This window comes from Photobacterium halotolerans DSM 18316 (assembly GCF_000425165.1).
GTDB classification, from domain to species: Bacteria; Pseudomonadota; Gammaproteobacteria; order Enterobacterales; family Vibrionaceae; genus Photobacterium; species Photobacterium halotolerans.
Map to the genome: position 1 here is coordinate 691,348 of NZ_KE384319.1, position 115,343 is coordinate 806,690.

At 50.8% G+C, this 115,343-nt stretch carries 106 protein-coding genes and 1 pseudogene (1 of these 107 running past the window's edge); 45 read left to right on the forward strand and 62 right to left on the reverse strand.

Features of this window, described 5'->3' with window-relative positions:
* Together H511_RS24825 and H511_RS23335 are read right to left on the reverse strand one after the other, a co-directional pair.
* Window positions 1–645 (reverse strand): Ig-like domain-containing protein (locus tag H511_RS24825; protein WP_027252591.1); only part of this gene is annotated, 645 nt, incomplete at its 3' end.
* A gap of 208 nt (window positions 646–853) precedes the next feature.
* Window positions 854–1,927, reverse strand: coding sequence for a TIGR03032 family protein (locus H511_RS23335; protein ID WP_051288127.1), 1,074 nt, complete (start codon window positions 1,925–1,927; stop codon window positions 854–856).
* A 69-nt stretch (window positions 1,928–1,996) separates the two neighbouring features.
* Between H511_RS23335 and H511_RS24135 the strand changes: the two genes are divergently transcribed.
* A complete protein-coding gene (locus H511_RS24135; RefSeq protein WP_051288129.1) occupies window positions 1,997–3,283 on the forward strand; it encodes an aspartyl/asparaginyl beta-hydroxylase domain-containing protein in 1,287 nt (428 codons plus the stop codon).
* Window positions 3,284–3,304: 21 nt separating this feature from the next.
* Here the strand turns inward: H511_RS24135 and H511_RS0112500 are convergent, their stop codons facing one another.
* From H511_RS0112500 to H511_RS0112525, 6 genes are all read right to left on the reverse strand, one after another.
* Window positions 3,305–3,832, reverse strand: coding sequence for a GNAT family N-acetyltransferase (locus H511_RS0112500; protein ID WP_027252592.1), 528 nt, complete (start codon window positions 3,830–3,832; stop codon window positions 3,305–3,307).
* Window positions 3,833–3,859: 27 nt separating this feature from the next.
* The gene (locus H511_RS0112505; protein ID WP_162144611.1) at window positions 3,860–5,014 is read right to left on the reverse strand and encodes a S8/S53 family peptidase; all 1,155 of its coding nucleotides are present in this window, start codon (window positions 5,012–5,014) and stop codon (window positions 3,860–3,862) included.
* A gap of 165 nt (window positions 5,015–5,179) precedes the next feature.
* Window positions 5,180–5,710 (reverse strand): phage tail protein, encoded by a 531-nt coding sequence (locus H511_RS0112510; protein WP_027252594.1) that lies wholly within the window; start codon window positions 5,708–5,710, stop codon window positions 5,180–5,182.
* Window positions 5,711–5,722: 12 nt separating this feature from the next.
* Entirely contained in the window at window positions 5,723–6,244 is a 522-nt protein-coding gene (locus H511_RS0112515; RefSeq protein WP_027252595.1) for a phage tail protein, read from the reverse strand.
* 14 nt (window positions 6,245–6,258) lie between these two features.
* Window positions 6,259–6,798 (reverse strand): phage tail protein, encoded by a 540-nt coding sequence (locus tag H511_RS0112520; RefSeq protein ID WP_027252596.1) that lies wholly within the window; start codon window positions 6,796–6,798, stop codon window positions 6,259–6,261.
* A 15-nt stretch (window positions 6,799–6,813) separates the two neighbouring features.
* The gene (locus tag H511_RS0112525; protein ID WP_027252597.1) at window positions 6,814–7,110 is read right to left on the reverse strand and encodes a DUF6916 family protein; all 297 of its coding nucleotides are present in this window, start codon (window positions 7,108–7,110) and stop codon (window positions 6,814–6,816) included.
* A gap of 356 nt (window positions 7,111–7,466) precedes the next feature.
* Here H511_RS0112525 and H511_RS0112530 point away from each other — a divergent pair, with 356 nt between their 5' ends.
* Genes H511_RS0112530 through vctC form a run of 4 tightly spaced genes read left to right on the forward strand, consistent with a single transcriptional unit; the run spans window position 7,467 to window position 11,038 of the window.
* Window positions 7,467–8,363: a siderophore ABC transporter substrate-binding protein gene (locus H511_RS0112530; RefSeq protein ID WP_248616599.1), complete on the forward strand. Its 897-nt coding sequence runs from the start codon at window positions 7,467–7,469 to the stop codon at window positions 8,361–8,363.
* A gap of 17 nt (window positions 8,364–8,380) precedes the next feature.
* Window positions 8,381–9,319, forward strand: coding sequence for an iron chelate uptake ABC transporter permease subunit VctD (vctD, locus tag H511_RS0112535; RefSeq protein WP_027252599.1), 939 nt, complete (start codon window positions 8,381–8,383; stop codon window positions 9,317–9,319).
* A 4-nt stretch (window positions 9,320–9,323) separates the two neighbouring features.
* Entirely contained in the window at window positions 9,324–10,274 is a 951-nt protein-coding gene (locus H511_RS0112540) for an iron chelate uptake ABC transporter family permease subunit (RefSeq protein ID WP_027252600.1), read from the forward strand.
* A gap of 5 nt (window positions 10,275–10,279) precedes the next feature.
* The gene (vctC, locus tag H511_RS0112545) at window positions 10,280–11,038 is read left to right on the forward strand and encodes an iron chelate ABC transporter ATP-binding protein VctC (protein ID WP_027252601.1); all 759 of its coding nucleotides are present in this window, start codon (window positions 10,280–10,282) and stop codon (window positions 11,036–11,038) included.
* A gap of 28 nt (window positions 11,039–11,066) precedes the next feature.
* Here vctC and H511_RS23345 read toward each other — a convergent pair whose 3' ends face one another.
* Window positions 11,067–12,017, reverse strand: a complete 951-nt coding sequence (locus H511_RS23345; protein ID WP_051288133.1) for a LysR family transcriptional regulator — start codon at window positions 12,015–12,017, stop codon at window positions 11,067–11,069.
* A 113-nt stretch (window positions 12,018–12,130) separates the two neighbouring features.
* On the opposite strand from H511_RS23345, the gene H511_RS0112555 reads away from it, so the two are divergent.
* Window positions 12,131–14,074, forward strand: a complete 1,944-nt coding sequence (locus H511_RS0112555) for a ligand-gated channel protein (protein ID WP_027252602.1) — start codon at window positions 12,131–12,133, stop codon at window positions 14,072–14,074.
* A gap of 116 nt (window positions 14,075–14,190) precedes the next feature.
* Here H511_RS0112555 and H511_RS0112560 read toward each other — a convergent pair whose 3' ends face one another.
* The 7 genes from H511_RS0112560 to H511_RS0112590 all read right to left on the reverse strand — a co-directional run bounded on the left by H511_RS0112560 (window position 14,191) and on the right by H511_RS0112590 (window position 19,510).
* The gene (locus H511_RS0112560) at window positions 14,191–14,502 is read right to left on the reverse strand and encodes an NIPSNAP family protein (protein WP_027252603.1); all 312 of its coding nucleotides are present in this window, start codon (window positions 14,500–14,502) and stop codon (window positions 14,191–14,193) included.
* Window positions 14,496–15,116: a DUF2238 domain-containing protein gene (locus H511_RS23350; RefSeq protein ID WP_051288135.1), complete on the reverse strand. Its 621-nt coding sequence runs from the start codon at window positions 15,114–15,116 to the stop codon at window positions 14,496–14,498. The genes H511_RS0112560 and H511_RS23350 overlap by 7 nt, the downstream gene beginning before the upstream one ends.
* Window positions 15,117–15,209: 93 nt before the next feature.
* On the reverse strand, window positions 15,210–16,328 hold the full coding sequence (locus H511_RS0112570) for a DUF3541 domain-containing protein (protein WP_027252604.1): 1,119 nt from the start codon (window positions 16,326–16,328) through the stop codon (window positions 15,210–15,212).
* 117 nt (window positions 16,329–16,445) lie between these two features.
* A complete protein-coding gene (locus H511_RS0112575) occupies window positions 16,446–17,057 on the reverse strand; it encodes an alpha-ketoglutarate-dependent dioxygenase AlkB family protein (RefSeq protein ID WP_027252605.1) in 612 nt (203 codons plus the stop codon).
* Window positions 17,057–18,187, reverse strand: coding sequence for an endonuclease/exonuclease/phosphatase family protein (locus H511_RS0112580; RefSeq protein ID WP_027252606.1), 1,131 nt, complete (start codon window positions 18,185–18,187; stop codon window positions 17,057–17,059). The genes H511_RS0112575 and H511_RS0112580 overlap by 1 nt, the downstream gene beginning before the upstream one ends.
* A 79-nt stretch (window positions 18,188–18,266) precedes the next feature.
* The gene (locus H511_RS0112585) at window positions 18,267–18,761 is read right to left on the reverse strand and encodes a 3'-5' exonuclease family protein (protein ID WP_027252607.1); all 495 of its coding nucleotides are present in this window, start codon (window positions 18,759–18,761) and stop codon (window positions 18,267–18,269) included.
* Window positions 18,762–19,000: 239 nt separating this feature from the next.
* Complete coding sequence (locus H511_RS0112590; protein WP_027252608.1) at window positions 19,001–19,510, reverse strand: O-acetyl-ADP-ribose deacetylase; 510 nt, start codon at window positions 19,508–19,510, stop codon at window positions 19,001–19,003.
* Between the two features lie 120 nt (window positions 19,511–19,630).
* Here H511_RS0112590 and mobB point away from each other — a divergent pair, with 120 nt between their 5' ends.
* On the forward strand, window positions 19,631–20,158 hold the full coding sequence (mobB, locus tag H511_RS0112595; protein ID WP_027252609.1) for a molybdopterin-guanine dinucleotide biosynthesis protein B: 528 nt from the start codon (window positions 19,631–19,633) through the stop codon (window positions 20,156–20,158).
* 55 nt (window positions 20,159–20,213) lie between these two features.
* Here the strand turns inward: mobB and H511_RS0112600 are convergent, their stop codons facing one another.
* Window positions 20,214–20,687: an RNA-binding S4 domain-containing protein gene (locus H511_RS0112600; protein ID WP_027252610.1), complete on the reverse strand. Its 474-nt coding sequence runs from the start codon at window positions 20,685–20,687 to the stop codon at window positions 20,214–20,216.
* A 222-nt stretch (window positions 20,688–20,909) separates the two neighbouring features.
* Here H511_RS0112600 and H511_RS0112605 point away from each other — a divergent pair, with 222 nt between their 5' ends.
* The 3 genes from H511_RS0112605 (at window position 20,910) to H511_RS0112615 (ending at window position 23,519) form a co-directional block, all read left to right on the forward strand.
* Complete coding sequence (locus H511_RS0112605; protein WP_027252611.1) at window positions 20,910–21,770, forward strand: TPR end-of-group domain-containing protein; 861 nt, start codon at window positions 20,910–20,912, stop codon at window positions 21,768–21,770.
* Between the two features lie 106 nt (window positions 21,771–21,876).
* The gene (locus H511_RS0112610; RefSeq protein ID WP_027252612.1) at window positions 21,877–22,335 is read left to right on the forward strand and encodes a methylglyoxal synthase; all 459 of its coding nucleotides are present in this window, start codon (window positions 21,877–21,879) and stop codon (window positions 22,333–22,335) included.
* Window positions 22,336–22,538: 203 nt separating this feature from the next.
* On the forward strand, window positions 22,539–23,519 hold the full coding sequence (locus tag H511_RS0112615) for an alcohol dehydrogenase catalytic domain-containing protein (protein ID WP_027252613.1): 981 nt from the start codon (window positions 22,539–22,541) through the stop codon (window positions 23,517–23,519).
* A gap of 21 nt (window positions 23,520–23,540) precedes the next feature.
* Here H511_RS0112615 and helD read toward each other — a convergent pair whose 3' ends face one another.
* Window positions 23,541–25,625 carry a DNA helicase IV gene (gene helD / locus H511_RS0112620; protein ID WP_027252614.1) on the reverse strand — a complete coding sequence of 695 codons (2,085 nt, stop codon included), beginning with the start codon at window positions 25,623–25,625 and terminating at the stop codon, window positions 23,541–23,543.
* 157 nt (window positions 25,626–25,782) lie between these two features.
* Here helD and yccS point away from each other — a divergent pair, with 157 nt between their 5' ends.
* Together yccS and H511_RS0112630 are read left to right on the forward strand one after the other, a co-directional pair.
* Window positions 25,783–27,978: a YccS family putative transporter gene (gene yccS, locus H511_RS0112625; RefSeq protein WP_027252615.1), complete on the forward strand. Its 2,196-nt coding sequence runs from the start codon at window positions 25,783–25,785 to the stop codon at window positions 27,976–27,978.
* A gap of 123 nt (window positions 27,979–28,101) precedes the next feature.
* Complete coding sequence (locus tag H511_RS0112630) at window positions 28,102–28,740, forward strand: LysE family translocator (RefSeq protein ID WP_027252616.1); 639 nt, start codon at window positions 28,102–28,104, stop codon at window positions 28,738–28,740.
* Between the two features lie 93 nt (window positions 28,741–28,833).
* Here H511_RS0112630 and treC read toward each other — a convergent pair whose 3' ends face one another.
* The 3 genes from treC to treR form a co-directional block, all read right to left on the reverse strand.
* Window positions 28,834–30,516: an alpha,alpha-phosphotrehalase gene (gene treC, locus H511_RS0112635; RefSeq protein ID WP_027252617.1), complete on the reverse strand. Its 1,683-nt coding sequence runs from the start codon at window positions 30,514–30,516 to the stop codon at window positions 28,834–28,836.
* Between the two features lie 60 nt (window positions 30,517–30,576).
* Window positions 30,577–32,007 carry a PTS trehalose transporter subunit IIBC gene (gene treB / locus H511_RS0112640; RefSeq protein WP_027252618.1) on the reverse strand — a complete coding sequence of 477 codons (1,431 nt, stop codon included), beginning with the start codon at window positions 32,005–32,007 and terminating at the stop codon, window positions 30,577–30,579.
* Between the two features lie 213 nt (window positions 32,008–32,220).
* Complete coding sequence (gene treR / locus H511_RS0112645; protein ID WP_027252619.1) at window positions 32,221–33,183, reverse strand: trehalose operon repressor TreR; 963 nt, start codon at window positions 33,181–33,183, stop codon at window positions 32,221–32,223.
* 444 nt (window positions 33,184–33,627) lie between these two features.
* Here treR and H511_RS0112650 point away from each other — a divergent pair, with 444 nt between their 5' ends.
* On the forward strand, window positions 33,628–34,794 hold the full coding sequence (locus tag H511_RS0112650; protein WP_027252620.1) for a Card1-like endonuclease domain-containing protein: 1,167 nt from the start codon (window positions 33,628–33,630) through the stop codon (window positions 34,792–34,794).
* Window positions 34,795–34,857: 63 nt separating this feature from the next.
* On the opposite strand, the gene udp is transcribed toward H511_RS0112650, so the two are convergent.
* From udp to H511_RS0112670, 4 genes are all read right to left on the reverse strand, one after another.
* A complete protein-coding gene (gene udp, locus H511_RS0112655) occupies window positions 34,858–35,625 on the reverse strand; it encodes a uridine phosphorylase (RefSeq protein ID WP_027252621.1) in 768 nt (255 codons plus the stop codon).
* 383 nt (window positions 35,626–36,008) lie between these two features.
* Window positions 36,009–38,483, reverse strand: coding sequence for a zinc/cadmium/mercury/lead-transporting ATPase (locus H511_RS0112660; protein ID WP_027252622.1), 2,475 nt, complete (start codon window positions 38,481–38,483; stop codon window positions 36,009–36,011).
* Between the two features lie 156 nt (window positions 38,484–38,639).
* Window positions 38,640–39,056 (reverse strand): CBS domain-containing protein, encoded by a 417-nt coding sequence (locus tag H511_RS0112665; protein WP_027252623.1) that lies wholly within the window; start codon window positions 39,054–39,056, stop codon window positions 38,640–38,642.
* A gap of 159 nt (window positions 39,057–39,215) precedes the next feature.
* Complete coding sequence (locus tag H511_RS0112670) at window positions 39,216–40,535, reverse strand: DUF945 family protein (RefSeq protein ID WP_027252624.1); 1,320 nt, start codon at window positions 40,533–40,535, stop codon at window positions 39,216–39,218.
* Between the two features lie 169 nt (window positions 40,536–40,704).
* Here H511_RS0112670 and H511_RS0112675 point away from each other — a divergent pair, with 169 nt between their 5' ends.
* Both H511_RS0112675 and H511_RS0112680 read left to right on the forward strand, forming a co-directional pair.
* Window positions 40,705–41,697 carry a 2-hydroxyacid dehydrogenase gene (locus H511_RS0112675; protein WP_027252625.1) on the forward strand — a complete coding sequence of 331 codons (993 nt, stop codon included), beginning with the start codon at window positions 40,705–40,707 and terminating at the stop codon, window positions 41,695–41,697.
* A gap of 191 nt (window positions 41,698–41,888) precedes the next feature.
* Entirely contained in the window at window positions 41,889–42,437 is a 549-nt protein-coding gene (locus H511_RS0112680; RefSeq protein WP_027252626.1) for a hypothetical protein, read from the forward strand.
* 186 nt (window positions 42,438–42,623) lie between these two features.
* Here the strand turns inward: H511_RS0112680 and sucD are convergent, their stop codons facing one another.
* The 8 genes from sucD to sdhC all read right to left on the reverse strand — a co-directional run bounded on the left by sucD (window position 42,624) and on the right by sdhC (window position 52,171).
* A complete protein-coding gene (gene sucD / locus H511_RS0112685; protein ID WP_027252627.1) occupies window positions 42,624–43,496 on the reverse strand; it encodes a succinate--CoA ligase subunit alpha in 873 nt (290 codons plus the stop codon).
* Window positions 43,497–43,498: 2 nt separating this feature from the next.
* Window positions 43,499–44,665 (reverse strand): ADP-forming succinate--CoA ligase subunit beta, encoded by a 1,167-nt coding sequence (gene sucC / locus H511_RS0112690; protein WP_027252628.1) that lies wholly within the window; start codon window positions 44,663–44,665, stop codon window positions 43,499–43,501.
* A gap of 131 nt (window positions 44,666–44,796) precedes the next feature.
* A complete protein-coding gene (odhB, locus tag H511_RS0112695; protein ID WP_027252629.1) occupies window positions 44,797–46,008 on the reverse strand; it encodes a 2-oxoglutarate dehydrogenase complex dihydrolipoyllysine-residue succinyltransferase in 1,212 nt (403 codons plus the stop codon).
* Between the two features lie 32 nt (window positions 46,009–46,040).
* Window positions 46,041–48,854 carry a 2-oxoglutarate dehydrogenase E1 component gene (gene sucA, locus H511_RS0112700; protein WP_027252630.1) on the reverse strand — a complete coding sequence of 938 codons (2,814 nt, stop codon included), beginning with the start codon at window positions 48,852–48,854 and terminating at the stop codon, window positions 46,041–46,043.
* Window positions 48,855–48,955: 101 nt separating this feature from the next.
* Window positions 48,956–49,669 carry a succinate dehydrogenase iron-sulfur subunit gene (locus H511_RS0112705; protein WP_027252631.1) on the reverse strand — a complete coding sequence of 238 codons (714 nt, stop codon included), beginning with the start codon at window positions 49,667–49,669 and terminating at the stop codon, window positions 48,956–48,958.
* A gap of 13 nt (window positions 49,670–49,682) precedes the next feature.
* On the reverse strand, window positions 49,683–51,449 hold the full coding sequence (sdhA, locus tag H511_RS0112710; RefSeq protein ID WP_027252632.1) for a succinate dehydrogenase flavoprotein subunit: 1,767 nt from the start codon (window positions 51,447–51,449) through the stop codon (window positions 49,683–49,685).
* Complete coding sequence (sdhD, locus tag H511_RS0112715) at window positions 51,450–51,797, reverse strand: succinate dehydrogenase, hydrophobic membrane anchor protein (protein ID WP_027252633.1); 348 nt, start codon at window positions 51,795–51,797, stop codon at window positions 51,450–51,452.
* Entirely contained in the window at window positions 51,791–52,171 is a 381-nt protein-coding gene (gene sdhC / locus H511_RS0112720) for a succinate dehydrogenase cytochrome b556 subunit (protein WP_027252634.1), read from the reverse strand. The genes sdhD and sdhC overlap by 7 nt, the downstream gene beginning before the upstream one ends.
* A 417-nt stretch (window positions 52,172–52,588) precedes the next feature.
* Here sdhC and H511_RS0112725 point away from each other — a divergent pair, with 417 nt between their 5' ends.
* Window positions 52,589–53,878: a citrate synthase gene (locus H511_RS0112725; protein WP_027252635.1), complete on the forward strand. Its 1,290-nt coding sequence runs from the start codon at window positions 52,589–52,591 to the stop codon at window positions 53,876–53,878.
* An 82-nt stretch (window positions 53,879–53,960) separates the two neighbouring features.
* Here H511_RS0112725 and H511_RS0112730 read toward each other — a convergent pair whose 3' ends face one another.
* Together H511_RS0112730 and H511_RS0112740 are read right to left on the reverse strand one after the other, a co-directional pair.
* Window positions 53,961–54,719, reverse strand: a complete 759-nt coding sequence (locus H511_RS0112730) for a Nif3-like dinuclear metal center hexameric protein (protein WP_027252636.1) — start codon at window positions 54,717–54,719, stop codon at window positions 53,961–53,963.
* A 170-nt stretch (window positions 54,720–54,889) separates the two neighbouring features.
* On the reverse strand, window positions 54,890–55,096 hold the full coding sequence (locus H511_RS0112740) for a DUF2517 family protein (RefSeq protein WP_027252637.1): 207 nt from the start codon (window positions 55,094–55,096) through the stop codon (window positions 54,890–54,892).
* 124 nt (window positions 55,097–55,220) lie between these two features.
* Here H511_RS0112740 and H511_RS23355 point away from each other — a divergent pair, with 124 nt between their 5' ends.
* Window positions 55,221–56,054 (forward strand): DUF1853 family protein, encoded by an 834-nt coding sequence (locus tag H511_RS23355; RefSeq protein ID WP_051288138.1) that lies wholly within the window; start codon window positions 55,221–55,223, stop codon window positions 56,052–56,054.
* Window positions 56,055–56,131: 77 nt separating this feature from the next.
* Here the strand turns inward: H511_RS23355 and pgm are convergent, their stop codons facing one another.
* Both pgm and seqA read right to left on the reverse strand, forming a co-directional pair.
* On the reverse strand, window positions 56,132–57,778 hold the full coding sequence (gene pgm / locus H511_RS0112750) for a phosphoglucomutase (alpha-D-glucose-1,6-bisphosphate-dependent) (protein WP_027252638.1): 1,647 nt from the start codon (window positions 57,776–57,778) through the stop codon (window positions 56,132–56,134).
* A 41-nt stretch (window positions 57,779–57,819) separates the two neighbouring features.
* The gene (gene seqA / locus H511_RS0112755; RefSeq protein ID WP_027252639.1) at window positions 57,820–58,362 is read right to left on the reverse strand and encodes a replication initiation negative regulator SeqA; all 543 of its coding nucleotides are present in this window, start codon (window positions 58,360–58,362) and stop codon (window positions 57,820–57,822) included.
* A 101-nt stretch (window positions 58,363–58,463) separates the two neighbouring features.
* Between seqA and H511_RS0112760 the strand changes: the two genes are divergently transcribed.
* The 3 genes from H511_RS0112760 (at window position 58,464) to fldA (ending at window position 60,268) form a co-directional block, all read left to right on the forward strand.
* Window positions 58,464–59,243: an alpha/beta fold hydrolase gene (locus tag H511_RS0112760; protein WP_027252640.1), complete on the forward strand. Its 780-nt coding sequence runs from the start codon at window positions 58,464–58,466 to the stop codon at window positions 59,241–59,243.
* 65 nt (window positions 59,244–59,308) lie between these two features.
* Window positions 59,309–59,530, forward strand: a complete 222-nt coding sequence (locus tag H511_RS0112765; RefSeq protein ID WP_027252641.1) for a DUF2788 domain-containing protein — start codon at window positions 59,309–59,311, stop codon at window positions 59,528–59,530.
* A gap of 210 nt (window positions 59,531–59,740) precedes the next feature.
* A complete protein-coding gene (fldA, locus tag H511_RS0112770) occupies window positions 59,741–60,268 on the forward strand; it encodes a flavodoxin FldA (RefSeq protein ID WP_027252642.1) in 528 nt (175 codons plus the stop codon).
* Between the two features lie 41 nt (window positions 60,269–60,309).
* On the opposite strand, the gene H511_RS0112775 is transcribed toward fldA, so the two are convergent.
* Complete coding sequence (locus H511_RS0112775; protein ID WP_027252643.1) at window positions 60,310–60,828, reverse strand: DUF4442 domain-containing protein; 519 nt, start codon at window positions 60,826–60,828, stop codon at window positions 60,310–60,312.
* A 202-nt stretch (window positions 60,829–61,030) separates the two neighbouring features.
* Between H511_RS0112775 and fur the strand changes: the two genes are divergently transcribed.
* Window positions 61,031–61,480 carry a ferric iron uptake transcriptional regulator gene (gene fur / locus H511_RS0112780; protein ID WP_027252644.1) on the forward strand — a complete coding sequence of 150 codons (450 nt, stop codon included), beginning with the start codon at window positions 61,031–61,033 and terminating at the stop codon, window positions 61,478–61,480.
* Between the two features lie 77 nt (window positions 61,481–61,557).
* Here the strand turns inward: fur and glnS are convergent, their stop codons facing one another.
* Window positions 61,558–63,219 (reverse strand): glutamine--tRNA ligase, encoded by a 1,662-nt coding sequence (gene glnS / locus H511_RS0112785; RefSeq protein ID WP_027252645.1) that lies wholly within the window; start codon window positions 63,217–63,219, stop codon window positions 61,558–61,560.
* A 169-nt stretch (window positions 63,220–63,388) separates the two neighbouring features.
* Window positions 63,389–64,879: an N-acetylglucosamine-specific PTS transporter subunit IIBC gene (gene nagE / locus H511_RS0112790; RefSeq protein ID WP_027252646.1), complete on the reverse strand. Its 1,491-nt coding sequence runs from the start codon at window positions 64,877–64,879 to the stop codon at window positions 63,389–63,391.
* A 255-nt stretch (window positions 64,880–65,134) separates the two neighbouring features.
* Here nagE and nagB point away from each other — a divergent pair, with 255 nt between their 5' ends.
* The 5 genes from nagB to asnB all read left to right on the forward strand — a co-directional run bounded on the left by nagB (window position 65,135) and on the right by asnB (window position 72,008).
* Window positions 65,135–65,935: a glucosamine-6-phosphate deaminase gene (gene nagB / locus H511_RS0112795; RefSeq protein WP_027252647.1), complete on the forward strand. Its 801-nt coding sequence runs from the start codon at window positions 65,135–65,137 to the stop codon at window positions 65,933–65,935.
* Between the two features lie 16 nt (window positions 65,936–65,951).
* Window positions 65,952–67,088: an N-acetylglucosamine-6-phosphate deacetylase gene (nagA, locus tag H511_RS0112800; RefSeq protein WP_027252648.1), complete on the forward strand. Its 1,137-nt coding sequence runs from the start codon at window positions 65,952–65,954 to the stop codon at window positions 67,086–67,088.
* 2 nt (window positions 67,089–67,090) lie between these two features.
* Window positions 67,091–68,305: a DNA-binding transcriptional regulator NagC gene (nagC, locus tag H511_RS0112805; protein ID WP_027252649.1), complete on the forward strand. Its 1,215-nt coding sequence runs from the start codon at window positions 67,091–67,093 to the stop codon at window positions 68,303–68,305.
* 156 nt (window positions 68,306–68,461) lie between these two features.
* The gene (locus H511_RS0112810; protein WP_027252650.1) at window positions 68,462–70,048 is read left to right on the forward strand and encodes a cation:proton antiporter family protein; all 1,587 of its coding nucleotides are present in this window, start codon (window positions 68,462–68,464) and stop codon (window positions 70,046–70,048) included.
* Between the two features lie 274 nt (window positions 70,049–70,322).
* The gene (gene asnB / locus H511_RS0112815; protein WP_027252651.1) at window positions 70,323–72,008 is read left to right on the forward strand and encodes an asparagine synthase B; all 1,686 of its coding nucleotides are present in this window, start codon (window positions 70,323–70,325) and stop codon (window positions 72,006–72,008) included.
* 319 nt (window positions 72,009–72,327) lie between these two features.
* On the opposite strand, the gene gnd is transcribed toward asnB, so the two are convergent.
* From gnd to htpG, 8 genes are all read right to left on the reverse strand, one after another.
* On the reverse strand, window positions 72,328–73,776 hold the full coding sequence (gene gnd, locus H511_RS0112820; RefSeq protein WP_027252652.1) for a decarboxylating NADP(+)-dependent phosphogluconate dehydrogenase: 1,449 nt from the start codon (window positions 73,774–73,776) through the stop codon (window positions 72,328–72,330).
* Window positions 73,777–73,780: 4 nt separating this feature from the next.
* The gene (pgl, locus tag H511_RS0112825) at window positions 73,781–74,506 is read right to left on the reverse strand and encodes a 6-phosphogluconolactonase (RefSeq protein WP_027252653.1); all 726 of its coding nucleotides are present in this window, start codon (window positions 74,504–74,506) and stop codon (window positions 73,781–73,783) included.
* A 2-nt stretch (window positions 74,507–74,508) separates the two neighbouring features.
* Window positions 74,509–76,008: a glucose-6-phosphate dehydrogenase gene (gene zwf / locus H511_RS0112830; RefSeq protein ID WP_027252654.1), complete on the reverse strand. Its 1,500-nt coding sequence runs from the start codon at window positions 76,006–76,008 to the stop codon at window positions 74,509–74,511.
* A gap of 415 nt (window positions 76,009–76,423) precedes the next feature.
* A complete protein-coding gene (locus tag H511_RS0112835) occupies window positions 76,424–76,627 on the reverse strand; it encodes a hypothetical protein (RefSeq protein ID WP_027252655.1) in 204 nt (67 codons plus the stop codon).
* 32 nt (window positions 76,628–76,659) lie between these two features.
* Window positions 76,660–77,961 carry an inosine/guanosine kinase gene (locus tag H511_RS0112840; protein WP_027252656.1) on the reverse strand — a complete coding sequence of 434 codons (1,302 nt, stop codon included), beginning with the start codon at window positions 77,959–77,961 and terminating at the stop codon, window positions 76,660–76,662.
* A gap of 121 nt (window positions 77,962–78,082) precedes the next feature.
* Window positions 78,083–79,051 carry a ferrochelatase gene (gene hemH, locus H511_RS0112845; RefSeq protein ID WP_036759512.1) on the reverse strand — a complete coding sequence of 323 codons (969 nt, stop codon included), beginning with the start codon at window positions 79,049–79,051 and terminating at the stop codon, window positions 78,083–78,085.
* Window positions 79,052–79,240: 189 nt separating this feature from the next.
* A complete protein-coding gene (gene adk / locus H511_RS0112850) occupies window positions 79,241–79,885 on the reverse strand; it encodes an adenylate kinase (RefSeq protein WP_027252658.1) in 645 nt (214 codons plus the stop codon).
* 167 nt (window positions 79,886–80,052) lie between these two features.
* Window positions 80,053–81,951: a molecular chaperone HtpG gene (gene htpG / locus H511_RS0112855; protein ID WP_027252659.1), complete on the reverse strand. Its 1,899-nt coding sequence runs from the start codon at window positions 81,949–81,951 to the stop codon at window positions 80,053–80,055.
* Window positions 81,952–82,192: 241 nt separating this feature from the next.
* Here htpG and H511_RS23360 point away from each other — a divergent pair, with 241 nt between their 5' ends.
* A complete protein-coding gene (locus tag H511_RS23360; protein WP_162144612.1) occupies window positions 82,193–83,029 on the forward strand; it encodes a transcriptional regulator in 837 nt (278 codons plus the stop codon).
* Window positions 83,014–83,565 carry a regulatory protein ToxS gene (locus H511_RS0112865; protein ID WP_027252660.1) on the forward strand — a complete coding sequence of 184 codons (552 nt, stop codon included), beginning with the start codon at window positions 83,014–83,016 and terminating at the stop codon, window positions 83,563–83,565. The genes H511_RS23360 and H511_RS0112865 overlap by 16 nt, the downstream gene beginning before the upstream one ends.
* A gap of 61 nt (window positions 83,566–83,626) precedes the next feature.
* On the opposite strand, the gene recR is transcribed toward H511_RS0112865, so the two are convergent.
* The 5 genes from recR to H511_RS0112890 form a co-directional block, all read right to left on the reverse strand.
* Window positions 83,627–84,229 carry a recombination mediator RecR gene (gene recR / locus H511_RS0112870; RefSeq protein ID WP_027252661.1) on the reverse strand — a complete coding sequence of 201 codons (603 nt, stop codon included), beginning with the start codon at window positions 84,227–84,229 and terminating at the stop codon, window positions 83,627–83,629.
* A 3-nt stretch (window positions 84,230–84,232) separates the two neighbouring features.
* Window positions 84,233–84,562, reverse strand: coding sequence for a YbaB/EbfC family nucleoid-associated protein (locus H511_RS0112875; protein WP_027252662.1), 330 nt, complete (start codon window positions 84,560–84,562; stop codon window positions 84,233–84,235).
* Window positions 84,563–84,590: 28 nt separating this feature from the next.
* Window positions 84,591–86,753, reverse strand: coding sequence for a DNA polymerase III subunit gamma/tau (dnaX, locus tag H511_RS0112880; RefSeq protein ID WP_027252663.1), 2,163 nt, complete (start codon window positions 86,751–86,753; stop codon window positions 84,591–84,593).
* Window positions 86,754–86,941: 188 nt separating this feature from the next.
* Window positions 86,942–87,502 (reverse strand): adenine phosphoribosyltransferase, encoded by a 561-nt coding sequence (gene apt / locus H511_RS0112885; RefSeq protein WP_027252664.1) that lies wholly within the window; start codon window positions 87,500–87,502, stop codon window positions 86,942–86,944.
* Between the two features lie 138 nt (window positions 87,503–87,640).
* A complete protein-coding gene (locus tag H511_RS0112890; protein WP_081669270.1) occupies window positions 87,641–88,042 on the reverse strand; it encodes a YbaN family protein in 402 nt (133 codons plus the stop codon).
* 376 nt (window positions 88,043–88,418) lie between these two features.
* On the opposite strand from H511_RS0112890, the gene H511_RS0112900 reads away from it, so the two are divergent.
* Complete coding sequence (locus tag H511_RS0112900) at window positions 88,419–88,781, forward strand: TraR/DksA family transcriptional regulator (protein ID WP_027252667.1); 363 nt, start codon at window positions 88,419–88,421, stop codon at window positions 88,779–88,781.
* 45 nt (window positions 88,782–88,826) lie between these two features.
* Here the strand turns inward: H511_RS0112900 and H511_RS0112905 are convergent, their stop codons facing one another.
* Window positions 88,827–89,456, reverse strand: a complete 630-nt coding sequence (locus tag H511_RS0112905; protein WP_027252668.1) for a YccT family protein — start codon at window positions 89,454–89,456, stop codon at window positions 88,827–88,829.
* A 90-nt stretch (window positions 89,457–89,546) separates the two neighbouring features.
* Entirely contained in the window at window positions 89,547–90,491 is a 945-nt protein-coding gene (locus H511_RS0112910) for a porin (RefSeq protein ID WP_027252669.1), read from the reverse strand.
* A 550-nt stretch (window positions 90,492–91,041) separates the two neighbouring features.
* Between H511_RS0112910 and dinG the strand changes: the two genes are divergently transcribed.
* The 6 genes from dinG (at window position 91,042) to H511_RS0112940 (ending at window position 97,235) form a co-directional block, all read left to right on the forward strand.
* On the forward strand, window positions 91,042–93,132 hold the full coding sequence (dinG, locus tag H511_RS0112915; protein WP_027252670.1) for an ATP-dependent DNA helicase DinG: 2,091 nt from the start codon (window positions 91,042–91,044) through the stop codon (window positions 93,130–93,132).
* Window positions 93,133–93,139: 7 nt separating this feature from the next.
* Window positions 93,140–93,913: a sulfite exporter TauE/SafE family protein gene (locus H511_RS0112920; protein ID WP_027252671.1), complete on the forward strand. Its 774-nt coding sequence runs from the start codon at window positions 93,140–93,142 to the stop codon at window positions 93,911–93,913.
* Between the two features lie 25 nt (window positions 93,914–93,938).
* Window positions 93,939–94,493, forward strand: a complete 555-nt coding sequence (locus tag H511_RS0112925) for a primosomal replication protein (protein WP_027252672.1) — start codon at window positions 93,939–93,941, stop codon at window positions 94,491–94,493.
* Between the two features lie 2 nt (window positions 94,494–94,495).
* The gene (locus H511_RS23365; RefSeq protein WP_051288143.1) at window positions 94,496–95,461 is read left to right on the forward strand and encodes a histone deacetylase family protein; all 966 of its coding nucleotides are present in this window, start codon (window positions 94,496–94,498) and stop codon (window positions 95,459–95,461) included.
* On the forward strand, window positions 95,458–95,670 hold the full coding sequence (gene rsmS / locus H511_RS23370; RefSeq protein ID WP_420835034.1) for a pleiotropic regulatory protein RsmS: 213 nt from the start codon (window positions 95,458–95,460) through the stop codon (window positions 95,668–95,670). The genes H511_RS23365 and rsmS overlap by 4 nt, the downstream gene beginning before the upstream one ends.
* Window positions 95,671–95,870: 200 nt before the next feature.
* The gene (locus H511_RS0112940; RefSeq protein WP_027252673.1) at window positions 95,871–97,235 is read left to right on the forward strand and encodes a hypothetical protein; all 1,365 of its coding nucleotides are present in this window, start codon (window positions 95,871–95,873) and stop codon (window positions 97,233–97,235) included.
* A 63-nt stretch (window positions 97,236–97,298) separates the two neighbouring features.
* Here H511_RS0112940 and H511_RS0112945 read toward each other — a convergent pair whose 3' ends face one another.
* The 6 genes from H511_RS0112945 to H511_RS0112970 form a co-directional block, all read right to left on the reverse strand.
* The gene (locus H511_RS0112945; RefSeq protein WP_027252674.1) at window positions 97,299–97,550 is read right to left on the reverse strand and encodes a GlsB/YeaQ/YmgE family stress response membrane protein; all 252 of its coding nucleotides are present in this window, start codon (window positions 97,548–97,550) and stop codon (window positions 97,299–97,301) included.
* Between the two features lie 184 nt (window positions 97,551–97,734).
* The gene (locus tag H511_RS0112950; RefSeq protein ID WP_027252675.1) at window positions 97,735–99,921 is read right to left on the reverse strand and encodes a carbohydrate-binding protein; all 2,187 of its coding nucleotides are present in this window, start codon (window positions 99,919–99,921) and stop codon (window positions 97,735–97,737) included.
* Between the two features lie 134 nt (window positions 99,922–100,055).
* Window positions 100,056–101,666, reverse strand: a complete 1,611-nt coding sequence (locus H511_RS0112955) for a glycoside hydrolase family 3 N-terminal domain-containing protein (protein ID WP_027252676.1) — start codon at window positions 101,664–101,666, stop codon at window positions 100,056–100,058.
* 37 nt (window positions 101,667–101,703) lie between these two features.
* On the reverse strand, window positions 101,704–102,681 hold the full coding sequence (locus H511_RS0112960) for an ABC transporter permease (RefSeq protein WP_027252677.1): 978 nt from the start codon (window positions 102,679–102,681) through the stop codon (window positions 101,704–101,706).
* 16 nt (window positions 102,682–102,697) lie between these two features.
* Window positions 102,698–104,185, reverse strand: a complete 1,488-nt coding sequence (locus H511_RS0112965; protein ID WP_027252678.1) for a sugar ABC transporter ATP-binding protein — start codon at window positions 104,183–104,185, stop codon at window positions 102,698–102,700.
* A 57-nt stretch (window positions 104,186–104,242) separates the two neighbouring features.
* Complete coding sequence (locus H511_RS0112970) at window positions 104,243–105,259, reverse strand: substrate-binding domain-containing protein (protein WP_420028998.1); 1,017 nt, start codon at window positions 105,257–105,259, stop codon at window positions 104,243–104,245.
* A gap of 379 nt (window positions 105,260–105,638) precedes the next feature.
* Here H511_RS0112970 and H511_RS0112975 point away from each other — a divergent pair, with 379 nt between their 5' ends.
* A complete protein-coding gene (locus H511_RS0112975; RefSeq protein ID WP_051288147.1) occupies window positions 105,639–106,439 on the forward strand; it encodes a response regulator transcription factor in 801 nt (266 codons plus the stop codon).
* 39 nt (window positions 106,440–106,478) lie between these two features.
* Here the strand turns inward: H511_RS0112975 and H511_RS0112980 are convergent, their stop codons facing one another.
* Window positions 106,479–106,697: a hypothetical protein gene (locus H511_RS0112980; protein WP_155804866.1), complete on the reverse strand. Its 219-nt coding sequence runs from the start codon at window positions 106,695–106,697 to the stop codon at window positions 106,479–106,481.
* A gap of 319 nt (window positions 106,698–107,016) precedes the next feature.
* Here H511_RS0112980 and H511_RS23375 point away from each other — a divergent pair, with 319 nt between their 5' ends.
* The 9 genes and pseudogenes from H511_RS23375 to proW form a co-directional block, all read left to right on the forward strand.
* Window positions 107,017–107,646, forward strand: a complete 630-nt coding sequence (locus H511_RS23375) for a thermostable hemolysin (protein WP_051288149.1) — start codon at window positions 107,017–107,019, stop codon at window positions 107,644–107,646.
* Window positions 107,643–108,629: pseudogene (locus H511_RS25045) on the forward strand (AMP-binding protein); the annotation flags it as partial. The gene H511_RS23375 and the pseudogene H511_RS25045, both read left to right, overlap by 4 nt.
* 582 nt (window positions 108,630–109,211) lie before the next feature.
* The gene (locus H511_RS25050; RefSeq protein WP_237582962.1) at window positions 109,212–109,889 is read left to right on the forward strand and encodes an iron-containing redox enzyme family protein; all 678 of its coding nucleotides are present in this window, start codon (window positions 109,212–109,214) and stop codon (window positions 109,887–109,889) included.
* A gap of 40 nt (window positions 109,890–109,929) precedes the next feature.
* On the forward strand, window positions 109,930–110,739 hold the full coding sequence (locus H511_RS0112995; protein ID WP_027252683.1) for an SDR family oxidoreductase: 810 nt from the start codon (window positions 109,930–109,932) through the stop codon (window positions 110,737–110,739).
* A gap of 16 nt (window positions 110,740–110,755) precedes the next feature.
* Window positions 110,756–111,409 carry a tetratricopeptide repeat protein gene (locus H511_RS0113000; RefSeq protein WP_051288151.1) on the forward strand — a complete coding sequence of 218 codons (654 nt, stop codon included), beginning with the start codon at window positions 110,756–110,758 and terminating at the stop codon, window positions 111,407–111,409.
* Between the two features lie 3 nt (window positions 111,410–111,412).
* Window positions 111,413–112,072 (forward strand): response regulator, encoded by a 660-nt coding sequence (locus H511_RS0113005; protein ID WP_027252685.1) that lies wholly within the window; start codon window positions 111,413–111,415, stop codon window positions 112,070–112,072.
* Complete coding sequence (locus H511_RS0113010; RefSeq protein WP_027252686.1) at window positions 112,059–113,510, forward strand: sensor histidine kinase; 1,452 nt, start codon at window positions 112,059–112,061, stop codon at window positions 113,508–113,510. The genes H511_RS0113005 and H511_RS0113010 overlap by 14 nt, the downstream gene beginning before the upstream one ends.
* Before the next feature lie 206 nt (window positions 113,511–113,716).
* Entirely contained in the window at window positions 113,717–114,907 is a 1,191-nt protein-coding gene (gene proV, locus H511_RS0113015) for a glycine betaine/L-proline ABC transporter ATP-binding protein ProV (protein WP_027252687.1), read from the forward strand.
* Window position 114,908: 1 nt separating this feature from the next.
* Window positions 114,909–115,343, forward strand: the beginning of a protein-coding gene (gene proW / locus H511_RS0113020; RefSeq protein ID WP_027252688.1) for a glycine betaine/L-proline ABC transporter permease ProW. 705 nt of this gene lie beyond the right edge of the window; only the first 435 of its 1,140 coding nucleotides appear in the window; its start codon is at window positions 114,909–114,911; its stop codon lies beyond the right edge, outside the window.

Genomic DNA, 115,343 nt, shown 5'->3' on the forward strand with positions numbered 1-115,343 from the left:
TGGTGCCGTGCCGCTGCCGGTGAAGTTCGACAAACTGCCGCCCGTCACTGCCACATCGCCGATAGCGAAATTGCTGCTGCTCTCGCTGAGAGTGAAAGTGATGGTGGCGGTTTCGCCAGATTTCAGGGCGGTTTTATTGCTGCTGATACTGACTGTGGGTGGCGTGGTGTCAGAATCATTACAATCTGCGTCTGTCGAACAGACTTGATTATTATTGGTACAGACATACAGATAGCACTGGCCAGCAGCCAGCATCGCCTCGCCTGCCTGCGCGCTCCGGTTCGGTACGTTAACGGGTGAGAGTTCACCAACTATATGTTTGGATGCCTGTACACTGCGATTGAGATTCTGGGTTTGTGCCAAAAAGGTATTCAGATCAAACTCAAGACCGGCAGACGCAGACTGAGAAATAGCACTAGGTTCAGAAGCTGGTGCCTGTGAGCTGGTTTGCTGAGTCACTTCGGCATGTGCACCAGCGATCAATAGCTGGCTGCCTGCCAACCCGAGCGCCAGCGTGGCTACCCACTTTTTAATGTCTTGCTTCACGGGATGAAGCGAAAGTATTTCAACATTCACTTCATCCGAACATGCGAAAAACTGCCGCGTAGCTGTTGCTAAACGCGACATCATCAGCCCGTTGTTCATAATTTGCCTGCAATAGTGTGATGCTTCAAAACGAGCTAACCCCGCTTTCCACTTACTACTCAGGAACGGGCCCTAGCTCCAACAAAAAATAAAAAATAAATGCAACTTGTAGCTATTAAATCAGAGGCCAATAAATGTACAAGAAAGCCATATGAAAAATATGACATCACAGGATATTTTAAACGCAAAAAAATGAAGGTGACTCTTGTCAGAGGTGAAATAAATCAGATAATTCTTCCGAGTTTAAATCAAAAATAAGTGGGTTATTGCAACCAAAAACCATTTCAACGTCATAGATCTGATTAAGATCGCCCGAAAAAGTCAGACAAGCAATTTCACTGCCATCACGGAGGTCTATCACACTAATGCCAGAGCGCAGATCTTGCTGTTTCTCCAGCAAAGGCATATCGGTATGCCGGGAGGACCCGTCTTTTGCCTTTCGTACCTTAGAGAGTCCGACGAACGCCATCTCACCCACAATACGCAATCCGCGGGTGAAGCCATTCAGTTCGGCCACCAGTTCCAAATCGCTTTTTGATGCCGGCAAGCGCGCTTCGGAACATCGCCATAAGCGCCCGGTACCCGATTCACAAAAATACAGGTAGTTCTGATGAACACGTGGTGAATGGGGAAGGCACAGACCTTTAATCACTGGCTGTTCATCTGAAATACGCATAATGGCACCATCAAAGCTGCTGCCATCACGCCAGCCAAAACGGTGATCGGTTTCAGAAAAGTAACTGACATAAGCAGGCTGGCCGTGTTTGAGTGCCAGCCCATTTAAGTGACACCGATCTTCTGCCACCAGCGCGGAAATAAAGGGGGGTTTCCAGACAACATCAAAACTTTTGCCATAAACAGGGCTGGCAATGCAATTAAACCGGGTATTGACCATGTACAGTCTGTCTTTGCCCCAGGCAAGATCGTGGGTATTAAGGTGCCCTGTGGTCATTGAACCACAAGGGTAAAAAACGGCATCTCTGCCCTGGGTGGATTGGACAGAAGCATGCAGCGCTGGCAGTGCCGTTATGCGCTGGTAATCCCATACCTGATGATAAGCCGCTAATGATAAACGCTGTTGATCATCACTGAGTGCAATACCCAGTAACTGAGGCACACGAAGATGCTCAACTTTTATCTCTTCACCGTCACTGCTAATCACAAACAGACAATCCAGATTATGGGCGCTGACCAGTAAGCTGCTCTTCATTGCCTGCAGCAATAATGGAAAACGGACACAACTGGTAATGACATAATTCAGTTTCACTTCGTTGCCTGTCATAACGATTGCTTTTCATCCAACAATAACGATAAGGTTTGTTATCTCTTTTTGACTTTATACAGGCGAATTATGCTTCTTGACCAAGCCTGCATCCAAATAGGTGATGTCGATATCAGCGACATTACCCGATTCCTGAAACAATTACCGGATTCCGCCTGGAAAGCAAACACTTATCGTCAAAACACCTATGAAGTACACAAACAAACTGAAAGTGTCGTGCTGTACTTTAAAACCGATGAGTTCACCGAAAGCAATGATTCGTTGCTCTCTGTGGTTCAGCCGCTCCTCGCCCCGATCTTTGCGCGCTTTGCCCAATACTACGGTTATACACGTCTGGATATCTCCAAGCTGATGTTTGCCAGATTACCCGCAGGCGGTGAAATTGCCGAACACAGAGACAGCGCACCGATATTTGCCCGGTACCACAGAGTCCATGTCCCGATTATTACTCACGACCAGGTGCATTTTTATCTGGGCCGGGAACGGCACCAATTAAAAACAGGCGTCATGTATGACATTAATAATCTGGGACTGCACAGGGTCATCAACCGCTCTGATACAGATCGCATCCACCTTATTTTTGATGCCCGGCCCGTCAAACGGATTCACAATGCCAAACATCACCTGTTTATTATGAGTCCGAACAATTCAGGCTCATCCCTGGTCTCTGCCGCACTCGGAGACTGCAAACACGCCATTACACTGCCCGGCGAAGGGCATTATATTGCGGGTTTTGCCGGCCCGAACCCCAATCGGGACAACAGCCACTTTGTCTGGAGCCAGTTCAATACCATAAATAAGCTCCGCAACCCCAAGGCCTACGACTGGCAAACTATCCGTAACCTTTGGTCCGGTGCTGCAACGCCACAGTCCGATGACGCCAGCATTTTCGTAGAAAAATCCCCCTGCAATATTGCCAGAATGGCCATGCTGGCTGAGGAATTTGATGATGCGAAATTTCTTTTCCTGATCCGCAATCCGTACGCCATGTTTGAGTCGGTTGTCAGGGCAAGACGTGATTTAGCCGATATAGAAAAGCTCGCTGCACAGCATGTTTTATGGTGTTTCCAGCAACAGGCTTTGAATCTGGAACAATGCCAATCACCGCATGCCCTGATTCGCTATGAAGATGTCTGCGACGCGCCCGCGCGAACGGCACAGATAATCCGCCACTTCGCGCCTGAATTTAATGACCTCGACTTCAAACCGCCTCGCTGGGTCAAAGGCCAGCAATCCGCGCTGGAAAACCGCAATACCAGCCAGATTGCCCGCCTGAGCCCCCAAGAGCGGGCCGTTGCTGACAAGCATTTCAAACCGCATGCCAGCTTGTTTGCCCGATTTGGCTATCTGGTGTAGCTCTGCCTGAGACCCGTATAGTCATATGCCCGCATAAATCTGCCGGGTACTGGGCGGATACCAGATCATCCGCTCATAGGGAGGCTCTATCTGATCAAGCACAAACCCAAGTTTATGGTAAAGCTGTCTGGCACTGTGATTAAGTTGCTGGACAGACAGGATCATAGGCGCTTTCAACTGGTTAGCAGAATACATGAATGAGCGGATAACCGCCTCACCCAAACCGTGTCCTCTCGCCTCTCTTTTAAACACAATATCGATCAGGTGGACTTTGTCCTGCGAGAAATCGAGCACCGCCCGTCCTACCGTCTCTTTGTGATACTCAATGATGAAGTACAGGGCATTAGGGAACTGATCGCCATAGCCCTGATTCATCGCGTTGAACTGCATCTCAATCAGCGATTCAATAAAATCCCTTTCGCCGTCAATTAATCGCAAATCATCCCGGCGTTCATTGTGCAGCTTCTCCAGAAACACCCTGTCTGCGGCAGAAGAATTGGATGGCCGGACATGTAATCCACCCGGCAACTTTAAATCTTGTAATTGCATAATCTGACTTCCCTGAACCGATCGCTTTTAGTGCGTCATACGATTGTTTTGCACATGATGTATCATGTTTTGTGCATTCAGTACTGGCTGGCTGTATTGCCGGACTAGCTGACCCAGCTGTTTGGCGGACAGTGACGGCTCAACACTCAGCACAGCCGCCAGCACGCCTGTCATGGCAGCTGTTGCCGCCGAGGTATTGGAATATACCAGACTGTATTTGCCCGTCGCGCTGGAATAGACCAGATAAGGCACCTCAACATAGCTGGCAATATGGCTGCCTGTCACCGGCCACTTAACACCTTGGCTCACCGCATTCACACTGAGTACCTGAGGTTGAGCAGCCAATGAAAAGCCGTTATCAAGATGGTCAGCATGATTGCCTGCAGCCGCGACAATCACAGTGCCTTTTCCCTGCCGTCCGTGATAGGACAAATAATCTAACGCCTCCGCAAGCGCCTGCTGGGTAAAAGGTAATATCCAGGCCGCCTGAACCAAATCTGCACCAGCCAGATAAGACAATTGCAACGACATTAAAATATCCGAGGTCCAGTTTTTATCGCGGCGTAATAGAATGGCACCGGCGTCAGGCGCAATGCCGGGATAATCAGGATGACGTGACCAAATCGCAGCCAGACTGGCATCACCGTGTAAAGTGTCGAGCGCAAGCAAGGCCGGAGCTGGCTTCACCGGTAAGGCACGCCGGTTATCGATATCGTAATGTATCTCAACAGCCATAGAATCAAGCATGGGGGCAGACAGGCTGAATGCAGAATCAATCACCGCAATCTTAACCCCACGTCCGGCATCTTCAGGCCAGGTTGTCAGTGACAATTGCTGCCTGACAGCCGTTGCCGGTGCGCGGGAGACAGGGCTGTTTCCGCTGTCCCGATATAGCCTGACCTGTAACAAATCAGGCTCTGCCAGAGTGATACCTTCTGTACCGCGCAGCTGTTCAATCAAAGACAAAGACTCACTGGCGCTTTGGCTTATGGCAACAGACCAGCAGGCTTTTTCGAGCTCAAACACCCTGGCAAAGCGTCGGCCGGAAAGCGCCTTCACCTGATCTAAATCCAGGGTTTTACTGTGACGGAACAATACTCTTTTACCCAGCCGCAACCCTTTGTTTGCCAGCGCTGAATGCGTATAAACCGGCTCGCCCTGCTGGAGAGAATACAAGGTCAAGGCGAGCGGATGTCCCTGATACATTAGAGATCGAGGCAGGCCAGTCTGTGCCTGCGGCCACTCGGCCCGTTAGTAAAACACAGAGCATCATTATGAATCGCATCACGCTGACCATAGACTCCAACAAAAAAACTCCGGCCGTAATGAGGGCCGGAGGACATCAAGTTACGGTCGCTGCGGAAAAATACCATCTACGCAAATACAAAAATTGATCGCCAGATAGGGCTGCATATTCTCATGTGCCTGCGTCTGCCCGGTTTCACTCAGGCTCTCCATACTCAATGTCGTATTCGGATCGCCGGTACTGTAGCGGTTTTCAACTATCCCATTTTCGATCAGCAATCCGGGCACTGCGCCTTGTGCTTCTGTGGTCGAAAGTGGTTTCACCGCACCTCTCATCTGATGGCTATGCTCAGGCAGATTGGCCTCCCACAGGGTGACGACATCACTCCCCGCCTTCTCAGCCAGAAATTGAGGTGTCAGTCCGGGGCCATTGCCGGCTCCAATCGGCGCTCTTGCTCTCAGATCCGGCAAATTGAGATATGTCCGGTTATCCGAGCCAAACCTGTCGCCAATGACGGCATACAAAACCTGATTTTGCATCAAGCTCACTTGTTGCCCATTGCAATATGCCCACCCTCTCGGTGCATAGAAATAAGGCATCATCATTATTTCACCGTAAAAAGCTTCACTCATTAGCCTTATCCTCTAGCTTTGGGATGGATAAACACCTGCAGTGCAGATGATAAAATTCAGCGCCAGCGAGGGGGCCATATTGGAATGCGCCCGTCCGTCGCCCGTGGAAGCAATTGCCGCTTGCTGCATCTCAACAAGATCCCCGGCGTCAGGATCGGCAAAGTACTGATTCGCCTGTCCCAACACCAAAGCAGCAGAAGGCTCTGGAGACAGGGCCGGAGTTGCTGAGGCCTGAAGTCCATGGCTGTGATTCGGCAAGTTATTCACTGTTAACTGGACCGTTTCCTGGCCGATTTTTTGCCCCTGTGTTCTTCGCGTCAACCCCGTACCTTGCCCCATTCCAACAGGGACGCGTCCCTGAAGATCCGGTAACGCAAAATTGGTGCGGCCATCGCCTCCATTGGTAATTCCCAGCAAAGAATACAGGGCTTCATTATTGGTAATCGGCAGCAGGGTGCCTGTACAGTATGCCCACTGTACAGGCGCATAAGAGCCTGCAAAGAGCGTGATTTCCGACAGATAACGTGTAGACATATTGGATCTCCGTATCAATCCCTTGCAGGGAAAAGGCCGGTCAGCGCGATACAAAAATTGATCACTGTACTGGGCTGCATGTTGTTGTGGGACTGGCCGGCACCGGTTGAGCTGATCGCCTTTTCGTTCATCGCAACAAGTTGATTGGGCTGTGAGTAAACCGGCGTGTTGAAGGCCGATGACGACAAAACGCTGGCCTGGCTGGCGGCTTTATTGTTCGGTCTGGGCGAATTACCAGGTTCAGTAGAGGCGTACACCTCGTGGATATGGGCAGGCATTTGTGCCACTGACAAGGCTACCGCTTCCATACCACCCGACTGGCCCTGATCCACCTGCCGGCCCGAATCCTGAAAGACTCCCGGCGCAACAGGCATTCTTCCCTGCAGATCAGGTAATTTAAAATTGGTATTCACTGTGCCGCCAAATGTATTACCCAGCAAGGCATATAAGGCTTGATTTTGATGGATCAGAATCGTTTGCCCGTTACAAAAGGCATAGTCTTTCGGCGCAAAGCTCGCCCCGAACATTTGGATATTACCGATATAAGGTTCCATGCTGACCTCTGGTAGTTATGAATGAGTGACCTTGCGGGAAAAAATCACTTCCAGCTCTTTGGCAGAATTAGGGGAAACAAACAAAGACGCTTCACCTAAGCTGTGGTGACCGAAAAGATAAGTTCCCTGTTCAACAGCGCCATTCAGAGCCGTGCAATCAAGGTACAATGCAAAAGACTCCCATACTTTGCTATGAGTGCCTGTTCGTTTTACCCCGGTAATTTCAACTTCGCAGGACGCCCCTTCATCAAGAGTCATTGACATGCTGTCTCCGACTAATTTTTCCAAACGTTCAAATGTAAACAACTCCATACCTGCTTCCTTAAAAAGATTGAATTCCCTTTGTTTTCCCACCTGTTAGATTTAGAGCATTGCGCAGACACAAACAAATATCAGAGTGAAAACTTGATGATTGATCATAAAAATAATTGGCTGTGTCTCCCCACGTCCCTTTGTATTTCCAGCGAAAAGTCAAGCTAAGCCGCATCGATTGGTCGCCATGACCCGGCCCGCTCTTTTCGTAACTTTACATTAGAAATATTGATATGTTTTTCAAAAACCATATAGTAATCGTAATGATAATAATTATCGATTAGGTAAAGGAATTGGAAATGAAATGTTTCGCAAAATCGGGTTTGATCGCGACCGGCTTACTCAGTCTTGGTCTTATGACCACATTGCCTGTCATGGCTAAATCCGTCACCGTTGACCACATTATGGGCTCAACCACTGTAGAAACATCGCCAAAACGTGTCGTGGTGATCGGCATTGGTGCGTTAGATGCTGTTGATGCGTTGGGAATTAAGCCGGTTGCGGTATCAAAAGGCACGCCATTACCCGGCTATCTCACTCAATATAATGACAATACTGTCTCTTCTGCGGGCACCATTTTTGAACCCGACTTTGAATCCATTTATACCCAGAAGCCAGATCTTATTATTGTCGGCCCTCGCAGCTCCAAACACTTTAAAGAACTGACTAACATTGCGCCTACCTTTGTCTTTGCGGTTGAAAATGGCAGTGATTACTGGCAAAGCACCCAAGCGCTGTGGCACGACTTAGGGGAAATCTTTGATAAACAGGATGTCGTCAAGCAAAAAATCGAAACATTAAACCAGCGCTTTGCGGCAATCAAAGACTACAACCAGAGCCATAATATGGATGCGCTCATGCTGATGAGCTCCGGGGGCAATGTGACGTCATTTGGTGAAGGCTCTCGCTTTGCCGTCTTGTATCAGGATTTCGGCTTTACACCCACGATTGAAACAGCAGTAAAAGATAAAAAATCAGAGAAAACTGGCGGGCACGGTCAATTGGTCTCGTATGAACTGGTCAGCCAGGAAAACCCTTCCACCTTGCTGATATTAGACCGCGACAAATTAGTCAATAAAGGAAAAAGTACGACCCGACAGGATTTTGATAACGATTTAGTCAAATCAACCAAAGCTTATCAGAATAATCGTATGGTTTACCTTGATATTCCAGCCTGGTATGTCGCCAGCTCAGGTATTACTGCCACACAAACCATGATTGAAGACATTGAAGCGTTGAACAAAGCGCAGTAATCAGATCTGAGGTTGTTGTGACTAAATTGCTGTTTATTTTAGTCTGCCTGAGTTTGTCTTCATTATTTATTGGGGTGGGCAACGTATCGTTAGCCCACCTTATTAATGGTGATGCCAATGCCTGGCAATTATTTATGTCTAGCCGTGTTCCCCGTTTACTTGCAATTTTGCTGGCCGGTGGAGGACTGAGTATCGCTGGCCTTATCATGCAGCAAATCAGCCAGAACCGATTTGCTGCGCCTTCTACCTCAGGCACGATTGAGTGCTCAATGCTGGGTTTTGTCTTAAGTTTAGTGATTTTTGGCAACGGCGATCAGCTGTGGCTTATTTTTGCTACTGCAATGATCGGCACGCTGTTCTTTGTACAGCTTATCCAGCGAATTCAATTTAAAAACGCGGTTTTTGTACCTTTAATTGGGATCATTTTCGGCAATATCATTGCTTCTATGGCAACCTTCATCGCCTATAAATATGATGCACTGCAAAACCTGTCTGGCTGGGCTGTCGCTAATTTTGCCAACATCCTGGCAGGCAATTATGAGCTGCTCTATATTGCCCTGCCTGTCGCCATCTTCAGCTATGTATACGCAACACGCATTTCAGCGGTGGGGATGGGCAAAGACTTCGCAATCAATCTTGGTCTGAATTATCAGCAAGTGATGACGATTGGTGTCGCGCTGATCTCGATTATGGCCGCTACTGTGGTGATGATTGTCGGCCAGTTGCCCTTTCTCGGCTTGATTGTTCCCAACCTGGTTAACCATTTTTATGGCGATAACCTGCGCAAGAACATTCCGCGCACTGCTGTGTTAGGTGCGATTCTGGTTCTGGCATGCGATCTGGTTGGCCGGGTGCTGATTTTTCCTTACGAAATTCCAATCTCCATGGTGATCAGCCTGCTCGGTGGCAGTGTCTTTATTTTCCTGGTGTTGAAAGGAATGCGCCATGAGCAATAAACAAATAACGGATAAACATAAAATGTTTCTCCTGCTGATTTTAAGCATAGTCATGGCCGGGCTGTTCATTGGTTATGGCCTAACGGCTGACAACTACCAATACTTCTTATCGCGCCGAATTCCCAAGGTACTGGCAATGATCATTGCTGGCTTCGCCATTGGTATTGCGTCTTTTTGCTTTCAGACCATTACCAATAACCGGATACTAACTCCGGGCATCATGGGCTTTGACTCGCTGTATTTGCTTATTCAGGTGCTGGTCGTCAGCCTGTTTGGCGGGCTGAGTGTGATGATGACCCATGCTGTGATCAACTTTTCGATCTCCGTGATCTTGATGATGGCATTTTCTTTCATTTTGTTCTTACTCTATTTCCGGTATTCCGCCAGCAATATTATTTCACTGCTGTTATTAGGTGTTATTTTTGGTCAGCTTTTCCAAAGCGGTTCGTCTTTTCTCACCATGCTGATGGATCCGGATGAGTTTGCCAATGTACAAGCCAGTATGTTTGCAAGTTTCAATAATATTCATGTGGAATTAGTGTATTGGACATTACCTGTTCTGATTCTGGTGTCAGCCTGGTTATTTAACATTCACCGAACGCTTGATGTGTACTTACTCGACCAGGATAACGCCACCAGCCTGGGTGTGGATATTCAGCGAACAACGCGTACCGTTTTATTGCTGTCCTCTGTGTTAATTGCCATTGCAACCGCGTTAATCGGTCCGATTATGTTCTTTGGCCTTTTGATCACCAACCTGACCCGGGAATGGCTGAAAACCTATCAACACAAATATTTATTAACCGTCTGCGGTTTGATGTCTGTCGCGACTTTGCTAACCGGTCAATGGGTTATCGAAAAAGCATTTGGCTTTGAAACCACACTGAGCGTGGTGATTAACTTTGCCGGCGGCATCTATTTCTTATTCTTACTGTTACGAAGTAAAGTGGTGTAACCCTGATGATTGAATTAAAACAATTAACCAAACGCTTTGGCGATCACCCTGTGGTGAACAATGCCAGTGCGGAATTTGCAAAAGGGAAAGTCACGGCAATTATTGGCCCCAATGGTGCCGGGAAAAGTACACTGCTTTCTATGGCCGGACGTTTGTTAAAGCGTGATGAGGGCGAAGTCTGGATTGATGGCAGGGAGCTGGTGGCGTGGGATACCAAGGCCTTGGCCAAACGTTTATCTGTGTTGCGCCAGGCTAACAGCGTTAGCCTGCGGTTTACCGTGCGCGAGCTGATCGCCTTCGGCCGGTTTCCTTATTGCCAGGGCAACTTAACCACAGAAGATAATGATGTGATCGATAAAGCCATTGCGTATTTAGATCTCGGTAACATCCAGGATAGCTACCTCGACGAACTCAGTGGCGGGCAACGTCAGCTCGCTTTTATTGCCATGGTGATCGCACAAGATACCGATTATGTCTTTTTAGATGAGCCGCTCAATAACTTAGATATCAAGCACTCTTTGCAAATCATGCACACCATTCGTCGTTTAGCCCATGAATTACATAAAGCGGTGGTCATCGTCATTCATGATATCAACTTTGCGTCCTGCTACTCCGACACCATCATTGCGCTGAAAAAAGGTGAAATTATCGCCAAGGGCCGGGTTGAACAAGTGATTGATGCTGATGTGCTGTCTGAGATATACGAAACCCCTTTTAACGTTATCGAAATCAACGGAAAACGTATGTGTTTATACTTCTCGTAAGCACTGATATCCACTCTTCTACTCGGCATCAACCCGCTTCAGACAAGCTACCAGAGGTTTGAGCAGTCAGGTTAATGGGTTCCAGCCATTCTCTCGGGGCATGCTCATTCAGCGCTTTGATCAATGTTTGCACTCTGAGCGGCAGCACGCCAGCGGCAAAATAACACACCACAGGGCGGGCAGCGGCATACCACTCGGGTAAACAGGGCATTAAATTACCCGGGTGCGCTTTGAGGTAATTATTGGCAATCCAGGTCGGTAATAACCCGACGCCATAACCCGATGAGATGGAATCAAGCTGCAGCACCAGGTTATCGCTGGTTAACCGGCTGATGGGCGGCATCACCACACAGTCCTCTTGCCCGTTAGAAAGATAAACGGTATGGCTTTTATCACTGTCAAACGGCAGCCACTGATGAGAATTGAGCTGTTCAGGGTGTGTAATCACGCCGTTTTTCTGGATATACCGGGGTGATGCATACAAGCCAAACTGCCAGTAGCCGAGCGTTTTCTTACGCCATGTTCCCGGCAGTTCCTGTTCCCCAATCGCTAGCACTAGGTCCGGCTCGTGCTGGAAATATTCATCACGGCCCTCGGTAAATAAGCGGATATTGACTTGAGGATGGGCATCCAGAAAATGATGCAGCTCATGCCTTAACCAGCCTCGCACCAGGCTTTGGGGCGCCAGTAACGTGACTTCGCCTGCCACACTCTGCTTGAGCGATTGCAGCGCATTTTGTGACTCTTCCGCCATGGTCAGTAAGCGCTGACAGTATTCCGAAAATACCTCTCCGGCACGTGTCAGCATCAGACGGGAACCTTGCTTGATAAACAGCCTTTGCCCCATTTCAGTTTCTAACTGAGCCAGCCGGCGGCTGATGGTTGATTTCGGCTGATTCAATGCCTTTGCTGCGGCAGTCACACTATGAAAACGACTCAATGCAGCAAATGCCCGGATACCCTGCAGTTCTGTTTTCATCCTCATCCCATTTTCGGAACGGCCCGTTCCACTCATCGATCTAGTCAATAGCTGCGAATATAGGAATAATCCGCAAATAAATTTAAGAATCATTATCATTTATGGAAAAAATAATGTCTAGCTATCGTTTACCCCTTTCCACTTTGACGGGCTCAGTACTATTGGCTGCCAGTGTACAGGCCGCTCAGCAATCCCCTGTGACCGAAACCATGGTAGTGACTGCATCCGGTTATGAGCAGGCTGAAATCACCGCGCCCGCCAGCATCAGTGTGATCACTCGTGATGAGCTTGAGCATAAATATTATCGTGATGTCACCGATGCACTGAAAACGGTTCCCGGTGTCACCATCACAGGGGGTGGCGACAATAAAGACATCAGTATCCGCGGTATGGGTTCTGCGTACACTTTGATTCTGGTTGATGGTAAACGCCAGTCGTCTCGCCAAACCCGGCCAAACAGTGACGGGCCGGGAATAGAACAAGGCTGGCTGCCGCCTTTAGAAGCGATTGAGCGCATTGAGGTTATCCGCGGCCCGATGTCGACACTATACGGTTCCGATGCCATTGGCGGTGTTGTTAACATCATCACCCGCAAAGACAACCAGCACTGGCTCGGCAATCTTCAATTGGGTACCACCATTCAGGAAAATCGCGACTCTGGCGATGAGCGCAGTGCCAACTTCTTCCTTACCGGCCCATTAACGGAAAATCTCACCGCACAGTTTAACGGCCAAACCACAGTCCGCGATGAAGACACGATCACCAATGGCTATCAAGATAAAGATCTCAACAGCTTCAGCTCCAAGCTCACATATCAGCTGAATGATCAACACGATATTTCATTAGAAGCAGGGATCAGCGAGCAATCCCGCGCCGGAACGGTTGGTAAGTCAGTCGCAACACAAGGCTGCCGCGGAGAATGTGTTGATACTTTAGAAGAATATACCCGTACCCATTACGCCATCACTCACCAGGGTGACTGGGGCGCCGTCGGGCAATCCAACACTTATTTGCAATATGAAAACTCGGAAAACAAAACCCGGGAGATGGAAAGCAAAAACACTGTCTTCAAGACCAGCCTGGTCACTCCAGTCTCTTCCCATATTTTGACATCGGGTTTTGAATATCAATATGAAAAACTTGAAGATTATACATCCAACAGTGCTTCCGACTTAACGGAGCTGGACAGTAACCGTGTGGCGGTCTTTGTTGAAGATGAATGGGCCATTGTCGACTCATTCAGCTTAACGCTAGGGGCGCGTGTCGATGACGATGAAAACTACGGTACTCATGTCAGCCCCCGTGCTTACGGTGTCTGGAGCATCGCATCAAATTGGGTGTTTAAAGGCGGTGTATCGACCGGTTATCGCGCGCCGACATTGCGTGAAACCTCGGCAGATTGGGCACAAGGCAGCCGCGGCGGCGATATCTATGGTAACCCGGATCTGCAGCCTGAAAAGTCAGTCAATACCGAAGTCAGTCTGAACTACCAGAATGATGACGGGCTCACTTCGAGCGTCACGCTCTTTAATAACGACTTTAAAGATAAGATTTCTCGTATCGAATGTACCAGTTGTGGCCCGGTCAACAGCAGTGGCAGCGTGGCAACAAAACGCATCAACATCGATGAAGCGACGACACAAGGTGTCGAACTCAGCCTCAGCACTCCACTGGGTGACAGTGTCTTCTGGAACGCCAGCTACACCTTTAACGATTCTGAGCAAAAATCGGGCGACTATAAGGGCCAGCCACTGGTTCAGTTGCCAAAGCATTTATTCAGCACCGATCTTTCCTGGCAAGCCACGGCTGACTTAGAAACCTGGGGACAGGTCACCTATCACGGCGAAGAGATGGAACCGACAACAGGGCCATCATCAAGCAGCCTGGAAGCCCCGTCTTATACCTTCCTAGACATGGGGGTAAGTTATCAGTTAACGGATAATGTGGCCGTCAATGCCGCCATTTATAACCTGCTGGATGAAGAAGTCACTTATGACGAATATGGCTATGTGGAAGATGGTCGACGTTACTGGGTGGGTATGAATGTCGGGTTCTGATACCTGACTCCCCTTACTATCAATGCCAGCCGGTGTCGGCTGGCATTGTTCAGATCAGTCCCGGTTCATTCAATATCACTGGCATTGCCGCCAGACAATGCATGCTCGCAAGCGTGTTATGCATTGCCGAACACCGGGCGGAAAAAGTTTCGCTCGTAACTGATAATACAGCGGGTATCCTCGGCATACTGAAAGGCGCGCAGGCAATCCGGGTCCGTCATGGACGCTTTCCGGTAGGTTTCGTAATCAGCAAGGCTGGGAAAGGTGAACAGCGCCAGGGCGATATTACTGGCACCTTCAGAAGGCAGGAAATAGCCGTTGTGCTGACCACCAAATTTATTGACGAGCGGTATCCACATTTGGGCATATTCTTCAAATTCGCTGACTTTATAAGGGTCAATAATGTAACGTAAAAAACAAGTCACCATGATTCATTCCTTTGTTGTGGTTCATTCGTTTGGTGCAGAGAAACCAGCTGGCTGTTATGCCAGCGGGAAAGTAAAAACGTAGCGCACAAAGCACCGACTAACGCAAATGCCATATCAGACTGGGTATCCCAGACATAACCCTGTGTACCCAGAAACGCCTCTGCGTTTTCACCTGTCGCCAGTGCTACCCACCATTCAATCAGTTCATAAAAGGCGCTGAAGGCTAAACACATAGACACAGCAACCACACTCACCCAAAACCGGCCATTGACTATCTGCTTTCTGATCAGTATTTCCCTTGCCAGAATCGCCGGGACAAATCCCTGAAAAAAATGACCGACTTTGTCGTAGTTATTTCTTTCGGCCCCGAACAGATTGTCGAACAAAGGCACTTCGGCGTAGGTGTAATGACCACCCACCATTAACACAATACAATGCAGTAAAATCAGCCCGTACAGTAACGGGGTGAGCCTGAAGGTGTTGTACGTGAGCGCAATCAGCACAAGGCCAATCAGCGCAGGCAGCACTTCAAGAAACCAGGTAAAGGTATCTTTCGGCTCAATGCCAGACCAGATAAGCACCGCCGTAAAAACAGATAGCCAGATATATTTCAAATGCTTGTCCTTTTATGCATCGAATTGCCTTTCACTTAAATATCATTTCTCTGCCGCTACAGGCAAGCTCGCGGGTTTCACTGTGAAAAGAGTCTAATACTTAGGCACCAAACCATAAGGCAAGCTCTCAAACATGGCCGGTTGGTTGGTGACTGTCGGAGCGGCATGTACGCCACGCCAGTCCAGTAGCATGATCGCCAGCGTGTTGCGGTGCTCACCGTCATACAGCTCGCTTTCACCTTTTACCGACGGCACCATACCCGTTTGCCGGTCGATCGATGTCTGGATGAACTGGCGCGTTTTTTCGACCACTGGATCATCCTGCAGGCCGGCTAACAGAAAGCTGATACCCACTTCCGCCACCACATCTTCCTTGGTATGCAACAGAATATCGTCGATATGGCGGCGAAAGTGATCATAAATCCACTGAAAATCGCTTTCCTTGAGCTGATACTGATAATACGAGGATGCCGCAAAGATAATATGGGTCATGCCGTATATCTTGTTCATGTACTGCTGCTCGCTGAGCTGTTTATCCTGGCTGTCCGGATAGGTCGCCCGGAAAGCAGCAATAAAAGGCTCAACCACGTCCTGCTCGCCAAGCTGACGTAACCAGTAAACCTGATTGGCCAGCTGTGCTGCCCAGGCGCGAATCATGTCAGGGTCGGTGGCATAACGGGCAAAGTCATAGCGGCGGATAATGTCGCGTAATTTGTGATCGTCCCTGTGTTTGAGACCGTATTCATTGGCGCGGGCCATAGAACCCAGCAGATCGACGCCCAAAAAGTAATACTCAGGGTAATCGCGGGTGGCCAGATAACGTAAATCACTGCGGGCATCATCTTTGCGCTGATATCTGGCTTCACGGGCATCCGAATAGGCTTTTATCTGTGCCGGTGTGTGAATTTCTGTCGTCACGGCATTGAGCCGGCTTGCCACGCGTGCCAAATCTGACCACACGGCCGACTGGTATTTGGGATCCAGTGTCTGGCGATACATCCTCAGGCCATAATGGCCCATTTTAAAAGCCGGTAATGTAAACAGCTGGCTTTCAAAGGTTTGACGTATCAACGCCGCATCATCGGCATAGGATGGCAATACCTGTTGCTGTACAGGCGGTTTTGCAGGTCTGGGCGAAATTTGCATCGCCGCCCAGCCAGGCAGTGAAAGAAGCGTAATCAGAAGATAAACAACAAAACGACGAATATTCATATCAACCCCGCAACGATTTAACAACACAATCATAGCAAAGGCGTCGCTGTTCACGTCAGCCTGTTGTCATTTAAGTCAGTGGAATATCAGCATTTTTAACTCTGCGGTGCTGAGCAGTTACGTATTAATCCACCGATAAGTCAGGTTAATCCGTTCACTATGAGGCTGAGTGGTCTTTGGCACGCTGTGCGCCCAGTGCGACTGGGTCTGTCCCGCCATGATGAGCAAAGAGCCGTGGCTGAGCTGAAAATCAATTTTCTGCCCGGTGCGGCGATGTTTCAGCAAAAAGCGCCGGGTATCGCCCAATGTCACCGAGGCAATCACCGGCTCCGGGCCGAGTTCGGGCTCGTTATCCTGATGCCAGCCCATGCTGTCCTGCCCGTTACGATACAGATTGGCCAGCACTGAATTAAAACGCGTATTGGCCACTTGCTCGCAGGCGGCCTTGATCTGCTGTAAGGCTGGCGTCCACGGGGCCGGCTGCATGGTCAGCCCTGAGTAGGTATAGGATGCCTCACCGCACCAGGCCTGCAAACGCGGCTGCATCACCCGGCGGCCATACAGTGTGATGGCTTCCTGCTGCCAGTCGAGCGACTGGCGCAGCTCGCTGAAATAACGGTCTGAGTCGGAAACGGTAAAAAAAGCAGGCGCCCAGAACAGCAAACCGTCATCAATAGCAATCCACTCACCCTGCCCGCTCGCTTCACCGAATAAGTCGAGATTGTGCATCAGCTGTACTCGCCCTTCACCGCAGGCAGACGCACGTCGACCCATACCAGCCGGTGATCAGAGCTGATATCGGCCCGCTCTTTGCCGTCTTCACCTGTGACCAGTCTGCGCAGCGGATCTTTTTTATCCGGCCAGAACACGCCGCTGTTGAGGACATCGAAATCAGCAGAAGGCAGAACATAATCGAGCCGCAGGCCACTCAGGTGTGTCCACTCCGAACTTCTGCCCCGGCGCAATTTCCATGGCCGGAAAAACCGCCCGCCAAGGCTTTTCGGGGTCAGTTTGCCTTCACTGACAACCCGGTGAACCCGAGGGTGATACAACAGGTGCCGCAGTGCCAGCACCATGCCTTCGCCGTCATGCAAATCGGCGTTGAGATCCCCCAGCAACACAAAAGGCGCGTCTTTGGCCAGACCGCCCGGATTGCCCTGATCATCCGTCAGATACGCTTCGTCATTGATGATATCCGTCAAAAGGCGCAGCTCATCATGGTTACGGCGGGCATTACGGCGTTCAGGTCCGTCAAACACAGGCGGCGTCGGGTGGGCGCAAAGCAGCTGGAATCGCTGGTGTCCGACCTGTACCGGCAGTAAAAGATGATTTTTCGAAGAGAGCCTGAGCTGTGCCATCGCTTCCGGGCTGTAATAGCCTTCCGGCATATGGTTGTCCGGCATCTGCTGCCACAGCAGGGTTTGCCAGCTGCGGATCTCCTCTTCAATCAGCGGATAACGCGACAGCACCACGAAGCTGAAATGACCATGATGAAAGCCGTAGCCCTGGCCATCCTGCGGCAGGGTTCGCTCGCCGTCTCCGTCCAGATCTGCCTCGCACAGCAAGCCGGTATTCGTGGGGGGGCAATAACGGTAAGGGTAATCAATGGCAACCTGACCATATTGCGGCTCGGCCAGGTAATAGCGGCAAAAGTCAGTCAGGCCGCCGTCATCGCCTCCCTCGCCGGGGTGATCAAACTCGCACAATAGCAGCACATCGGGCTGCACATGCTGAATCATGGCTGCCAGCCGGGCAATTCTGGCGTGGCCCGGCGCCGACAGCTTCTGCCGTATCCGGCCGGGGACGGGATCAGACAGGGCGATATTAAATACCGCCACTCTTAAGGTAGGTGTTGGCACAACGCACTCCCAACAGACTGAAATTCAATAGCCTGTATTGATTGTACGCTGTGTTGTTCAGTTGCTCCAGCGCCTGGCATCAGCCCGGAATGTTCACCAGACTGCTGATGGCCTGATAAATCTGTCTGGCATCATGCATGGCTCTGTGCCTTGCCGGGCCGAGCTCTTCCAGCGCACGCTGAAAACGGGCTCTTTCTATGCCGTTCTCCTGCTGCAGCCAGTGGCCGATTTCTGTCAGTGTGAAGGAGGGCCGCATATGGGCAGCATGATAAAGCCGTCCCAGCCAGAACAAGTCCCACTGGCTGTCACAAAACACATAATCCAGCGGCCCCAGTACGCTGTTCAAATGCTGGCAGACTTCCAGCACCTGCATACCATGCTGTTCCAGTTCAGAGCGGGGGATCCGGTGAATACGTTGCTCGGCGTAGCTGTCCCAAAACTGCCAGACATCGCCGGCGGTCAGCGGATTGATCAGGATACTTTGCCCACTGCCGTCAGGAAGGACATAACCCACTTCTATGGGGTAGGATTGATCCGATAAACCTGACGCTTCAAAATCTAATGTTGCCCACATTGCACTCTCCCTGATGCTTATATCGTCCACGGTTCAGCCATTCTGGTTCCTTCCTTACCGGCAAATCCAGACTGCCGGTAAGCTGAGCCGGACATCTCTCAGTACGCACAGCATAGCCGCAGACAGCTCTCATACCCTGAGAGCAGCGACACTGCGTCACTGGCTACCTTCTCATTAACTGTAGACCCGGGATAAGACTTTACCCGCTATTTCATCTGCTTGACGCAGGATTGATACACTTAGTCAGACCGCAGCAAGCTGTGATAAATGTCGGCATCCTCCTGGCTGAAACAGACAAAGTACACTTTGTCCGGCGTGCTTTGTCCTTCCAGAGACTGACGGACTGTCTGCACGGCAATAGCGGCCGCCTGCTGTGTCGGGAAACCGTATATCCCGGTACTGATGCAGGGAAAAGCCATCGTTCTGGCGCCCACTTCATCCGCCAGCGCCAGGCAGTGCCGGTAACAACTGGCCAGTAATTCGGCCTCGTGATGCGCACCGTCCTGCCATACCGGCCCCACAGTGTGAATCACCCAGCGGGCCGGTAACTGGTATCCGGGGGTGATTTTGGCTTCCCCCGTCGGGCAGCCGTGCAAGCGCCGGCACTCTTCCAGCAACTGCGGGCCCGCCGCTTTGTGAATGGCACCATCGACACCGCCACCGCCCAATAAGCTGTTGTTCGCGGCATTGACTATCACATCCACATTCAAGGTGGTTATGTCACCCTGCCATACCAATAAATCTGCCATCTCAGTCTCCGGTTTGATCTGACACAGCAAAACACCAGGGTCCCGGGCAAGGTACTGTGTCGATACTGACTATCATGTTATTTTAGTGCCAATCTTCCATTAACAGGCCAAAGACTTACTATGACACCCGTCATCGGTTTCGCCGGTTTCAGCGGCTCGGGAAAAACCACATTAATTGAGCAGGTTATCCCGTATTTAAAACAACACGGATTGCGTGTTGGTCTGCTGAAACACAGTCATCATGATGTTGAGCCGGATACCCCGGGAAAAGACAGTTATCGTCTGCGCCATGCCGGCAGCGATCAGCTCTTGCTGGCAACGCCGCATCGGCACATTCTGTTTTTTGAATACCCGGACGATGAAGATCGTGAGCCGGCGCTGGAAGATTGTCTGGCGCAGCTGGATCACAGCTGTTTGGATATCGTGCTGGTAGAAGGGTTTCGCGACCAGCCGATCACCAAAATTGAGATTCACAGGCCGGATTACGGCAAGCCGCTGCTGTATCGCAAAGATACCAACATAGTGGCGATAGCCACCAGCGAACCGGGCGACACTCACCCGATCCCTGTGCTGGATTTAAACCAGCCTGCCAGTGTGGCGGCGTTTATTATGACGTGGCTTGAAAGCGCCGGACCGGCGCGCGGCTGACAGCAACTCTCAGGTTTGCTCTGCAAGAGATAACAATCACTGCAGTCGGCATTATTCAGAACATCAGACGTTTGCGGCCTGTCTGTTGATCGGCATCTTTGCCAATCGTTGCAGACTTGCCAGTATTGGCCTTCTTCTTAGCGGCTTTGTTCGCCGACTGATTTTTAGCTGACGGCTTTTTGCCCGGTTTAGCCGAGCGATGGCTCGTCTGCTGTTCTTTTTTCGGTTTCGCGGCTGCAGGTTTGGCAACAGGCTCACTGACCGCTTCTGTCACTGGCTGATCACAGAGCACAACATAAAACTCACCGTTAAACTCTATGACGTCGCCGTCATAAATCTTACAGCGTTTACGCAGTTCAATTTCGCCATTCACGGCGACATAACCTTCAGAGATCGCCATTTTGGCCTCGCCACCGCCTCCGACGGCATTGGCAATTTTCAGCACTTTATATAACTCAATGGGCTGAACAGAAACTTCTATCCCGAGTGCTTCAACTTCTATTTCTTCTATTTCCTGATCCTGACTCACGGTGCTCGACCTGTTATTACTGAGAATGCTGTGAGTATACCACTTTGCTTCCCTTGCCGACGCATCATTCCTGCTTTCAATCAAAGCTGGCCGCTGAACATGCAGAATAGGCCGTCAATGGCATCGACCCCAAGGTTTTCGCCCGTTACATAGAGATAACGAACTCAATCGGTTATGCTTGTTACAACTTTCACGTACGTTCCCGTTAACAAGGAAAACATTATGCTGAAACTGCTGTATGCCGCTGTATTCTGTCTGCTTTTCGCTATGCCAGCCATAGCGCAGGACACAGAAGAAGCGCCCCCCTACTCGGAGCAGCCAGTGTTAGATAAGCCTTTAATGGAAAGGTATATTCTTGATGAAATGAAATCGCTGCGTCAGGATCAGCAGGATCTGGAGCGTCGCTTAACCCTCTCTTTTACCGACCGCGAACTGGCCGTGGCCGACAAGTCGCTCAATTATGCCAATGTGACAGTCACCTATTTTTTCTATCTGATCGCCGGTGCAGCCTCGCTCATCGCGCTGGTGGGCTGGCAATCGCTGAAAGAGATCAAGGTCAATACCAAGAAAATGGCCGAACAGCAATTAAAGGAAATCACGGATCAGTACGAGAAGAAATTCCAGATGCTGGAGCGGGATCTGAAACGTAAAACCCGGATCATCGCGCAGAACAACAAAGAGATCGAGATTATCAATGAAGTGCATAATCTCTGGCTTCGGGCACAAAGCTCGCAAACCGCCGAGCAGCAAATGGAAGTGTACGATGAGATCCTCAAACTGCGGCCGGGCGATCTGGAAGCGCTGACTCACAAAGCGGATGCGGCGATGGAAATCCGTGAATTCCATTGGGCACTGAGTATCTGTAACCGGGTGCTGGAAGTGGATAACACCAATGCCAATGCCCTTTACCAGCGCGCCTGTGCGTACGCTTGTCTGGGGGCGGAAGATCAGGCCGTGTCTGATCTTGAGCGGGCCATTCAGGGCAGTGCTTTCCTGCGTGAACTGGCGAAAGAAGAAAATGATTTTGAAACGCTGCATGGTCACGAGCGATTCGATCAGCTGATCACTCACCATAACGAGTAAGTTTTTCTGCGTATTATTCTTACATGGGATATTCACTGGACAAGCTAATAACAGCAAGCTTAGTATCTGGTTATACGGAGATTATGCCGACTTAACGGAGTAACACATGCACGCCACTACCCGACAGATGCAAGCCCAGAAACACATTGCCCTCGTGGCTCACGATAACTGTAAAAGCCACTTACAGCGCTGGGTCAATGAGCACAAAAGTAAGCTGGAAAATCATACCCTGTATGCCACAGGCACTACCGGGCATCTGCTTTCCAAACAAACCGGCCTGCCGATCAATTGTTTACTGAGCGGCCCTATGGGAGGCGATCAGCAGTTGGGTGCGCTGATTTGCGAAGGCAAAATCGACATGATGATTTTCTTCTGGGATCCGCTCAATGCCGTGCCCCATGATCCGGACGTGAAAGCCCTGCTTCGCATTGCTGCGGTCTGGAATATCCCGGTTGCCACCAACCGTGCCAGTGCCAATTTCATGATAGCGTCCACCATGATGGAAGAAGCGGTGTCAATAGAAATTCCGGACTATGAAGCTTACCTGGCCGAGCGCCTGGCTTAAAAGCCTTTGGATCTGAGTGCTGACAACAGGGTGCGATACTCAGTACTCAAGACGTTATTCTTCAGCATCAGGAGTCCCGCATTGCCGGGGCTCTTTCGTTAGACTCCCCACCCACTTCCCGCTTTTCCCGCCAGCAAAGCCCGGAATTTAGGTATATGCTTTAAATCAATACCAAAAACAACCTGTTACCCTCATGGTGGCTTATGAAAGCATGGACTCTGACTGAACCCAACGGACTGGACAGCCTGCAGCTGACACGTACCACGCGTCCCAAACCCGGTGCGGAAGAAATCTGTATCAAAGTGGCCGCGATGGGTCTTAACCCGATTGATTACAAGCTGGCCGACTGGGGATACGCCACCTGGCATTATCCGCAAATTGTGGGTATGGACATAGCAGGCACCGTTGAATCTGTCGGGGTGAAAGTGCGGCAGTTTAAGCCGGGGGACAGAGTGTTTACCTTTCTCGACCCGCGTCATTGCGGAGGCTTTGCTGAGTATGTCTGCTGCAAAACGGGCGCCGTCAGCCGGCTGCCTGAAAGAGTCAGTGTTGAACAGGCGGCGGCTTTACCTTCTGCCGGTTACAGTGCCTGGCTGGCTGTGTACGATAAACTCAGGCTCAAGCCGGGACAGCGAGTCGCTATCACAGGCGCTGGCGGGGGTGTGGGCGGTTTTGCGGCCCAGTTAGCCAAACTGGCCGGGGCCACTGTCTATGCCATTGCCGCTCAAAGACATCACGCCCGATTACTCAGTTATGGCGTCGATGCTGTGATTGATTCGGATCATGACAATGTCGCCATGAAAATCATTGAATTAACCGAAGATAAGCTGCTGCATGCCGTCATTGACTGTGTTTCTGCCCGTTCAGGCAGCATCATGAGTGCGCTAATCCGCTTCAACGGCCAGATAGTGATGGTGGCTGATCAATTCAATCAGGTTCCCTTACTGGCGACGACAAAAGCACTCAGCATGCATGAAGTGGCGCTGCATGGCACCTATGCTCACGGTGCGCCTGAGGATATCCATCATCTGTCTGATATGGGGAACAGTATGAGCAACCTGATCGCCGAAGGAAAACTGGATCCCATGATAGATAAGCTGTTCGCTTTTGAGCAATTGAAGGAAGGGCTGGCGCTGCTGCACAGGCAGCAGCACAGCGGTAAACTGGTGGTGGTACTGGATTAAAATACGAGTGAAGAGCCGCTATCAGCGCTTCATTTTTTTGATCTTATTATTGACCTGATACCTGTCTTCAATCAGTTCATTCACAAACGGTGAGAGAGTTTCCGGGTTGGCGCAGATCCAGACATGCTCTTTCGCCCTTGTCATCGCGACATAAAACAGACGGCGCTCTTCCGCATCGGCAATGCCTTCGTTACCGCCTGACTGCAGACAGGCCAGCAGCCCCCTGTCCCGATCCTGAGCCGGGAACACGCCGCGGTTCACATTGAGCACAAACACAAAATCGGCTTCGCGGCCCTTGCTGGCATGGCAGGTCATGAACTGCAGATTAAGCTGAGGCCACTGGTTCTGCCAGTCGGCCAGCTTTTCGGGTCGCTGATCATGATTACGTCCCAGCAGCAGCACGCTGGCTTCTTTTTTCACTTTAGAGGCGAGCTGTACCAGCTCCTGCTCCAGCAGATCCTGCGCCAGTAATGTCACCGCTTTTCGCTTCTGCTTTTTCACACTGGCCAGCGACTTTTTCAGTTGCTGCGGATTTTGCTGAATAAACATATTGGCAACTTCACCAATCATGTTGTTGAAACGATAGGTAGTGTCGAGCTCCATGACATGACTGGCGCCAAAACGCTGCTCAAACCCTGTGGTCAGATTGACATCGGCGCCGGCAAAGCGGTATATCGCCTGCCAGTCATCACCAACGGCATACAAACTGGGTGTTAAGTTATCCGTCCCCGGTGTCTGGCAAATGGCATCGATCAGCGCCAGCCGGTGTGGCGAAATATCCTGATATTCATCGACCATGACAAAACGCCACTGCGGAATGAATTTGCCTTGTCTGACATACTCAGTGGCGGTCTGAATCATGGTATTAAAATCAATCTGGCGATTGGCTTTCAGGTGCTGGCTGTATACCTTGTAACACGGCCACAGCAGAGCCAGCTCACTTTTCATCTGAGCTTTATCACCACTGCCCATGGCACTGTCGACCAGGGCTGACAATACGGCTTTGTTGCCGCCCTGCTGGCCCATCAGTTCAATATGACGCCACACCCAGTTCAGCAAGGGTTCGCTGCGGGCTTGTTCTTCGATGGAATTGTCGCCACGAAAACCCGGTATACGCCACTGGGTCAGGTGTTTCTGCCAGCGCTTGGCCGCGGTGTCGTTTTGCCACTGATCTTTGAGCAGGGCTGATAACCACTCATTGCGGGCATGCTCATCCTGCACTAACGGCGATACGCCCGGTAATTCACCTTCAACGGCCTGAATAATCTGACAGCCCAGGCTGTGGAAGGTCGCAACCCGGATCTCCCGGCCGACTTTGTCTTTCAGGCGCTCGCTCATTTCTTCCGCCGCTTTACGGCCAAAGGCTAACATCAGAATATCGTCCGGCTGGGCTTGCTGGCTCGTCAGCAGATAACCGGCCCGGGCCACCAGCACACTGGTTTTGCCTGAGCCGGCCCCGGCCAGTATCAGGTTATGATCCTGATTCAGCAGCACCGCCTGCCGCTGAGAATCATTGAGCGGTGACGATTCAATCCGGTCGAACCAGGACGACCACTTCTCGGTTTCTTCCTGCATCCAGGCGGCATTGGTGTCTGTCACCCATTGCGCGTTGTCATTGAGCCAGGGGGATATCTGCTCAAACGCCATGGGACGGAAAGAAGCGGCCAGCTCATCTGTCAGGCCGGTCTCTGATAAGGCGTTATGCAGGGAAGATTGCAGGTTCAGGTGATCCGAGCGGCGTTTATAGCCAGGCTGGGTGATAAAAGCGTCGATGCGGGACAGCATCTGTGGCAGGTGTGCATCGAGCTTTTCGACCCGCCCTTTGGCCCACTGGCGGTAAGTATCAACCAGATGGCCGGCGAAAGCCTGACACTCCTGCCAGGGCAAGCCATGCACAGTCCAGCTTGCCGTCTGATCTGCCGAGGTCAGTTCCATCGCGCCCCACAATACCCCGCGGTGCAGCGTCACTGAACCGTCCCAGTCATCAAATGACAGGACTTCACTGTTTTGCAGGCTTTCCAGAACAACCTGTTCTTCATCCAGCTCGATACTGCAATAATCGCCCTGCACTAACCATTGTGCGAGCCAATTGGCCGTTAATCGCATTGTGTTACCTGACACCTTGATTCACTCAGCGAGAAGATTATCAAGAACTGCGCACAGACCATAGCGGTAAGCGCTTTATTTACGTAAAATTTGAGACAAAAATGCCCGCTGCTTCAATGAACAACCCTGTTTATGATCAGCACCGACCGGATACCCGATGACAAAATTTTCTCTGCAGACCACTTTCCGACGTTACTGGGCAAAAGACCGCCTTCACCTCAGTGCCCGCGTCGCATTAGCTTTGATAGGCGCTGTCGTACCCTGCTGGTATCTGAATGCCACCACGGCTGTCACCCCACTGGTGCTGGGGATCATTGCAGCAGCACTGGCGGAAACCGATGACAACCTGACAGGCAGGCTGAAAGCACTGGCAATGACCTTGCTGTGTTTCCTGATAGCCTCGCTATCGGTTGAGCTACTGTTCGATTACCCGGTACTTTTTGCCATCGGGCTGTTCTCATCCAGCTTTGGCTTCATGATGCTGGGCGCTATGGGTACCCGGTATGCCAGCATCGCCTTTGCCTCCCTGCTGCTGGCTATCTATACCATGCTGGGTGCCGAGAGCAGCCAGAATTTATGGTTTCAGCCCGCCTTGCTGCTGAGCGGTGCCATTGGCTATGGCTTGCTGTCGCTATTGTGGCAGATGCTTTGGCCGAATCAGGCAGTGCAACACAGTCTGGCCAGTGTCTTTACTGCCCTGGCCGATTATCTGGATGATAAAAGCCGCTGGTTCCGCCCGGTCGACAACCTTGACCCACAGCAACTGCGTATTCAGGCTGCAGCCAGCAATGCCAGAGTGGTGTCGGCACTCAATCAGGCCAAGCAGACACTGCTGAACCGGGTTAAACGGGTGCAGCACAACCAGCGAGGCCATCGCTTTCTCAGCCTGTATTTCCATGCGCAGGATATTCATGAGCGTATCAGCTCCTCTCACCAGCGCTATCAGGACCTGGCAGCGGCATTTCGTCGCAGTGACATTTTGTTCCGTTTTCAGGATCTGATGCAGCAGCAGGCAACGGCATGCCGCAATATCAGTAGCAGCCTGGCAATGGGCAATTATTACCGGCACAGCCTGGATAACAGTCTGGCGCTGGACGAGCTGAAAGAATCCCTCAGCTTTCTTAAATCACAGAAGAATCCCGAGTGGCGTGCTTTCCTGACTCAGCTCGACTATCTGTTCAACAACCTCGCGACCATTGAACGTCAGCTCGCCAACCTGAATAATCCCGACGTGGCTGAAGCGCAGGAAGATACTGAACTGGCCGATTCAGAAGCCCATACCTTCTCCGGTTTATGGCAACGGGTGAAAAGCCAGCTGCACACCGACAGCCAGCTGTTCCGCCATGCGGTACGTATCGCCACGGCTTTGACTATTGGCTATGGCGTGATTCATGTACTGGACTTACAGCACGGATACTGGATTCTGCTTACCACACTGTTTGTCTGCCAGCCCAATTTCAGCGCCACACGCCAGAAACTGACGCAGAGGATCATCGGCACGCTCGGTGGCCTGCTCGTCGGTCTGCCGCTGCTGTATCTGTTTCCCGGTCAGGAAGGCCAGCTGGTCTTAATGGTACTGGCGGGGGTGGCCTTTTTCGTGCTCCGTAACCACAAATACACCCTGGCGACAGGGTTTATCACGCTGCTGGTGCTGTTTTGTTTTAATCAGCTAGGGGCCGGTTTTGCAGTAGTGCTGCCCCGTTTGGGTGATACCTTGCTGGGCTGTCTGCTGGCCGTACTGGCTGTGGTCTTTATTCTGCCGGACTGGCAATCGCGCCGCTTACATAAAATCATGGCGGCTGCGGTCACCACCAACCGCGATTATCTGGCACAGATCATCGGGCAATACCGGATCGGCAAAAAGGACAGCCTGAGCTACCGCATTGCCCGCCGCGAAGCCCACAATACCGACGCTCAGCTCAGTACCGCCATCAGCAATATGCTGGCAGAGCCGGGCCGTTACCGGCTGGCTATCGAAGAGTGCTTTCGTTTTCTTACGCTCAATCATGCGATGCTGAACTACATCTCGACCTTAGGTGCGCACCGCACACAGATCGATGAGCACAAAACGCACAAGTTAATTGCACAGGCTCACAGCCAGATCCATATTCAGCTCGATACGCTGGCCCAGCAACTGGCCGACAAGCAATGTGCGCCGCCGCCGGAATCGGACAGCAGCCTAGAGCAGGCACTGGCAACCTGGCGGGAAGGGGATGATCAGTCAGTACGCCTGATCCTGCAGCAGTTGTTTCTGATCCAGCGCATGATGCCGGAGTTGTATTCACTGGCCAATAAACTGGCCGCCAGAACGCAGCAGACCAGCGACACTGTGCCAGCACAGAAAACCAGATAATCTGGCATTCCACTGATAAAAAATCAGTCAATCACACCATCTCAGGCGTAAATTTTCTTCATTTAGACCTGAGATGGTATAGAATCCCGCCCTTCTTACTTTCCTGATTCACATTCACAGACAATGATTGATTTCACTACACTGCCCTTATACCTCACCGCGGTGGTTGCCCTGTTGCTGGTACCCGGTCCGGATATGCTGCTTATCGCCAGCTCCAGCCTGAGTTATGGCAAACGCGTCGGCCTGTTTGCCAGCCTGGGCAATGCCACGTCCGGACTGGTACTGACCGTACTGGCTGCGATGGGGGTCTCTGCGCTCATCGCCATGAATCCCCTGGCACTGGAGGCACTGCGTTTTCTGGGCGGTGCGTACCTGTTAAAGATGGGCTGGGACTGCCTGCGCAGCACGCCGGCTGACTCTCCCACCGTTGGCAGGCAACATGGGCTGGCCCGGGCGCTGTATCGCCGCGCTGTCGTCAGCAATCTGCTTAACCCGAAAGCCTTGATTTTCTTTGTGCTGTTTCTGCCTCAGTTTGTCTCCGGCCAGATTGAAGCCAGCTCAGGTGAGCAGATGCTGGCGCTGGGTTTGCTGCTGAACATCATGGGGCTGACGTTTAATCTGCTGCTGGTCGTGCTGGCGGGCACCCTTGGGCGGCCATTACTGAATAACCCGACCTTCCGGGCTAACCAGAATAAGTTCATGGGTTGCATCTTCATCGTGCTGGCCATCTGGCTGCTGATTTCTCAGTTGCCGCAGGTGTAACAAGCACCACCGCCTGAGGCGCTGGTGTAGCAATACAATGAAAAATGGCCTCCTGTTCCCAGTGAGGCCATTGCTTTATGGTGACTGCCGGATTCAGGTAAATAACCAGATCCGGCTTTCAAAAGGCCGCAGCCTTCCGGTCAGGCTGATCTCACCGGCTTGCTCATCGTTATAGTTCGCCAGCAAGGTCTCCCCCCGGCTGACAGACAAATCAGACAAACAGCTCAAATCAAACGCTACTCTGTCGGCACTGTAGTTATTGAGGCAGATCAGTACCTGGCCATCGCACTGCCTGCGATACACATGCAGAGCCTGATCGTCCGGTAATAAATCCGTGTAATCGCCGTCTGCTATCACGCCGATTTTCTTACGCAATGCAATCAGCTGACGGTAATAGTGGAACACGGAATCTGGATCGGCCACCGCCTGCTCCGCATTGATAGCCGGGAAGTTCGCGGCAACGTCAATCCAGGGTGTCCCTTGGGTAAAGCCGGCATGAGGACGGCTATCCCACTGCATCGGGGTGCGGGAATTGTCCCGTGAGCGCTCGGCCAGAATCGCCAGCGCATCTCGCTCGCTGATCCCCTGCTCCTGAGTCAGAATCCGGTACATATTGATGCTTTCCACATCACGATACTGAGCGATATCCGAAAACCCGGGATTGGTCATGCCCAGCTCCTCACCCTGATACACATAAGGGGTGCCCTGCATCATATGCAGTGACGTGGCGAGCATTTTGGCTGACAGTTCACGGTATACCCCGTCATCGCCGAACCGGCTCACCACCCTTGGCTGATCATGGTTACACCAGAACAAAGCGCCCCAGCCTTTATCATGCAAACCCTGCTGCCAGTGGCTGAACAGCTGTTTCAGTGCCAGAAAATCCATCGACGCCAGTTGCCACTTCTCGCCATTCGGGTAGTCGACTTTCAGGTGGTGAAAGTTAAACACCATAGACAGCTCTTTGCCGTCCCTGGCTGAATACTGCTGGCAATGCTCCAGGGTGGTCGAGGACATTTCTCCCACAGTGACAGCGCCGTACTGCTGAAACACATCGGCGCTGATTTCCTGAAGATACTGATGCACTTTCGGCCCATCGGTATAAAAACGCCGGCCGTCGCCAGTGGGGTCGTTCGGAAAATCCTGCTGTTTGGAGATCAGATTGATGACGTCCAGACGGAAACCGTCCACCCCTTTTTCGGCCCAGAAGCGGATAACCTGTTTCACTTCCTCGCGTACTTGCGGGTTTTCCCAGTTCAGGTCGGCCTGCTCTTTGGCAAACAGGTGCAGGTAATACTGCTGGGTCGGTTCATGCCACTGCCAGGCATTGCCGCCAAATTTCGACTGCCAGTTATTCGGTTCGCCGCCATCCACGGCATCGTGCCAGATATAGTAATCGCGGTACGGGCTGTGCTTATCCGCCAGTGCCTGCTGAAACCAGGCATGCTCAGTCGAGGTATGATTGACCACTATGTCCATAATGATGCGGATTCCCCGCTGGCGGGCGGCATCGAGCAGACGGTCGAAATCTTCCATGGTGCCGAAATCCGGATTGATACTGTAGTAGTCGGAAATATCGTAACCATTATCCACCATGGGTGAGGCATAGACAGGAGTCAGCCAGATTGCATCCACCCCCAGGGTCTGAAGGTAATCCAGGCGTTGCGTAATACCTTTAAGATCGCCCGTGCCTTTGTTGCCGCTGTCGGCAAAACTTTTGGGATAGATTTGATAAACCGTCGCTGTTCGCCACCAGGGCTGAGCTGTCTTCGTCATGTTACTTAACCTGTACAGAAAAAACGGCAGCCGCAACGCTGCCGTTGAAGGTGATTGCCATTACGCGGCTTGTGGTTGCTGCTCGAGTTTGCCTTTTGCGGCGGCACGCTTGTACATCACAATTGTCAGCACCAGCGGCACCAGAATCGCCACCAGCATTGCCAGCAGATAAATCAGCCAGTACTGAGGCTGGATAGACAGAATGCCCGGCAGACCGCCGACACCAATGCCGTTGGCCATTACACCGGCGGCGCCGCAAATCGCCGCAGCCAGCGCTGAGCCTGTCATGGCACACAGCATAGGAAATTTGTATTTGAGGTTAATCCCGTACATGGCCGGCTCTGTTACCCCCAGATAAGCTGAAATCGCGGCGGGTACGGAAATCTCACGCTCATTTTCTTTCTTGCTGATGATGATAATGCCCACCACGGCAGACGCCTGAGCAATATTAGACAGCGCAATCAAAGGCCAGATAGGTGTTCCGCCCATGTCCTGCATCAGCTGCAAATCCACGGCGTTGGTGGTGTGGTGAATACCGGTAATCACCAGCGGGGCGTACAGGAAGCCAAATAACACGGCCCCGAGAATCGCAAAATCCCCTGTCATGGCCGCTTTCGCGACATACGCCACACCGTCGCCCAGCATGCGTCCGAACGGACCTATCAGGGCATGGGCCAGGACAACCGCCGTGACCAGCGAAATGAAAGGAACGATAACCAGGTACAAATAATCCGGGATAATGCGTCTGAGATTGGTTTCAATAAAGGCTAACGCAATACCGGCCAGCATCGCAGGGATCACCTGTGCCTGATAGCCCACTTTCTCAATCACAAACCAGCCGAAATCCCACACTTCCGGCACTTGCTTACCGATCAGATAAGCATTCATCAATTGCGGCGAGACCAGGGTGATCCCCAGTACTATGCCCAAAATGGGTGTGCCGCCCAGTTTTTTCACGGTTGACCAGCACACACCCACAGGCAGGAAGAAGAAAATCGCTTCGCCAATCAGCCATAAAAAGGCATGCACCTGCGCCCAGAACGGGCTGATCTGGGTGAGGGTCTGGCCATCAAACATCGCAATATCGCCGATGACATTTCTGAAACCGAGGATCAGACCACCGGTGATGATAGCGGGTAACAGGGGAACAAAAATTTCGGCCAGGTGAGAGATACCGCGCTCCAGCAAGCTCATATTCTGGCGGGCGGCGACTTTTGCCTCGTCTTTGCTGACCGCTTTATCACCTAACATCGCGTTGAGCTGCTTGTACACCTGGTCAACTTCAGTGCCGATCACCACCTGAAATTGCCCGGCATTGGTAAAACACCCCTTCACCATAGCAATGGCTTCCAGTTCGGGCACACTCGCCGCTTTCGGGTCTTTCAATACAAAACGCAACCGGGTCAGGCAGTGGCTGACACTGACGATGTTTTCCTCGCCGCCTATTCTGGCGACCAGCTGCTCTATCTGCTGCTTATCTATTTTACTCATGCCAATATCCGTCTAAGTCGTAAGGTACACAGGGTATTGTTATTGTTTTTACATTTGTGGGAATGTTCCCAACCAACAAGCCCAATGATGAACCTGATAGAAAATATTGAAAATGGGAATGTTCCCATTTTGTGTTTCAGCTCACGAAGCGTGTCATTTTATTCAGAATAGACGGTAATCGGGGAAGATGTGCCTGAACTCTCAGGCACACAATCAGAATGGCAGACGGGAGCGCTGCACCAGATGGGTGACATCCGCACTCTGGCGGAGGTGCTGTAACAGCAGATCGGCCGCGCGCTGACCCGCATCAAAATATCCGGGATCCACACTGAAAGTGTTGGGAAACATAAACTGCAGCAGATCTGTCGCCCCGACGCCAGATACAAGTACATCGGTCCGGTTTAGCTCTTGCAGCCTTTTTGCCACCCCCATCGCCAGGGTATCACTGGCACAGACAATGGCCTGGGTCTGCGTGGACAACACAGCATCTGTTAATGCGTAAGCACTGTCATAACTGAGCTCGCCGGTTTGATAGCAAGGCGCAATGTGCTGCTGCGCGCAAGCGTCCAGATAAGCATCCAGACGCAGCTGCCCTGTGGTCCGGTCGGCAATATCAACACCAATATAGCTGATATGCTTCAGGCCCTTGCCGGTGAACTGAGCCATTGCCAGAGAGATCATGCCTTTGTTGTCGTAACTGACTGATGAAACAGAATCGGTATCAACGGCAATCACAACGGCACGCTGTGTAAAGCTATCTAAAATAGCGCAATCAAAACCGGAGAAACCAAAAACGATGACCCCGTCGACATTGCGCTTTTCCAGGACCGCGATGTGTTCGCGGGTTTTATCGGCGCAGAACTGGCTTTCCATGATCACGGCGTCATAATCAGCCGCGTAGATGACTTCCAAAATGCCGCGCACCGCTTTATTTTCTGACGGCGAATCCAGCCGCGACACCAGAATACCAATGACCCTGCTGTTACCACCACGCATCGATTGGGCTGACTTGGATGGCACATAGCCGGATTCCCGGATCACCTGCTCCACTTTCTCTCTTGTCGCCGGTTTCACACGCGGATCCTGTGTCAGCACTCTGGAGACGGTTGATTTACCCACCCCAGCCAGTTTAGCGATATCGAGAATGGTCAGTTTTTGTGCCTGCTTTTGTGTCATAGCGCCCTCAGTTCAATACGTCCCCGGGAAAGGGCTTCAGGTTCACAGCCTGGATAAACGCTGTATTGTCACAGTCTTAGAAACAAATGCAATGCCTTTATACCGCAACATTCCCTCACACAAAAAATGCACCGAATTGACAATCCCACAACAAAAACGACGGAGATATCCGATACTTTCTTTAAGTGCTTGAAATAAGTTTTCCATGCACCCATATAAAATAAATACTTACTCACTTTCTGGTGTCGGCCATTTCTGGCTTCCTGTTCTTAGCCGGTATCAGCCGAAGTACAATACCCAAACGACTTGATGGTGCAGTTAGGCGGCAAGTGAGTGAATACCCATGAACATAGCTGAACTATGTAATTGGCCGGGCTGGCGTTCCAGTGAATGAATGCAGCCAGCACCGCTGCAACATCAAGCAGGACAGGTATAAGGATAATTATGATTACTCATGTTGGCATTATCGATCAGGACCCGGTCAGACTGATCACTTCCCTTTTAGACCACGGTGTCCCAGCCGGAAAGATGATTTTTATCGGCACAGAAGCGCAGCAGGAAACCTATGACCGCCTGAGTTCGATACTGATCCCCCGCGATATTGAGACTGAATTCTTCACCATTCCCGACTCTATCAATATTACAACCCTTCGCCAGCGACTCAATGAACTGGCAACCCGTTTAAAAGAGTCAAACAGTGAAGTTTGGTTCAATGCCAGTTGTGGCCTTCGTCACCGGCTGCTGTCTGCCTATGAGGTGTTCCGAAGCTACCACTGGCCGATTTATGTTATTGAACCCTACAGTGATGAGATGTGCTGGCTGTATCCCGCCGGCCGGGAGCAGCAGCAGGTTGAGGACCGCATCCAGCTCACCGATTACCTGACTATTTTCGGCGCGCGTGCCGAGTTGCCCGAGACAAGCGTACCGGAAGCCCTCAATCAGCAACTCTGGGATCTGGGGCAACGCTGGGCAAGCTCAGCGCTGGAGCTTGGCCCCGGGCTGGCTACTCTGAATTATCTGGCGACAACGTGCCGTAAAGAGCAGAAACTGGATGTCGGGTTGAGTGACAAACAGCAGGGATACAAAGAACTGGCGCTGCTGATCAACGATTTACAGGAAACCGGTCTGGCACACTATGACAATGGTATTCTGACGTTCAGACACGAAGAAGCCCGCCGCTTCGCTAATGGCGAATGGCTGGAAAACCTGGTTCACAGCACCGTCCGGGCCATTCAGAGTAAGCTGCCAACCATTCAGGATCACTCACTGGGCGTGCAGGTTTACCGCCAGATCGGTGATCGGGAAGTACGTAATGAGCTGGACGTGGCGACTGTCGTCAATAACAAACTGCATATCATTGAATGTAAAACCAAAGGCATGCGGGATGATGGCGACGACACCCTGTACAAGCTGGAATCCCTGCGGGATTTGTTAGGCGGCCTTCAGGCACGTGCCATGCTGGTGAGTTTCCGCCCTCTTCGCCATCATGATCTGATACGGGCCGAAGATTTAGGGCTGGCGATCATCGGCCCCGAACAGCTGGGTGAGCTGGAGCAACACCTGCATACCTGGTTCAAAGCAGCTGGCGGCCAGGCCAACCGGCTGTTGTGATCACTTTTGTGCGGAAAAAAAACCGATGCATCTGGCATCGGTTTTTTTATATCTGGTAACTGATTATTTGTTCAGCATACGGCGAGCAGCGTCAACAACCACACGGATTGCACGTGCTTCTGTTTCTTTCAGCGTCGCGTGATCTGGTGTCTCTTTCTGAGTACGGTTGATAATCACACCCGCCACACAACCGGCACGCAGACCCGAGCTTGCACACATGGTCAGTAAGGTAGCTGATTCCATTTCAAAATTCAGCACACCCATGTCCTGCCATTCTTTCATCGAACCCTGGAAACGACGGACAACACGGCCAGAGAAAGTGTCGTAGCGCTCCTGTCCCGGATAGAAAGTATCACTGGAGGCCGTCACCCCTGTGTGCACCCCTGTGTCTTCCGCATCGCACGCTTCTTTCATCGCAGTTGCCACGTCGAAATCAGCCACTGCCGGGAATTCCATTGGCGCAAAGTGCAGGCTGGCACCGTCCAGACGCACAGAGCCAGTGGTCACTATCATGTCACCCACATTGATATGCGGCTGAATCGCACCTGTCGTACCGACACGCAGGAAAGTACGCACACCCAGCTGAGCCAGCTCTTCAACCGCAATTGAGGTTGATGGGCCGCCGATACCCGTTGAACATACCACAACAGACTTACCATCCAGCTTTGCACGGTACAGCGTGTATTCACGGGCACTGTTTAAAAACTCAGGCTCATCCATCAGATTGGCGATTTTTTCAACGCGTGCCGGGTCTCCGGGAATAATGGCAATTTCAGCGCCCTGAAGATCAGCTTTAGTAACACCCAGATGGAATACCGCGGTCTCAGACATAATTCTATCCTTCATTGTGTGGCCTGCTTTGTGGCGGCCTATTATGGGATCTTATTCAACAACTTGAACTCTCGAATACCCGCTAACCATAGCTCATCACCGCCGTGATATGGGTGATTAACATCACATTAAAGATACATTTCAATGCAACGGATTCATTAAAACAGATCATAGATCACATTAATATGCAACGCGACTTACTTCAACCGTAACCAATGCGCTTGAACCAGATGGAAAGCATCAGCCCTGCTCCTGGTCTTAACGTGAGCAATCAATGTTCTATGTTGCCTTATTAAGGCTCTGCACAAAGAAAAGGCCCAAGCCAGCGCTTAAGCCTTCTGATTGTAGCCCTGCCTCAGCCTGAACGCTGAACCCGCGGTAAATTATGCATCTGGCTTAAACCGCAGCAATCGCAGCGCATTCACAGTCACCAGCGCTGTGGCACCGCTGTCTGCCAATACGGCAACCCAAAGCCCAGTCCAGCCGAGCAAGGTGGTGAGCAGGAATATCAGCTTCAGGCCCAGGGCCAGGCTGATATTCTGACGGATATTGGCCAGTGTCATTCGCGACAAAGCAATCATGTCCGGTAATTCATTCAGACGGTTATGAGTCAGTGCTGCATCGGCAGTTTCCAGTGCCACGTCCGTGCCGCTTCCCATCGCGATGCCGACACTGGCCATTTTCATCGCCGGCGCATCATTAATGCCGTCGCCCACCATGGCCACTTTATAGTCACGGCTCCACTGAGCAACTTCGGTCACTTTATCTTCAGGCAGCAGGCTGGCCCGAAAATCAACACCGATCTCAGAAGCGATTGCCTTGGCGGCCCGCAAGTTATCACCGGTTAACATCACACTGCGAATGCCTAACGCTTTGAGTCTGTCGACCGCCATCAGGGCATCTTCACGCAGATTATCCCGCCAGGCGATCAGTCCGACCGGCACGTTATCACGCAGCACCACCACCAGGGTTTTGCCCTCATCGCTCAGGCTGTCGATGTCAGCCTGCTGGGATTGGGTTATCCGGCCGGGATCGTCAAGACGATCTGTGGCGATAAGATGGATGACAGTGCCGTCAACCACACCCTGAATCCCGCGACCAGGTAATGCTCTGCGGTTTTCAGCATGCGGCACCGCCAGACCCTGCTGGCGTGCTTTGTCGATCACAGCCTGCGCCAGCGGATGCAGCGATCCGGTTTCTATCGCGGCGGCTTCGCTGAGCAGCCTTGTTTCATCGCCTTGCCAGACAAGTACATCCGTTACCCGCGGCTTACCCAGAGTTAAAGTGCCTGTCTTATCAAACGCGACCACCTGCGTCTGGCCTAATTGCTCCAGTGCCGCACCGCCCTTAATCAGGGCTCCGCGACGCGCCGCTGCCGCCAGTCCGGAGGTAATAGCCGCCGGAGTTGAGATCACCAGGGCACACGGGCAGGCAATCAGCAGTAATGTCAGTCCTTTATACAGCCATTCATCCCAGGACAGACCAAAAATCACAGTCGGTACCAGCACAATCAGCGTCGCCAGTATAATCATCGCAGGGGTGTACCAGCGGCTGAAGCGATCAATAAAACGTTCTATCGGGGCTTTACTGGCTTCTGCGTTTTCAATCAGGTGCAGTATGCGGTCGATGGCATTCTCACCCTGCTTAGACTCGACTTTGACCCGCACCAGGTGATCGGCTGACAGTGAACCGGCAAGAATACGCTCTCCCGCAAAACGCTCTACCGGAACCGATTCGCCGGTTAATGCACTTTCATCAAAGCTGGCTGCCTTATCAAGCAATAGGGCATCGGCGGGTAAGCGGGCGCCCGGTGCCACTTCAATAATATCGCCGGGCCGGAGCTGATCGGCCGCCACTTCGCGAATCTGGCCGTTGGTGTCGACACGCATCGCCGTCTCCGGCACCAGCGCCATGAGGGCTTTTACCCCGCTGCGGGCACGGGCAGATGCATAGCCTTCCAGTTGCTCACCAATGAGAAACAGCAACAACACCATCGCCGCTTCGGCCGTTTCGCCCAGATAAAGCGCGCCGACAGCAGCCACGCTCATCAGGGTTTCAATTGAAAACGGCGAGCCGTTTTTAGCGAGTTTGATGGCTTTACCAATAATCGGGGTCAGTCCCACCAGCGTGGTGGCTGAAAAGGCAATCAGCCCCAGAGTGTCAGACTGAGTGGAGATGGCATAAGACACAAAAACCAGCGCGGCTGTCAGCGCGAGCATGCCATAAGTCTGCATGAATCCCGAAGCCGGAGCATCTTTACTCTGTTGCGGCCGGCGCAATGGGAAGCCTGTTGCTTTGGCGATGGCCTCTACCTCAGACATCATGCGCGATGAGATTCCGTCGACCACCAATTTCTCTGTCGAAAAGATCACCGAGGCCTGATCGACACCGTCGATTGCCAGAATGGCTTTTTCCAGCTTTGCTGCACAGCTCGGACAATCCATGCCCTGCACTTGCCAGCTGAAACGCGCAACGGCACCTGGTTCAGTGCTTTGCTGAGGGGCTGTGCCCTTTGCCTGTGACGATGCCAGATGAACGTCGTTTGGACTGTCCGGCCCATAGGAATGAATAGCAGTAAAGCCTGACGGCGTTGTATGGGGGATAATTTGCCGGATACCGGACAAGGCAGCCGCCTTGTCGCCATTGGGCGGTGTTGACAGTAAAGCTCGCCGCCTGGCGGGGTCGCTCTCTTCACTGCCTCCTGAGTCGCACGCTCCTTCACAGCCACTTGCCGTCGCAGAAGCAGCACCTGTCGCAGATACAGCCATTGCCCCCTGCTCGACACGCACACTGCTGCCGGTACTGACTGGCTTGATGGTATGGATGTGCGGTTTTTTATTATGACATTGATGACACATACTGTTATTCCTTATTCAGTCAAAATGGGCTTCTGTATCAATATAAACCTTGGAGTTACCTCCAAGGTCAAGCGATAAATACAGCTCGCAATTATTGAGTGAATGGATGAATACAGATCTCAAAAAACAGGCGCTGAGCAGCGCCTGTTTATAGCGTTAAACCGGGTGCTTAAAGCAATCACCAATTTGATCACTGATGGCGGAAAGCACATTGCGGCGGGTAATAATACCGACCAGTCTCCCACCTTCGACAACCGGATACAGCTTAGGTTTTTGCCCGGACATGGTTTCAGCCAGGGCAATAATGCTGGTCTCAGGATTAACTGTCAGCACATCCGTCCGCATAACATCACCGACTGTGTGGGTATCCTGACAGTGATAACCAACTTTCAGTAACTTCTGAATAAAATCCTGTTCAGACACAAAGCCCACCACTCTGCGGTACTCATCAATAACAGGTCCCCCAATCTGTTTGGATGACAGCATCTTGTCCAATGCTTTAGACAGTGACATACCTGCTTCGAAGGTTACCGGTCGGGTGTTCATATAATCTCTGACTTTAATCGACTCCATGCATCCCCCTGAATTTTTCTTATATAACCGCAGGCAGGTTCAGAGTGTGTCAATCTGAGTGCTTATCCCTGCGCCGATACCTTAAGTGTCGTCGATTTCAGCCAAATGTCTAAATTGATAGGTTCTATTTTATTCATTGTCGTTACCTATGATGCGCGCTTAAGAAAGGAGTAACATCATCAACATAGCCAGGGGTAATTGATCGCCATTACCCAGAACCACCTTATCGCCCACCAGTTTCACAGCAATAAATGCCCTGTCTTCTTTCATTGTCAGCACACCGCTCTGAATCAGCCGGTCGGTCTGAGGCTCCAGCCCTTCGGTCAATGTCAGCAACTCGGACGGAAATTCAAAATACAGATCACCATCAAGTTTGCTGGTCACTTGTGCCAGATTTTGCGACGCGCGCGCCAGGCCTGGCTGCACAGTAAGACGGACATGGCCTTTTATTGGCCCTTCCGGTGCCACCACACTGATATCTTTCAGGTTCACGGTCAGCCCTTTGGCAACCAGCAGATCCAGCGCTAACGCCATATCCTGAACCTGAGCCGGGGATAATTCGCCGTCCAGCTGATCACCCAGTGCACTGAGACGGGTTATGGCGTCATAATCGAGATCAGACAACAGCAAATCGACATTGAATGTCTGGTATTTCTTACCGTCCAGACTGGTCAGAGACGCGATGCTGAGCTGGTTGCTGTTCGTTAACTGCGCACTGACTGCCGGACTCTCCTCTGTCGCTGCCTGAGCTTGTGACAGGCTATTGACTGAGACTACCTTAATGTTATCCAGATCCACGGACTCTTGGGTCTGATTATTGGCAAACCCCAGCTTGCTTATCTGCAGTTGCTGGTTGCCAATCCAGAAGCCTCCGTCCCAGCGGCCTTCCCCGCCACCAGTCACACCAGACACCTGCATGCTTTCGTCTGCCACAGTCTGCAATAACGCATCTTTCAGCGCATAGCTGAAACTGCCGTTTCCGTCAGCAGTGACAGTCCCGGTAAAGGTCAGCGGCTCAGACTTAAAGGCGTTGCCGTCCTGATCGTTATACACAAAAGGATTCAGGGTTAAATCAAGATCGGTTTTTCTTGTCAGTGCAGTGCGCGTTGTTAAGGTCAGTGGCACCGCATCGCTGCCCCACCAGGCTGCAACCTGAGAGGCCACCTTATCATCTACCACCAGCGTACTGTTGGAAGTGACCCCAAAGACGCCATGATGAATCTCATGTGCAATATGCCATTCAGTTGGCCAGTCCTGCTCGGCGAAAACCTCTTTCCAGCTCGATTTCAGTGCAATTTTCGACACAGCATGAGAGGTCAGATAACCACGTTCATAGCGTTCTGTGGTGACAGACACATAGGGGCTGTTGTATTCCCCCACCGTGTCCTGATAAATTCGCTCGCCAATCTGACCAACAGCCAGAGGCCAGCACAGCACCACTGCAACCGCGCCTGCAACTGCACCTATTTTTCCTAACATGTCTCTTTCCAATGATTATTTCGTGATGAATGCAATGAGTGTATTACAAACACTATCTTTGCTCTATGGATCAATGACTTTTATCATTCAGCGCAAGTGATTAATCTGCTTGTCAGCCGGTGCGCACTGTGGGAAAGTGATCACAATTTCAGATTGAAGGAGTGCTGTGATGAAAGTCGCCGTATTCAGCGCCAAAAAATACGATCAAATTTCTTTCAATAAGAGCAATCAGCTTTTTGGGCACCAACTGAGTTTCTTCGATATTCAGCTCAACCTGCAAACGGCGAAACTGGCCCACGGTTACGATGCTGTCTGCGCCTTTGTCAACGACGATCTCAGTAAGCCTGTAATCGAAGCGTTATCTATTCTGAGGGTGCGAGTCATTGCCATGCGCTGTGCCGGATTTGATAAAGTGGATGTGGATGCCGCCAAAATGTACGGTCTGCAGATTGTTCGGGTGCCCGCTTACTCTCCGCAAGCCATCGCGGAACATACTGTCGGGTTAATGCTGAGTCTCAACCGTAAAATTCACCGCGCATACCAGCGCACACGGGATGCCAACTTTTCATTGGATGGCCTGACAGGCTTTAACTTTTATGGCAAAACCGTCGGGGTTATCGGCACAGGCCGGATAGGCATTGCCACCATGCACATCCTGAAAGGCCTGGGCATGACCATTCTGGCCCACGATCCTTATGAAAACCCGGAAGCGATAAAGCTGGGGGCCACTTACACCTCACTGGACGAGATTTACCGTCAATCGGATGTCATTACCCTGCACTGCCCGATGAGCAAAGAGAATTACCACATGCTGGACGCGAGCTCTTTTAGCAAGATGCGCGACGGTGTCATGATCATTAATACCAGCCGTGGTGAACTGCTTAACTCAAAAGATGCGATTGAAGCGCTCAAAAGCCAGAAAATCGGATCTCTCGGGGTGGATGTCTACGAAAATGAAAAAGATTTATTCTTTGAGGATAAGTCCAACGACATCATTCAGGATGACGTTTTTCGTCGCTTGTCTTCCTGCCACAATGTGCTGTTCACCGGCCACCAGGCCTTTTTGACCGAAGAAGCGCTGGCCAACATCTCCGACACCACGTTATCGAATCTCACCCATTTTGAGCAAGGGACAAAATCTGGCAACGAACTAATACAATAAAAATGTTCTATCCATTAGTGTGATAAAATGGCTTATTAAAAGTTTGTCAATGATCACAATTATGTGATTTTTGCTGCATTTTTACTCTATTGTCCCCGTAATACGGCACTTAATCTAAGGCCAACCTGTTATTGCGATGACGAGTTGATTAAAATGCTCCAATTCATTTTTTGTTCTTTGGATGAAGATTCATGCGTAAATCGTTTATCGCTGGCGCCCTGCTACTATCATGTGCTTCAGCCGCTCAAGCTAATTCAGCTAATACTATGAGCAACTTCAGCTACGACTATACAGAAGTGCGAATTGGCCTGAGCCCATTAACCTATGGTGCAGGTTTCAGCAAATCTATCCACCCGAATGCACATTTAACCGGTAGCATCGATTCTGAATTCGAAAGCGACTGGGATCTCGCTTTAGGTGTGGGCTTCCACGCACCTATCAACAACTGGGCAGATCTGACGGGTGAGCTTAAAGCGCGCAACATCAAGAACAAAGGCGAGTTTAACGACAGCACCGGCAAAACCGGTATGGAAATCAACCTGGGTGTTCGTCAGTGGTTAGGTCCGCAACTTGAAGTCGGTGCCAAGCTTGGCCACATTAACGTCCACCAAATCGAAGAAACGTTCGGTTCTGTTTATGGCCGTTTCCACGCCACTGAGCTGTTTTCAATCGGCGCTGAAGGTCGTTTCAATGATGTTTACGGCGATCAACTGTTACTGACCACCCGCTTCAAATACTAATCTGGTGCGTATAAGACATTGACAGAAGCCCGGCAGTCACGCCGGGCTTTTTTTATTTTACGCATATCACTCGCCATACCAGATCAGGTTTAACACCGGAGAAAAACCCATAAGCGGTGACCTGAGATAAAAAGAAGCCCGTCAGATGACGGGCTTCTTAATGCAGTCTTAGTCTGGCTTGTTCTGTTACCAGCCAGTAACTTCTCTCAGTGCTTTACCGATCTCAGCCAGGCTCTTAACGGTCTTCACGCCTGCCGATTCCAGTGCTGCGAACTTGTCTTCCGCAGTACCTTTACCACCAGAAATAATCGCACCGGCATGGCCCATACGCTTACCCGGAGGAGCCGTCACACCCGCAATATAGGAAACAACCGGTTTGGTGACATTCTCTTTGATGAAGGCTGCAGCTTCTTCTTCCGCAGTACCACCGATTTCACCAATCATCACGATCGCTTCAGTTTCCGGGTCTTCCTGGAACAGTTTCAGGATATCAATGAAGTTTGAACCTGGAATAGGGTCACCACCAATACCTACACAAGTAGACTGGCCGAAACCTTCATCTGTGGTTTGTTTTACGGCTTCATAAGTCAGCGTACCTGAACGTGAAACGATACCCACTTTACCTTTCTTGTGGATATGGCCAGGCATGATGCCGATCTTACATTCATCAGGTGTGATCACACCCGGGCAGTTAGGACCAATCATGCGGACGCCGGTTTCTTCCAGCTTCACTTTCACGTCGATCATATCTGTTGTCGGGATACCTTCTGTGATAGTAACGATCAGCTTGATACCCGCATCAATCGCTTCCAGAATGGCATCTTTACAAAATGGTGCCGGTACGTAGATAACAGAAGCTGTTGCACCTGTTGCTTTTACGGCTTCACGCACAGTATTGAACACTGGCAAACCCAGATGTGTTGTGCCGCCTTTACCCGGTGACACACCGCCAACCATTTGCGTACCGTATGCAATTGCCTGCTCAGAGTGGAAAGTACCCTGACCGCCAGTGAAACCCTGGCAGATGACTTTAGTGTCTTTATTAATTAGTACAGACATTCTTATTTGCCCTCCGCAGCAGCAACAACTTTCTGAGCTGCGTCGGTTAGCGACTCAGCTGCAATGATATCCAGACCTGACTTGGCCAGTACTTCGCGACCCAGGTCAGCGTTAGTACCTTCCAGACGAACCACAACCGGTACCGTCACGCCAACTTCTTTAACCGCACCGATGATACCTTCTGCAATCATGTCGCAACGAACGATACCACCGAAGATGTTAACCAGTACGGCTTTAACATTATCGTCAGACAGGATGATCTTGAATGCTTCTGCAACGCGCTCTTTGGTCGCACCGCCACCAACATCCAGGAAGTTTGCCGGCTTGCCGCCGTGCAGGTTTACTATGTCCATGGTCCCCATGGCCAGACCCGCACCGTTCACCATACAACCGACGTTACCGTCCAGAGCAACATAGTTCAGCTCCCATTGTGCTGCGTGAGCTTCACGTGCATCTTCCTGAGAAGCATCGTGCATATCACGCAGTTTTGGCTGGCGGTACATGGCGTTTGAATCGATGTTGATCTTACCGTCCAGACACAGCAGATTGCCTTCACCGGTGATCACAAGCGGGTTAATTTCCAGCAGAGCCAGATCATACTGGGCGAACATCTGGCCCAGACCCATGAAGATTTTCACGAACTGCTTAATCTGGTCGCCTTTCAGGCCCAGTTTAAATGCCAGTTCACGACCCTGATAAGCCTGTGGGCCAACCAGTGGATCGATAGCCGCTTTGTGGATCAGCTCTGGGGTTTCTTCAGCAACCTTCTCGATTTCCACACCACCTTCAGTCGATGCCATGAAAACGATACGGCGAGTACCACGGTCTACAACAGCACCCAGGTACAGTTCGTTGGCAATGTCAGAAGCTTCTTCAACCAGGATTTTGGTAACCGGCTGACCGTTTGCATCTGTCTGATAAGTTACCAGGTTTTTACCCAGCCACTTTTGTGCAAACTCTTTAAGACCTTCTTTGGTGTCATGCAGTTCTACGCCGCCCGCTTTACCGCGGCCACCAGCGTGAACCTGACATTTGATGACCCATTTGTCACCACCGATTTTGCTTGCTGCTTCCGCAGCCTCTTGTGGGGTATCACAAGCATAGCCTTCAGGAACTGGCAGGCCATACTCAGCAAAAAGTTGTTTTGCCTGATATTCGTGCAGATTCATTATGTTCTATCCGTTATCTAATCCCTGTGGGACGTGTTATATCCATTGAAATACTCTTGGGTATTCCTTCGTCAATCAATCTGGCTCAACAGCCGCCACCTCAGAACAGTGGCGGCTCGTTATGCGCAGTGTTACACGTCCAGAAGCAGACGTGTTGGGTCTTCAAGCAACTCTTTCACGGTTACCAGGTAGCCTACCGACTCTTTACCATCAATCAGACGGTGGTCGTAAGACAGCGCCAGATACATCATAGGCAGGATTTCAACCTTGCCATCAACGGCCATTGGGCGATCCTGGATCTTATGCATCCCCAGAATTGCACCCTGAGGCGGGTTGATAATCGGCGTAGACATCAGCGAGCCGAATACACCACCGTTAGTGATAGTGAAGTTACCGCCAGTCAGTTCATCAACAGTCAGCTTACCGTCACGGCCTTTGACAGCCAGTTCACGGATACCTTTTTCGATTTCAGCCAGGCTCAGCTTGTCACAATCACGCAGTACCGGGGTAACCAGACCACGAGGAGTCGACACGGCAATGCTGACATCGAAGAAGTTGTGGTAAACAACATCATCACCGTCAATAGATGCATTCACTTCCGGGAAACGCTTCAGCGCTTCAACAACTGCTTTGACGTAGAAAGACATAAAGCCCAGACGAATACCGTGACGCTCTTCAAAGATGCCCTGGTACTGCTTACGCAAGTCCATGATTGGCTTCATGTTCACTTCGTTGAAGGTCGTCAGCATCGCTGTACTGTTCTTCGCTTCCAGCAGACGCTCTGCAATACGCTTACGCAGGCGGGTCATAGGGACACGCTTTTCACTGCGGTGCGCCAGAGGAGCTTCTGCTTTCGCTTCAGCAACCGGGGCTGCAGATGCAGACTTGCCATTTTTCACGAACGCTTCTACGTCTTCGCGAGTGATACGGCCACCCACACCGCTGCCTTTCACAGCCGATGCATCAATACCGTGCTCGCTGATCAGACGACGTACCGCCGGGCTCAGCGCATCATTGGTCTCTTCAGCCAAAGAGGCAGTAGTGCGTTTATTTGGTGACGCTTCCGCACTGGCTGTCTTATCTTTGGTTGGCTCGCCGGCAACCGCGCCTGCTTTGATTTTACCCAGCAGCTGCTTGGTCAACACTGTGGTACCTTCTTCTTCAAAAATGGCTTCAAGAATACCATCTTCAGGTGCAGGTACTTCCAGCACTACTTTATCCGTTTCGATATCTACCAGAACTTCATCACGGCTTACCGCATCACCCGGTTTCTTGTGCCAGGTGGCTACGGTTGCGTCTGCTACTGATTCAGGTAAATCGGGAACCAGAATTTCGATTGTCATCTCAGTTTGTCCTTTTTGTTCCAGCTCTGGGTTTATTGTTCTGTGTTCAGCGCGTCATCAATCAACGCTTTCTGTTGTTTCAGGTGTACTGACATATAACCAACGGCAGGGGAAGCTGACGCAGGGCGACCGGCATAGGCCAGCTGCGCGCCGGCAGGCAGTGCAGCACGGAAATTATGCTGGCTGCTGTACCAGGCACCCTGGTTTTGCGGCTCTTCCTGACACCATGCGAAGTCAGTCACATGCTGATAATCAGCCAGTGCAGCTTCCACATCCTCTTTCGGGAATGGGTACAGCTGCTCAATTCGGATAATGGCGACATCCGTCTGCTCACGCTTGCGACGTTGTTCCAGCAGATCGTAATACACCTTACCTGAACACAGTACAACACGTTTCACTTGTTTCGGATCCAGCGCATCAATCTCACCGATGGCCGGCAGGAAATTACCTTCAGCCAGGTCGTCCATGGTGGACGTACACAGCGGATGACGCAGTAATGACTTAGGCGACATGACAATCAGAGGGCGGCGCATCGGGCGCAGAACCTGACGACGTATCATGTGATAAACCTGTGCCGGCGTTGAAGGAATCACAACCTGCATGTTTTGTTCAGCACACAACTGCAGGTAACGCTCCAGGCGCGCAGAAGAGTGCTCAGGGCCCTGACCTTCATAGCCATGCGGCAGCAGCATAGTCAGACCGCACATACGGCCCCACTTCTGCTCACCAGAGCTGATGAACTGATCAATCACAACCTGTGCACCGTTCGCAAAATCACCAAACTGAGCTTCCCAGATTGTCAGGCCACCCGGCTCTGCCGTCGCATAGCCATATTCAAAGGCCAATACGGCTTCTTCTGACAGCACAGAGTCGAAGACCTGGAACGGACCTTGTTTGTCATGAAGGTTAGCCAAAGGCATGTAAGTACTGGCATCCGCTTGGTTATGCAGTACCGCATGACGATGGAAGAAAGTACCCCGTCCGGAATCCTGACCGGTAATACGAATGCGGTGACCATCATCAACCAGTGTTGCATAGGCCAGCGTTTCGGCCATACCCCAGTCGACACCTTTCTCACCGGCGACCATAGACTGACGATCGCTGTACAGTTTCTGTACACGACTTTGCAGTTTGTGGCTTTCAGGATACTGACAAACCCGCTGACCCAGCTCATGCAGTCGCTGACGGCCAACTTTATGATCCCACTCTTTGGTCCAGTCGTGACCCAGGTACGGAGCCCAGTCCACTGAGTGCAGTTTCATCGGACGCCACTCTTTCACCACGCATTCGCCACGGTCAAGCGCATCACGGTATTCATTGACAAGTACAGTCGCTGTTTCAGCGTCTATGCTCTTCTCGTCAACCAGAATATCTGCGTAAATCTTGCGGGGAGTTGGGTGCTTTTTGATCTTTTGGTACATCAGTGGCTGAGTCGCACTCGGCTCATCCGCTTCGTTGTGACCATGACGGCGGTAACAGACCAGATCAATAACCACATCACGCTTAAATTCATTGCGGTAATCCAGCGCAAGACGAGTCACAAAAGCAACGGCTTCAGGATCATCGGCATTAACGTGGAAGATCGGCGACTGCACCATCTTAGCGATATCAGTACAGTACTGCGTTGAACGGGTATCCATCGGATTAGAGGTCGTGAAACCAATCTGGTTGTTCACCACAATGCGTACCGTACCACCAACGCGATAACCCCGTGACTGGGACATGTTGAAGGTTTCAGCCACAACCCCCTGACCCGCGATTGCTGAGTCACCATGAATAGTGATTGGCAGTACCATGGAACCGTCTTTGTCACCCAAGCGGTCCTGACGTGCACGGACAGAGCCGACAACGACCGGGTTAACGATTTCAAGGTGAGAGGGGTTAAAGGCAAGAGCCAGATGCACATCGCCGCCTGGTGTTGCGAAATCAGCAGAGAAACCCTGGTGGTATTTCACATCACCGGTTCCCCATGACTCGCCATGCTTGCCGGCAAATTCATCGAACAGATCCTGAGGCTTTTTACCCAGCACGTTCACCAGCATGTTCAGACGGCCACGGTGGGCCATTCCCACCACCACTTCACGGACACCGCTTTTTCCGGCTGCACGAATCAGCTCTTTCATCATAGGAATAAGCGCATCACCGCCTTCCAGTGAGAAACGTTTTGCCCCTGGGAATTTCGCCCCCAGGTAGCGTTCCAGACCTTCCGCTGCAGTCAGTTCATCCAAAAACGTCTGCTTTTCTTCCTGAGTGAACGTGCCTTTACCGACAACTGATTCCAGACGCTGCTGAATCCAGCGCTTTTCTTCCGTATCAGTAATGTGCATGTACTCAGCACCAATTGAGCCACAATAGGTGTTTTTCAATGCCTCATAGATCTCAGAAAGCTTCATTGTCTCTTTGCCGACGGCAAATGAACCGACATTGAAGCTTTGGTCAAAATCTTCCGCTGTGAGATTATGAAACGCAGGGTCCAGGTCCGGAACACGTTCCTGCTGCCATAATCCCAGCGGGTCCAGGTTTGCATGCTGATGACCACGGAAACGGTATGCGTTGATAAGCTGCAGTACCTTAACCTGTTTGGCATCAACATCAGGATCGCTGACGTTAGCACTTAAAAAGGTCGTCTCTTTCGCTAAACGCCGGAAGTAATCACGAACACGCGAATGCGGCTGCTCAACGGCAACACCATTCACAACAGGCAGTTCACTAAAAACGTGACGCCATTCTTCGTCAACTAATTCTGGGTCGCTTAGATACAACTCGTAGAGGTCTTCTACGTAAGTTGCGTTGGCGCCAGCCAGATGTGAAGACTCAAGCCAAGCCTTCATAACGCCGTTCTGCATTTTTTTCCCTTAACCACTTGTTATCGCCACTTGCACCGGTTGTTAGGCCGGGCTAAAAAGCCAGCAAATTACTCTGCTGGCATATCGATAATTCTATAAATTTATACCGAACGTTTAAGCAACATAGATCGGATATTGCCGATCGCTTTCGTCGGGTTGAGCCCTTTCGGACAGACACTGACACAGTTCATGATACTGTGGCAGCGGAACACGCTAAATGCATCATCAAGATCGGATAAACGCTCTTCAGTTGCCGTGTCACGACTGTCGATTAACCAACGGTATGCTGCCAGCAGGCCCGCAGGACCGATAAACTTGTCCGGGTTCCACCAGAATGACGGACATGAGGTCGAGCAACAGGCACACATAATGCACTCGTACAGGCCGTCAAGATGCGCACGCTCTTCCGGTGACTGCAGGTTTTCCCGCGCAGGCGGGTGCTCACTGTCATTGATCAGGAACGGCTTCACCTTGGCATAGTTAGTGTAGAACTGCTCCATATCAATGATAAGGTCACGAATGACAGGCAAACCCGGCAACGGACGAATCACAATCGTTTTCTGATTCATCAACGCTGATAATGGAGTGATACAGGCCAAGCCATTCTTACCATTCATGTTGATACCATCGGAACCGCACACACCCTCACGGCATGAACGGCGGAAAGACAGCGACGGGTCCTGCTCTTTAAGCAAAATCAGGGCATCCAGAACCATCATGTCGGAGCCTTCCGGCACTTCCAGCGTATACCCTTTCATGTGCGGCGCGTTATCTACATCAGGGTTATAACGGTAAATCGAAAAATTCAGTTTCATGTTGTTACCTCCCTTAGTAAGTCCGCGCTTTAGGCGGGAATGCGTCACGATGTACGGGTGTCATATTTACATCACGCTTAGACATCTGCTCTGTCTCCGGGTTGTAAATAGAGTGACACAGCCAGTTTTCATCATCACGCTCTGGGAAGTCGAAACGGGCGTGAGCACCACGGCTTTCAGTGCGGTAGTTAGCCGCTACCGCCGTTGCATAGGCGGTTTCCATCAGGTTATCCAGTTCCAGGCACTCGATACGCTGTGTGTTGAATTCGCTGGATGTGTCATCCAGACGTGCTTCTTTCAAACGCTCGCGGATTTCTTTCAGCTGGCTCAGGCCTTCAGCCATGGCTTCGCCTTCACGGAATACCGAGAAGTTGTTTTGCATGCAAGATTGCAGATCTTTACGGATTTGTACCGGATCTTCACCTTTTTGCGTGCTGTTCCAACGGTTCAGACGAGTCAGAGAAGCTTCGATGTCTGATTCTGTTGCCGGACGCGCTTCTGCCTGAGCCGCTAAGGTTTCACCCAGATGCAAGCCGGTCGCACGACCAAACACCACAAGGTCAAGCAGGGAGTTACCGCCCAGGCGGTTTGCACCATGTACAGAAACGGAAGCAATTTCACCACAGGCAAACAGACCCTGGACTTCTTCGTCCTGGCCATTTGCGTTTTGCTTAATCGCTTGTCCGGAAACCTGAGTCGGTACACCGCCCATCATGTAGTGACAGGTTGGAATCACCGGAATCGGCTCTTTCACCGGATCGACGTGCGCAAAGGTACGTGACAACTCAAGAATGCCTGGCAAACGCGATTCCAGAACATCTTTACCCAGGTGATCCAGTTTCAGTTTGATGTGCGGTCCCCACGGGCCATCGCAACCGCGGCCTTCGCGGATTTCCACCATCATGGAACGGGCAACAACGTCACGACCCGCCAGGTCTTTCGCGTTGGGTGCATAACGCTCCATGAAACGCTCACCGTCTTTGTTCAGCAGGTAACCACCTTCACCACGACAGCCTTCTGTTACCAGTACACCGGCACCGGCGATACCGGTTGGGTGGAACTGCCACATTTCGATATCCTGCATGGGGACACCCGCACGCAGCGCCATACCGACACCGTCACCGGTGTTAATGTGTGCGTTAGTGGTTGACTGGTAGATACGGCCGGCACCACCTGTTGCCAGAATTGTGGCCTTGGATTTGAAGTAACAGACTTCACCGGTTTCCATGCACAGCGCGGTACAGCCCAGAATGGCACCGTCCTGGTTTTTCACCAGATCCAGCGCATACCACTCGGAGAAAATCGTCGTCTTATGCTTAACATTTTGCTGGTACAGCGTGTGCAGCAGGGCGTGACCGGTACGGTCTGCCGCGGCGGCTGTACGCGCGGCCTGTTCGCCACCGAACTCTTTCGACTGGCCACCAAACGGGCGCTGATAAATACGACCATTTTCAAAACGGGAAAAAGGCAGACCCATTTTTTCAAGTTCAATGACTGACTGCGGGCCATTTTTACACATGTATTCGATGGCATTCTGGTCACCGATATAGTCCGACCCTTTTACCGTGTCGTACATGTGCCATTCCCAGTTATCCGGATGCGAGTTACCTAACGCAACTGTGATACCGCCCTGCGCAGATACGGTGTGAGAACGGGTAGGGAACACTTTAGACAGCAAAGCACATTTCAGGCCCTGCTCAGAAATTTGTAGTGCAGCACGCATACCTGCACCACCAGCGCCGATTACTACGGCATCAAACTCTCGAACTGCAATGCTCACTTACGCACCCCACACAATAAAGAAACCAGATAACAGATAAACAAAAAGCACAGCGACAATTGCAAACATTAATCCTGCACGTAAAAAGGCAGGTTTAATGTAGTCAGTCAGTACCTGCCACATTCCGATCCAACCGTGAATCAGAACAGAGGCCAACGCCAGCATAGTAAAGACTTTTGTGCTTAGTTTTGAAAAGAACGCTGTCCAGGTTTCAAAATTCAGCTCAGGGCCAAAAGCGAAAAAGCACACCATATAAATGGTGTAAAGAGTGAGGATAATTGCGGTTGCACGAATCAGAATAAAGTCGTGAACACCATTACGTCCAATGGATGAAACGTTGCTTACCATACCAGGCCTCCTGCAAACACAGACAGAACCGCCACAATTGCAAAACTGATTTTCGCACTTGTGGTGCCAGATTCCAGCTCTTCAAAGTATCCCATATCCATGATCAGGTGACGGATACCCAAAACAATGTGATAGAAGAGTGCTGTCAGCACACCCCAGAGGATAAATTTGACAAAGAAGCTGTCTACGATGTCAGCGGCCTCAGCAAATCCTTGGGGAGAGGAAAGAGACAGGTTCAGTAGCCACAGCAGGATGGCAAGGGAAACAAATGTAATCACGCCCGATACACGGTGCAGGATTGACGAAATCGCAGTCAGCGGAAAGCGTATCGTCTGTAGGTCGAGGTTGACAGGTCTTGGCTTGTTAACTTTCACGGTCTTTGCCCACTCAGCTCCATAGAAGCGTTTTATTTTTATAAAACCTCCGGTATGCGTACGCCAAAACAAGCGCAACAAAGGCACAACAACTATGCTACATTTACATAGCACAAGTGTATGTACAGCAAAGCAAAAGTCGTTTCAGCTAAGTAGCTAATATTACTAATAACTTTATCATTGTTTCTGGCGATGGCAGAACCAGAGACCTGCGGCCGAGTATACGCCTCGCAACAATCAATTACAAACCCCGTTACATGACCTCTAACACGGTTTGAGATATTGACCCGCTTTTACTTAAAGTTATTAACAAGCGCACACTCCCGATAAGAGGAATTGACAACACCATGACCGAGCTGTACAAAGACGGCACATCCGATTTCGGATTAGGATTATAAAATAACAAAGGAGATTGTTATGGCAGACAAGAAAGCTACTCTTCATATTGAAGGGAAAGCACCGGTCGAACTGCCGATTCTCGGGGGCTCACTAGGTCCGGAAGTACTGGATGTTCGTAAACTCGGCGCATCTGGCTATTTCACTTTCGACCCAGGTTTCTTAGCTACTGCATCATGTGAATCTCAAATTACTTTCATTGATGGTGCGAAAGGTGTGCTGCTTCACCGTGGCTATCCGATCGACCAATTAGCTAATAACGCTGATTATTTAGAAGTCTGTTACATTCTGCTGTACGGCGAAGTTCCTACCCGCGCCCAGTACGAGCAATTCCGCAAAACTGTAACCCGCCATACTATGGTGCATGAGCAAATCGCAAGTTTCTTCCACGGTTTCCGTCGCGATGCTCACCCAATGGCTGTAATGTGTGGTGTTGTCGGTGCGCTGGCAGCCTTCTACCATGATTCACTGGACATCAATAACGACGAGCACCGCGAAATCACTGCATTCCGCCTGCTGTCAAAAATGCCGACTCTGGCTTCAATGTGCTACAAATACTCGATTGGTCAGCCGTTTATCTACCCTCGTAACGATCTGGATTACGCTGAAAACTTCCTGCACATGATGTTTGCAACACCGTGTGAAGAGTATGAAGTCAGTCCTGTTGTTGCCCGAGCCATGGATAAAATCTTTACCCTGCACGCCGATCATGAGCAGAATGCGTCGACGTCAACTGTTCGTCTGGCAGGTTCTTCAGGTGCTAACCCGTTTGCGTGTATTGCCGCTGGTATCGCTTCACTTTGGGGCCCTGCTCACGGCGGTGCCAATGAAGCCTGTCTGCGCATGCTCGAAGAGATTGGCAGCGTGGAGAATATCCCAGAGTTCATCGAACGTGCCAAAGACAAAGATGATCCGTTCCGTCTGATGGGCTTCGGTCACCGTGTGTATAAAAACTATGACCCACGTGCAACCGTGATGCGTGAAGCATGCCATGAAGTTCTGCAAGAACTGAAAATCAGTGATCCGTTACTGGATGTCGCGATGGAACTGGAACGCATTGCCCTGTCTGATGAGTACTTTGTTGAGAAGAAACTGTACCCGAACGTAGACTTCTACTCAGGTATCATTCTGAAAGCTATCGGTATCCCAATTTCTATGTTTACCGTAATCTTTGCAATGTCTCGTACCATCGGCTGGATCGCACACTGGAATGAAATGCACAGTGATCCTAACAACCGTATCGGTCGTCCGCGTCAGCTGTATACCGGTCATCAGCAACGTGATTTCCAACCACTTCACGAACGTGAGTGATTGTGAATGATTGGTAGTTTGCTAATGTAAAACAAAAAGGTTGGGCTGATGCTCAACCTTTTTTGATTGGATCATCCGTGACCTACACCGGATTATCAATATCCACAAAGGTGACATCAAAATGATGCTCATCGGCCAGCCATTCACCCAGCGCTTCAACACCGTACCTCTCGGTCGCATGATGTCCCGCGCTGAAGAAATGAATACCCTGCTCCCGCGCCGTATGTACCGTCCGCTCTGACACCTCACCCGTGATATAGGCATCCAGCCCCTGCGCAACCGCGAGATCGATAAAATCCTGACCGCCGCCGGTACACCAGCCCACTGTTTTGATCAGATCAGGTCCGCCCTCGCCGATATGTAAGGGTTTGCGATGGAGCACCTTCTCAATACGGGCAGCGAGCTGCTCGCCGCTAAGCGCCGTCGGAAATTCGCCGTACACCGCAACAGGATGCGCATTGCCAGGCTCCAGCCCGCCCAGATGCTTTATACCTAATTGATCGGCAAGCTGGGCATTATTTCCCAGCTCCGGATGGACATCCAGAGGCAAATGATAGGCATAGAGATTAATGCCATTTTCGATCAATGCTTTAATCCGTCGGTATTTCATCCCGCGAATTTCCGAAGGTTCATTTTTCCAAAAGTAACCGTGATGGACCAGCAAAGCATCGGCTTTCATTTCAATGGCTTGATCAATTAATGCCTGACAAGCAGTCACACCGGTGACAATTTTTTGTACCTCGCTGCGGCCTTCAACTTGCAGACCATTCGGACAGTAATCTCTGATTAAGTGCGGGCTCAGTAGTGTGTTTAACAATGATTCGAGTTTGAGGTTGTTCATGCTTGCTTCCTTTTGAGCTGTTACTGGTATTTTAACCAACTCAGGAGCAACAGAACCAGCAGGAACGAAAAAGCGGTCGCATAAAGCGAGTAAGAAGCCACAAAAAATGCTGCCAAAGGCAGCATTTCATCTGTGATACCATACCAGTAAGCTAATCATTGACAACAGATTCAATACAGCTCTTGTGCACCTTGCTCAGAGTGCTGCAGCCAAACTGGCTTGGTACTGGTTTTCAACCAGACTTTATGCAGGTAACTATAGACACGTGATTTTACAGACGTAGGCATAAATACCATAACCGGAAAACTCAGCACGCCTGCAATCACAACGCAGGTACGGCGCACAATGATTTGTTGAGTAGATAAAGGGGTGAACATGATAGCCTCCTGAGCAACCAACTGGTCATACCTCTATACTTTAGCGCATTTTTGAAATTTTACTACTTTTTATTTGAGATTTTGTTGTTAAAAACAAGTTAAACGCAGATTAAGACTTAATTTAATGAATGATATCAACGAAAATGTAACAAAAGAACACAATGATAACATCAGGCATTTTCGCCATGTGCTGGATATGCCGGTACTGACACAAGGCGTAGACTACCAGGTCAATGATGCGTGGCTGGGCAGGTTCCGAGACAGAGCCGTCATTCCGGCCAAAGCGCAATACGAAGGTAACCAAAGGCTCGGTTTTTATTACCAGTGGCTGTGGCAGCAGCTCATCACTCACCACCCTGATTTTGACCTTGTCGGAGAAGAAATACAGCTGCACGAAGCAAAACGCACACTGGGTGCCATTGATTTTCTGGTGTTCAATAAACAATCTCAGCAATTAGAACACTGGGAAGTCGCCATTAAGTTTTATCTGGCTTATCAACAGCGATGGCTGGGACCAAACTCAGCAGATAATCTGGATAATAAGATCAACAAAATGGTTCAGCACCAGTTGGCAATGACTCAGCATCAGGCTTATAAAGAGCAGTATGCCAAGTTGCTGGGTCAGCCATCCTGTCAGCGACTGATTGTACAGGGGAGACTTTTCGATCACTTCCGGAATCAAGAATCAGGCTCCGCCTTACCCATCAACCCTGATGTCAATAAAGGGCTTTGGTGTTTCCAGAGTCAGGCAGAAGAATTATCGTTAAAAATCCTCACCAAGAGAGACTGGTTAACCCCGCCCTGTTATTCATCAATACCAGCTCTGATGGCACCTTCGGCTATCACGGTTCCGACTCAGGGTGTTGCTGAAGACAATCAGGTATGGTTCATTGTTCCTGACCACTGGCCCCTTCACAATCGCGACAGGCAAAAGCATTCTCGGCAGTCCGCTCCGTAGCCGTTCAGGAGCCAAACCATGGGCATGGGTAATAAAAAACCCGCAGCAAAGGCTACGGGTTATCAAACGGATATAACTTACAGACCCGCGTTCGAAAAGACGTCACTGACAATCTTCTGTGCTTCATCTTCTATCTGGCGAAGATGCGCTTCGCCTTTGAAGCTTTCACAGTAGATCTTGTAAATCTCTTCCGTTCCTGAAGGCCGCGCCGTGAACCAGCCATTCTCAGTGGTAATTTTCAACCCACCGATGGCAGCACCATTACCTGGTGCATGGGTCAAACGGGCCGTAATGGTATCACCAGCCAAGGTATCAGCCTTCACCATTTCAGGAGACAGCTGACTCAACACGGCTTTTTGCGCGCTGTTTGCCACGGCCTGCAACCGGCTGTAGCGGCACTCACCATGCTTTTCAGTCAGGGCCTGATAATATTGTTGCGGGTTCATGCCTGTCACCGCAGTAATTTCTGCCGCTAACAAACAGAGCAAAATACCGTCTTTATCGGTTGACCAGGGAGTACCGTCTTTGCGCAGAAAGGATGCACCCGCACTTTCTTCACCGCCAAAGCCAAGCTCACCACTGTACAGGCCATCAACAAACCACTTGAAACCCACCGGTACTTCACGCAGTTCACGACCCAGATCAGCCACAACGCGGTCAATGATCGCACTGGAAACCAGTGTTTTGCCCACGGCTACCTTGTCATTCCAGTCAGGGCGATGACGGTACAAATAGTCGATGCACACCGCAAGGAAATGGTTAGGATTCATCAGCCCGGCCGGCGTCACAATACCGTGGCGGTCAAAATCAGGGTCATTACCAAAAGCCAGGTCATAGTTGTCTTTATGTGCCAGCAAGCCCGCCATGGCATAAGGTGACGAGCAATCCATCCGCACCACGCCATCTTTGTCCAGGCTCATAAAGCGGAACGCCGGATCCACCGACTCATCAACCAGAGTTAAGTCCAGATTATAGTGACGCCCAATTTCGCGCCAGTATGCGATCCCGGAACCGCCCAAAGGGTCAACAGCCAGCTTCAGGTTGGCTTTTTGAATCGCAGCCATGTCGATGACATTCACAAGATCAGCCACATATGGCTTGACTAAATCCTGCTCCGTCACGAAATGGCTGGACAAAGCCTCAGAAACACTCACCCGCTTCACTGACGTTAAACCTTCGGCAATCAGCTGATTGGCCCGGTTTTCAATGGCTGTGGTAATGGCCCCTTCAGCCGGCCCACCATGAGGCGGGTTATATTTAATGCCACCATCCTGCGGAGGATTATGTGAAGGCGTAATCACAATGCCGTCAGCCTTCTCAGCATGGCAAAGGTTAAATGTCAGAATGGCATGAGAAATACCCGGCGTGGGTGTGTAACCCTGCGCCGCCTGCAGTACCACACTAACGCCATTGGCCACCAGCACTTGCAGGGCAGAAAGCAGCGCCGGTTCAGACAAAGCATGCGTGTCCTTCCCCAAAAACAGCGGTCCGGTAACACCTTGCTCGCGGCGAACATCGGCAACAGCCTGAGCGATTGCCCAGATATGATGTTGATTGAAGGTTCCCTTATCGGCACAGCCACGATGGCCGGAGGTGCCAAACGCAACACGCTGGGCAACATTGGATGCATCGGGTTCAATCAGAAAATAATTGGCCACAAGAGCCGGAATGTTATGCATGTCTTCTTGCCGGGCTCGCTGCCCGGCACGAGGATGGATCGCCATCAACATATCCTTGTACGTCAATAAAGCCGCATCAGCGACAGTTAAATTTCACCGCAAACTTTTTCTACAATATCTTGTGTGAACTGCATTTTTTGCATCAGCTGTTCAACCATCTGGCGTTTACGGTCGGTATTCGTATTGGTGATCACCCAAAAAGGCGTTTCAGGAATGGCTTTCGGTTTAGTCGTCTTGCCGCTGTTCAACAGCTTTTCTTCACTGTCAGCGAAATAAATGCGGGTCCGGCCTTTAATCGCCGTCGCATCAGTGAAAGCCTGAGGATCGATACGATAGAGCGTCGACAGTACCAGCATAAAGCGGCCAATAGCTCTTTCCTGACCAGCAAACTCATCAGAAATCAGCAGCGAGCGCATGGCTTTGGTCCTGTCTTCCGACTGCGGCAGATTACCAGCGTCTTTGCTAACCACAATGCCTTGCGCAGCTTTAGGGCGTGCTGGCATGACAGGTTGACTATTGGAGTCCTCCAGCAATAAGCGGCGCAGAATATCTGACGCACTTTCACCAATGTGCTGGGTCTGGCTGGCAATATAACGATACAGCTCTTCGTCTACCTCAATAGTTTTCATCGTAGTGTTCATTATCGTTCCGTTAAAAAATCACCGTGAGATTATAACGTGAAGCGAAGGTATACTCTACGGCAAAGCGTTAACAACAAGAGAAATAGTCTGTGAATCTTCATTATCAAATACAGGGTCAAGGCCAGACGGTCGTCCTTATTCATGGCTTATTTGGCAGTGCGGACAATCTCGGCCTGCTCGCCAGAGTGCTCAAAGAACAGTATCAAGTCATTAGTCTTGATCTGCGTAACCACGGCCGCTCCCCGCATAGTGAGCACTTCACTTATTCAGACATGGCGCAAGATGTGGTTGATGTGATCAATCAACTCGAGATCCAAGCTTTCAGTGTGATTGGCCATTCCATGGGCGGTAAAGTGGCAATGGCCATGACCGAACTGGCTGGAGAGCGGATCGAAAACCTGATTGTGCTGGACATGGCACCCGTGGCTTACCAGGCCCACCGTCACCAAAATGTGTTCGCTGGCCTTAAAGCGGTCAGCAACCAGACGGTCACCAGCCGAAAAGAGGCCGAACAGTATTTATCGCAGCATGTTATGGAACCCGGTGTGCGCCAGTTTCTGCTCAAGTCTCTGTATAAAGAACAAGAATTCTTCCAGTGGCGGTTCAATGTCGATGCACTCATTAATAACTACAGCACCATCATGGGCTGGTCTGCTGTGCCGCCCTTTCCTGGCCGCACTTTATTCATTAAAGGTCAGGATTCAGAATACATTTTACCTGAGCACCGCGAACACATTGCCAGCCAGTTCCCGCACGCCAAGGCCCATATGGTCGCCAATACAGGCCACTGGCTTCATGCGGAGAAGCCAGAAACCGTTAACCGTATCATTCTCAGTTTTTTAGAGAAGGATACACAGCCTAACAATTAACACGCACTACTCTCTGTGCTATAGTGCGCGCCGGATGCAAGTGTGATCTTGCGAAGGAGAAACAGATGTTATACGAGCACATGGACCTGCTGGAATCAGTCGGACTTGATTTATTGTTCGCTGCCATCTTCTTTTTCATCGGTATGGCGATCAAAGATGTCCTCAAGCAAGGCAATGTGCCGCCATTTGGTCGAAAAATCGTCTGGCTGGTCTTGTTTTTAGGGTGCTTTGGATTCATATCGAAAGGTGTGATTCAGATGACAATGGAAGGCGTGGGGATAGGATAATATCCGCTGACGCCTGCTACCTGGCTCAGAAAGCGTAATGAGAAGCCTAATGATAAAGGTTTTTCTCCCCTAACTGACGCCACAGTCACCGACAAATGTTATTATCAGGCATACAGTCAGCGCTAGAATTAACTGGCAGCCTGTTCAATTTATGTACATCGCCAGCCTGTCAGTTGGCGGTCAACAACTAAAACACGGGTAATCTCTACTATGGCGAGTGTAGGACTCTTCTTTGGTAGCGACACAGGTAACACAGAAGCCGTCGCTAAAATGATCCAAAAGCAACTGGGTAAAAATCTGGTTGAAGTCAAAGACATTGCTAAGAGCAGCAAAGAAGACATTGAAAATTTCGACCTGTTACTGCTGGGTATCCCGACCTGGTATTACGGCGAAGCACAGTGCGATTGGGACGATTTCTTCCCTGAACTGGAAGGCATTGATTTCGAAAACAAGCTGGTCGCTATTTTCGGCTGTGGTGATCAGGAAGATTACGCCGAGTATTTCTGCGACGCCATGGGCACAGTGCGTGATATCGTTGAAGGCCGCGGCGCCATCATCGTTGGTCACTTCCCAACCGAAAGCTATGAATTTGAAGCATCAAAAGCATTGGTAGATGACGAACATTTTGTTGGTCTGTGTATCGATGAAGACCGTCAGCCTGAGTTGACTGACGAGCGCGTCGAGAAATGGGTTAAGCAAATTTACGAAGAAATGTGTCTGGCTGAACTGGCTGACTAATCTTACCGCTAGCTGCTAAAAACGCGCCGAGGCGCGTTTTTTTATTGCTCACTGACGCACTCACCGGAACGGTTTTGGCCTTCTTCTGGCTCAACATTCCGGTACTGTGGCTTCTTACGTACATAAAGCACGCGCTTCACCTGAGCAACCACCTCACCTTTGCTGTCAGAAACATTGACGACAAACTCAGGAAAATATTTATCGCCGCTGGCTGTGGAACGCTTTATGTCCTCAAGGCACTGATCTGAAATAGTAAACACCGCTTTCAGATCTGTCTGACCTGGTTTGAGAAAGTTCACTTCGGCTTGCTTATCCCAGACAAAATATTCTTTTCCGAGGATACCCATCAGCATCAAAGCATAAACAGGATCGGTCAGTGAAAAAATACTGCCGCCATATTGAGTCCTGTTGGCATTTTTATTCCACCACCTTAATTTCAGGCAAATTTCCACATGCCGGAAATCCTCACTGATATGCAGGATTCGAATGCCTGCCCCCCAGAAAGGTGGCCAGATATTGAGTGCAAATTTTACGATACGCGGCTTATAGAACTTATTCACACCTACACGTCCTTATGATCTGGTACGATGAGTATAGTCTGACTTTTTAACATTTATATCAGCCGAATAAAAGTCACAACTTTCCTAGACCCATTAAGCATTAAGGTTTATTGTTGTGCTGTCGTCACTTATAATGAACAGATATGAGAAAGACTACCGTAACCTTCCATTTTCCTGTTACGGCTAGCCAAAGGAAACTCGAATGTCAGATAACAACCAAGCACTTAAACAAGCAGGATTAAAAGTCACACTTCCGCGGCTGAAAATTTTGGAAGTACTTCAGGATCCTGAGTGCCAACATATCAGTGCCGAAGATTTGTACAAAAAGTTGATCGATATTGGTGAAGAGATTGGCCTGGCCACTGTTTACCGAGTGCTGAACCAATTTGATGATGCCGGGATTGTCACCCGTCACCACTTTGAAGGTGGTAAGTCAGTATTTGAACTGTCTACCCAGCACCATCACGATCATCTTGTTTGCCTGGACTGTGGCAAAGTCATTGAATTTTCTGATGATATCATTGAAGATCGTCAGAAGCAGGTTGCCGAACGCTATAACATACGTCTGACCAACCACAGCCTTTATCTGTACGGTCACTGCACTGCCGGTGATTGTAATAAAGATGAAAGCCTGCACAACGAAAATAAATAATCACGGTTACATCAATAAAAAAACCAGCCATCCGGCTGGTTTTTTTATATCAGGGCAACAATCACAGTCTGAGTCTGTCAGTCTGCAATTTTTGCCCACGAATCACGCAGACCCACGGTACGGTTGAACACTAAGTGATCAGCCGATGAATCTTTGTTATCCGCACAGAAATAACCCATGCGTTCAAACTGGAATGCATGCTCAGGTTCTGCCGCTGCCAGGCTCGGTTCAACAAAACCATTCATCACGATCAGTGAATCCGGGTTAATTGTCGATGCAAAATCCTCTGCTGCACCTGGGTTGGGAACAGTGAACAAACGATCATACAGACGAATTTCAGCAGGCAGTGCCTTTTCTGCTGACACCCAGTGAATCACGCCTTTCACTTTACGACCATCTGCAGGGTTTTTACCCAGCGTATCCGCATCATAAGTACAGAAAATAGTGGTAATCTTGCCGTCGGCATCTTTCTCGACCCGCTCGGCTTTAATGACATACGCACCGCGTAAACGCACTTCTTTACCCAAGACTAAACGCTTGTACTTTTTGTTGCCTTCTTCACGAAAATCTTCACGCTCAATGTACAGCTCACGGCTGAATGGCACATCACGCTCACCCATTTCTGGTTTATTAGGATGATTGCCCACTTTGAGGATTTCCGTATCACCAAAGTTTTCAATCACTAACTTCACCGGATCCAGAACAGCCATGGCCCGAGGTGCATTCTCATTCAAATCGTCACGGATACACGATTCCAGAGAACTCATCTCAATGGTATTGTCCTGCTTGGTGACACCAATACGCTTACAGAACTCACGAATAGAAGCAGCCGTAAAGCCACGACGACGTAAGCCTGAAATTGTCGGCATGCGAGGATCATCCCAGCCTGAAACCAGCTGTTCTGTCACCAGCTGGTTCAGCTTGCGCTTGGACATCACTGTATATTCCAGATTCAGACGGCTGAATTCATACTGACGAGGCTGAGAGTCAATAGTGATGTTATCCAGCACCCAATCATACAGACGGCGGTTGTCCTGGAATTCCAGGGTACACAGCGAGTGCGTAATACCTTCCAGCGCATCAGAAATACAGTGGGTGAAATCGTACATCGGATAGATGCACCACTTGTCACCTGTTTGATGGTGAGTCGCAAAGCGAACGCGGTACAGCACAGGATCACGCATAACCATAAAAGGTGATGCCATATCAATCTTGGCCCGAAGCGACATTTTGCCTTCTTCGACTTCGCCATTTTTCATTTTCTCGAACTGCGCCAGATTCTCGGCCACAGGACGGTCACGATACGGACTTGGTTTACCCGGCTCTGTCAGCGTACCGCGATACTCGCGCATTTCTTCTGGTGTGAGTTCATCAACATACGCCAGGCCTTTGTTGATCAGTTCCAAAGCGTAGCCATACAGCTGATCGAAGTAGTTAGATGAGTAGCAAATCTCACCGCTCCACTCAAAGCCCAGCCAGTTTACGTCTTTCTTAATCGACTCTACGTATTCGATGTCTTCTTTTTCTGGGTTTGTGTCATCAAAACGCAGATTACATTGTCCCTGGTAATCCTGAGCAATACCAAAGTTCAGGCAGATAGACTTCGCATGACCGATATGCAGGTAACCATTCGGCTCAGGCGGAAAACGTGTGTGGACGCTGGTGTGCTTACCACTGGCTAAATCCGCATCAATAATCTGGCGGATAAAATTGCTTGGACGAGCTTCAGATTCACTCATCAATTACACCTCGTGCGCTAAAAGGATCTTCGAACCTGTTATGATCCACAAATACAGGTCATGACTCAACAATTAGTGTGTATTGAATCATGATTAGGGCAAAAAAAAAGCCGACCCTGACGGGCCGGCCTCACTTTCAGTTATCTTTCGCTATCAGATTAACTGTCTATTATGGCAGTTTGACTGCAGACAGGTCTTCTGAGGCCGGGATTTTCTTCATCTCACCGGCAACGATCTCAGCCAGTGGACCAAGAATAACCTGCAGGTTATTTGAACCTAATTTCACCACACCCATTGCACCCAGTGCTTTCAGTGTTTTCTCGTCAGCCAGACTGCTGTCTTTCAGCGTCAGACGCAGACGAGTGATACAGGCATCAATATTTTCCAGGTTGCCGTGACCGCCCAGGGCTTTCAGATATTGTTTTGCCAGTTCACCGGTTTCCTGAGAACCAGAAGCCAGTACTTCATCTGCATCAGTATCTTCACGACCAGGCGTCTTCAGGTTGAACTTCACGATAGCGAAGCGGAAGATCGCATAGTAAATCGCGAAGAATACCAGACCCTGAACAATCAGCATGTACCATTGAGTTGCCAGCGGGTTACGTGACTGCAGTACCATATCGACTAAACCAGCTGAGAAGCCGAAACCGGAAATCCACTGCATGCTGGCTGCGATGTATACAGAGATACCGGTCAGTACGGCATGAACCACATACAGTGCTGGTGCCAGGAACATGAAGGCAAATTCCAGAGGCTCAGTTACACCTGTGAAGAATGAAGCGAAGGCAGCGGCAATCATGATAGACGCGACTTTCTCTTTATTCTCAGATTTAGCGGTGTGGTACATCGCCAGTGCCGCACCAGGCAGACCGAACATCATAATAGGGAAGAAACCACCCATGTAGATACCTGTCTGGCCAGGTACAGCTACACCGTCAGCAATAGACTTAGCACCGCCAAGGAAGTTCGGTAGGTCATTGATACCCGCAACATCGAACCAGAACACTGAGTTCAGCGCGTGGTGCAAACCAACAGGGATCAGCAAGCGGTTGAAGAAGGCATAGATACCCGCGCCCACATCGCCCAGGCCCTGAATACCTTCACCGAAGTGAACCAGACCGCCATAAACGTGAGGCCATACAAACATCAGAATGAAAGCCAGCACAATACCCGCGATGGATGTCAGGATAGGCACCAGACGCTTACCGCTGAAGAAAGCCAGTGCCTTGTGCAGTTCAACCGTTGAGTAGCGGTTATAAAGCTCAGCCGAGACAATACCTACCAGAATACCGACGAACTGGTTTTCAATTTTACCGAATGCTGCAGGAACAGCACTTGGGTCGATACCCTGAATTTGAGCAACGGCCGCTGGAGAACAAAGAGTGGTGACAACAAGATAGCCAACGAAACCGGATAATGCTGCGGCACCATCTTTATCTTTTGACATACCGTATGCGACACCGACAGCAAACAGTACAGACATGTTGTCGATAATAGCGCCACCGGCTTTGATCAGGAAAGCTGCCAGTGCACTGTTGGCACCCCAGCCGTTCGGATCAATCCAGTAACCTATACCCATGAGTATTGCGGCGGCAGGCAACGTGGCGACCGGCACCATCAAAGCCTTACCTACTTTCTGAAAATATCCAAGAATATTCACCCTTAGTTCCCCCTATGGTTTTCTTAGATGCGGTTGAGATAACTTATTTTAGCTACCCGATTAAGTAAGTTGCAGTGTATGCCTTTAATTTCGCCCCGCAAATTAAAACCTTATCATTTGTGATCCCAATCACCAGCATTTGGCGGGTTTGAGCGATTTTGCTAGCCCGGTCATAAAACTTATTTTATTATTCGAAAGAAAGGCGATATACCGCTAAAATTCTCAAGTATTCTTTTCAAGCTACGAGGTGTTACCGTGAGACTTATCCCACTGAACAACGCGAACGAAGTTGGTTTGTGGTCAGCACGCTATATTGTTGATCGTATTAACAAATTTAAGCCAACCGCAGACCGTCCATTCGTACTAGGTCTGCCTACCGGCGGTACCCCTCTGACCACCTACAAGCGTCTGATTGAGCTTTATAATGCAGGCGAAGTAAGTTTCAGGCATGTGGTGACATTCAACATGGATGAGTACGTTGGCCTATCCGCAGACCATCCGGAATCCTACCGCAGCTTCATGTTTAACAACTTCTTTAACCACATTGATATTCAGGAAGAAAATATCAATCTGCTGAACGGTAACACGGACGATCACCAGGCAGAATGTAAGCGTTATGAAGATAAGATTAAATCATTCGGCAAAATCCATCTATTCATGGGTGGTGTTGGCAACGACGGGCACATTGCGTTTAATGAACCGGCTTCTTCACTGGCCTCCCGTACACGTATCAAAACCCTGACCGAAGATACCCGTATCGCCAACTCCCGATTCTTTGATGGTGATATCACACAAGTGCCTAAATACGCACTGACTATCGGTGTTGGCACGCTGCTGGACGCAGAAGAAGTGATGATTCTGGTTACCGGCCATAACAAAGCCCAGGCACTTGAAGCAGCCGTTGAAGGTTGCGTCAACCATCTGTGGACTGTCTCTGCGCTGCAATTGCATCCGAAATCACTGATTGTGTGCGATGCTCCTGCCACACAGGAACTGAAAGTGAAAACCGTTCGCTATTTCCAGGAACTGGAAGCAGAAAACATCAAACACCTTTAACCGATAGGAAGTGTTCATGTACGCGCTGACCAACTGCCGCATTTTTACAGGTAGCGATGTGCTGGATAACCACGCTGTTATTATTGACGGAGTGAACATTCACGCTGTATGTCCTGAGGCAGAGCTACCTGCTGATATGCCCACTCAGGACCTTGACGGAGCAAACCTGTCTCCTGGCTTCATCGACCTTCAGCTTAATGGCTGTGGTGGAGTGATGTTTAATGACGATATCACTGCAGACACCATACAGACCATGCATCTGGCAAACCTGAAATCAGGTTGTACGAGTTTTTTGCCCACGCTCATCACCTCTTCTGATGAGGATATGAAAGCTGCGATAGCTGCAGCGCGTGATTACCAAAAGCACTACCAAAACCAGTCTCTGGGTTTGCACCTGGAAGGTCCCTATCTCAATGTCATGAAAAAAGGCATCCACAGTGTTGAGCATATCCGGCGCTCAGATGAGGCCATGATTGCTACACTTTGCGAGAATGCTGACATCATCACTAAGGTGACACTGGCACCGGAGCAAACCCCGGCAGAGCACATTGAGCGACTGGCAGAGGCAGGTATTGTGGTATCTGCAGGACACACCAATGCAACCTACGCAGAAGCGCGAAGAGGATTTGCGGCCGGCGTTACCTTTGCCACCCATCTGTTCAATGCCATGACCCCCATTGCTGGCCGCGAGCCTGGTATGGTGGGAGCCATCTATGATACGCCTGAGGTGTACACAGGTATCATCGCCGATGGCTTTCATGTTGACTATGCCAATATTCGTATAGCCCACAGAATTAAAAAGGAAAAATTAATTCTGGTTACAGATGCAACAGCACCGGCAGGAGCAGACATAGATCACTTTATTTTTGTCGGTAAGAAAGTATATTACCGCGATGGTAAGTGTGTTGATGAAAACGGCACACTCGGCGGTTCAGCCCTGACGATGATTGAAGCTGTTCAAAACAGTGTTGAACATGTAGGTATTGCCCTGGACGAAGCGATTCGCATGGCCACCCTGTACCCTGCCCGTGCCATAGGTATGGATAAGACACTGGGGGCTATCAAAAAAGGCATGGTGGCTAACCTGGCAATTTTTGATCGTGATTTCCGTGTCCGGGCGACAGTGGTTAACGGAAAATACGAGCAAACATAACTATGAATGGCGGACAAATCGGTAATGTCGACCTGGTAAAACAGCTGAATAGTGCAGCAGTTTACCGGCTCATTGACTTGCAAGGCCCTATTTCTCGCATACAAGTGGCAGACGTAAGTCAATTAGCCCCGGCCAGCGTGACCAAAATAACCCGCCAATTGCTGGAACGCGGCCTCATTAAAGAGGTCGCACAGCAGGCTTCAACCGGTGGCCGGCGAGCCATCTCGCTGACAACCGAAGCAGCTCCTTTTCACTCTGTCGCTGTCCGTCTGGGTCGCGATTATATCGAACTGACCCTGTACGATTTAAGTGGTAAGAGTCTGGCTGGCACAGCCCATCACTTTCCCTACTCAAACCAGCAAGAACTGGTTGATGGCTTACTTGAACATATCAGGCAGTTTATCGGTGCCAATCAGACCATACTCAGAGAGCTGATCGCCTTTGGTATTACCCTGCCAGGCCTGATTGACCCGGAAAAAGGCATTGTCGAGTACATGCCCAACATCTCGGTCGACTCTCTGGCTCTGGCAGATATCATTACTGATAAATATGGTGTTTCCTGCTTTGTCGGTAACGATATCCGCGGGCTGGCATTGGCCGAGCATTATTTTGGCGCCAGCCAGGACTGCCGGGATTCGATTCTGGTCAGTGTTCACCGTGGGACAGGGGCCGGCATTATCGTCAATGGTCAGGTATTTCTCGGTTATAACCGCAACGTCGGTGAAATCGGCCATATCCAGATTGACCCGCTCGGCGATAAATGCCAGTGCGGTAACTTTGGCTGCCTGGAAACCGTTGCCGCTGATCCGGCGATTATTCGCCACGTCAAAGCACTCCTGGCTCAAGGTTACCCGAGCAGCCTGCAAAAGCTCGAAGATGTCACTATGCCTGCCATCTGCGAGGCAGCTAATCAGGGGGATGAGCTGGCCACCCAGGCTTTGGTCAAAGTGGGTTACCAATTAGGTAAAGCCCTGGCGATGACCATTAACCTGTTCAATCCGCAGAAAATCGTTGTGGCAGGGAATATCACCTTAGCCAAGGACATAGTGTTTCCCGCTATCCGGCGCTGTGTTGAAACCCAATCGCTGTCAACCTTCCACCAGTCGTTGCCTATCGTTGAATCTCAGCTCTATACGCAACCGACTATCGGCGCATTTTCCATGATCAAGCGTGCTATGCTAAATGGCGTTCTGCTGCAGCGCCTGCTGGAAGATTAATTCTACGCCGGGAAATCCCTTCCCGGCTGACATCTCAAAAAACCCTGTTTTTTGTAGGGCATGTATCGCCGGAGACATGCCCTGTGTTATATTTCCCGCCAATGCAACTAATTGAAATACCAACGCTTATCAATAGTCTGGAAATAACATTTCATGATGGATCTGGTTTACATTATCGCCGCATTTCTCGCCGGCTACCTGGCACTGCGTGCCAAACTCCCGCCGCTGGTCGGATTTTTATTAGCAGGTTTTACTTTAAATTCATTTGGTTACACCTCAACTCCCGTTATCGATACACTGGCTGATCTGGGCGTAACCCTGCTGCTTTTTTGCATCGGGCTTAAGCTTGATGTCAGAACCCTGTTGCAAAAAGAGGTGTGGGCCGGCGCCACAATACATAACCTGCTCACTACCCTTATCTTTACGCTGGCGCTGTTCGGTTTGAAGCAACTCGGTTTAGGTATCTTTAGTGAACTTGAGCTGGCACAGCTCGCCTTGCTGGGCTTTGCCCTCTCTTTTTCCAGCACGGTATTTGCCATCAAGGCGCTGCAGGAAAAAGGGGAGCTGAACGCAACCTACGGTACTATCGCCATAGGTATTCTCGTCATGCAGGATATTTTCGCGGTTATATTTCTTACAGCATCAACCGGAAAGCTACCAGAGATCACCGCGCTGGCCTTATTCGCACTGCCCCTGCTGCGCCCTTCTTTGTTTAAGATTATGGATAAAGCCGGTCATGGTGAAATGCTGGTGCTGTACGGTATTTTCCTGGCGCTTGTCACCGGTGCCGGCTTGTTCACTTTTGTGGGTATGAAAGCCGATCTCGGCGCACTGATCATGGGAATGATGCTGGCGGCCCACCCCAAATCTTCTGAACTGTCCAAATCACTGTTTAACCTCAAAGAGCTTCTGCTGGTTTTCTTCTTCCTCAACATTGGTCTGGCTGAGCCTGCAACGTGGACAGGCTTCTGGCTCGCTATACTGCTGCTGGCGTTATTGCCGCTAAAAGGGTTGCTTTACTACCTGGTTTTTCACAGTTTCCATTTTCGGGTACGTACTTCGCTTCTCGGCACTTTAACGCTCTTTAACTACAGCGAATTTGGGCTGATTGTCGCAGGACTTGCCTACAGCCTGGGCTGGTTGCCGGGAGATTTTCTTGTCGCTATCGCTATCGCAGTTTCACTCTCTTTTCTGTTATCAGCGCCGCTGAACAGTTTCAGCCATCGTATCTATATGGAAAGTACCCGCTGGCTCAAAGAATTTGAGCCGGACAAGCTCAACAGCAATGACAGGCTGATTGACTTAGGCAATAAACAAATCCTCATCCTGGGCATGGGCCGTATTGGTACCGGCGCTTATGAAGAAATGATCCGCCGCTTTGGCCCGCAAGTCGTCGGCATTGAAAACCGGGAGGAATCCGTCGAAGAACATACCAAAGAAGGCCGCCACGTCATTCTCGGTGATGCTACCGACCCGGACTTCTGGGCTCGGGTGGTCTCTCGCCATCAAACGCGGTTAATCCTACTGGCCATGCCGCACAGTCAGGCTAACACCTTCGCCCTCGAGCAAATCAGGCAACTTGGCTATAAAGGAAAAATTGCCGCTATCGCCCGCTATGAAGATGAGGAGGCGATCTTAAGAGAACTGGGCGTCGATGCCGCTTTCAATATCTATCGTGAAGCAGGCAACGGTTTTGCTCGCCATGTCTGCGAGTCGGTGACGACCGACATCAAATCCTTTTAATTGACACCGGGTTACTGCACGGCAGCGAAAGTTGCCGTTCAGTATTTGGTCCAAAAACCTCCTGATTTAAGATTTCATTCGGTTAAACTCGATTTAATTGAATAATATTCACCAAAGGTGAGTTTTTTACATTGATATGGGATTTTTAGTTGCTTTTGTTTGTTGAATACGCAATTTTAACAATCAGAACGAAACAAAAGCGCGGGGATAAAATAATAAACCCTTTCTTAATCGCTTTGTTTTCCAAGTTTAACTTTATGTTGGAGTAGTCAGTATGTGCTCAGTATTCGGGATTTTAGATATAAAAAGTGACCCATCTGCCCTGCGTGAAACCGCTTTGGCCATGTCAAAGAAAATGCGTCACCGCGGTCCGGACTGGTCAGGGATCTATTCATCAGACAAGGCCATTCTTGTTCATGAGCGTCTGGCCATTGTTGATTTAAACAGCGGCGAACAGCCACTGTACAACACAGACAAAACCCATGTACTGGCCGTCAATGGCGAAATCTACAACCACAAAGACTTACGTGCTGAACTGGCTGCCGACTACCCGTTTCAGACCGAATCTGACTGCGAAATTATTCTGGCTCTGTATAAAGAGAAAGGTCCTGAATTACTCGACTACCTGAACGGTATCTTCGGTTTTATTCTGTATGATGAAGAGCAGGATGCTTACCTGATTGGTCGTGACCACATCGGCATCATCCCGCTGTATCAGGGTCATGATGAGCACGGCAACTACTATGTCGCGTCAGAAATGAAAGCGTTGGTGCCCGTGTGTAAAACCATCAGCGAATTCCCTCCGGGTCATTACCTGTGGAGCAAAAAAGGCGAACCGGCTCAGGCCCCTGTCCGTTATTACAAACGCGACTGGATGGAGTATGACGCGGTTCGCGATGCGAAAACAGACAAAGACAAACTGAAAAAAGCGCTGGAAAGCGCAGTGAAGCGTCAGCTGATGACAGACGTCCCTTACGGTGTGCTGCTGTCTGGTGGTCTGGATTCCTCGGTGATTTCAGCGATCACCAAGCAGTTTGCCTCCCGCCGTATTGAAGATGACGAGAAATCTGATGCCTGGTGGCCGACATTGCACTCGTTTGCCGTTGGCCTGGAAGGTGCACCGGATCTGAAAGCCGCGAAAAAAGTGGCCGATCATATCGGCACGGTACACCACGAGCTGACTTATACGGTTCAGGAAGGCCTGGATGCAATTCGTGATGTGATTTATCACATTGAGACCTACGATGTCACAACGATTCGTGCCTCCACACCTATGTATCTGATGTCGCGTAAAATCCGCGCCATGGGTATCAAAATGGTCCTGTCCGGCGAAGGGGCTGATGAAGTGTTCGGGGGTTACCTGTATTTCCACAAAGCGCCTAACACGCAGGAATTCCATGAAGAGACAGTGCGTAAACTGCTGGCTCTGAACATGTTCGACTGTGCACGTGCCAACAAATCCATGGCAGCCTGGGGGATTGAAGCGCGTGTACCATTCCTGGATAAAGAATTCCTGGAAGTTGCCATGAGCATCAACCCGCAGGACAAGATGTGCGGCAACGGCAAAATGGAAAAACACATTATCCGTGAATGTTTTGGTGACATGCTGCCTGAATCTGTGGCATGGCGTCAGAAAGAGCAGTTCTCTGACGGTGTGGGTTACAACTGGATCGACACGCTGAAAGAAGTCGCCGCAGAGAAAGTGACGGATCAGCAGCTGGAAACTGCCCGTTTCCGCTTCCCTTACAACACGCCAACCTCCAAAGAAGCTTACGTTTATCGTGAAATCTTTGAAGAGTTGTTCCCGCTGGAGGATGCCGCTAAATGTGTGCCGGGTGGTCCGTCTATCGCCTGCTCCAGTGCCAAAGCCATTGAATGGGATGAGAGCTTTAAAAACAGTGCTGACCCATCCGGTCGTGCGGTTGCTGCCGTCCACAACGAAGCCTATCAGAAGGCTTAATACCGAGCGTTACTCCATCCAAGAGCGCGTCCGCCTTTGCCTGCCTTATCTCCGCACGCAAAGGCAACAAAAAGGGGCCAGGAAGGCCCCTTTCCCCTTTTTATCACCCGCACGACTCAGCACATGTTTCGTCACACTTTATCCGTTACAGCTGTGCTCACAAACAAACTGACCGTGGTTTGCCGATCGCAGCGGCATAGCGTTCTGAAGTACGCGCAGCAAGGTAGAAATGGCCGAATCTGGATGAAAAAGGATCTAAAAAAGGAGCCAGAGGCTCCTTTTGATTGCTGTCTGTTAATCGCTTAGCAGCGCGCTGCGATTAAACGTCGTAGGTCGTGGAGGCCGTATCGCCGCCTGTGCCCGTCCAGTTGGTGTGGAAATACTGACCGCGTGGCTTGTCAGTACGCTCATAAGTGTGCGCACCGAAGTAGTCACGCTGTGCCTGAATCATATTTGCCGGCAGACGCGCAGTGGTGTAACCGTCCAGGAAGGTCAGTGCTGAGGTCAGACACGGCATTGGCAGACCAATTTCCAGTGACTTAGCTGCCACTTTACGCCAGGCTTTCATGCCGTTTTCCAGGATTGCTTTGAAGTATGGATCTGAGCCCAGGAACGCCAGTGAAGGATCCGCTTCGAATGCATCACGAATATTGCCCAGGAAAGCTGAACGAATGATACAGCCGCCGCGCCACATCAGAGCAACGTTACCGTAATTCAGGTTCCAGCCGTTGTCGTCAGATGCCTGACGCATCAGCATAAAGCCTTGTGCATAAGAGATAATCTTAGATGCCAGCAGTGCCTGACGTACTGCTTCCAGCCACTCTGCTTTGTCGCCTTCAACGGCTTCTACTGTTTTACCAAACAGCTTCTCTGCCTCTTCACGCTGACCTTTCAGCGAAGACAGGCAGCGCGCAAACACAGATTCAGTGATCAGTGTCAGCGGGATACCCATGTCCAGGGCGTTGATGCCTGTCCATTTACCCGTGCCTTTCTGGCCGGCAGAGTCCATGATCTTCTCAACCAACGGCTCGCCATCTTCATCACGGTAAGCCAGAATATCGGCAGTGATTTCGATCAGGTAGCTGTTCAGCTCGGTCTCATTCCAGTCACGGAACGCTTGCTCCATTTCTTCGTGGGACATACCCAGACCGGTTTTCATGAAGTGATAGGCTTCGCTGATCAGCTGCATATCACCGTATTCGATACCGTTGTGAACCATTTTTACAAAGTGACCGGCACCAGACTCGCCAACCCAGTCACAGCAAGGCTCGCCCTGCTCAGTTTTAGCCGCAATTGCCTGGAAAATCGGCTTCACGAACGGCCAAGCTTCAGCATCGCCACCTGGCATAATAGAAGGTCCGAAACGTGCACCTTCTTCACCACCGGAGACACCGGCACCGATGAAACGCAGACCTTTGTCTTTCAGGTAATCGACACGGCGGATGCTGTCCGGGTAGTTAGAGTTACCGCCATCAATGATGATGTCGCCTTTGTCCAGCAGCGGGATCAGTTGCTCGATAAAGCTGTCGACCACATCACCGGCACGGACCATCAGCATGATTTTGCGAGGGGCTTCCAGCTTATCTACCAGCTCCTGCAGGCTGTAAGCGCCCTGGATCTTAGTGCCTTTAGCCGGGCCATTCAGAAATTCGTCGACTTTGGCAGCTGTACGGTTATGCGCAACGACCTTAAAACCGTGGTCATCCATGTTCAGGATCAGGTTCTGGCCCATAACGGCAAGGCCGATTACACCAATATCACCTTTCATTTGTTTATTCTCCAATCGCTAACTTACTGGCTGCTACTGCATCCAAATACCATTCGGTCTTACCCTGGCGGGCCTGAATTTTGGCGGCCGGGTAAGGCAGGCTATCGGCGGGCTGAGAGTGGATTTCTGCCACAATCTCGGTCTTACCCGCACCGATAACCAGATAAGAAATTCGTTTTGCCGCTTCCAGCAAACGGGCTGATTTGCTGACACGTAACTGACCGCTTTGCGGATGGGCCGCAACCAGACTTAAGCCGGGTTCATCATAGTCAGTCTGACCCGGGAAAAGAGACGCTGTATGCCCATCATCGCCAACACCCAGTAAAATCCAGTCAAACACAGGTAATCCGTTCTCAGCCGGGATCACCGCAGCCATTTCCTCAGCAAAGCGCTTCGCTTCGGCCTGAGGCTCATCTTCACCACGGATGCGGTGAATATTGGCGGCCGGGATCGCAACGTGATCAAACAACAGCGCCTGGGCACAACCATAGTTACTTTCCGCATCATCCGGTGCAACACAGCGCTCATCGCCCCACCAGAAATGCAGATTCTGCCAGTTGACACCTTCGGCATACGGCGCCTGGGCCAAAGCGGCAAACAGCTGCTTTGGCGTGCTGCCACCTGACAGTGAAATATGCACAGGCTTATCTTGCTGGCTGATGGCCATCATGTCGTCAGCCAGGCTCTTAACCACGGCTTGCGCATCAGCATGAATTTTAAGATCAGTCATAGTTATAACTCGCAATATTCGGTATCAGTCAGGTTTGAGCACGGGAAGCGCCACTGGCGATTATCTCTGGCCAGCAGTTCATCGGCTTCTTTCGGTCCCCAAGTACCACAAGCATAACCAAACAGGGCATGCGGATCCTGATTGAATGACAGAATCGGCTGAACATAGCGCCAGCAAGCTTCAACCGCATCGCTGCGTGCAAACAGGGTTGAGTCACCGGCCATAGCGTCCAGCAGCAAACGCTCGTACGCAGTCAGCACATTGCTGTCAACCAGTTCGTCGTAACGGAAATCCATCGCCACTTCCTGGGTTTTGAATCCTGCCCCCGGACGCTTCAGAGCGAAGTTCATCAAAATGCCTTCGTCAGGCTGGATACGCAAAACCAGCTTGTTATCGGGCGCATCTTTGCCAAAGACAGGGTGCGGCGTTTTCTTGAAGTGAATAACCACTTCGGTGACACGCGTTGGCAGGCGTTTACCGGTTCGGATGTAAAACGGTACACCGTTCCAGCGCCAGTTGTTGATAAAAGCTTTCAGGCCGACATAGGTTTCGGTACGGGAATCTTCAGCAACACCCGGCTCTTCACGATAACCGGCAAGCTCTTTCCCGCGTAATTCAGAAGCTGTGTACTGCCCCAGAACCAGGTTTTTCCGCAAATCTTCTTCAGACAGCGGCTGCAGGCTATTGAGCACTTTGGCGACTTCATCACGCATGACGTTGCCATTAATCGCCGATGGCGGCTCCATAGCAACCATGGCCAGGACTTGCAGCAGGTGGTTCTGCAGCATGTCACGCACCGCGCCTGCGTTTTCGTAATAGCCACCGCGCTCTTCCACACCCAGGAATTCTGCTGCGGTAATTTCAACGTAATCAATAAAGTTACGGTTCCACAATGGCTCAAACATACCGTTAGCAAAGCGGAAGACCAGCAGGTTCTGAACCGTTTCTTTGCCCAGGTAGTGGTCAATACGGAAAATCTGGCTTTCTTTGAAGTACTTATGCAGCTTCTTATCCAGTTCCTGAGCCGTTTCCAAATCGTAGCCAAACGGTTTTTCGATGATCAGTCGTTTCCAGCCGGTGCTTTCATCATTCAGGCCATGGGCAGCCAGACTGGCCGGGATCACATCATATAAACTGGGGGGAGTGGCGAGATAGAATAGAGTGTTACGAGGAGCAACAGACTGAGCGGCTTTTTCTTCCAGTCGCTGTTGCAACTTACCATAGTCATCACAATCTAACGTGTTGATGGCCTGATATCCAACATGCTGACAAAATGCAGCCAACTTCTCGGGATCCGTTTTCTCGGTTTTGACCAGAGAAGCCCGGACTTTTTCTCTGTATTCCTCATCACTGTTTGCAGTACGGCTGACGCCAAGGATAGAGAAATCAGAAGGTAGCATCTTATTAACATACAGATGATACAGCGCTGGGATAAGCTTACGATACGTTAAATCGCCTGAGGCACCAAAAATAACAATATCGCTGTTTTCAGGTATGACCATGTTCTTTATCTTTCCCTAACAGGTATACAAGTTTGACGGGTCTAATTCCGGCAAAGCATAACATTCAGAACGACAGTGTGCTGATGTCCTGGCCTCTCAATTTGATAGGTTGTACCTATCAGAATGTGAAGTTCCCCAAGATGGAGCACACTATATCTGCATTTGTCACAAAGTTACATCCCGCTAATTCTATCAACTGACATAAAAACTGAAACATGAAGGCTGGATAAAATATCTCACTACCCGTTCCTTTCCGGTGCACCACCATCGCTTTGTTGAATGACTTGACCTGAAATGACATGAAAAGTGCGCAAAACACCGGGAAGTTAAGAAAAATTCAAAATATAAATATTTTTCCTTCTGAAAAAAATTCACTGCAGACAAGTCAATTTCACACACTTTTTGTGCCACGTCTTTAGTGCAAAATCATCCTCACCGGCCAGTTTTCATCACGACATGCTGAGTGCCTTATTTGGTGGGCTTTCTGAAAGTAATTAACAAAACCTATCAAACGAAATCGTTTGCCTGAATATGACCGCTGCTCTTCACCCGCAATCAGGCCGATCTTGCCAAGGCCGAAAAACAAAAAACCGCCAAAATGGCGGTTTTTTACAAACATCAAAGCCTCTGCTTGTCATTGATACCGGAATATCAACGCTCCCAGTATGCCTCTTCCAGACTGTCTTCCCGCTCAGGCAGTCCTCGCGACAAACGCGGAGAATGCTGAGCCAGCACTTCGTAACTGACGCGATTCGAATACAGGCAGATCTGAGAAAACGATGAATAAGCCAGGAAATCGTAGCTGTGCTTGCTGGATTTCGGCACATTTTCTTTATGGTAACGGTTCGCCGCCATATCGTGCAGCAGTGCTGACAGTGCGCCATCCCCGGCACCATTGGTATTTTTAATCCGCTCCGGACCGCCCATATAAGGAGCAATGTGCGAATACACCCGGAGAGGCGTTTCACAATCAGCTTTGGTCATCGGGCGGCTGAACTCGTAGCGGTTAAACTCCGGAATTTCACCGGGCAGCAGCGGCAGGCTGGTGGTTCGCTTAGTACTCTCTTCGGTATAACCTGCTGTGTACAACCCCACAGGACCCGCAGTACACAGGACAAAATCAACCCAGTCCAGGGCTTTGTCAGAAGCCAGTAATGGATCAGAAAAGCCTGTCAGCGCTTCGGCTTCGTCTTCATTCATGGCGACAACCGTGACATGCTCACGCAGGAAATCGCGCCACCATTGCGGATCGTCCGCAATCACAAACTTGGTCCCCAATGTCAGTACCACAGGTACATCGTATTTCTTGGCATACTGAATGGCACGCATGGTGGCGTCCGGCATCGGATCGCCTTCTTTACAACGCACCAGATACGCCGTCAGGACCAGCGCGGACGCACGCTCAAAAATCGATTCAGGGATACTGTCCGGTTCCAGCTGGTTCATCCGGCCTTCGTTGATGGCAAACGTCCGCTCACCATCCGGAGTGATCAAAGCAAAACAGCGGCCAATCGGCCCGTCCACTGGCTGAAGGTTATTCAGATCCATACGGCTGGAGGTGTTAACCAGATACCGGTATGCATAGCTGCCAATCTGGATATCCTGGCTCATCACGCCCAGAAGCACGGATTTATCATCCGCCAGTACTGAATAATTGTGCAGCGTATTTCCTATCGTTCCACCCGCAAATTCATGACGGATCAGGTCTTTTTCTTTCAGTTCGCGATAAAGGGCTTCTGCTGCCTCTTCGGCGATAACCAAAGAGTGTCCTTTACTCAGCGCATAACGGCTCAGGAAATCGTCATCGACACAGGCTTCAATATCCACCAGCGTTTGGTCTATACCAACGACATGTGTACGCGCAAGCGGTTTGCTGCTGGCCTGAGTCAGAAGCGGATCTCGGGCATGGACGGGAAAATAGTGTTTTGATTTACGTTGACCAGGAAATTTCATGATATCGCGCTGCCGGGTAGAAAAAACTTGCGGATGATATCACAAAATATAGTTCAGTGAAGAAATGGCCCGAACAATAAGTGCGAGCCAGATCATGGTATATACAGAAGTTAACAAAAGGTTACCAGCCCTGGGTATGCTGCCGGACCAGGGTTTCCATCATCGCAATATGAGCGCTGTTATCATTGAGGCAGGGGATCAGGTTGAAGGTTTCGCCACCGGCATTGATAAAGGCATCTTTGCAGCCCTCAGCGATCTCTTCGATGGTTTCCAGACAGTCAACTGAAAACGCAGGACAAACCACATCCAGCCGTTTAATCCCTTTTTTTGCCAGTTCAATAATCGTGGGCTCGGTATAAGGCTTCAGCCATTCTTCGCGACCAAAAATCGACTGGTAACTCATGCTCATCTTTTCTCTTGGCATCGCCAGCGCTTCCGCCAGAAGTGCCGTTGTCTGGTTGCAGTGTTCAGGATAAGGATCGCCCAAATCAGCGTAACGTTTTGGAATACCATGGTACGAACACAGCAGGTAGTCAGGCTCTCCATGTTCGGCCCAGACATTAGTGACCGATTCAGCAAGCGCCGAAATATAGCCAGGGTGGTCCTGATAATGGTTGATAAACCTGAGCTCTGGCAGGTAAGCCGTCTGTTGAAGGCTGCGCGCCACTTTGTCAAACACAGCGGCTGTTGTCGTGCGCGAATACTGTGGGTATAGCGGTAACACAATCACCTTTCGGCATCCCTGATCGCTGAGCATCGACAAGGCAGACTGAATACTGGGGTTACCGTAAGTCATCCCCAGTGCAACCGGTATGTTCAGCCTTTCCTCCAGCGCGTCGCGCTGTCGCTGCGAATAGACCATCAGCGGCGAGCCTTCCTCAAGCCAAATCGACTGATACAATTTCGCAACCTTGGGAGAACGGACAGGCAGAATTGCCCCGTACAATGCCGGCCGCCATAGCCACTTGGACAGATCGACGACACGAGGGTCACTTAAAAATTCGCCCAGAAAGCGTTTTACTGCCGCTGGGGTTGCTTCATCCGGTGTACCCAGATTGACCAAGAGTACGCCAATGCCTTTATTCTCCATCATCACCTGCAGTTCATCTTGTTATTCAATGACAACGATAGTGTACCATTAAGCAATTGATTTGCCCTTGGTATCACGGCTATTGACATAAAAAAAGCGAAAGGCTGTTAACCTCCCGCTTTTTGACCATACAGTCAGTTAACCCGGTTCGGTTAACCATATTGACTGTGGAACATCACCAATATTCGATTAAGCTAAAGCTTTTGCCAGCTCTGCACTGACATCAGCCACAGGCTGTGTACCATCAATTTTGATGTATGTGGTATTGCCAGCATCGGCTTCTTTGCTGTAATAGCTGATCAGCGGTGCCGTTTGATTATGGTATACACCCAGACGAGCACGAACGGTTTCTTCTTTATCATCTTCACGGATAACCAGTTCTTCGCCAGTGACGTCATCTTTACCTTCCACTTTCGGCGGATTGTAAACGGCATGGTAAGTACGGCCTGACGCCAAATGTACGCGGCGACCCGCCATACGTTCGACAATTACGCTGTCTGGAACGTCAAATTCAATGACGTAATCCACTGCCACGCCAACTTCTTTCAGACCATCAGCCTGAGGAATAGTGCGTGGGAAACCGTCCAGCAGGAAGCCTTTTGCACAGTCGTCTTCAGCAATACGCTCTTTGACCAGACCCAGAATAATATCGTCAGACACCAGCTGACCTGCGTCAATCACGGCTTTCGCTTGTTTACCCAGCTCAGTACCCGCTTTGATTGCCGCACGCAGCATGTCACCTGTCGAAATCTGAGGAATACCAAATTTCTCCATGATGAATTGTGCCTGTGTGCCTTTACCTGCACCTGGAGCGCCCAGAAGAATGATGCGCATCTTGATCCCCTTTTCTAGTAATTAGCCGGAGTTTTTGAAAGTCAGAAAAATACACTGATTAGACCATACTCGCAAGTCCGCGTCCCCGGAAGCTAAACGATTACATTCTGTATCAGCATACTCTTTGAAGCAAAACGGGCGCAGATTGCCTCTGCGCCCGTGGTTTATTATGGCTGTGCCAACAATTTATTGACTGCCGCCAGGAACTGGGATGGATCCTCCATCGAACCCCGTTCAGCAAGCATCGCCTGCCCCAGTAACATCTCAACCCAGCGGCCAAAAGCGTCTTCGTCTGCTTCATCGGCCATACGGTTCACTACCGGGTGTTTCGGATTCAGCTCAAAAATGTACTTCACTTCCGGCGCTTCGTGACCGGCCGCAGCCAGCAGTTTCGCCATCTGTGTTCCCATTTCATTTTCATCCGTCACCACCACAGCCGGTGTATCCTGCAGCTTAAAGGTTGCCCGGACATCTTTTACACGATCGCCCAAATAGGCTTTGGTGCGCTCAATAACCGAAGCAAATTCTTCTTTGGTCTGCTGCTGCGCTTCTTTCTCTTCTTCGTTTTCAAACTTAGAAAGATCCAGACCGGCTTTGGTGATTGACTGGAACGGCTTACCGTCAAATTCCGGCAGGTGCCCCATCAGCCATTCATCAATGCGGTCGTGCATCAGTACCACTTCCAGGCCTTTGGCACGGAACTGCTCCAGGTGCGGGCTGTTTTTCGCTGCCTTGAAACTGTCTGCGGTAATGTAGTAAATCTTTTCCTGACCTTCTTTCATCCGGCTGACGTAATCTGCCAGAGAAACGGTTTGCTCAGACGTATCGTTATGGGTTGAACTGAAACGCAGCAACCCGGCAATTTTCTCGCGGTTGGCGAAATCTTCCGCCACACCTTCTTTCAGTACTTGACCGAACTCTCGCCAGAACGATGCATACTCATCTTTTTTCGCCAGTTTTTCCAGCATGGACAAGGCACGCTTGGTACAGGCTTTGCGCAGCGCCTGAGTCACCTTGTTGTCCTGCAGAATTTCACGGGACACGTTTAACGGCAGATCATTCGAGTCAATCAGACCGCGCATAAAGCGCAGGTACATCGGCATGAACTGCTCGGCATCGTCCATGATAAACACACGCTGAACATACAGTTTCAGGCCGTGTTTGCTGTCGCGGTTATACAGGTCAAACGGCGCTTTGGACGGGATATACAGCAGACTGGTGTAGTCCTGCTGGCCTTCCACGCGGTTATGGCTCCAGCTCAGTGGTTCAGCAAAGTCGTGGGAGACGTGTTTGTAGAATTCTTTGTATTCGTCATCAGAAATATCAGATTTACTGCGGGTCCATAACGCCTGTGCTTTATTGACCTGCTCCCACTTCTTACCGGTTTCCTTGCCTTCCTCATCATATTCGGCCGTTTCCATCAGCACAGGAATGCCAATGTGGTCGGAATATTTACTGATGATATTGCGCAGACGGTACTCGCTGAGGAATTCTTTTTCTTCTTCACGCAGATGAAGAATGATCTCGGTGCCACGGCCGGTTTTCTCGATATCCTCAACCGTATAATCGCCTTCACCGGTTGAGTGCCAGCTAACTGCCTGCCCGACGGCTGCACCGGCAGCACGGGTATTGACTGTCACGGCATCGGCAACAATGAACGAAGAATAGAAGCCGACGCCAAACTGGCCAATCAACTGAGAATCTTTGCTCTGATCTTCACTGAGCTTGGAGAAAAAGTCTTTAGTACCGGACTTGGCAATCGTTCCCAGGTGCTCAATCACCTCATCGCGGGTCATACCGATACCATTGTCACTGATAGTGACAGTGCCCGCTTTTTCATCAAACGACAAACGCACTGCCAGCTCGCCATCGTTTTCATACAGCTCGGGGGCGGAAAGGGCACGGAACCTCAGTTTGTCAGCCGCATCGGAAGCATTGGAAATCAGCTCCCGTAAAAATATCTCTTTATTTGAGTACAATGAGTGGATCATTAAGTGAAGCAATTGCTTTACTTCAGATTGAAAGCCACGTGTTTCTTTGTTTTTTTGCAGGGTTTGCTCGCTCATTTGAACTCCGTAATCCAGGTTTACCTCATTACTGATACCTAGATATGGTCAGTTCAACTGAAATCAAGCCTTGCCGTGAAAAAATCTAAGATTGCCCTGAAGTCAGCATCTTAGCTATTCAATAAACCAGCGGACGTCTATGATAGACGAGTCACAGGTCACCAAAAGGCTGGTAATGGATCATACGCATTGTAAATTTCTGATTGGCAACAGATTTACTTTCTCCCCCCAACACAACAGCTTGGCAGATAATCTTCAGCCGGAAGAAACCGTTTATTTAGGTATCAATGAAAGCCGGGCATTACGTTTGCTGCTGGATGAGCCAGGCACTATCATTTCCCGCCAGCGTATGCATGATTTTATCTGGCGCGAGCAAGGGTTTGAGGTAGATGACTCCAGCCTGACTCAATCAATTTCAACCTTGCGTAAATACCTGCAGGACTCAACCCGCTCACCGGCCTTTATCAAGACCATACCCAAGCGCGGGTATCAGATGATAGCCAGTGTCGATCGCATTGACACAGCCCCTGCACCCGCAGTTGATGCCCCTAATGAGGCACATACAGATACAAACGGCGAGACCAGCGATTTGTCAGCCCCATCAGCTGTACCTGAAAACAAGGCTCAAGATACACCCGGCGCATCACGAACGCAGTCAAATACGCCAGCAAGACGCTCCCCGGTGACGCGCCCGTTTTACCGGCCTGGCTATATTGCCAGCACCCTGACCGTTTTTATACTGTGTATTATATTGCCGCTCTGGGCATATCTGGCACCGCCACCTTCATCGAGTGCCTTCTATAAAGCCTTTATGATCAGTGACATTCCTGTACTGATTCCCAGCGAGGTTGAGGTTGCCGGGGAATGGCGTCCACTCATCAGGCAATGTGTCTCAGCGCATATCCATGCTACTGACAACAAGCAGCCTGCCGTTCCGGCCAAAATCATTGTCACAGGCGGGGCGCATAATCAGCTGTGGATTAATCTGCTTTATACTCCGGCTGATTACCGGGAAAATATGACACTGACAATAGTGACACTTGACAGAGAAAGGGATCTGCCATGTTCAGTACACTAACCCAGCAGGGCAGAATAGGCAGATATTACCTGTTTATTATTATTGCCTTAACAAGCCTGGTGATCCTGGGTAGCCTTTACTATTTCTTCAGCAGTGACCATAAAATTTCCCGTTTCCTGACTGCGCATAACTGGCAGTCTTACACAGTCACAGATGTGGCCTCAACAGAAGCGCCCGGACTTGAAATTCTTAAAAAGGTCATTGAGACCAGCCATATTGCCTATATGCCTAATCAGGTATATTCACGGGTAACCCGGGTAACTCTGATCAATGAGGATCAGGGCCAGCTTCACCTGACGATCACTGAATATGGCCGGTGGGCGGTCAGTGGCGGTTATCTGCAGGTTCGGCCGACGCACTTTAATGAGCTGAAAACAGGCAATGAAAACGCATTCAGTGACAAGCAGATTAGCGCCATCAACCAGTATTTTCAGTTCAATGCGGAACAAAGTAACCGGATCGATATCATGGGTGAAAAATCTGTGCTGTTAACCGGGCTGAATAACCGCTCTCAGGTGCTGAACGCCAGCCTTTAACGAAAAAACCGACGGTATTCGTCGGTTATTCATAGTAGGTCAGGAATATGGCAAAGAGGCTTTAATACAGTTTCTGCCTGCCTGCCAGAGAATGTGACAGCGTTGTCCCATCCACCAGTTCAAGCTCACCGCCAACCGGCACACCGTGGGCAATCCGGGTTGCAGGTACCTGATAGGCCTGACAAAGCTCGGCAATAAAATGGGCAGTCGCCTCACCTTCAACCGTCGGGTTGGTGGCCAGGATCAGCTCGGCAATGTGTTCATTTTGCAAACGGTATTCCAGCACATCCAGCCCGATATCGCTCGGGCCGATGCCATCTAACGGCGATAAGTGCCCCATCAGAACAAAATACCGGCCTGAAAACTGACCTGTCGCTTCAACGGCCATAATATCTGCCGGACTTTCCACCACACAAATCTGGCCATTTTCCAGACGACGGGGATTTTCGCAGATAGCACACACGTCTTCTTCAGTGAAGGTACGGCAATCGCGGCAATGACCGATTTCGGTCATGGCTTTCCCCAGCACATCAGCCAGTTGCAACCCGCCCTGGCGGTTGCGTTGCAACAGGCTGAAAGCCATACGCTGCGCTGATTTTGGCCCAACACCGGGCAGGCAGCGCAGCGCGTCCATCAACTGCTCAAGTAACGGACTGGTACGCATTGATTAGAATGGCATCTTGAAGCCGGCAGGCAAATTCATGCCACCGGTAACACTGGCCATTTTTTCTTTCTGCGCTTCTTCAATACGACGTGCCGCATCGTTAAAAGCAGCCGCAATCAGATCCTCCAGCATTTCTTTATCGTCTTCCATCAAGCTGTCATCCAGCTCAACACGACGCACGCTGTGACTGCCGGTCAGGGTCACTTTTACCATGCCGGCACCTGCTTCACCTGTCACTTCCATGTTGGCGATTTCTTCCTGCATTTGCTGCATACGCTCTTGCATCTGCTGCGCCTGCTTCATCATGTTCGCCATACCACCTTTACCAAACATATCTTCTCTCTCTATCGGTCTGGTTAATTTATAAGGGTCTTACGCTCTCTTCATCAAGTACAGCACTGAATCGCTGACAGATGAAAGTCACGTGAGGATCCTGCTGCAGACTTGTCTTAGCCTGATCCAGTTTCTGCTGATAAATATATTCCCGCCATTCCAGGGGAGTACGTCCATTATCACCAGGCTTGATGTGTAATTCTATCTCGTGTCCCAGTATCTCAGCCAGTGCTGTGCTTAGCTGAGCCCTGGCTTTTTGTGTATCCAGATGCTGCTGAGACGGACGCAGATACAAAGTCAGATCACTACCCTGCTGCTCCATCGCAGAGTTTAATGCTAGTTGTTGTACCAAACGATCGGTATTTAACCGGGTCACCAGATCTGACCAACTATCCTGCTTTGCCGCTTCACTGACAAGCTGTTCCGCCATTTCAGGAGTTTTTTCGTGCTCCAGCGCTTGCTTAAGTTCAGTGGGGGCAATCATATCCGGCGATTGCGTGTCAGGCTCAGGCTGACTCGTCGGCTGCCACTGATAATCCTCGGCTTTGACCGGCTCAACCGGCTGCTGCTGAGCGACCGGCGACACGTGATTTGCGCCTGCTGGCTGAGAACGGCGACCAGCATGCTGGTTCGAGATCCGTTCCAGCACACTGGAAGCAGGTTTCTTCACCGACGCCGGTTCAGTCTTTTTTGGCTCGGCAGCTTCCTGGCCTCGCCGGCTCTGGCTGCGCAAGCGATTTCTTGCCGCCAGTAGCCCGGACGCCGGTGATGCAGCCGGAGTCATTGCCGCTGACTGCGACGAATTGTGCTCAGCCGGCTGCGCTTGCATTACAGGCTGAGATGCTGTTTGCGACTCCGGGGCATGTTCAGGCGCCATAGCTCGCTCGCGAACTGATGAAGGCGCGCGAACTGATGCAGGCTCGGGAGCGACTGCAGACGGCGAAGGTGACTCACCTTCAGATACAGGTCTTACCGCTTCTGACGGCACTGCCGGTCGAACCGGTGAAGTGCCCTGAGGTGCGGTTCTTGTCTGAGGTGCCGCAGCCGGACGACCAGCAGGTGCAGATGCCGGAACAGGAACCGCCTGAGGAGTTAATGCGCCCGCCGCGACAGGACGAAATGCCAGCATACGCAACAGCACCATTTCCAGTCCTGTACGTCCATCCGGTGCCAAAGGCAAGTCCTGCCGTCCCTGCAATGCGATCTGGTAGTGCAACTGCACATCCTGCGGCGGCATTGATTTAGCCAGCAGGACAATTCTGTCAGCATCAGGCGCGGACAGATCCAGCGCTGCGGGTAGCACCTGGTACATAGCCACACGATGAAGCTGCGCGGCTAATTCACTCAGCAGGCTATCCCACTCCACACCAACAGCGGCCAGCTCTGCCAGGCAGGCCATCGCTGGCTCGACCTGGCCCTGAGCCATCGCCTCCAGCAGATACAGCGCCTGCTCGGTATTGAGCGTGCCGAGCATCGCTGCCACTGTGTCTGACTGTACCTGACCGTTACCCAGAGCAATCGCCTGATCGGTGAGGCTGAGAGCATCACGCATACTGCCTTCTGCTGCACGTGCCAGCAAACTCAGTGCTTTACTGTCGAAGGTAACAGCTTCTTCGGTCAGGACATGGCTCAGCTGTTGCTGTATCTGGGCATTATCCAGATGCTTGAGGTGAAACTGCAGGCAACGGGACAGAATCGTCGCAGGCAGTTTTTGAGGATCTGTGGTCGCCAGGATGAATTTGACGTGCTCTGGCGGCTCTTCCAGCGTTTTCAGCAAGGCATTAAAACTGTGGCGAGACAGCATATGCACTTCATCGATCAAATAGATCTTGAAGCGCCCCCGCGCCGGTTTGTACTGTACGTTATCCAGCAGTTCCCGGGTGTCTTCGACCTTTGTTCTGGAGGCGGCATCAATTTCCAGCAGATCAACAAAACGCCCCTGCTCAATTTCCAGACAAGTATGGCACTGACCACAGGGGGATGCAGTGATGCCCTGTTCACAGTTGAGCCCCTTGGCAAACAGGCGTGCAATGGTTGTTTTGCCCACGCCACGGGTGCCACTGAACAGGTAAGCATGATGAAGTCGGTTATGTGTCAGCGCATTGGTCAGGGCTGTCAGGACATGGGATTGGCCGACCACATCGTCAAAACGATGCGGCCGCCATTTCCGAGCCAGAACCTGGTAACTCATGGTGATAAATCCTACAGAATCCGATCAATCAGTGACGGCGATCCGCCAGACTGAATCCAGTCGACCATGCTAGCACAGGGAGTGAAAAGGCGCGAGAGAACTCAAGGGGATGTTGCTGTTTCCAGATTGTTACTGACAACATTTTAACCTGACAATCCACATCCCCTGATTTAAACAGGACGGGTCAATCAATGACCGTCAAAGTCGCAGATACTAAAGACGTTGAGGCCAAGGGTGCGCAAACGCTGCTGACCACCAATCTCGGGCAGGTTAATAACAAACGCCGCATCTTCCACAATGCCGCCCAAACGGCGAACCAGTTTCGTGGTGGCTTCAATGGTGCCGCCGGTTGCCAGCAGATCATCAACCAGCAAGACTTTATCGCCATCAACAATGGCATCTACGTGGATTTCCAGCGTGTCCTGGCCATATTCGAGATCATAACTTTCGCTGATCACATTGCGCGGCAGTTTACCCGGCTTACGTACCGGCACAAAACCGACACCCAGCGCCAGTGCCAGCGGGGCGCCAAACAAAAAGCCCCGAGCCTCGGTGCCAACAACCTTTGTTATCCCTTTGTCACTGAACTGCTGATGCAAAATTTGCATCGTTGCACCGTACGCGGCCGGGTCTTCCATCAGGCTGGTGACATCACGAAACAGTATGCCTGGCTTAGGATAATCCGGAATCGTCTTGATGCTGTTTTTGATCAAACTGAAATCGTCTTGGACAAGGGTATCTTGGCTCATAGTCTTTTCCACCGGCTGCATATTTACAGCAGTCTGTTTAGGTATTTGACGCCTGTTATCAGGCAGTTTAGGCGCAAATAGTAGTGATTTTTACCGTAAGGGGCAACTTTCACTCTGAAATGTAAGAGCTCGCAGGGGTTAACGGCTTTCTTCTTGTCGGGAACATTGCGTTTCCCTGACAGGTAAACGGTTAAACCAAATCAGCAGAACGACAGCAATCACGAACAGTAAAACTTTGACCCAGGAGACAGGCACGATCAAGATAGATAAAGCGAAACTGAGGGTGATGGTCAGATTAGCCCGCCGTTTGACCGCCCGGCTGATAGCATGATGCTGGTGCCAGTTATCCAGTACGGGACCCAGTTTAGGATGGCTGTGTAACCAGGTATGTATTCTGGGGGAGCCACGCATGAAGCAGGCGCTGGCTAACAATAAAAAGACAGTGGTAGGTAAAAGAGGAAGGAAAATGCCCAACACGCCTAAGATTACGAAACACCAGCCGGAAACCAGCAACAGGGTTCGCCAGATCAGTTGTTTCACATTCCCTCTCTTTTACTTTCAGCCTGTTTCAGGCTTTCCGCTGCTGGCGGATTAATTGCTCAGAATACCCAGCCAGGTCAGGCTTGCAGGCAATGTCGGCAGCAGCATAGCAATCAGAAAACCGATAAAGTAATTAAGATTATACGGCTCTTTGAAATCATGTTCCATTATATCTTCCTTTTCCAAAGTTTAACGTACTGAAAAATAGAAAAAAGTGGCAAAGTGGCCACATAAAAACAGCAAGGAACTATAAAGCATTCTATTGATAACAAAAACCGACAAAAAGAAGGGTTATTCTGCTGTTGCTTTGACTTAAGTCAGTATTGGCGTGACGTTTAGGCATACACTGTGACTCAGTTTACCTAGGAGTCTCTCTATGAATAGTGATTACCTGCAACAGCAGTCCACTCGACTGGAGCAAGAATATGAGGCACTTTCAGTGGAACTCTATTCAGCGCTGAATGCTATTCGTGCTGACAGCACAGAAAAAAGCCAGCCCGAAAAAACCATCAACGAATTACTGACGCTGGCAACGCATAGCGCCGAACCGGTACTGGGACGAAAAGCTCGGCGGCTGGAAGCTATTGATGCCGCATTGTGTGCAATACGGTTAGATTTGTACGGCATTTGTACCGACTGCGAAGAGCCGATTGATACAGTCACTCTCGAGCAGGACCCCGCGCAGCCTCGCTGCCATCAGTGCCAGTCACACAGTAAATACCACCATCAGCGCTCTTAACCTGCCCCTCACCGGATAGTGGTATTGACCCTCAGCGTCTCGCCTTTATGGCTGGTTAGCCATCCATGCCTTGAAGGCGGCTTTCTCTTCAGGTTTCGCTTTGCTGTACCACAACTTCAGTTGCGCCAGCGAATCACCGGTAATTTCCACTTTGCCGTCTTGCCCGACTGCCACAGCCGCTTGCTGTAGATCAACAGCATAGCCCTGTTCAAAGGTGATACCGTGCTGACGGTTATACTCAGACACCAAGGCTTCCATATCACTGAATGCCGCAATGCCATCGCCCTGCATTTCCACAAAGGGTAAAACACGTTTGCTGCCATCAGCAAGCACCAGGGTCCATTCCGGTCCGCGCTGGAAATAAGCCTGAGCCTGACTGAGGGCGACCATAGCCGGCAGCTCAATGCGTGCATCCTGCGCCGGCATCGTTAACTCAAATAAGTAAGGCCGGGTGGTATAAATGGTGTTCTTGCTGCCGTTTTTCAGTTCGGCATCGTAGCGCAAGACTACCTGGTGCTTACCCGCAGGCAGCTCCACTTCTGTCGCACGTGACCACAGCGATGTACTCACTTCTTTGCCGTCTACCACCAACAGCTCAATACCATTGCTTACCGACAGGGTTGCCGCCTGCACATGCGTCGCCAAAAGCGATGCAATAAATAGAATTTTTCTCATAGCCAATCAGTCTAATTATCTTGTTCGCCAAAACAAAAAGCCGCCCAAACGGCGGCTTTTGCAATATCTGTGTACTGGTAGAAACCGTTCTTAGAACAGTACTTCCATACCCGCTACGTAGCCCAGGTCGAATTCAGTGTTGTCACCGTCAGCCCAGCCCAGCTCAGCGTACAGCTTCACGTTGCTGTGCAGTTGGTGAGTCACGTTACCGTAAACGTTGTCAACTGTTTCTCCACCATCAATATCAAGACGATTGTAACCTAGAGCAAAGGTGTTCTTACCCATAGTGTAAGAACCTGCCAATGAAAGAACATCAGCATCAACAATCGTCACACCAGAAAGCTCTTGCTCTACATTGCCGTAAGAAGCAGCTAGTGAGATTGCTTCAATTACATATTCAGCTTCCAAGTTGTAACCAGTGATCTCTTCACCAAGGACATTGACATCGTCAGAGGTGTAGTAATAACCACGTACGTCCAGACCAGCAAAACGCGCACCCAGACGCGCATCAGTGATGCCACCGTTGTCGTTCGCGTTAATGTCGTGAGAAGCACCAGCGTAGAACTGACCGTTATCGTAAACGTACTTAACCACTTCACTGCCCTGAGTTGTATCAAAACCCAGCTCTGTAATACCCAGTTCGTAGTCTTTGCCGATACCTGCATCATCAGAGATCAGGAACTGGCGACCGAAAGTCAGGGTACCGAAGTCTTTACCCTGGAAACCAGCATACAGCTCATCATTGAAGAAATCAGAAGAGCTGCCGTTTGCATCGGTGTTAGACAGATCTAAGCTCAGACCAGCCACCACATTCAGGCTGTTGTTAACCGGGATAGTGGTGTTCAGTGTGATGTCGCCATCGTCCAGACGGATAGTTGGATCTTCATCAGAACCTTTTGCCACGATGTCTTGGAACAGCTGAACTTCAGCAGAACCAGACAAGTCGACGATAACGCCGTCTTGGTCCAACAGGTTAACAGAAGCGTTTGCAGAGCCTGCAGCCAGTACAGATAGTGCAATTAGCGTTTTTTTCATGATATCCACTGCCTTTTCTTATGGATGGAATTCCTATTTCCAGAATCCCTATTGTTTTTTTATATCCCTTCCCGGCAGCCTGTGTTCGGTTCAGTGAAACCTGACCATGCAAAACCATGCCGGGATGGCGTAACTTGCGGAACTCATCCTGACAGAGAAATTATTACCATGTCAAATTCTCACTGTGTAACAACAAATTTTTCTTACAACCTTTAATTTCAATAAGTTAAAGCATTTACTTAGCAGAAATTTAACAAAGACACACTTATCACAGGGAATTTAATGGTTACTTAATAGCGTCAAATAAAAGAATTTATAGCCGAAAAAGCATTTTTACACCCATAAAAGCAGAATATTACACCACAAAAACAACATATTTAAGATGATTGGATTAATCAAGTAGTTAACAACACCCCATTCAACTGGGGTTCAATCTTATTTCGTGAGGAGAATCCCATTTCAAGTTAAAAATGCGCGAGGATCAGCGAGAAGCTCCACGACCAGAGCTTCGTGTTATAATGACGGCCCCAACCAAGATTAAGTTTCAATCATGCTTCACAACCAGATAAAAAGTGATATTAAACAGTGCTATACCAACCTGAGTGCACAACTTGAGCATTTTATACCCCGTCGTGCGCAAAACTATCTGGTTGCTGAAATCGCTAAAACGCTATCGGGCGAATACCATGATAAACAGCGAATGCTGGTTGCGGAGGCGGGCACGGGCATCGGCAAATCCCTGTCGTACCTGATGGGCTGTATCCCGTTTGCACTGTTCAATAACAAAAAAGTACTGATTGCGACGGCAACCGTTGCCTTACAAGAGCAGCTGATTCATAAGGATTTACCGCTTTTCAGGCAAATTTTTCCGAAAGAATTTAGTTTTATTCTGGCGAAGGGCCGTCAGCGTTACTGTTGCAGTCATCGCCTTGAAGCCAGCTGTGCCGGTCAGGACGACAGTCAGCTGGCGCTCTGGCAGGAGAAGCCGAAAAAGTCTGACCTCGGTTTGCTCAAGCGGATGCTTGCCGCCTGGCAACAGGGAAAGTGGGATGGCGACAGAGACAGCTGGCCGACTGTGGTGCCGGATCGTGTCTGGCAGCAAATCGTATCGGATAAGCACAGTTGCAATTCCGGCATGGCCAAACACCGCAGCTGCCCTTTTGCGAAAGCCAGAGAGCATATGGATAAAGCCGATGTGATTATTGCCAACCATGCGCTGCTGATGGCCGATCTGGAATTAGGCGGCGGCATCATATTGTCAGAGCCTGAGCACACTATTTATGCCATTGACGAAGCGCACCACCTGCCACAAGTGGCGAGGGACTTTTCCGCCGCGGCCGCCAGCCTGAAAGGAGCCAGTAACTGGCTGGAAAAGCTCAATCAGTCGGTCAGTAAGCTGACCGAACTGGCTGATGCCCAAAAAGCCGGTCGTTTTCAGAATACGCTGCAGGAATCCATCCAGCACTTAGTGCCGACCTTACGCCAGCTGGCCGGTCAGGTCGATCCGGCGGTATTCAGCAAAGACGGCAGTTACCGTTTTCCACACGGCGAATTGCCTGCCTGGCTGGCAGAAGAGGCCCAGGGATGCCGCGATGCCAGCAAAAAAGCCAGGCAATCTCTGGCAAAAATGCATGACATGATCACTGAGCGCCTCAAAGATGACGAAGTGCCGGCACGCAGCGCAGAACCGGCACTGGCAGAATCTGGCCACTATCTGCAGCGGCTTGAAAATCTGGAGAAAGTCTGGTCACTCATGGCACAGCCCATCAAAGATCAGGGCGCCCCGTTAGCGCGCTGGCTGGAAAAAAATCCGGAACAGGACGGGGATTTTATCGTTCAGGTGTCACCGCTGGAAATCGGCTATCGTCTTGATCAGCTTTTGTGGAGCCGGGCAGCAGGTTCCATTTTAGTGTCGGCGACACTCAGGGCTCTGAATCAATTCAGCTACTTCTGCCGCCAGGCCGGTATCAGCGAAACGGAAGGGACACGCTTTCTTGCCCTCGCCTCGCCGTTTGATTACCAGAATAACGGCCGGTTGGTGATCCCGCACATGAAATGTGAGCCGCAGGCAGAACAGTTCACTGATTTGCTGATAGAAACCCTGCCTGAGTATTTTGAAGGCGAGACCGCCAGCCTGGTGCTGTTCTCTTCCTACTGGCAAATGAACAAGGTTGCCGAAGCCTTAAAGCCACTTTGTCAAAAAAACAGCTGGGAACTGCTAGTACAGGGAGAAGAGTCACGTACAATCCTGCTGGATAAACATAAGAGCAATTGTGAACAAGGAAAAGCCAGCATTCTGTTCGGCACCGGCAGCTTTTCCGAAGGTCTCGATTTACCCGGGCATCTTCTGAGAAACCTGGTGATCACAAAAATACCGTTTGCGGTGCCTACCTCACCGGTTGAAGAAGCGCATGCGGAATACATTGAAAGTCGGGGTGGTAATCCCTTTTTACAGATTGCCGTACCGGAAGCCAGTAAGAAGCTGATCCAGTCTGCGGGCCGACTGCTGCGCAAAGAGCAGGATTTTGGTAGAGTTGTACTGCTCGACAGACGGATCATCACACGGCGCTACGGCAAAGCACTGCTCGATTCCTTGCCGCCATTTAAGCGCGTAATTGAACACACCATCAAAGAAAAATGAATAATTAATGATTGAAATGATAGATCCGGGCATGTGGCTCATTCTCGGTCTGGTAGCCCTGGCTGCCGGATTTATTGATGCGGTCGCCGGCGGCGGCGGCATGCTGACAGTCCCGGCCCTGTTGTCGTTAGGATTGCCACCGCACATCGCGTTAGGGACCAACAAACTGGCGGCGACGTTTGCCTCCTCCACCGCTGCGCTGACTTACTATAAAAAACAGCTGTTTTCCCCGGCTTTCTGGAAAGCCTCATTCGTCGCGACCCTGATTGGCGCAGTGACAGGTACGCTGGTTGTTAACATCATCAGTACCGGCTGGCTGGAGAAAGTGCTCCCGCTGATCATACTTGCCGCAGCGGTCTACACTGTCTGGCATCCGCATCCCAAAGCTGACAGTCACAAGCTGCCTGAACCCAGCGCCAGCCTGAAGCGTAAACAGTGGCTGCAGGGCACGGGGCTGGGCTTTTATGACGGTTTGGCCGGGCCGGGAACCGGCGCGTTCTGGACAGTATCGAGCATGGCGCTCTATAAGCTGGACATTTTGCTGGCATCAGGCCTGGCCAAAGCCATGAACTTCACCAGTAACCTGACCTCACTGATAACCTTTGCCATACTGGGTCATATCAATGTTGCCCTCGGGCTGACCATGGGTGTCTGCCTGATGCTCGGCGCTTATATTGGCGCGCACTCTGCCATTCGCTTTGGCAGTCAGTTCATTCGCCCGGTGTTTGTGACCGTGGTGGTTATTCTGGCCATCCGGCTGGCCTGGCAAGCCTGGTTATAAAACAGGTAAGAGGAAAAAAACAGCTATGACAAACGACCTTCATCGCCTGTCTGATCTGGTCGACAAGCTGCTCTCTCCTGCCGAAGCGCTGGATCATCAGCGCAGGGAAAGCAGCAAACCCCTTTTTGACAAACAATTATTTCACGGCCAGTCACGCCTGCTGGTTCCCTGTATTCGCGAGATTCAGCAAGAGATAGCGGCACTGAAAAGCGAGCAGGCATCTGGCCGGTTACACGCTACCCGAGCCAGTTATGTCTGCGAAAAAATTCTGGCTCAGATCCAGGCGGTACAGCGGGAAATGGCCACCAAGCAGATTCGTGAGTCCGAGCCGAAATACCAGGTCAAACAACGTAAAAGCCTGCACCAGCTGTACGATGAACTGGCACAGCATCAGGACTGGGAAAGGCGCCTTGCTGCCATGGTGAAAGATAAGGCATTTGCGCTGGAGCAGGCACCGCAGGCCAGTTCACGTCAGCCTTTGCAACAACAACTGCTCGCGCTGGAAGGCCGGCTTGCCCGCTGTCAGCAGGCAATGGCCCGCCTTGAAAAGGCGATCCTCCAGCTTGAGCGAAAAGGGTAACTATGCTGCCACTTGTTTATCACCCTGTGTACTCTGAGCTGGTTCTGCCAGCAAAGCACAGATACCCTATTACCAAATATCAGCGCTTGTTCCTGCACCTCACTCAGGAAAAACAGATTGAGACATGGGCCGATGTGGCTTTTTTCCAGCCCGACGCTGTCACGCCCGATGCCCTCAAAACACTGCATCAGGCCGACTACATTGACAGCCTGATAAACAACACTTTGCCGGCAGCGAAAATGCGCCGTATCGGCTTTCCCTGGAGTCCGCAGCTGATTGAGCGGACCCTGACATCAGCAGGCGGAACCAGAATGACTGTGGATTTGGCCTGTCAGTACGGTATCAGTCTGCATTTAAGTGGCGGTTATCACCATGCGCACTATGACTTCGGCAGCGGTTTCTGTCTGGTCAATGATCTGGCATTTGCAGCCCGTCATGCCCTGACGCTGCCCGGTATTGATAAAGTCATGATCATTGACTGCGATGTCCACCAGGGTGACGGCACCGCCACCTTGCTGGCCGATGACGACAACATCCTGACCTTTTCTGTCCACTGCGACAAAAACTTTCCGGCGCGCAAACCTGACTCCGACATTGATTTAGCCTTACCGCGCGAAACCGGCACCGATGACTATTTATCGGCCTTTAAGGCCGTGCTGACACTGGCGCTGGCTCAGCACCGGCCTGATCTGGTGATCTATGATGCCGGGGTGGATATCCATCAGCACGATGCACTCGGCTATTTTAACGTCACCACTGAGGGTATTTTTCAGCGGGATCATTTTGTCATCAGCCAGTGCCACGACAACAACATCCCGCTCGCCGCTGTGGTAGGAGGCGGATACCACGACGATCACCAGCAATTGGTGAATATCCATGCCCAGCTCTTCTGGGCAGCACTGGCCGTCCATCAACCCGATAAACAATTCACCGCGCCAGCTAACACTGCCGACTTTCAGGATGCATGATGACCAAAAAACAACAGACACAGTCAACCGGACAACACACAGTGAAACATGCGCTCACCGACGCCCCGAAAGAAGTACAGCTGGCGGTGGATTTAATCTATCTGCTGGAAACCAACAATGTTGACCCCGAACTGGCACTGGCCGCGCTGGAGATAGTAAAAACCGATCTGCAGGTGAAATTACAGCGGAAACAGGATGAGCAAGTTTAGCCCGTCAAAATAATGACGAAACATTAGATAAAAACCGTCGTTTAATGATCCCGATTTTTATTTATCTTAAAACGTAATATATCAATTCAGATTCATTCTGTTCTTCTCTAAAATACCCGTTCAGATTGATAAAAATAATGAATCAGCCAGTATCAGAACGGATAGCTGATAATGGTTTGCTTTTCCAGGGATAACTAAAAATGACCAAACGATGCAACCTGTCTATTGTTAATGGACTGAAACTCACCAGTATTGCCAGCCTGCTGCTATTAACTGGCTGCGCCTCAGATTCAGCCTCAGTGGCCAGCCCTAAAGCTGAAACCAATGCCAGCGCCACCAGCCTTGCGCCATTAAAAGACATACAGGCAAAGATCAAAGCCGCCGAACAGACTTTTGCACAAAGCCAGGCACTCACCTGGTTTGCCACTGACGCTATGGATGAGGCCAGACAATCACTGGATGATGCGCTGGAATACTTCAGTGAATATGACTTGGATTCAAGCAAAGCCAACGACAGTATCGGTATTTTCACCTCAACAACCTACCTGCAGGCAACACAGGAAGCCTTAACCCAATTCAATCAGCATATTGACACCGCCAATCACACGCGTACTGAAGCGATGAAAATACTGAATGAAGCGTTCAGTAACCGCAGTGAGCTAAACAGCATCAATGCCGGTGCCTATTTCCCTCAGGCAATGGCACAAGCGGAAAAAGAGCTGAAAAAGCTCGTTGATTACATCGCTGATAATGACAATGACAGCGCCATTAACGGTCAGGCAGATTTGTTGCGAAAACAACGTGCTTTAGAAGTCGATACAGTGACGACCATTTATCTGGCTGACAGCCAGAAAGAGCTCAAGCGCCTGCAGACCGAACAAGCCGGTCAACATGCCCCCGAAACACTGAGACATGCCGAGACGACGCTCAAAGCGACAGAAGCTTTCATCACCGCTGAGCCCCGCGCGAAAGACGTTATTCAGAAAAAAGCGGACGCGACAGCCTTTGCACTGGCGCACACCAGACATATCGCACATGTTGTCAAACAGCTCAAAGCCATGAAAACCAGTGATTACGAGCGCCACATTCTGAGCTATGAAAACATTCTGCTGGCGATCAGTCAGGAGCTGGGAACTGAGGATCTGCGTCATCAGCCCATTCCAGAGCAGGGCAAGACACTGGTATCGGCTATTCGGGAAACGCTGAATGAACAAGGCGATGAAGCCCGGCACTTGGCAGAAGCCAAAAGCAAACTGGCCGAGCAAACCCAACGCGGTGATGAACTGGCGGTCTCACTGGTGGCAGCGCAGCAGCAGATTGCGGCACTTCAGAGCCAGCATACTGCAGAAAAAAACCTGCTGATACAGCAAATTGCCCAACTGACCGTAAATAGCCTGCCGGCAGAAAAAACAGCCCAGACACCACAGTCTCCGGCCGCCGCTATTGCGCCCATGCAGCCGGTAAAACAAACTGAAGCCGCGCCACAAGTGCCGGATGACACCCGCGCCGAGCCGTCCGCTGAGCTTGCTTCACCGGTAGTGCAACAGGAACAGCCCGCCGCGTAATCCTGAAGGATAAACGGAGTAAGCTGCTCAGCATGAGCGGCTTACCCGCAACGAAAGAATCGGCTAAGAGCGAATAAACTTGTTATAAACAAGCAGAACAATAAATGCCCCTAAGGTCGCGGTGATCAGGCTGCCAATATTCACTCCGGTAACCGGCCCCAGGCCAATTAAGCTGCCCACCCAGCCTCCGACAAAAGCACCGACAATCCCCAGAGCCATAGTCACAATCCAGCCTCCGCCGTCTTTACCCGGCATCAGCCATTTGGCCAGTGCACCTGCAATCAGGCCCAGAATAATCCAGGAAATAATACCCATTTTTCACTCCTCTCATCGGAATTGACCATATTCAAAAGAAGCTTAGCTGAGTTTACAAAAGATGATGTATTGGAATTAATGCAGATTGCGAAACGATCCTTTGACCGAATAAAAGCCCGGCAATTTCTTACCGGGCTTTTTCGTTAGTCTCTCAAGGAATACGTTACTCGTTATCAATTACCGGTCAGTTACAAGGACCTAGCAATGTCCAGGGACCACCCTGATCCGGCTGATTATTACTCGTCCACCATTTGGCTTCATAAATATTGCCTTCATAAAGCGCCTGATCGCCTGCGGTATAAATCTGTCCATTAACCCAAGGTGCGGGGCAAGATGAACCTGGTTCAAAGCTCACTACCAGAGTCTGATTTGCCGTCACAGCCGTGAAGGTGTAACTGCTGCTCACAGGTTGTGCGACACCATTAACGACCACTGAGCTGACGGTATAACCGCTGTCAGGTACAAAGTTAACAGTGAAGTCATCGCCCCCTTTCGCAGACAGGACACCTGATGCATCAGGAGCTGGTGAAATCGTACCGCCAATGCCACTGACACTGACGCTGATATCAAAGTAAACCGGGATATCAATGGTTGCCTCTGTATAACTGCCAGTGAAACCGGCGAAGTTGCTGGCAGACAGCGTAGTCACATCGGTATTGTTGAGCACCAGACGCTTCTGATTGCCCTGAGCAAATGGATCCAGCAAAGTCATCACAGTATTTGCGCCTTCCTGAGTCAGCTTCACTGCACTGAACGGAATCGCTTCATTGCTGGGCGTAGTGATGACTGTTTTCGCCACATCAAAACTATTTACTACCAGCTCAACATTCCAGCCCCAGGTAACACTATTGATTGGCACAATGTAGCCCAGGCGGTCATAACCTCCTGTCACATTAACAAACATGTCCGGGTTTAGATCAGCCAGGGTCAGTCCCACCAGCTCATAAGAGGCATAAATACCGCCATCTTCGGCCTGAGGCCCGATAACAACTGAGGTTGTTGTCTCAAAAGCTTTCAGGTGCTTAAAGCCGATACCCGCTGTACCTTCAATCTTATCAACCGCCGGATCAAACCCGGTAACCACTTGCTTTCCTGAGTTCCAGGCCAGCGTATAGACATCTGATTTAACAATAACCTGCTCTGTATTGGCCTGCACGTCTGCAGCAGTCACACCGTTCAGGACAACAGTCTGGCCGGAGAACTGTAACTCTGTGCCACCAGCAACGGAAGAAACCACCAGGCCAGCCAATGGATCCGCCGCTTGCCAGCCGCGCAGCACGATAATGTCATCACCAACAGTAAAATCGTTCACTGTAGTGACCGCACCAGTTTGCTCATTCAGCAGAATCTGATCTTTACCGCCACCGGTAATCACAGTGTCATTACCTTCACCGGCAGTCAGAACTTCGTCGTAAGGTGAACCCTCGATGACATCGTTCCCCGGGGTATCAAAAATTGTGTTATAGCCGCCGAACTTATGGACATATTTGGTAATACAAGTCCCCAACTCGTCACAGGTAATCTGATCATTAGTCAGCAATGCGGCAGTACCCCAGGCGCCACGTAAGTGGGCAGCGGCCAAAATACCGGACATTGTTGCCTGAACCTGAATCGGATTGCCGTCATCGTCTGTACCCGGCCAGCTTTTTGCCAGAGCCTGTCCCCAGGTCATGTTTGCGTCATCAAGTAACTTGCTGATCACTTTCACGTTAAAGTGCATTGCATCGCGCATTACCAATTCTTGCTTTTCAGGCAGACGCAAATCAGCCAGAGAGTTCACACCATTTTTACCAACAAATGTGCCTTCCCAGCGGTTATTATCTGTCACATAAACCTGGTTACCCCCTGAGCCCTCAATTTCTGCTAAGGCTTCGGTTTTACAGCCAACCCAGGTTGAATCAGGGACAAACATATAAAAACTGTCGTAATCAGTACCATCAATGTTTACCACATTAGGACTGTAATAACCGGCATCAATCAGAACGGCCTCACCCAGTTGATAACCAACAAAACCCCATGCATTCATAGAGTTATACTGCATCTGCCGGAACATTTCCGGATCATTCGGTGTGTTCGGGTTATAGATATTATCAATCCCCAGTTTGGTAAAGAACTGGCTGATAGTCGTTGGCTCGGAGATCATCATACCTGTAGAGCAATCACGGACCAGACGGCCTGGTTCTGTCACTTGCGCATAGGTATACACAGGATTATCAAGGTTCTGAGCATAAAAATCTGCCAGAGCAGGATTAATACCCGACTCAAAATCACGTAATGAATCCAAGAACCCCTGAATACCGCTAGCTTGCGTCTGTCCACTTAATGCTGAAGCCACCAGCAGAGTGACGAGCCCGTATTTTGTTTTTAACATAATTTCCCTTTCTACTTTTATTTTGAGGCAAAACCTCTCCCGAATCTCCCAACTACAAAATACTGGGAGGCCACCCCGCTGGCGCACGCCAGCAGGAAATTTAATGTGTGTATATTCGATCAGACAGTGAGCAGTCAGCTCACCCGGCTCACCGCGCGGCCATGTCCGGCTGCGTGCTCGCCTGCCAGTACCCTGGCTGCTGCGGCAGCACTTTCTGGGCGGGACGAGTGCGCACAGAGGTAGTGCGAGACAGAAGGATAACGCAGCAAGTCATAAGGGCTGCGCAACGCCACAACGATCAGATTGCCAAAATCCTGACTGAGTTGCTGAACCAGTTGTTGAGCCTGCACCTGATCAAAGTCTTCACCGGGCAGCGGGTGGTTTTCTGTGACTACCACCAGGTAACCCTCACTGCAGCTGTCGGGGAGCTGATCGACAGTGACTTCCTGCCACACGGCCTCGCTCTGGCGCAGGGTTTGAATGAAAGCCTCATAAGCAGGCTGAGACTGGTTAGGCCCGATCCCTCTGGGGTTGGTCAGGTTATGATAGCTGGACTCGGGCGTGGCATTGATGACATACAGTTTCTGGCCACTGGTATCTGCACCGCCGCGCACCCAGGTCACCGCTGATTCTGCCGCCTGCCTGGCCACTATCTGACCGGCAGGCATCGAGACTTTGTGGAACAGCGGCATGGGCAGCAGCTTATCCAGTTTAAAGCGCACCACTTTTTGCAACGCGGTATCAATCACTTGCTCGGACAGTTCGCCAGATTTCACGGCATCTATCACACCATGAATCATCGCCAGCTGCTTATCCAGGTACGCCTCAGAGTGATCATAATGCTCTTCAGAGAGCATGATCATGGTAATCCCGGCCTGCATGGCTTTAACAGCGGCCTCAACCGGCGTGTAATGATGCTGGATGGCGCCCATGTTCATGCTGTCTGAGATAATAATGCCGTCAAATCCCATATCTTTACGCAGCACCTGCTGCAAGATAGTCGCTGACAGTGTCGCCGGATAAGTGTCGTCGAGCTGCGGATAAAGAATGTGGCTGGTCATCACCAGATCCACCCCGGCATTGATTGCCGCCTGAAACGGCGCCAGATCATTGGCTTTCAGCTCATCGTAAGATTTATCGACGCGGGGGATATCCCTGTGGGTGTCTCCCTGCGTGTCACCATGGCCGGGAAAATGCTTGGCGCAGGCGATGATGTCGCCTTGGTGTAATCCGCGAACCGCAGCGGCAGAATGGGCACTGACTTTCTTTGGCTGATCGCCAAACGAGCGGGTATCAATGATCGGCGATTCAGGGTTGAAGTTCACATCACAGCAGGGGCCAAGGATGCAGTTAAAGCCGGCATAGCGCATTTCATCACCGATCACTTTATACATGCGTTCCGTCCCCGTCACGGCGTCCGGCACCCCCAGAGCAAGATTACCCGGCCCGGTCGTCGACTCACCCACCAGAACCCCCCAAGCGCCTTCCTGATCGACACCCAGCAACAAAGGCAAACGGTGGTGATGTTTGACTATCACATCCAGCGACTGATTCAGCTGATGCGCTTCGGTGAAAGTTTCCGCGTTATCCTGGCTTAAGTAACAGCCGCCAAGGTTATACTCTGCAATCATCTGACGCGCCGCCTCGGCAGATTTGCCGGGAAACGCCAGAATAAACAGCTGGCCCACTTTCTCCTTGAGTGTCCAGCCGGCAATCAGCTCTGCCACTTGTGTTTCTGCAGCCATGTTTCTCTCCCCATCATCCTTAATAAAAGTAAAATCGTTATTTCTTACGTAACTGACGAATCTGGCCCATGGTGAAAGTCACCGCCACAATCACAATAATGCCGCGCAGGATCAGCTGCTGATCGACATTCAGCCCCATCAAGATCAGGCCGTTATTCACCATTCCCATAATGAGCGCCCCGATCACCGAGCCGATAACCGCGCCTTTACCGCCAAACAAGTTGGTGCCGCCAATGATCACGGCGGCGATCACCAGCATCAGGTCGTTCTCACCCAAGGTGTAGCGGGCACTGTACAGACGGCCTGAGTACAAAATACCGGCCAGCGCCGCAAGAAAGCCGTTCAGCATCAGCACATACAGTTTGATGCGGTTAACATTGATCCCTGAATACATGGCCGAGACTTTATTGCCGCCGGTCGCCAGTACGTGCTTACCAAAAGTGGTATTGCGCAGCACAAAGGCGCCGATGACGGTGACGATAATGGTCCAGATGAACAGGATGGAAAACGGGCCTATGTCGCCGGATCCAAAGATGAAGGTATAGGTATCATTATCAATCGGAATCGACTGCAGCGAAGTAGACCAGCGGGCAATACCGGTAATGATACCCGTGGTACCGAGCGTCACCAGAAAAGAAGGGATACCCACCTGAGTGACAAAAATCCCGTTCACGAAACCTATCATGGTGCCCACCATCAGAGCGGCAGACACCGCGAGCAAAATACTGTCGGTTTCCTGCAGTGTCAGGGCTGACACTATGGCGGCCAGGGCAACCGTAGCGCCAAAAGACAGATCAATCTCGGCGGCACTCAGCACAAAGGTCATCCCCACCGCCATGATAGCGATAGTTGCCGTCTGGCGGGCAATGTTCATCAGGTTCACTGAGGTGAGAAATCCTTTGTCGTGCAGCATCACCGAAAAGAAGATGAAGATGCCGATAAAGACAAAGTAAATGATGTAATCGCGCCAGTTAATGCGGCTTGTACGTGGCGGCTGAAGTGTTTTCTCGTTCATTCGCAATTCCTTATCCTTACTGCACTGCTGCCAGCAATGCGTCTTCCGTCATACGCTGGCCACTGAAATGGCGAACGATCCGCCCTTTATTGACCACATAAATTACATCGCAGAAACTGCCGACTTCGGCATATTCACTGGACACAAAAATCACGCCGTTACCCTGAGCGACATACTGATTGACAATTTTCATGATTTCGTATTTCGCATTGATATCAATGCCGAAGGTCGGATCATCAAGCAGCAGCACTTTGGCATCAGTTGACAGACATTTGCCAATCACCACTTTCTGCTGATTACCGCCGGACAAAAAACGTACCGGCTGCGACACGCCCGTCGTCTTCACCCCCAGTTTCTTAATCGTGGCTTCCACCATGGACTGGCCTTTGGCTTTATTCAGCACCATGGATCGTGAAATCCGGTCAAACGAGGCCATCAATACGTTGTCTTCAACAGAAAAATCCAGCACCAGCCCCTGCGAACGGCGCTCTTCCGGCACCATGTTGATCCCGTTTTCTATCGCCTGCCGGGGCGAGTGAATCTTCACTGCCCGGCCGTTCACCCGCACTTCGCCGCTCTGTATCGGCGTTAAGCCATAAATGGCTTCCAGAATTTCCGTTCTGCCGCTGCCCAGTAATCCTGCCAGGCCTACCACCTGGCCGGGCATCACCTTAAGGGATACTGCATCAAGATCGCAGGTCGTGACATTGCACAGCTCCAATAACGGCACAGTTTCTGATGTGGATGTCGCCGGGCGGTCCCAGATAAAATCCGTGTCGGTTTTACTGCCCAGCATGGCTTCGACCAAGGCATCAACCGAGGTGTCTGCCGTCTGGGTTTCCAGTACGGTATAGCCATCCCGCAGCACAGTGACCGCATCACAGATCCGCATGATGTCACTCATGTAATGCGTAATGTAGATAATAGAAATGCCTCTGCTTTTGAGTTTTTCTATCACAGCGAACAGTGCATTGATTTCATTATTCGACAATGAAGCAGTTGGCTCGTCCAGCACCAGAATGCGGGCATCCATTGCCATGGCTTTGGCAATCTCAATAAACTGCTGCTCACCGACGCTTAAACTCTCCACCTTCTGCCGGGGATCTATATCGACCCCTAGCGTTGCCAGAATCGGTTCGGCCTGACGCACCCGATCACGGTTGGAGATCAGTGCCGAACGCTGTTGCGAGTGAGTCAGAAAAATATTGTCGGCCACACTCAGGCTGGGGATCAGGCTGAGATCCTGATAGACCATAGCAATCCCTTTCGCCTGTGCATCTTTCGGGGTGGCGAAATAACTCTCTTCGCCAAAAAGACGGATCTCACCGCCATCGCGCTGATGAAAACCATTGATCAGTTTGACCAGAGTCGATTTACCGGCCCCGTTCTGACCAACCAGAGCATGTACCTCGCCGGTTTTCAGGGTGAAATTGACCTCTTTCAGCACCGGATTACCATCAAAGCCTTTTTTAAGGCGACGGGCTTCAATTGCATTCACTTCCATTGAATACCTCTTCATAGCGGTATGCCGACTGCACACTGGCATACCTGCAAACCGAAATTAATGTTGCAGTGCTTTTTGCACCGAAGCCGGTGCTTCGCGGCGTAGCGCCTGCTGCCAGGCATCAGCCAGATTGTCGCGGGTCACCGCACTGGCACTGACGGTGACAAAAGGTGGCGTGTATTCACCCAGTTTCGCCAGCGCGCCCATGCGCGCCAGCGTCTGCCCCAGGTCATAAGGCAAATCGGTGACGATACCGGCAACGTTGCGGCCTTTGGCCATATCCAGCGCATTGGCAGCGCCGAGATCCATGGTCACCACTTTGATGTCTTTACGTCCCGCGGCACGCGTTGCCGCGACTACGCCTTCGGCAATGCTGTCCCAGGGGGCATAAATGGCGGTCATGTCCGGGTACTGGGTAATCAGTGCCGAGGCAACCACTTCACCGTCATTCGCATTGGCGATACCGCGTTTTGCCACAATCTCGATATCCGGGTAGTTTTTCTGCAGGTTGGTCAGTACCGCCTGATCACGCTGATTGGTGACGTAATAATTGGCTTCGTGATAAATAAACCCGACCTTGCCTTGATTGCCCACCGCCTTGGCAATCATGTCCGCGGCCAGTTTACCCATCTGGAACAAGTCATCCGTCACGATACCGGCATAGTCTTTGCCATGTTCAAAACCACTGGGCAGGTTGCTGATCAGCACCAGTTTGCTGCCCTGCTGCACCGCGGGTTTAAACGCCGCGGCGCCAGATACCGGATCGACCACCAGCGCAATCAGAATGTCAGGCTTCATGGCCATCGTGGTTTCGACATCCGTTTTTTGCTTATTGGCATCGAATTCCGCATCCGTCACAGCCACCACATCAATATTGAGCTCGGCAAACATGTCTTTTGCACCATCAATCAGGGCGTTAGACCAGTCAGATGTGCTGTGCATCAGAATCGCCGCGGTGTACTCCCTGGTTTTAATCGCATTTGCTTGTGATGCATTTAACGTCACCTCGGTATAAGGCGTTGCTGTTTCTCCGTTAGGGCCTTGTGTTGAGGTCACTTCCGCCATTGAAGGCATCGCCACTGCCAATAGCGTAGTGAAACCTAAGGTTTGGCATGCCTGAGCGATTTTTTTCAATTTCATTCCCTGTCCCACCTGTTTGCTTGAGTATTACATGAGTATTAATATAGGTGTTTTTTGGGTATTTAATGCGATCAAGATCTCGACACATCATCATTACATAGTGATAACAATCACAACAACGGTTGAAAAAACAACGTATCACTCATTGATCAGGCAAATAACACCGGTTAATTGCGTAATGAGATGAGATAAAACACCTAACAAATACCTATAAACAAAAAAGCAAGGTGATTGATAGGTAAAAGCTGGGTATCATGGCAGGGTAATACTGACCAGGGCCGTCGGTCAGTAGCAAACGAGGTAATCAGGAAACATGAGTCAGCACACCGCCAATCAACACAGCAACTCTGCCAAAGTGACTGCCGGTATTTACCAGCAAATACTGGCGCACCACGATATCTACTTCATTGCATTTGATCAGCATGAGCAGGTGATTGCCAGTAACTACCCGGTTGCGACGCTCACACTAAAGCAGCTGGATGATCTCGTTTTCCTGGTCGGCCCGGCCAATATTGCGCAGATCAGATCAGTGCTGTTGCAGCAAACCGATCAATGCCGTTTCTCTGTCGCCAATCTGGCCTTCGAAACGCTGTGTCTGCAAGAGGGTAATGCGCCTGCTGTCTATTGCCTGCAAATTAAAGCTAAGGACGACAATGCAGCCGAGCCTAAACTGTCTGCCATTGAGCAGGATTATAAAATCATCAACGAGCTTGCCAGCTCCCTGAGTTTCCTCACAACAGCGTCAGAAAATCATCTGCCTGAACATTTGCAGCAGGAAGTGCGCGATATCCATTTACCGGAAGTGGAAGCCCGCCTGAAACAGGTGCAGGATCCCGGACTGAAAATGTGCCTGGAGATTGTGAAATCCAATATGGAAAGTCTGCTGAACGATGCGCCGGGGATGAACAGCCGTTTGCTGGAGGTGCTGACCCCGTCAGAACTGCAGGTTGCAGAATTCATTCGAGGCGGGATGTCGAGTAAAGAAATTGCGAGCACCCTGAATGTGGCGCGCAAGACAGTGGAAAACCACAGAAACAGCTTACGCAATAAACTGGGTATAACAAACAGAGGGGTAAATCTCAGGAATTACCTGTTGAGCCTGGAAAAGAAATAATCGTCCCTGATACAGAATTGTCTGTGTCAAACTTCTGACTTAACACCCGTTAGCGGTACGCAGGCGTTTCGGCCACTGAGCCGTACCGGACGACAGCATGACAATCTTCCCTTCCCGTGCTTCACCCGAATGATGGGAAAGCACATTACCCAGTAGCGGTTCTACTTTCATAGGACTGCGCGAAGCCGGAATCATGTCGATTAAACGGGAGAACTCTTCAAATCCCATTGGTTCCAGATGATTTGTTCGAATTTTCATGTTCATTGCGCTTCTACACTCCTTTCCTTGGCGGTCATCATCGCAACAAAATATGACAATAATAAATCTCAATGTGACATTTATGTTAAACGTTAATTCCCTGTAAGAAATTGACATATCCCTCAATAATCTGGACGTACCTCTTGTATCACCACGAGCAAGGTCACAAATATTAAAGATAGGAAACATAATTAAAATCAATATATCACCTGATTGCGACAGCAAAGCCGTAAAGATTAGATGATTATTTTTATGTCTTAAGTCTGTCTTAAGTTTCCCTTTCTAAGGTGTGTATACATACCTTAAGGGGAAATAGGCGATGAATCAGAATAATTCTAACAAATTAACCCTGGTGCATATTGATAAAGATCATCCTTTTCGTGACAAAACAGAATCTTATGTTGCTTCACGCTATGCTTGTGCCTTTCACGCCCGTATCCACACCTTCATGCCCGACTTCCTGGCATTGGTTGATGATCAGAATCAACTCCTGTCAGTATGCGGTTTTCAGTCTGCTGACGCCGGACCGCTGTTTCTGGAGCAGTATCTGGATCTGCCCGCTGACCGCCTGATGTCTGAGCAATTTGGCCTGCCTGTCTCCCGCTGCGAATTGATTGAATTCGGCCAGCTGGCTGCATTTTCTAAAGGAATGTCATCTTTGCACTTCACCCTGATTGCCCGGCACCTGGTTAATCTGGGCTACCACTGGTGCATTTTCACCGCTACCGGGCCACTGCAGGCCATGATGCGCCGGTTCGGGTTAACCCCTCATATACTGGCAGATGCATCAGCCGATCGGATTCCGGACGCTGAAAAAATCTGGGGCACTTATTATTGTCACCAGCCCAGAATATCAGGAGGCAACCTGGCGGCCGGCCTGCAAGCTCTGATGCAGCGCCAGCAGTCGTCACCGCTCGTGCTCAGCCTGCCCCAGGGAGGACAGGCATGAGTAACCTGATCCTTGAGCAGCTGTTTCAGTTTGCGCAAACAGCGCCCCAACAGGCTGCCTTTCAGGGGCGCGATCCGGCTACCGGTGAAACTATCAGCCTCAGTTTCCGTCAACTGGCTGATGAGGTCATACGTGCTGCCGACACCCTTAACCAGCAAGACGTACACTGCCTGGCCCTCAAAGCAGATAACGGGCTGGCCTGGGCGATTGTCGATCTTGCCGCCATGCTCGCCGGAAAAGTGCTGATACCGGTCCCCGTTTTTTTCTCTGATCAACAAATCCGGCACCTGCTCACTGCAGCGCAGGTTGATGCGCTGTGGGGAGACTGGCCGGTCGGTGAGCACGCAGGGTCAATGACGATTGCCGACCTGCCTTTCTATCGGTTGTCTTCTCGCAGCCAGCCCGGCCAGTTACACCGGCAGACCTGTAAAGTCACCTTTACTTCAGGTTCCACCGCCCAGCCCAAAGGGGTATGTCTGAGTCAGCATCATCTGGCAACGACGAGCCAAGCGCTCGCTGAGGCGCTTTCTCCTAAAGTCACCCCCGCAAAGCATCTGGTGATGTTGCCACTTGCCACCTTGCTCGAGAACATCACCGGTCTGTATGTGCCGCTGCTGCTGGGGGCAACTTCGGTGATTTTGCCGGGAGACAATGTTGGCCTGACAGGCTCGAGTGCCTTTGATCCGCTGCGTTTCGCCCAGGCTCTGGCCGAACATCAGCCGGAAAGCCTGGTACTGACGCCGGCCTTACTGATGGCGCTTTGTCAGATTGCCGCTCAACAGCCGGCACTGACCCGGTCGCTGCAATTTGTGGCGGTCGGTGGCGCACGGGTCGCTCCCGCCCTGCTGGCACAGGCGCATGCACTGAACATTCCCGCTTATGAAGGGTATGGTCTGTCAGAGTGTGGTTCTGTGGTCAGCCTCAATCTGCCCGGTACCGACAAGCCCGGAAGCTGCGGTCGTCCCCTTTCCCATACCAAGATCAACGTCACGGCCGAGGGTGACATTCAGGTTACCGGCAACAGCATGCTGGGATATCTGGGGCAAGAGGCAAGCCCAAGCACAATACACACAGGTGACATCGGCTATCTGGATGACGACGGATTTCTCCATATTACCGGTCGGCGCAAGAATCAGCTGATCACCGGCTTTGGCCGCAATGTCTCACCCGAATGGATTGAATCAGAAGCCCAGGCATTTCCCTCGCTGTGTGGCATGGTGGTTATTGGTGACTCACAACTCACACTGAGCGGCATTCTCTTTAGCCAGTCACCGGACTCGGTGCCGCAAGCGGTGCAGGCCCTTAACCAACAACTGCCGGATTATGCCCGAATCGGCAACCTGATCATCACAGACCAGCCACTGGCGAATATCCCGGGCTTGATGACGGCCAATGGCCGCCCCAAACGCGACGCTTTGCATCATTACTTTATACCTGCCTTGCTCACCGCACAGACAGAGACAAGATCCTGGCACAGCAGCCCGGCGTTGCTGTCGCTTTACACAGCCAAAATCTTCACTGATCAGCTTGCGCTCACTCCTTATACCACTAAAGAGGACACCCCTATGAGTTCGGGATTTTTCCAGACCCTGATAACAGAAACCGCAGCGGCCCGCAGCCGTATGGCGGACGCCCCCATTTTTACCGCCTGTCAGCAAGGCACGATTGATACGGCCACATACCTGGCTTTCCTGACTCAGGCCTACCATCACGTTAAGCATACTGTGCCCCTGCTGATGGCCTGTGGCAGCAGATTAAGCGAGGACTATGAATGGCTCCGTCAGGCGATCGGGCATTACATTGAAGAGGAGATGGGCCACCAGGCCTGGATACTGAACGATATCGCAGCCTGCGGGGGGAATCCCGCTCCGGTTCGCGACAACCAGGGACCAGGCAAAGCCGGCCTGCCCATAGAACTGATGGTGGCCTATCTCTATCACCAGATTGATCGCCGTAACCCGATGGGACTGTTTGGCATGGTCTGGGTGCTGGAAGGGACCAGTGTCAGTATCGGCGGTCAGATTGCGCAGCGCATCCAGCAAGTACTCGGCCTGCCTGATAATGCTATGACCTATCTCAAGTCACACAGTGAACTGGATCAGAGTCATATTCAGACCTTCGAAGGTTTAATGAACCGCATTAACGATCCCGCCGATCAACGCGCCATCATAGAGAGTGCCAATACGGTCTACAGCCTTTATGGCCAGATGCTGACCTCACTGCCGATACCCAGGCTGCACTAACCAAACCGAACGATACATTTACCTGCACAGGAGATCTTGCATGGATATCAGAAATAAACGCCTGCTGCTGACCGGCGCTTGCGGGGGAATCGGCGCTGAGATTGCCGCAGTATTGGCCGGCGCCGGAGCCAGCCTGATTCTGGTCGGCCGTAACGAGAGTAAGCTCAGGGCGTTACAGCTTTCACTGACACAGCCTGACTCACACCGGCTGATTGTGGCTGACCTGAGTACACCACAAGGCATTGAGACCATTAATCTCACCTGCCAGCAATGGAAGCAGGCAGGCACGCCCATTCACGGCCTGATCAACAATGCCGGCAGTAATTGCTTTGCCAGTCTGTCGCAACGTGAACCGGCCAGTATCAGCAATGAGATTCATCTGAACCTGACAGTACCGGTGCTCCTTTGCCAGCAGGCACTGAGCTGGATGTCCCGTCCGGCTCTGATCCTCAACATAGGCTCGACGTTTTCGGCTATCGGTTATCCCGGCTACACCACTTACTGTGCCGGCAAAGCCGGGCTGCACAGATTCAGTGAAGCTCTGCACCGGGAGCTGGACGACACCGGAATTAAGGTGCTTTATCTCGCCCCGCGGGCCACGGACACTGCACTGAATTCAACTACAGTGACCGAGCTCAATCAGCAACTGGGCAACCATATTGATGCTCCCCGCTGGGTGGCAAAACAAGTCTTGCACAGCCTTATAAAAGAAACACCCATTCGCTGGCTGGGATGGCCGGAGAAACTCTGGGTTCGGGTAAACCAGATATTCCCCGCGTCGGTAGCCAAGGCTATCCGGAAACAAAGCAGCACCATACGCCAGTACCTCACCAAAGCCGAAGTTATCTGATATTCATGGAGGCATTATGAAAACATTTACCTTTTCACCGGTTACATCCCTGCTGACCTTCGCCTGTATCGTCGGTGCATCCGTCAGTTTCAGCAGCCTGGCTGTCGCGGATGAGCTCAGTGATATCCAGCAACAATGGGCTAAATGCCAGTATGATACCTTTAACAAAGACAACAAAGTGCAGTGCCTCAGTCAGGTGATAGCCAACAATCAGCAAGCCCTGCGCCAGGCGCCAACCCGCTCCGATCTGAAAGTCTGGCTGGCCATCAACAAAAGCAGCCTGGCCGGCGCAAAAGGTGGGCTGAGTGCCCTGCCACTGGTAAAAGAAGCTAAGTCGTTGTTAGAAGATGTGATCCGCACCGATCCTAATGTGCTGGACGGCTCTGCCTATACCAGTCTGGGCACGTTATACTACCAGGTACCGGGCTGGCCGATTGGCTTTGGTGATGACGACAAAGCCGAAGCTATGCTGAAAAAGGCACTGGCAATCAACCCGAACGGTATCGATCCTAATTACTTTTATGGCGATTTTCTGGCTCAGAACGGCCGCCGTGATGATGCCATCAGCTATCTGAAGAAAGCCAGCCAGGCCAAGCCTCGCCCCGGTCGCAAACTGGCCGATACCGGAAGACAGCAGGAAATCCGACAAAAACTGAAGGAGCTGCAATAACCGATGCGCATCTTACTAATCGAAGATGATCTGATGCTGGGTGAATCCATGGTGGCCTCACTGAGCCGCCGTGGCTACACCGTTGACTGGCTGCAGCAAGGCCAGGGAGTTGAACTCGCCCTGAAAACCGAGGACTTCCTGGCGGTTATTTTAGATTTAACCCTGCCCGATATCGACGGTCTTCAGGTATTACGGCAGATTCGGCGCGCGGGCCATCAGCTTCCCGTTATGATTCTCACCGCCCGGGACGGGATTGATGATCGTGTCAAAGGGCTGGACGACGGTGCAGATGATTACCTGGTAAAACCGTTCGCACTGGAAGAATTGCTGGCCCGCTTGCGGGTGATGATACGTCGGCTGTCTGGCAGCTCTGAAACGGAGATTCAGCTGGGCGAGCTGACTCTATCGCTGCTCAACAATGGTGTCAGCTTTCGTGGCAAGCCGGTAAAGCTCACCCGCAATGAATTCAAGATCCTCAGCACTCTGGTCGCGCAGGCCGGCCGGGTGATGAGTAAAGACAAACTCCAGCAGGCCCTGCACGGTTGGGATGACACCGCCAGCGATAACGCAATTGAAGTGCATATTCACAATATCCGGAAAAAACTCGGCAGTGCTGTAATAAAAAATATCCGAGGCGTAGGGTACATCATTGAAAACCGCTGAGAGCAAGCCTGTTCTATCGATCAAAAAGCGGCTGATCACCCTGACAGTAGCGGCGGCAACTGTGCTGATTGCCATTTCATGGAGCCTGATCTTTGCTGAATCTAAACATGAAATAGATGAAATCTTTGATGCCCGGCTGGGGCAATCGGCCAAGCTGCTGGCACTCAGTGCACCGCAACTGCTCAAAATGCCCGCAGAGCAAATGGATCAATTCTATGAAGACTGGTATCGGGGCATCAGCAATCATGCCAGTTTCAGTGACGACGATCCGACCCCTTTCGGTCACCCCTATGAACAGAAGCTGATGTTCCAGCTCTTCGACACCCGGGGCAAGGTTTTGCTGCGCTCTCCCGGTGCACCGTTGCACCCGCTGTCGGCCACCGATAACATTGGCTATCATCCCATTACCTTTGATGATCAGCTTTGGCGAAGCTTTCAGATTCGCCTGCCATTTAACGACACCAACCAAGATGCCGCATTTCTGGTGGTGGCCGAAAAGCAGGCGATCCGCGATGAACTGATTGATGAAATTGCCTTTTCCACCGGCATTCCGCAATTGCTGCTTATTCCGTGTCTGGCGCTGGCCATTATTCTGCTGGTCAACTATGTCATGCTGCCGGTCGGTGAACTGCAGCAAGCCCTTTCACAAAGAACAATCAATAAGTTGCACGCGATCAGGGTGTCGCAGCCCACGGTGGAGCTCAAACCACTCATCGATCAGTTGAATTACCTGCTGTCAGAGCTTGATAAAGCCTGGGTGCGCGAAAAGCGCTTTACCCACACAGCGGCCCATGAGCTGAAAACACCGCTGGCTGTCCTGCGGCTAAACGCAGAAAATGCCCTGTCCAGCGATAATCCGGCCGATCTGCAGAGCGATCTCAGCCATATTCTCAAAGGGATAGACAGGACTGACCGCCTCATTCAGCAGTTACTGATGCTGGCGAGAGTAGAAAGCGGCAACACCTTTTCGTTCAGCCACCTTGACCTGATGGAATGCCTGCGTGAGGTCATTGCTTCACTGGCTCCTTTAGCGTTAAAACAGGAACAAAATCTGTCACTGGATGGCCCGCCCTCGCTCACGATTGAGGCCAATCTGCCGCTGCTGCACAGTCTGTTCAGCAATCTCATCGACAATGCCACCCGCTATGCCGGCGAGCATGCGGACATCAACATCAGTGTTCAGACATCGGACCCTGACCATGTGCTGATTCGTGTCTGTGATTCGGGTCAGCCCATACCAGACGCAATTCGCGAGCGGATGTTTGAGAAATTCTTCCGGGCCAACACAGAACGTGGCGATGGTGCGGGACTGGGCATGTCCATCATCCGCGATATCGCTGAACTGCATGGCGGCACTATTTCACTGGAACCGCAATCTTCGACAGGCAAAAACTGTTTCCAGGTCACCCTCCCGCTCAGAACCGTCCGTATTCAATAGTGGCCTAACCATATAAGCAACCTATCTGGTCTTCGCCGCTATCACCAGCTATCCTCCTGAGTAAAAAACAAAAAATTATACCGACCCAGTTCACACTCACACCTCCTGCGCTAAATTAAACCCTACTCAATTGGAATCAGCTGCCATAATTACTTAGATAGCAAAACGTTTTATCTGGAAGGATTTTATAGCGGACACCCTCATTTATGACTGTCAAAATGGAAGTAAAGAATCTCTACAAAGTGTTTGGCAGTGCCCCGGAAAGGGCGTTCCCATTACTGGAACAGGGGTTAGATAAGGATGCCATTTTTGAGAAAACCGGCCTGACTGTCGGCGTCAAAGATGCCACTCTCACCATTAACCAGGGCGAAATTTTCGTCATCATGGGCCTCTCCGGTTCAGGAAAATCGACCCTGGTTCGCCTGCTTAACCGCCTCATCGAGCCCACCAGCGGTCACGTACTGCTTGATAACAAAGACATCGCCAGTATCTCCGAGGACGAACTGCGTACTGTGCGGCGGAACAATATCAGCATGGTGTTTCAGTCATTTGCCCTCATGCCCCATATGACGGTTATCGACAATACCGCTTTCGGCCTGGATCTCGCGGGGGTCGACAAAGCCACCCGTTACGATACCGCACTCCAGGCACTGGCACGGGTTGGACTGGAAGCTTACGCCGCCTCATACCCTGACGAGTTATCAGGCGGTATGAAGCAAAGGGTCGGCCTGGCAAGAGCCCTGGCTAATGACCCGGACATCCTGTTAATGGATGAGGCTTTTTCTGCCCTTGACCCGCTGATCCGCACCGAAATGCAAGATGAGCTTCTCCGCCTGCAAAGTGATGATAAACGCACTGTGGTTTTTATTTCCCACGACCTTGATGAGGCCATGCGAATTGGCGATCGGATTGCCATTATGCAAAACGGCGAGGTGGTTCAGATTGGCACACCGGATGAAATCCTCCATCACCCGGCGAATGATTATGTGCGGTCTTTCTTTAAAGGCGTGGATGTCACCAATGTCTTTACCGCCAAAGACATCGCCCGCAAACAAGCTGTCACTGTGATCAAAAAAGCCGAAACGGACGGCCCGCGCGCTGCGTTAAAACTGCTCAATGATAATGACAGAGAGTTCGGCATTGTGGTCGATCGCCGCAACCTGTATGTCGGATTAGTGTCGACGGACACCCTGCAAACGGCCAGCAAAGCGGGTCATACCCTGACTCAGGCACTGCTGGGCGATACCATCACTTTTCTGCCTGAAACCCCTGTCGGTGAGCTGATCGGTCAGGTTGCCAATCAGCCTTATGGCGTGCCTGTTGTTGATGAAAACCAGATTTACCATGGTGTTATTACCAAAGCTCGCCTGTTACAGACTCTAGATCGGGAGGCCTGATATGAGCCAGGAAAACAGCCCAGAGTCATCCGCGCCGGTAACGGACAACCCGCCAGCACCCGCCTCACAAGACCCCTGGTCCAGCGCAGATACCAGCAGTACCGACCCCTGGGGCAATCCAGCCACCTCAACGCCCAATTCCGGTTCCGACTGGCTCAATACCCCAGGTTCAGCGCCCGTTGACCCGTCCATCGACTGGATACATCCGTTTCAGGATGCCCTGATCCCGTTCGACCAATGGGTCGAAGACGGCATCAACTGGCTGGTCGCCAATTTCCGGCCAGCGTTTCAGGCGATCAGTGTGCCGATTGATTACATCCTCACCGCCTTCCAGACAACCCTGCAGAGCACGCCGGCACTTTTGATGATTTTTCTGATCATGATTCTGGCCTGGCAGATTGCCGGTCCGCGCATGGGAATTGCCAGTGTGATCTCA

Bases quoted from the DNA above. Each gene is read 5' to 3' on its own strand.
- H511_RS0112730 (WP_027252636.1), bottom strand. From the start codon at position 54,719: ATGAACAACCTCAAACTCGAATCATTGTTAAACACACTACTGAGCCCG.
- recR (WP_027252661.1), bottom strand. From the start codon at position 84,229: ATGCGTACCAGTCCGTTACTTGAGCAGTTGATGGACGCGCTGCGCTGC.
- sucC (WP_027252628.1), bottom strand. From the start codon at position 44,665: ATGAATCTGCACGAATATCAGGCAAAACAACTTTTTGCTGAGTATGGC.
- H511_RS0112940 (WP_027252673.1), top strand. From the start codon at position 95,871: ATGACCAAACGATGCAACCTGTCTATTGTTAATGGACTGAAACTCACC.
- fur (WP_027252644.1), top strand. From the start codon at position 61,031: ATGTCAGATAACAACCAAGCACTTAAACAAGCAGGATTAAAAGTCACA.
- H511_RS0112670 (WP_027252624.1), bottom strand. From the start codon at position 40,535: ATGTTAGGAAAAATAGGTGCAGTTGCAGGCGCGGTTGCAGTGGTGCTG.
- H511_RS0112515 (WP_027252595.1), bottom strand. From the start codon at position 6,244: ATGTCTACACGTTATCTGTCGGAAATCACGCTCTTTGCAGGCTCTTAT.
- asnB (WP_027252651.1), top strand. From the start codon at position 70,323: ATGTGCTCAGTATTCGGGATTTTAGATATAAAAAGTGACCCATCTGCC.
- H511_RS0112905 (WP_027252668.1), bottom strand. From the start codon at position 89,456: ATGAGAAAAATTCTATTTATTGCATCGCTTTTGGCGACGCATGTGCAG.
- udp (WP_027252621.1), bottom strand. From the start codon at position 35,625: ATGTCTGAGACCGCGGTATTCCATCTGGGTGTTACTAAAGCTGATCTT.
- H511_RS0112660 (WP_027252622.1), bottom strand. From the start codon at position 38,483: ATGTGTCATCAATGTCATAATAAAAAACCGCACATCCATACCATCAAG.
- H511_RS0112675 (WP_027252625.1), top strand. From the start codon at position 40,705: ATGAAAGTCGCCGTATTCAGCGCCAAAAAATACGATCAAATTTCTTTC.
- sucD (WP_027252627.1), bottom strand. From the start codon at position 43,496: ATGTCTGTACTAATTAATAAAGACACTAAAGTCATCTGCCAGGGTTTC.
- glnS (WP_027252645.1), bottom strand. From the start codon at position 63,219: ATGAGTGAATCTGAAGCTCGTCCAAGCAATTTTATCCGCCAGATTATT.
- helD (WP_027252614.1), bottom strand. From the start codon at position 25,625: ATGCGATTAACGGCCAATTGGCTCGCACAATGGTTAGTGCAGGGCGAT.
- H511_RS23345 (WP_051288133.1), bottom strand. From the start codon at position 12,017: ATGAAAACAGAACTGCAGGGTATCCGGGCATTTGCTGCATTGAGTCGT.
- H511_RS0112840 (WP_027252656.1), bottom strand. From the start codon at position 77,961: ATGAAATTTCCTGGTCAACGTAAATCAAAACACTATTTTCCCGTCCAT.
- H511_RS0112610 (WP_027252612.1), top strand. From the start codon at position 21,877: ATGCACGCCACTACCCGACAGATGCAAGCCCAGAAACACATTGCCCTC.
- H511_RS0112575 (WP_027252605.1), bottom strand. From the start codon at position 17,057: ATGCACAATCTCGACTTATTCGGTGAAGCGAGCGGGCAGGGTGAGTGG.
- H511_RS0112995 (WP_027252683.1), top strand. From the start codon at position 109,930: ATGGATATCAGAAATAAACGCCTGCTGCTGACCGGCGCTTGCGGGGGA.
- pgl (WP_027252653.1), bottom strand. From the start codon at position 74,506: ATGACTGATCTTAAAATTCATGCTGATGCGCAAGCCGTGGTTAAGAGC.
- gnd (WP_027252652.1), bottom strand. From the start codon at position 73,776: ATGAAAGGTGATATTGGTGTAATCGGCCTTGCCGTTATGGGCCAGAAC.
- H511_RS0112510 (WP_027252594.1), bottom strand. From the start codon at position 5,710: ATGAGTGAAGCTTTTTACGGTGAAATAATGATGATGCCTTATTTCTAT.
- H511_RS0112665 (WP_027252623.1), bottom strand. From the start codon at position 39,056: ATGGAGTCGATTAAAGTCAGAGATTATATGAACACCCGACCGGTAACC.
- rsmS (WP_420835034.1), top strand. From the start codon at position 95,458: ATGATGACCAAAAAACAACAGACACAGTCAACCGGACAACACACAGTG.
- H511_RS0112960 (WP_027252677.1), bottom strand. From the start codon at position 102,681: ATGAACGAGAAAACACTTCAGCCGCCACGTACAAGCCGCATTAACTGG.
- dnaX (WP_027252663.1), bottom strand. From the start codon at position 86,753: ATGAGTTACCAGGTTCTGGCTCGGAAATGGCGGCCGCATCGTTTTGAC.
- H511_RS0112570 (WP_027252604.1), bottom strand. From the start codon at position 16,328: ATGAATATTCGTCGTTTTGTTGTTTATCTTCTGATTACGCTTCTTTCA.
- H511_RS0112530 (WP_248616599.1), top strand. From the start codon at position 7,467: ATGACCACATTGCCTGTCATGGCTAAATCCGTCACCGTTGACCACATT.
- mobB (WP_027252609.1), top strand. From the start codon at position 19,631: ATGACACCCGTCATCGGTTTCGCCGGTTTCAGCGGCTCGGGAAAAACC.
- zwf (WP_027252654.1), bottom strand. From the start codon at position 76,008: ATGGTCATACCTGAAAACAGCGATATTGTTATTTTTGGTGCCTCAGGC.
- vctC (WP_027252601.1), top strand. From the start codon at position 10,280: ATGATTGAATTAAAACAATTAACCAAACGCTTTGGCGATCACCCTGTG.
- H511_RS0112740 (WP_027252637.1), bottom strand. From the start codon at position 55,096: ATGTTCACCCCTTTATCTACTCAACAAATCATTGTGCGCCGTACCTGC.
- H511_RS0112865 (WP_027252660.1), top strand. From the start codon at position 83,014: ATGTTCAGTACACTAACCCAGCAGGGCAGAATAGGCAGATATTACCTG.
- H511_RS0112555 (WP_027252602.1), top strand. From the start codon at position 12,131: ATGTCTAGCTATCGTTTACCCCTTTCCACTTTGACGGGCTCAGTACTA.
- H511_RS0112650 (WP_027252620.1), top strand. From the start codon at position 33,628: ATGATTACTCATGTTGGCATTATCGATCAGGACCCGGTCAGACTGATC.
- seqA (WP_027252639.1), bottom strand. From the start codon at position 58,362: ATGAAAACTATTGAGGTAGACGAAGAGCTGTATCGTTATATTGCCAGC.
- dinG (WP_027252670.1), top strand. From the start codon at position 91,042: ATGCTTCACAACCAGATAAAAAGTGATATTAAACAGTGCTATACCAAC.
- H511_RS0112525 (WP_027252597.1), bottom strand. From the start codon at position 7,110: ATGGAGTTGTTTACATTTGAACGTTTGGAAAAATTAGTCGGAGACAGC.
- H511_RS23355 (WP_051288138.1), top strand. From the start codon at position 55,221: ATGAATGATATCAACGAAAATGTAACAAAAGAACACAATGATAACATC.
- H511_RS24135 (WP_051288129.1), top strand. From the start codon at position 1,997: ATGCTTCTTGACCAAGCCTGCATCCAAATAGGTGATGTCGATATCAGC.
- H511_RS0112970 (WP_420028998.1), bottom strand. From the start codon at position 105,259: ATGCCTTCAATGGCGGAAGTGACCTCAACACAAGGCCCTAACGGAGAA.
- H511_RS0112950 (WP_027252675.1), bottom strand. From the start codon at position 99,921: ATGTTAAAAACAAAATACGGGCTCGTCACTCTGCTGGTGGCTTCAGCA.
- treR (WP_027252619.1), bottom strand. From the start codon at position 33,183: ATGACACAAAAGCAGGCACAAAAACTGACCATTCTCGATATCGCTAAA.
- H511_RS23365 (WP_051288143.1), top strand. From the start codon at position 94,496: ATGCTGCCACTTGTTTATCACCCTGTGTACTCTGAGCTGGTTCTGCCA.
- H511_RS23335 (WP_051288127.1), bottom strand. From the start codon at position 1,927: ATGACAGGCAACGAAGTGAAACTGAATTATGTCATTACCAGTTGTGTC.
- H511_RS0112615 (WP_027252613.1), top strand. From the start codon at position 22,539: ATGAAAGCATGGACTCTGACTGAACCCAACGGACTGGACAGCCTGCAG.
- odhB (WP_027252629.1), bottom strand. From the start codon at position 46,008: ATGACAATCGAAATTCTGGTTCCCGATTTACCTGAATCAGTAGCAGAC.
- treC (WP_027252617.1), bottom strand. From the start codon at position 30,516: ATGACGAAGACAGCTCAGCCCTGGTGGCGAACAGCGACGGTTTATCAA.
- fldA (WP_027252642.1), top strand. From the start codon at position 59,741: ATGGCGAGTGTAGGACTCTTCTTTGGTAGCGACACAGGTAACACAGAA.
- H511_RS0112705 (WP_027252631.1), bottom strand. From the start codon at position 49,669: ATGAAACTGAATTTTTCGATTTACCGTTATAACCCTGATGTAGATAAC.
- H511_RS0112605 (WP_027252611.1), top strand. From the start codon at position 20,910: ATGCTGAAACTGCTGTATGCCGCTGTATTCTGTCTGCTTTTCGCTATG.
- pgm (WP_027252638.1), bottom strand. From the start codon at position 57,778: ATGGCGATCCATCCTCGTGCCGGGCAGCGAGCCCGGCAAGAAGACATG.
- H511_RS0112910 (WP_027252669.1), bottom strand. From the start codon at position 90,491: ATGAAAAAAACGCTAATTGCACTATCTGTACTGGCTGCAGGCTCTGCA.
- H511_RS0112920 (WP_027252671.1), top strand. From the start codon at position 93,140: ATGATTGAAATGATAGATCCGGGCATGTGGCTCATTCTCGGTCTGGTA.
- proV (WP_027252687.1), top strand. From the start codon at position 113,717: ATGACTGTCAAAATGGAAGTAAAGAATCTCTACAAAGTGTTTGGCAGT.
- H511_RS0112810 (WP_027252650.1), top strand. From the start codon at position 68,462: ATGGATCTGGTTTACATTATCGCCGCATTTCTCGCCGGCTACCTGGCA.
- H511_RS0112925 (WP_027252672.1), top strand. From the start codon at position 93,939: ATGACAAACGACCTTCATCGCCTGTCTGATCTGGTCGACAAGCTGCTC.
- H511_RS23375 (WP_051288149.1), top strand. From the start codon at position 107,017: ATGAATCAGAATAATTCTAACAAATTAACCCTGGTGCATATTGATAAA.
- H511_RS0112900 (WP_027252667.1), top strand. From the start codon at position 88,419: ATGAATAGTGATTACCTGCAACAGCAGTCCACTCGACTGGAGCAAGAA.
- H511_RS0113000 (WP_051288151.1), top strand. From the start codon at position 110,756: ATGAAAACATTTACCTTTTCACCGGTTACATCCCTGCTGACCTTCGCC.
- treB (WP_027252618.1), bottom strand. From the start codon at position 32,007: ATGAGTAAAATAGATAAGCAGCAGATAGAGCAGCTGGTCGCCAGAATA.
- H511_RS0112630 (WP_027252616.1), top strand. From the start codon at position 28,102: ATGATTGATTTCACTACACTGCCCTTATACCTCACCGCGGTGGTTGCC.
- hemH (WP_036759512.1), bottom strand. From the start codon at position 79,051: ATGGAGAATAAAGGCATTGGCGTACTCTTGGTCAATCTGGGTACACCG.
- H511_RS25050 (WP_237582962.1), top strand. From the start codon at position 109,212: ATGAGTTCGGGATTTTTCCAGACCCTGATAACAGAAACCGCAGCGGCC.
- H511_RS0112980 (WP_155804866.1), bottom strand. From the start codon at position 106,697: ATGAAAATTCGAACAAATCATCTGGAACCAATGGGATTTGAAGAGTTC.
- nagA (WP_027252648.1), top strand. From the start codon at position 65,952: ATGTACGCGCTGACCAACTGCCGCATTTTTACAGGTAGCGATGTGCTG.
- H511_RS0112975 (WP_051288147.1), top strand. From the start codon at position 105,639: ATGAGTCAGCACACCGCCAATCAACACAGCAACTCTGCCAAAGTGACT.
- H511_RS0112590 (WP_027252608.1), bottom strand. From the start codon at position 19,510: ATGGCAGATTTATTGGTATGGCAGGGTGACATAACCACCTTGAATGTG.
- H511_RS0112955 (WP_027252676.1), bottom strand. From the start codon at position 101,666: ATGGCTGCAGAAACACAAGTGGCAGAGCTGATTGCCGGCTGGACACTC.
- nagC (WP_027252649.1), top strand. From the start codon at position 67,091: ATGAATGGCGGACAAATCGGTAATGTCGACCTGGTAAAACAGCTGAAT.
- apt (WP_027252664.1), bottom strand. From the start codon at position 87,502: ATGAGCCAAGATACCCTTGTCCAAGACGATTTCAGTTTGATCAAAAAC.
- H511_RS0112680 (WP_027252626.1), top strand. From the start codon at position 41,889: ATGCGTAAATCGTTTATCGCTGGCGCCCTGCTACTATCATGTGCTTCA.
- adk (WP_027252658.1), bottom strand. From the start codon at position 79,885: ATGCGCATCATTCTTCTGGGCGCTCCAGGTGCAGGTAAAGGCACACAG.
- H511_RS0112520 (WP_027252596.1), bottom strand. From the start codon at position 6,798: ATGGAACCTTATATCGGTAATATCCAAATGTTCGGGGCGAGCTTTGCG.
- sucA (WP_027252630.1), bottom strand. From the start codon at position 48,854: ATGCAGAACGGCGTTATGAAGGCTTGGCTTGAGTCTTCACATCTGGCT.
- H511_RS0112765 (WP_027252641.1), top strand. From the start codon at position 59,309: ATGTTATACGAGCACATGGACCTGCTGGAATCAGTCGGACTTGATTTA.
- H511_RS0113005 (WP_027252685.1), top strand. From the start codon at position 111,413: ATGCGCATCTTACTAATCGAAGATGATCTGATGCTGGGTGAATCCATG.
- H511_RS0112835 (WP_027252655.1), bottom strand. From the start codon at position 76,627: ATGTTTGTAAAAAACCGCCATTTTGGCGGTTTTTTGTTTTTCGGCCTT.
- H511_RS0112725 (WP_027252635.1), top strand. From the start codon at position 52,589: ATGGCAGACAAGAAAGCTACTCTTCATATTGAAGGGAAAGCACCGGTC.
- H511_RS0112945 (WP_027252674.1), bottom strand. From the start codon at position 97,550: ATGGGTATTATTTCCTGGATTATTCTGGGCCTGATTGCAGGTGCACTG.
- H511_RS0112875 (WP_027252662.1), bottom strand. From the start codon at position 84,562: ATGTTTGGTAAAGGTGGTATGGCGAACATGATGAAGCAGGCGCAGCAG.
- htpG (WP_027252659.1), bottom strand. From the start codon at position 81,951: ATGAGCGAGCAAACCCTGCAAAAAAACAAAGAAACACGTGGCTTTCAA.
- H511_RS0112965 (WP_027252678.1), bottom strand. From the start codon at position 104,185: ATGGAAGTGAATGCAATTGAAGCCCGTCGCCTTAAAAAAGGCTTTGAT.
- H511_RS0112585 (WP_027252607.1), bottom strand. From the start codon at position 18,761: ATGTGGGCAACATTAGATTTTGAAGCGTCAGGTTTATCGGATCAATCC.
- H511_RS0112500 (WP_027252592.1), bottom strand. From the start codon at position 3,832: ATGCAATTACAAGATTTAAAGTTGCCGGGTGGATTACATGTCCGGCCA.
- H511_RS0112560 (WP_027252603.1), bottom strand. From the start codon at position 14,502: ATGGTGACTTGTTTTTTACGTTACATTATTGACCCTTATAAAGTCAGC.
- sdhD (WP_027252633.1), bottom strand. From the start codon at position 51,797: ATGGTAAGCAACGTTTCATCCATTGGACGTAATGGTGTTCACGACTTT.
- yccS (WP_027252615.1), top strand. From the start codon at position 25,783: ATGACAAAATTTTCTCTGCAGACCACTTTCCGACGTTACTGGGCAAAA.